This is a genomic window from Sphingobium sp. B2, from assembly GCF_007693735.1.
In the GTDB taxonomy this organism is placed as follows: Bacteria; Pseudomonadota; Alphaproteobacteria; order Sphingomonadales; family Sphingomonadaceae; genus Sphingobium; species Sphingobium xenophagum.
Genome location: NZ_VDBZ01000003.1, coordinates 170,100 through 285,442, shown reverse-complemented (window position 1 = coordinate 285,442; position 115,343 = coordinate 170,100). Strand labels below are relative to the sequence as shown.

Annotated in this window: 100 protein-coding genes and 16 pseudogenes (1 of these 116 only partly in view); 63 read left to right on the top strand and 53 right to left on the bottom strand. The window is 59.0% G+C overall.

Annotated features, from left to right (window positions below; genetic code table 11):
• Window positions 1-14: 14 nt before the first annotated feature.
• From ltrA to FE851_RS19700, 3 genes and pseudogenes are all read left to right on the top strand, one after another.
• Window positions 15-842 (top strand): annotated as a pseudogene (ltrA, locus tag FE851_RS19710) (group II intron reverse transcriptase/maturase); the annotation flags it as partial.
• Window positions 843-903: 61 nt separating this feature from the next.
• Window positions 904-1,572: pseudogene (locus FE851_RS19705) on the top strand (tyrosine-type recombinase/integrase); the annotation flags it as partial.
• Window positions 1,569-2,573, top strand: coding sequence for a tyrosine-type recombinase/integrase (locus FE851_RS19700; protein ID WP_145206281.1), 1,005 nt, complete (start codon window positions 1,569-1,571; stop codon window positions 2,571-2,573). The pseudogene FE851_RS19705 and the gene FE851_RS19700, both read left to right, overlap by 4 nt.
• Window positions 2,574-2,684: 111 nt before the next feature.
• Here the strand turns inward: FE851_RS19700 and FE851_RS19695 are convergent.
• Window positions 2,685-2,939, bottom strand: a pseudogene (locus tag FE851_RS19695) (IS110 family transposase); the annotation flags it as partial.
• Between the two features lie 511 nt (window positions 2,940-3,450).
• On the bottom strand, window positions 3,451-4,476 hold the full coding sequence (locus tag FE851_RS19690; protein ID WP_145205433.1) for an IS110 family transposase: 1,026 nt from the start codon (window positions 4,474-4,476) through the stop codon (window positions 3,451-3,453).
• A gap of 511 nt (window positions 4,477-4,987) precedes the next feature.
• Between FE851_RS19690 and FE851_RS19685 the strand changes: the two genes are divergently transcribed.
• Window positions 4,988-5,884, top strand: coding sequence for a tyrosine-type recombinase/integrase (locus tag FE851_RS19685; protein ID WP_145206278.1), 897 nt, complete (start codon window positions 4,988-4,990; stop codon window positions 5,882-5,884).
• Here FE851_RS19685 and FE851_RS19680 read toward each other — a convergent pair.
• The 7 genes from FE851_RS19680 to FE851_RS19650 form a co-directional block, all read right to left on the bottom strand.
• Complete coding sequence (locus FE851_RS19680) at window positions 5,779-6,330, bottom strand: nuclear transport factor 2 family protein (RefSeq protein WP_145206275.1); 552 nt, start codon at window positions 6,328-6,330, stop codon at window positions 5,779-5,781. The genes FE851_RS19685 and FE851_RS19680 overlap by 106 nt on opposite strands.
• A gap of 53 nt (window positions 6,331-6,383) precedes the next feature.
• A complete protein-coding gene (locus FE851_RS19675; protein ID WP_145206272.1) occupies window positions 6,384-6,695 on the bottom strand; it encodes an EthD family reductase in 312 nt (103 codons plus the stop codon).
• A gap of 304 nt (window positions 6,696-6,999) precedes the next feature.
• Window positions 7,000-9,384 carry a membrane-bound PQQ-dependent dehydrogenase, glucose/quinate/shikimate family gene (locus FE851_RS19670; RefSeq protein ID WP_186378933.1) on the bottom strand — a complete coding sequence of 795 codons (2,385 nt, stop codon included), beginning with the start codon at window positions 9,382-9,384 and terminating at the stop codon, window positions 7,000-7,002.
• 67 nt (window positions 9,385-9,451) lie between these two features.
• A complete protein-coding gene (locus FE851_RS19665) occupies window positions 9,452-10,258 on the bottom strand; it encodes an SDR family NAD(P)-dependent oxidoreductase (protein ID WP_261371136.1) in 807 nt (268 codons plus the stop codon).
• A gap of 181 nt (window positions 10,259-10,439) precedes the next feature.
• Window positions 10,440-11,306, bottom strand: a complete 867-nt coding sequence (locus FE851_RS19660; protein ID WP_145206264.1) for a fumarylacetoacetate hydrolase family protein — start codon at window positions 11,304-11,306, stop codon at window positions 10,440-10,442.
• 54 nt (window positions 11,307-11,360) lie between these two features.
• The gene (locus tag FE851_RS19655; protein ID WP_145206261.1) at window positions 11,361-12,479 is read right to left on the bottom strand and encodes an acetamidase/formamidase family protein; all 1,119 of its coding nucleotides are present in this window, start codon (window positions 12,477-12,479) and stop codon (window positions 11,361-11,363) included.
• 7 nt (window positions 12,480-12,486) lie between these two features.
• Window positions 12,487-13,437 (bottom strand): zinc-binding alcohol dehydrogenase family protein, encoded by a 951-nt coding sequence (locus FE851_RS19650; protein ID WP_145206257.1) that lies wholly within the window; start codon window positions 13,435-13,437, stop codon window positions 12,487-12,489.
• A gap of 347 nt (window positions 13,438-13,784) precedes the next feature.
• On the opposite strand from FE851_RS19650, the gene FE851_RS19645 reads away from it, so the two are divergent.
• Both FE851_RS19645 and FE851_RS19640 read left to right on the top strand, forming a co-directional pair.
• Window positions 13,785-14,186 (top strand): nuclear transport factor 2 family protein, encoded by a 402-nt coding sequence (locus FE851_RS19645; RefSeq protein WP_145206254.1) that lies wholly within the window; start codon window positions 13,785-13,787, stop codon window positions 14,184-14,186.
• Window positions 14,187-14,389: 203 nt separating this feature from the next.
• Window positions 14,390-15,495: pseudogene (locus tag FE851_RS19640) on the top strand (IS5 family transposase).
• Window positions 15,496-15,642: 147 nt separating this feature from the next.
• On the opposite strand, the gene FE851_RS19635 reads toward FE851_RS19640, so the two are convergent.
• Window positions 15,643-16,593, bottom strand: a complete 951-nt coding sequence (locus FE851_RS19635) for a LysR family transcriptional regulator (RefSeq protein WP_145206251.1) — start codon at window positions 16,591-16,593, stop codon at window positions 15,643-15,645.
• A gap of 118 nt (window positions 16,594-16,711) precedes the next feature.
• Between FE851_RS19635 and FE851_RS19630 the strand changes: the two genes are divergently transcribed.
• The 18 genes and pseudogenes from FE851_RS19630 to FE851_RS19560 all read left to right on the top strand — a co-directional run bounded on the left by FE851_RS19630 (window position 16,712) and on the right by FE851_RS19560 (window position 31,114).
• Window positions 16,712-17,848 carry an acyl-CoA dehydrogenase family protein gene (locus tag FE851_RS19630; RefSeq protein WP_145206622.1) on the top strand — a complete coding sequence of 379 codons (1,137 nt, stop codon included), beginning with the start codon at window positions 16,712-16,714 and terminating at the stop codon, window positions 17,846-17,848.
• A gap of 45 nt (window positions 17,849-17,893) precedes the next feature.
• Complete coding sequence (locus FE851_RS19625; RefSeq protein ID WP_145206248.1) at window positions 17,894-19,054, top strand: acetyl-CoA C-acetyltransferase; 1,161 nt, start codon at window positions 17,894-17,896, stop codon at window positions 19,052-19,054.
• 80 nt (window positions 19,055-19,134) lie between these two features.
• A complete protein-coding gene (locus FE851_RS19620) occupies window positions 19,135-19,911 on the top strand; it encodes an enoyl-CoA hydratase-related protein (protein WP_145206245.1) in 777 nt (258 codons plus the stop codon).
• Between the two features lie 218 nt (window positions 19,912-20,129).
• Window positions 20,130-20,438, top strand: a complete 309-nt coding sequence (locus FE851_RS26930) for a hypothetical protein (protein ID WP_261371093.1) — start codon at window positions 20,130-20,132, stop codon at window positions 20,436-20,438.
• Entirely contained in the window at window positions 20,428-20,682 is a 255-nt protein-coding gene (locus tag FE851_RS26925) for a hypothetical protein (RefSeq protein WP_261371092.1), read from the top strand. The genes FE851_RS26930 and FE851_RS26925 overlap by 11 nt, the downstream gene beginning before the upstream one ends.
• On the top strand, window positions 20,679-21,440 hold the full coding sequence (locus FE851_RS19610; protein ID WP_145206242.1) for an SDR family NAD(P)-dependent oxidoreductase: 762 nt from the start codon (window positions 20,679-20,681) through the stop codon (window positions 21,438-21,440). The genes FE851_RS26925 and FE851_RS19610 overlap by 4 nt, the downstream gene beginning before the upstream one ends.
• 525 nt (window positions 21,441-21,965) lie before the next feature.
• The gene (locus FE851_RS19605; protein ID WP_315850627.1) at window positions 21,966-22,730 is read left to right on the top strand and encodes a CaiB/BaiF CoA-transferase family protein; all 765 of its coding nucleotides are present in this window, start codon (window positions 21,966-21,968) and stop codon (window positions 22,728-22,730) included.
• 2 nt (window positions 22,731-22,732) lie between these two features.
• The gene (locus FE851_RS27345) at window positions 22,733-23,059 is read left to right on the top strand and encodes a CoA transferase (protein ID WP_409994513.1); all 327 of its coding nucleotides are present in this window, start codon (window positions 22,733-22,735) and stop codon (window positions 23,057-23,059) included.
• A 71-nt stretch (window positions 23,060-23,130) separates the two neighbouring features.
• Window positions 23,131-23,259, top strand: a pseudogene (locus tag FE851_RS19600) (transposase); the annotation flags it as partial.
• Between the two features lie 82 nt (window positions 23,260-23,341).
• Window positions 23,342-23,689, top strand: a complete 348-nt coding sequence (gene tnpA, locus FE851_RS19595) for an IS66-like element accessory protein TnpA (protein WP_145206236.1) — start codon at window positions 23,342-23,344, stop codon at window positions 23,687-23,689.
• Window positions 23,686-24,027 (top strand): IS66 family insertion sequence element accessory protein TnpB, encoded by a 342-nt coding sequence (gene tnpB, locus FE851_RS19590; RefSeq protein WP_031286377.1) that lies wholly within the window; start codon window positions 23,686-23,688, stop codon window positions 24,025-24,027. The genes tnpA and tnpB overlap by 4 nt, the downstream gene beginning before the upstream one ends.
• A gap of 70 nt (window positions 24,028-24,097) precedes the next feature.
• Entirely contained in the window at window positions 24,098-25,762 is a 1,665-nt protein-coding gene (gene tnpC, locus FE851_RS19585) for an IS66 family transposase (protein ID WP_186378931.1), read from the top strand.
• Between the two features lie 17 nt (window positions 25,763-25,779).
• Window positions 25,780-26,025 carry a hypothetical protein gene (locus tag FE851_RS19580; RefSeq protein ID WP_145206233.1) on the top strand — a complete coding sequence of 82 codons (246 nt, stop codon included), beginning with the start codon at window positions 25,780-25,782 and terminating at the stop codon, window positions 26,023-26,025.
• 56 nt (window positions 26,026-26,081) lie between these two features.
• A pseudogene (locus tag FE851_RS19575) lies at window positions 26,082-26,465 on the top strand (transposase); the annotation flags it as partial.
• Window positions 26,432-26,648, top strand: a pseudogene (locus tag FE851_RS26920) (IS630 family transposase); the annotation flags it as partial. The pseudogenes FE851_RS19575 and FE851_RS26920, both read left to right, overlap by 34 nt.
• A 79-nt stretch (window positions 26,649-26,727) precedes the next feature.
• On the top strand, window positions 26,728-29,121 hold the full coding sequence (locus tag FE851_RS19570) for a TonB-dependent receptor (RefSeq protein ID WP_145206230.1): 2,394 nt from the start codon (window positions 26,728-26,730) through the stop codon (window positions 29,119-29,121).
• Window positions 29,122-29,277: 156 nt separating this feature from the next.
• Window positions 29,278-30,000, top strand: coding sequence for a glutathione S-transferase family protein (locus FE851_RS19565; RefSeq protein ID WP_145206227.1), 723 nt, complete (start codon window positions 29,278-29,280; stop codon window positions 29,998-30,000).
• 139 nt (window positions 30,001-30,139) lie between these two features.
• The gene (locus FE851_RS19560; RefSeq protein WP_145206224.1) at window positions 30,140-31,114 is read left to right on the top strand and encodes a zinc-binding alcohol dehydrogenase family protein; all 975 of its coding nucleotides are present in this window, start codon (window positions 30,140-30,142) and stop codon (window positions 31,112-31,114) included.
• Between the two features lie 34 nt (window positions 31,115-31,148).
• On the opposite strand, the gene FE851_RS19555 is transcribed toward FE851_RS19560, so the two are convergent.
• Both FE851_RS19555 and FE851_RS19550 read right to left on the bottom strand, forming a co-directional pair.
• Complete coding sequence (locus tag FE851_RS19555; protein WP_145206220.1) at window positions 31,149-32,804, bottom strand: long-chain fatty acid--CoA ligase; 1,656 nt, start codon at window positions 32,802-32,804, stop codon at window positions 31,149-31,151.
• Window positions 32,805-33,056: 252 nt separating this feature from the next.
• Entirely contained in the window at window positions 33,057-33,527 is a 471-nt protein-coding gene (locus FE851_RS19550) for an AraC family ligand binding domain-containing protein (protein ID WP_145206217.1), read from the bottom strand.
• A gap of 398 nt (window positions 33,528-33,925) precedes the next feature.
• Here FE851_RS19550 and FE851_RS19545 point away from each other — a divergent pair, with 398 nt between their 5' ends.
• The 5 genes and pseudogenes from FE851_RS19545 (at window position 33,926) to FE851_RS19525 (ending at window position 36,360) form a co-directional block, all read left to right on the top strand.
• Window positions 33,926-34,567: a TetR/AcrR family transcriptional regulator gene (locus tag FE851_RS19545; RefSeq protein ID WP_186378930.1), complete on the top strand. Its 642-nt coding sequence runs from the start codon at window positions 33,926-33,928 to the stop codon at window positions 34,565-34,567.
• Window positions 34,568-34,794: 227 nt separating this feature from the next.
• A pseudogene (locus FE851_RS26565) lies at window positions 34,795-34,989 on the top strand (IS110 family transposase); the annotation flags it as partial.
• A gap of 128 nt (window positions 34,990-35,117) precedes the next feature.
• A pseudogene (locus FE851_RS19535) lies at window positions 35,118-35,222 on the top strand (IS5/IS1182 family transposase); the annotation flags it as partial.
• A 356-nt stretch (window positions 35,223-35,578) separates the two neighbouring features.
• A pseudogene (locus FE851_RS19530) lies at window positions 35,579-35,908 on the top strand (helix-turn-helix domain-containing protein); the annotation flags it as partial.
• A 254-nt stretch (window positions 35,909-36,162) separates the two neighbouring features.
• A complete protein-coding gene (locus FE851_RS19525; protein ID WP_145206208.1) occupies window positions 36,163-36,360 on the top strand; it encodes a helix-turn-helix domain-containing protein in 198 nt (65 codons plus the stop codon).
• A 316-nt stretch (window positions 36,361-36,676) separates the two neighbouring features.
• On the opposite strand, the gene FE851_RS26310 is transcribed toward FE851_RS19525, so the two are convergent.
• The 6 genes from FE851_RS26310 to istB all read right to left on the bottom strand — a co-directional run bounded on the left by FE851_RS26310 (window position 36,677) and on the right by istB (window position 40,740).
• Entirely contained in the window at window positions 36,677-37,006 is a 330-nt protein-coding gene (locus tag FE851_RS26310) for a hypothetical protein (RefSeq protein WP_186378928.1), read from the bottom strand.
• Between the two features lie 419 nt (window positions 37,007-37,425).
• Window positions 37,426-38,154, bottom strand: coding sequence for a HipA domain-containing protein (locus FE851_RS19510; RefSeq protein ID WP_145206200.1), 729 nt, complete (start codon window positions 38,152-38,154; stop codon window positions 37,426-37,428).
• Window positions 38,118-38,270 (bottom strand): hypothetical protein, encoded by a 153-nt coding sequence (locus tag FE851_RS26305; RefSeq protein WP_186378927.1) that lies wholly within the window; start codon window positions 38,268-38,270, stop codon window positions 38,118-38,120. Before FE851_RS26305 ends, FE851_RS19510 begins: the two co-directional genes overlap by 37 nt.
• On the bottom strand, window positions 38,230-38,880 hold the full coding sequence (locus FE851_RS19505) for a HipA N-terminal domain-containing protein (protein ID WP_145206197.1): 651 nt from the start codon (window positions 38,878-38,880) through the stop codon (window positions 38,230-38,232). The genes FE851_RS26305 and FE851_RS19505 overlap by 41 nt, the downstream gene beginning before the upstream one ends.
• On the bottom strand, window positions 38,880-39,131 hold the full coding sequence (locus tag FE851_RS19500; protein WP_130754756.1) for a helix-turn-helix domain-containing protein: 252 nt from the start codon (window positions 39,129-39,131) through the stop codon (window positions 38,880-38,882). The genes FE851_RS19505 and FE851_RS19500 overlap by 1 nt, the downstream gene beginning before the upstream one ends.
• Before the next feature lie 805 nt (window positions 39,132-39,936).
• Window positions 39,937-40,740 carry an IS21-like element helper ATPase IstB gene (gene istB / locus FE851_RS19495; protein WP_222422982.1) on the bottom strand — a complete coding sequence of 268 codons (804 nt, stop codon included), beginning with the start codon at window positions 40,738-40,740 and terminating at the stop codon, window positions 39,937-39,939.
• A 140-nt stretch (window positions 40,741-40,880) separates the two neighbouring features.
• Here istB and FE851_RS19490 point away from each other — a divergent pair.
• From FE851_RS19490 to FE851_RS19480, 3 pseudogenes are all read left to right on the top strand, one after another.
• Window positions 40,881-41,102: pseudogene (locus FE851_RS19490) on the top strand (transposase); the annotation flags it as partial.
• 56 nt (window positions 41,103-41,158) lie between these two features.
• Window positions 41,159-41,380 (top strand): annotated as a pseudogene (locus FE851_RS19485) (transposase); the annotation flags it as partial.
• Between the two features lie 56 nt (window positions 41,381-41,436).
• Window positions 41,437-41,658, top strand: a pseudogene (locus FE851_RS19480) (transposase); the annotation flags it as partial.
• Window positions 41,659-41,696: 38 nt separating this feature from the next.
• Here the strand turns inward: FE851_RS19480 and FE851_RS27340 are convergent.
• The 4 genes and pseudogenes from FE851_RS27340 to FE851_RS19460 form a co-directional block, all read right to left on the bottom strand.
• Window positions 41,697-41,792 (bottom strand): annotated as a pseudogene (locus tag FE851_RS27340) (ATP-binding protein); the annotation flags it as partial.
• Between the two features lie 20 nt (window positions 41,793-41,812).
• A complete protein-coding gene (istA, locus tag FE851_RS19470; protein WP_145206195.1) occupies window positions 41,813-43,324 on the bottom strand; it encodes an IS21 family transposase in 1,512 nt (503 codons plus the stop codon).
• A gap of 162 nt (window positions 43,325-43,486) precedes the next feature.
• Window positions 43,487-44,437 carry an alpha/beta hydrolase gene (locus FE851_RS19465; protein WP_222422981.1) on the bottom strand — a complete coding sequence of 317 codons (951 nt, stop codon included), beginning with the start codon at window positions 44,435-44,437 and terminating at the stop codon, window positions 43,487-43,489.
• Window positions 44,438-44,652: 215 nt separating this feature from the next.
• The gene (locus tag FE851_RS19460; protein WP_145206192.1) at window positions 44,653-46,998 is read right to left on the bottom strand and encodes a TonB-dependent receptor; all 2,346 of its coding nucleotides are present in this window, start codon (window positions 46,996-46,998) and stop codon (window positions 44,653-44,655) included.
• Window positions 46,999-47,585: 587 nt separating this feature from the next.
• Here FE851_RS19460 and FE851_RS19455 point away from each other — a divergent pair.
• From FE851_RS19455 to FE851_RS19430, 6 genes and pseudogenes are all read left to right on the top strand, one after another.
• Complete coding sequence (locus tag FE851_RS19455) at window positions 47,586-48,353, top strand: CaiB/BaiF CoA transferase family protein (protein WP_186378926.1); 768 nt, start codon at window positions 47,586-47,588, stop codon at window positions 48,351-48,353.
• 20 nt (window positions 48,354-48,373) lie between these two features.
• Window positions 48,374-48,541 (top strand): hypothetical protein, encoded by a 168-nt coding sequence (locus FE851_RS19450; RefSeq protein ID WP_222422980.1) that lies wholly within the window; start codon window positions 48,374-48,376, stop codon window positions 48,539-48,541.
• 20 nt (window positions 48,542-48,561) lie between these two features.
• On the top strand, window positions 48,562-48,729 hold the full coding sequence (locus tag FE851_RS19445) for a hypothetical protein (RefSeq protein ID WP_222422980.1): 168 nt from the start codon (window positions 48,562-48,564) through the stop codon (window positions 48,727-48,729).
• A gap of 24 nt (window positions 48,730-48,753) precedes the next feature.
• Window positions 48,754-49,029: pseudogene (locus FE851_RS19440) on the top strand (transposase); the annotation flags it as partial.
• Window positions 49,030-49,175: 146 nt separating this feature from the next.
• Window positions 49,176-49,622: a CoA transferase gene (locus tag FE851_RS19435; RefSeq protein WP_145206183.1), complete on the top strand. Its 447-nt coding sequence runs from the start codon at window positions 49,176-49,178 to the stop codon at window positions 49,620-49,622.
• Between the two features lie 515 nt (window positions 49,623-50,137).
• Window positions 50,138-50,343, top strand: a pseudogene (locus FE851_RS19430) (transposase domain-containing protein); the annotation flags it as partial.
• 125 nt (window positions 50,344-50,468) lie between these two features.
• Here the strand turns inward: FE851_RS19430 and FE851_RS19425 are convergent.
• On the bottom strand, window positions 50,469-52,079 hold the full coding sequence (locus FE851_RS19425) for a GMC family oxidoreductase (protein WP_186378925.1): 1,611 nt from the start codon (window positions 52,077-52,079) through the stop codon (window positions 50,469-50,471).
• A gap of 372 nt (window positions 52,080-52,451) precedes the next feature.
• Window positions 52,452-53,594, bottom strand: coding sequence for an NAD(P)H-dependent flavin oxidoreductase (locus tag FE851_RS19420; protein ID WP_145206177.1), 1,143 nt, complete (start codon window positions 53,592-53,594; stop codon window positions 52,452-52,454).
• A 492-nt stretch (window positions 53,595-54,086) separates the two neighbouring features.
• Between FE851_RS19420 and FE851_RS19415 the strand changes: the two genes are divergently transcribed.
• Together FE851_RS19415 and FE851_RS19410 are read left to right on the top strand one after the other, a co-directional pair.
• The gene (locus FE851_RS19415; RefSeq protein ID WP_409994512.1) at window positions 54,087-55,751 is read left to right on the top strand and encodes an AMP-binding protein; all 1,665 of its coding nucleotides are present in this window, start codon (window positions 54,087-54,089) and stop codon (window positions 55,749-55,751) included.
• Window positions 55,752-55,808: 57 nt separating this feature from the next.
• The gene (locus FE851_RS19410; RefSeq protein ID WP_186378924.1) at window positions 55,809-57,539 is read left to right on the top strand and encodes a CocE/NonD family hydrolase; all 1,731 of its coding nucleotides are present in this window, start codon (window positions 55,809-55,811) and stop codon (window positions 57,537-57,539) included.
• Between the two features lie 332 nt (window positions 57,540-57,871).
• On the opposite strand, the gene FE851_RS19405 is transcribed toward FE851_RS19410, so the two are convergent.
• The 5 genes from FE851_RS19405 to FE851_RS19385 form a co-directional block, all read right to left on the bottom strand.
• Window positions 57,872-58,984: an NAD(P)-dependent alcohol dehydrogenase gene (locus tag FE851_RS19405; protein ID WP_145206170.1), complete on the bottom strand. Its 1,113-nt coding sequence runs from the start codon at window positions 58,982-58,984 to the stop codon at window positions 57,872-57,874.
• A 134-nt stretch (window positions 58,985-59,118) separates the two neighbouring features.
• On the bottom strand, window positions 59,119-59,364 hold the full coding sequence (locus tag FE851_RS19400) for a MaoC/PaaZ C-terminal domain-containing protein (RefSeq protein WP_261371135.1): 246 nt from the start codon (window positions 59,362-59,364) through the stop codon (window positions 59,119-59,121).
• Window positions 59,365-59,543: 179 nt separating this feature from the next.
• The gene (locus FE851_RS19395) at window positions 59,544-60,311 is read right to left on the bottom strand and encodes an enoyl-CoA hydratase-related protein (protein ID WP_145206164.1); all 768 of its coding nucleotides are present in this window, start codon (window positions 60,309-60,311) and stop codon (window positions 59,544-59,546) included.
• 22 nt (window positions 60,312-60,333) lie between these two features.
• On the bottom strand, window positions 60,334-61,116 hold the full coding sequence (locus FE851_RS19390; RefSeq protein WP_145206160.1) for an SDR family NAD(P)-dependent oxidoreductase: 783 nt from the start codon (window positions 61,114-61,116) through the stop codon (window positions 60,334-60,336).
• Between the two features lie 48 nt (window positions 61,117-61,164).
• The gene (locus tag FE851_RS19385; protein ID WP_261371091.1) at window positions 61,165-62,613 is read right to left on the bottom strand and encodes an aldehyde dehydrogenase family protein; all 1,449 of its coding nucleotides are present in this window, start codon (window positions 62,611-62,613) and stop codon (window positions 61,165-61,167) included.
• A gap of 242 nt (window positions 62,614-62,855) precedes the next feature.
• Between FE851_RS19385 and FE851_RS19380 the strand changes: the two genes are divergently transcribed.
• A complete protein-coding gene (locus tag FE851_RS19380) occupies window positions 62,856-64,136 on the top strand; it encodes a cytochrome P450 (RefSeq protein WP_145206158.1) in 1,281 nt (426 codons plus the stop codon).
• 453 nt (window positions 64,137-64,589) lie between these two features.
• Here the strand turns inward: FE851_RS19380 and FE851_RS19375 are convergent, their stop codons facing one another.
• Window positions 64,590-65,789: an acyl-CoA dehydrogenase family protein gene (locus FE851_RS19375; protein WP_186378923.1), complete on the bottom strand. Its 1,200-nt coding sequence runs from the start codon at window positions 65,787-65,789 to the stop codon at window positions 64,590-64,592.
• A gap of 180 nt (window positions 65,790-65,969) precedes the next feature.
• On the opposite strand from FE851_RS19375, the gene FE851_RS19370 reads away from it, so the two are divergent.
• The 3 genes from FE851_RS19370 to FE851_RS19360 all read left to right on the top strand — a co-directional run bounded on the left by FE851_RS19370 (window position 65,970) and on the right by FE851_RS19360 (window position 69,015).
• Window positions 65,970-66,353 (top strand): nuclear transport factor 2 family protein, encoded by a 384-nt coding sequence (locus FE851_RS19370; protein ID WP_145206153.1) that lies wholly within the window; start codon window positions 65,970-65,972, stop codon window positions 66,351-66,353.
• Window positions 66,354-66,635: 282 nt separating this feature from the next.
• On the top strand, window positions 66,636-68,099 hold the full coding sequence (locus FE851_RS19365; protein ID WP_145206150.1) for an NAD-dependent succinate-semialdehyde dehydrogenase: 1,464 nt from the start codon (window positions 66,636-66,638) through the stop codon (window positions 68,097-68,099).
• 73 nt (window positions 68,100-68,172) lie between these two features.
• Complete coding sequence (locus FE851_RS19360) at window positions 68,173-69,015, top strand: alpha/beta fold hydrolase (RefSeq protein ID WP_145206147.1); 843 nt, start codon at window positions 68,173-68,175, stop codon at window positions 69,013-69,015.
• A gap of 83 nt (window positions 69,016-69,098) precedes the next feature.
• On the opposite strand, the gene FE851_RS19355 is transcribed toward FE851_RS19360, so the two are convergent.
• Both FE851_RS19355 and FE851_RS19350 read right to left on the bottom strand, forming a co-directional pair.
• Window positions 69,099-70,259 carry an acyl-CoA dehydrogenase family protein gene (locus FE851_RS19355; protein ID WP_145206144.1) on the bottom strand — a complete coding sequence of 387 codons (1,161 nt, stop codon included), beginning with the start codon at window positions 70,257-70,259 and terminating at the stop codon, window positions 69,099-69,101.
• Window positions 70,260-70,316: 57 nt separating this feature from the next.
• Entirely contained in the window at window positions 70,317-71,390 is a 1,074-nt protein-coding gene (locus FE851_RS19350; protein ID WP_145206141.1) for an acyl-CoA dehydrogenase family protein, read from the bottom strand.
• A 447-nt stretch (window positions 71,391-71,837) separates the two neighbouring features.
• On the opposite strand from FE851_RS19350, the gene FE851_RS19345 reads away from it, so the two are divergent.
• Window positions 71,838-73,190 (top strand): MFS transporter, encoded by a 1,353-nt coding sequence (locus tag FE851_RS19345; RefSeq protein ID WP_145206138.1) that lies wholly within the window; start codon window positions 71,838-71,840, stop codon window positions 73,188-73,190.
• A gap of 39 nt (window positions 73,191-73,229) precedes the next feature.
• Here the strand turns inward: FE851_RS19345 and FE851_RS19340 are convergent, their stop codons facing one another.
• Together FE851_RS19340 and FE851_RS19335 are read right to left on the bottom strand one after the other, a co-directional pair.
• Window positions 73,230-73,523, bottom strand: a complete 294-nt coding sequence (locus FE851_RS19340; protein ID WP_145206135.1) for a YciI family protein — start codon at window positions 73,521-73,523, stop codon at window positions 73,230-73,232.
• Window positions 73,524-73,552: 29 nt separating this feature from the next.
• A complete protein-coding gene (locus FE851_RS19335) occupies window positions 73,553-75,199 on the bottom strand; it encodes a thiamine pyrophosphate-binding protein (protein ID WP_145206132.1) in 1,647 nt (548 codons plus the stop codon).
• Window positions 75,200-75,664: 465 nt separating this feature from the next.
• Here FE851_RS19335 and FE851_RS19330 point away from each other — a divergent pair, with 465 nt between their 5' ends.
• Window positions 75,665-77,458: a flavin-containing monooxygenase gene (locus tag FE851_RS19330; RefSeq protein ID WP_145206130.1), complete on the top strand. Its 1,794-nt coding sequence runs from the start codon at window positions 75,665-75,667 to the stop codon at window positions 77,456-77,458.
• Between the two features lie 419 nt (window positions 77,459-77,877).
• Here the strand turns inward: FE851_RS19330 and FE851_RS19325 are convergent, their stop codons facing one another.
• The 5 genes from FE851_RS19325 to FE851_RS19305 form a co-directional block, all read right to left on the bottom strand.
• A complete protein-coding gene (locus tag FE851_RS19325; protein WP_145206127.1) occupies window positions 77,878-78,900 on the bottom strand; it encodes an FAD-binding oxidoreductase in 1,023 nt (340 codons plus the stop codon).
• A complete protein-coding gene (locus tag FE851_RS19320; RefSeq protein ID WP_222422979.1) occupies window positions 78,897-79,868 on the bottom strand; it encodes a PdxA family protein in 972 nt (323 codons plus the stop codon). The genes FE851_RS19325 and FE851_RS19320 overlap by 4 nt, the downstream gene beginning before the upstream one ends.
• A gap of 20 nt (window positions 79,869-79,888) precedes the next feature.
• Window positions 79,889-80,374, bottom strand: coding sequence for an aromatic-ring-hydroxylating dioxygenase subunit beta (locus FE851_RS19315; RefSeq protein WP_145206121.1), 486 nt, complete (start codon window positions 80,372-80,374; stop codon window positions 79,889-79,891).
• On the bottom strand, window positions 80,371-81,618 hold the full coding sequence (locus FE851_RS19310; RefSeq protein WP_145206118.1) for an aromatic ring-hydroxylating dioxygenase subunit alpha: 1,248 nt from the start codon (window positions 81,616-81,618) through the stop codon (window positions 80,371-80,373). The genes FE851_RS19315 and FE851_RS19310 overlap by 4 nt, the downstream gene beginning before the upstream one ends.
• 367 nt (window positions 81,619-81,985) lie before the next feature.
• The gene (locus tag FE851_RS19305; protein WP_145206116.1) at window positions 81,986-82,252 is read right to left on the bottom strand and encodes a hypothetical protein; all 267 of its coding nucleotides are present in this window, start codon (window positions 82,250-82,252) and stop codon (window positions 81,986-81,988) included.
• Here FE851_RS19305 and FE851_RS19300 point away from each other — a divergent pair.
• Genes FE851_RS19300 through FE851_RS19290 form a run of 3 tightly spaced genes read left to right on the top strand, consistent with a single transcriptional unit; the run spans window position 82,251 to window position 84,683 of the window.
• Entirely contained in the window at window positions 82,251-82,469 is a 219-nt protein-coding gene (locus FE851_RS19300; RefSeq protein ID WP_145206113.1) for a hypothetical protein, read from the top strand. The two genes, FE851_RS19305 and FE851_RS19300, sit on opposite strands and share 2 nt — an antisense overlap.
• Before the next feature lie 13 nt (window positions 82,470-82,482).
• Entirely contained in the window at window positions 82,483-83,238 is a 756-nt protein-coding gene (locus FE851_RS19295) for an SDR family NAD(P)-dependent oxidoreductase (RefSeq protein WP_145206111.1), read from the top strand.
• Window positions 83,235-84,683, top strand: coding sequence for an NAD-dependent succinate-semialdehyde dehydrogenase (locus FE851_RS19290; RefSeq protein WP_186378950.1), 1,449 nt, complete (start codon window positions 83,235-83,237; stop codon window positions 84,681-84,683). The genes FE851_RS19295 and FE851_RS19290 overlap by 4 nt, the downstream gene beginning before the upstream one ends.
• Before the next feature lie 476 nt (window positions 84,684-85,159).
• Here the strand turns inward: FE851_RS19290 and FE851_RS19285 are convergent, their stop codons facing one another.
• Window positions 85,160-86,515, bottom strand: a complete 1,356-nt coding sequence (locus FE851_RS19285; protein ID WP_261371133.1) for an MFS transporter — start codon at window positions 86,513-86,515, stop codon at window positions 85,160-85,162.
• A gap of 353 nt (window positions 86,516-86,868) precedes the next feature.
• On the opposite strand from FE851_RS19285, the gene FE851_RS19280 reads away from it, so the two are divergent.
• From FE851_RS19280 to FE851_RS19270, 3 genes are all read left to right on the top strand, one after another.
• Window positions 86,869-88,047 (top strand): cytochrome P450, encoded by a 1,179-nt coding sequence (locus FE851_RS19280; RefSeq protein ID WP_186378921.1) that lies wholly within the window; start codon window positions 86,869-86,871, stop codon window positions 88,045-88,047.
• Between the two features lie 220 nt (window positions 88,048-88,267).
• Window positions 88,268-89,761 (top strand): aldehyde dehydrogenase family protein, encoded by a 1,494-nt coding sequence (locus tag FE851_RS19275; RefSeq protein ID WP_222422977.1) that lies wholly within the window; start codon window positions 88,268-88,270, stop codon window positions 89,759-89,761.
• A 170-nt stretch (window positions 89,762-89,931) separates the two neighbouring features.
• Entirely contained in the window at window positions 89,932-90,825 is an 894-nt protein-coding gene (locus FE851_RS19270) for a cyclase family protein (RefSeq protein ID WP_186378920.1), read from the top strand.
• Between the two features lie 379 nt (window positions 90,826-91,204).
• Here FE851_RS19270 and FE851_RS19265 read toward each other — a convergent pair whose 3' ends face one another.
• Both FE851_RS19265 and FE851_RS19260 read right to left on the bottom strand, forming a co-directional pair.
• On the bottom strand, window positions 91,205-92,410 hold the full coding sequence (locus FE851_RS19265) for an alpha-hydroxy acid oxidase (RefSeq protein ID WP_145206095.1): 1,206 nt from the start codon (window positions 92,408-92,410) through the stop codon (window positions 91,205-91,207).
• 91 nt (window positions 92,411-92,501) lie between these two features.
• Complete coding sequence (locus FE851_RS19260; protein WP_145206092.1) at window positions 92,502-93,698, bottom strand: acyl-CoA dehydrogenase family protein; 1,197 nt, start codon at window positions 93,696-93,698, stop codon at window positions 92,502-92,504.
• Between the two features lie 227 nt (window positions 93,699-93,925).
• On the opposite strand from FE851_RS19260, the gene FE851_RS19255 reads away from it, so the two are divergent.
• Together FE851_RS19255 and FE851_RS19250 are read left to right on the top strand one after the other, a co-directional pair.
• Window positions 93,926-94,813, top strand: a complete 888-nt coding sequence (locus FE851_RS19255) for an SDR family oxidoreductase (RefSeq protein ID WP_145206090.1) — start codon at window positions 93,926-93,928, stop codon at window positions 94,811-94,813.
• Window positions 94,814-94,859: 46 nt separating this feature from the next.
• Window positions 94,860-95,684 (top strand): SDR family NAD(P)-dependent oxidoreductase, encoded by an 825-nt coding sequence (locus FE851_RS19250; protein ID WP_145206086.1) that lies wholly within the window; start codon window positions 94,860-94,862, stop codon window positions 95,682-95,684.
• A 114-nt stretch (window positions 95,685-95,798) separates the two neighbouring features.
• On the opposite strand, the gene FE851_RS19245 is transcribed toward FE851_RS19250, so the two are convergent.
• Window positions 95,799-95,996 carry a hypothetical protein gene (locus FE851_RS19245; RefSeq protein ID WP_145206083.1) on the bottom strand — a complete coding sequence of 66 codons (198 nt, stop codon included), beginning with the start codon at window positions 95,994-95,996 and terminating at the stop codon, window positions 95,799-95,801.
• A gap of 435 nt (window positions 95,997-96,431) precedes the next feature.
• On the opposite strand from FE851_RS19245, the gene FE851_RS26300 reads away from it, so the two are divergent.
• Complete coding sequence (locus FE851_RS26300; RefSeq protein WP_186378919.1) at window positions 96,432-96,578, top strand: hypothetical protein; 147 nt, start codon at window positions 96,432-96,434, stop codon at window positions 96,576-96,578.
• A gap of 468 nt (window positions 96,579-97,046) precedes the next feature.
• Here FE851_RS26300 and FE851_RS19240 read toward each other — a convergent pair whose 3' ends face one another.
• The 3 genes from FE851_RS19240 to FE851_RS19230 all read right to left on the bottom strand — a co-directional run bounded on the left by FE851_RS19240 (window position 97,047) and on the right by FE851_RS19230 (window position 98,789).
• Complete coding sequence (locus FE851_RS19240; protein ID WP_145206616.1) at window positions 97,047-97,289, bottom strand: hypothetical protein; 243 nt, start codon at window positions 97,287-97,289, stop codon at window positions 97,047-97,049.
• Between the two features lie 217 nt (window positions 97,290-97,506).
• Entirely contained in the window at window positions 97,507-97,884 is a 378-nt protein-coding gene (locus tag FE851_RS19235; RefSeq protein WP_145206080.1) for a carboxymuconolactone decarboxylase family protein, read from the bottom strand.
• Window positions 97,881-98,789, bottom strand: coding sequence for an NAD(P)-dependent oxidoreductase (locus FE851_RS19230; protein ID WP_145206078.1), 909 nt, complete (start codon window positions 98,787-98,789; stop codon window positions 97,881-97,883). Before FE851_RS19230 ends, FE851_RS19235 begins: the two co-directional genes overlap by 4 nt.
• 342 nt (window positions 98,790-99,131) lie before the next feature.
• On the opposite strand from FE851_RS19230, the gene FE851_RS19225 reads away from it, so the two are divergent.
• Window positions 99,132-99,479 carry a FecR/PupR family sigma factor regulator gene (locus FE851_RS19225; RefSeq protein WP_145206075.1) on the top strand — a complete coding sequence of 116 codons (348 nt, stop codon included), beginning with the start codon at window positions 99,132-99,134 and terminating at the stop codon, window positions 99,477-99,479.
• A gap of 35 nt (window positions 99,480-99,514) precedes the next feature.
• Here the strand turns inward: FE851_RS19225 and FE851_RS19220 are convergent, their stop codons facing one another.
• Window positions 99,515-100,255: a TetR/AcrR family transcriptional regulator gene (locus FE851_RS19220; protein WP_186378918.1), complete on the bottom strand. Its 741-nt coding sequence runs from the start codon at window positions 100,253-100,255 to the stop codon at window positions 99,515-99,517.
• A 278-nt stretch (window positions 100,256-100,533) separates the two neighbouring features.
• Here FE851_RS19220 and FE851_RS19215 point away from each other — a divergent pair, with 278 nt between their 5' ends.
• The 6 genes from FE851_RS19215 (at window position 100,534) to FE851_RS19190 (ending at window position 106,613) form a co-directional block, all read left to right on the top strand.
• Window positions 100,534-101,118, top strand: a complete 585-nt coding sequence (locus FE851_RS19215; protein ID WP_261371132.1) for an RNA polymerase sigma factor — start codon at window positions 100,534-100,536, stop codon at window positions 101,116-101,118.
• Between the two features lie 438 nt (window positions 101,119-101,556).
• The gene (locus FE851_RS19210; RefSeq protein ID WP_145206066.1) at window positions 101,557-102,717 is read left to right on the top strand and encodes an acyl-CoA dehydrogenase family protein; all 1,161 of its coding nucleotides are present in this window, start codon (window positions 101,557-101,559) and stop codon (window positions 102,715-102,717) included.
• Window positions 102,718-102,722: 5 nt separating this feature from the next.
• Window positions 102,723-103,835 (top strand): CaiB/BaiF CoA transferase family protein, encoded by a 1,113-nt coding sequence (locus tag FE851_RS19205; protein ID WP_145206063.1) that lies wholly within the window; start codon window positions 102,723-102,725, stop codon window positions 103,833-103,835.
• Window positions 103,832-104,695: an acyl-CoA dehydrogenase gene (locus FE851_RS19200; protein WP_145206060.1), complete on the top strand. Its 864-nt coding sequence runs from the start codon at window positions 103,832-103,834 to the stop codon at window positions 104,693-104,695. The genes FE851_RS19205 and FE851_RS19200 overlap by 4 nt, the downstream gene beginning before the upstream one ends.
• 326 nt (window positions 104,696-105,021) lie before the next feature.
• On the top strand, window positions 105,022-105,909 hold the full coding sequence (locus tag FE851_RS19195) for an HpcH/HpaI aldolase/citrate lyase family protein (protein WP_261371090.1): 888 nt from the start codon (window positions 105,022-105,024) through the stop codon (window positions 105,907-105,909).
• Between the two features lie 278 nt (window positions 105,910-106,187).
• Entirely contained in the window at window positions 106,188-106,613 is a 426-nt protein-coding gene (locus FE851_RS19190) for a hypothetical protein (protein WP_261371089.1), read from the top strand.
• On the opposite strand, the gene FE851_RS19185 is transcribed toward FE851_RS19190, so the two are convergent.
• Together FE851_RS19185 and FE851_RS19180 are read right to left on the bottom strand one after the other, a co-directional pair.
• Entirely contained in the window at window positions 106,597-110,316 is a 3,720-nt protein-coding gene (locus FE851_RS19185) for a conjugal transfer protein TraG N-terminal domain-containing protein (protein ID WP_145206054.1), read from the bottom strand. The genes FE851_RS19190 and FE851_RS19185 overlap by 17 nt on opposite strands.
• A gap of 14 nt (window positions 110,317-110,330) precedes the next feature.
• Window positions 110,331-111,755, bottom strand: a complete 1,425-nt coding sequence (locus FE851_RS19180) for a conjugal transfer protein TraH (protein WP_145206051.1) — start codon at window positions 111,753-111,755, stop codon at window positions 110,331-110,333.
• A 127-nt stretch (window positions 111,756-111,882) separates the two neighbouring features.
• Here FE851_RS19180 and FE851_RS19175 point away from each other — a divergent pair, with 127 nt between their 5' ends.
• Entirely contained in the window at window positions 111,883-113,049 is a 1,167-nt protein-coding gene (locus tag FE851_RS19175; RefSeq protein WP_145206048.1) for an ATP-binding protein, read from the top strand.
• A 32-nt stretch (window positions 113,050-113,081) separates the two neighbouring features.
• On the opposite strand, the gene FE851_RS19170 is transcribed toward FE851_RS19175, so the two are convergent.
• The 4 genes in view from FE851_RS19170 to FE851_RS19155 are tightly spaced (at most 5 nt apart) and all read right to left on the bottom strand, a layout consistent with a single transcriptional unit that may run on beyond the window.
• A complete protein-coding gene (locus tag FE851_RS19170; protein WP_145206045.1) occupies window positions 113,082-113,678 on the bottom strand; it encodes a hypothetical protein in 597 nt (198 codons plus the stop codon).
• The gene (locus FE851_RS19165; RefSeq protein WP_145206614.1) at window positions 113,675-114,514 is read right to left on the bottom strand and encodes a conjugal transfer protein TraF; all 840 of its coding nucleotides are present in this window, start codon (window positions 114,512-114,514) and stop codon (window positions 113,675-113,677) included. Before FE851_RS19165 ends, FE851_RS19170 begins: the two co-directional genes overlap by 4 nt.
• Before the next feature lie 5 nt (window positions 114,515-114,519).
• Window positions 114,520-115,119, bottom strand: coding sequence for a S26 family signal peptidase (locus FE851_RS19160; protein ID WP_145206042.1), 600 nt, complete (start codon window positions 115,117-115,119; stop codon window positions 114,520-114,522).
• Window positions 115,091-115,343, bottom strand: the final stretch of a protein-coding gene (locus tag FE851_RS19155; protein ID WP_261371087.1) for a type-F conjugative transfer system pilin assembly protein TrbC. 566 nt of this gene lie beyond the right edge of the window; 253 of the gene's 819 nt are visible here — the last part of the coding sequence; the start codon falls outside the window, past its right edge; its stop codon occupies window positions 115,091-115,093. Before FE851_RS19155 ends, FE851_RS19160 begins: the two co-directional genes overlap by 29 nt.

Sequence of the window (115,343 nt, the reverse complement as noted above, 5' to 3'; positions counted from 1 at the left end):
CTGACAGCGCACTCATGCACCACATCGACGTCGACGTGCTCCGCGCCGCGTTCTTCTCGCTTGCGAGAGAAGCGGCCCCGGGCATCGATGGCGTGACGTGGGAAGCGTACGCAGAGGAGCTCGAAGATAAACTCATCGGCCTTCACAAGCGTCTGCACGCAGGAGCGTATCGAGCGTTGCCCTCCCGTCGACGGTACATACCGAAGGCAGATGGCAAACAACGGCCGCTCGGCATCGCCGCTATGGAAGACAAGATCGTCCAAGCAGCGGTGAAAGCCATCCTCACGCCAATCTATGAGGCGGAGTTCCTGGGCTTCAGCTACGGGTTCCGGCCCGGGCGCTCACAGCATGATGCGCTGGATGCGCTTGCGTACGGGATCAAAGGACGGAATGTCAGGTGGGTCCTCGATGCCGATATTAGCCGGTTCTTCGATACGGTCAGCCACGAGTGGCTAATCCGATTTATCGAGCACCGGATCGGCGACAAACGGATCGTTCGTCTCATTCAGAAATGGTTGAAGGCGGGCGCGCTGGAGGACGGTCGTAAAATCGAAGCGAAGGAGGGGACCCCGCAAGGGGCGGTGATTTCACCGCTGCTCGCGAACATCTATCTTCACTACGCCTACGACCTCTGGGTCAACGCATGGCGAAAAAGGCACGCGAGCGGCGATGTGATCGTTGTGCGCTATGCCGATGACACCATCGTTGGTTTCCAGCATAACCAGGATGCAACGCGCTTCAGGAAAGATCTCGAAAAGCGGCTCGCCGAGTTTGGGCTGAGCTTACACCCGGAGAAAACGCGGCTGATAGAGTTCGGCAAGTTTGTTGCCGAACGTCGAAAAGCTCGCGGTCAACGGAGGCCAGAAACGTTCGACTTCCTTGGCTTCAGTGGGCAAGCAGTGGCGCAAGCCCCATATTTACTCTCCTGGCGACGTTCGGCGAATGCTCGACGTTGCCCGTTCGTATCCCTCGCCGCGCGCAACACTTCGTCCGTTGAGCATCTACACCATGCTGTTGCTGGCCTACTGTTCGGGTCTGCGGCGGGGAGAACTGGCCAGGCTCGATCTTGGTGACGTTAATCCCGGTGACGGCACCATCACGGTTCGGCAGACCAAGTTCTTCAAGACCCGAATCCTGCCACTCCCTGATAGTGTGATGACCGAGCTGCGGGCCTACATCACTGCACGGCGTCGGGCTGGCGCATCGCAGGATCCGCACTCCGCCCTGTTCTGGCACGCCCACGGCAGGTCCCGCTACACGCCCGAAATGGTCACCTGGGTGCTTACGGACGTCATACGCCGCGCCGGGTTAAAGCCGCTGCAAGGGCAACTCGGGCCTCGCGTACATGATCTGCGGCACTCGATGGTCGTGAACCGGATCCTTGAATGGTATCGTCTGGGGATCAACCCGCAGGATCGATTGCCGTTTCTCGCGACCTACCTGGGACACCGGGATATCAACTCCACCTTGGTCTACATCACCGTCACGCAGGATCTGCTGCATCTCGCGAACGAACGGTTCAGGGTTATGGGCGCTCCATGCCTCAATCTTGAACGGGAGGTGCGGTCATGAGCAGGACCAATCCATTCCCGGAACTGATGCGCGCATTCTTCTACGAATGGCTCGTTGAGCAGCGCAATGCGTCGGTCAACACGGTCCGTTCCTACCGCGACACCTGGCGGCTCTTCCTCCGGTTCGTCGCTGATCGCGCGAAAAAGAAGGTTGCGATGATCTCGCTGGTCGATCTGACTGCCGCGCAGGTCACGGCGTTCCTGAGGCACGCTGAACACGAGCGCGGCGGTACGATCGGTACCCGCAACTGCCGGCTTGCTGCAATCCGCGGCTTCTTCAACTTCGTGGCTACCAAGGATCCCGCATCGATCGCGCAATGCGTCGAAATCCTCAACATCCCGATCAAGCGGGCGCCGGTATCGGAACCCTGCTATCTGGATCCGCCGGAAGTGGCGGCGATCCTTGCCCAGCCAGATCAATCGACCCTCGAAGGCATGCGCGACCATGCGTCGCTCTCGTTCCTCTACAACAGCGGCGCGCGAATACAGGAAGCGCTCGACATGTGCCCCGAGGCCATCCGGTTCGAAAGCCCAGGTTGCGTGCGGCTCCTTGGCAAGGGCCGCAAGGAGCGCGTCTGTCCGCTCTGGCCGGAAACCGTGATGTTGTTGAAGAAGCTGCTTGAGCGGCAACCGCGGGCACCAGACCAGCGGCTGTTCGTCAACCGTTACGGAGAACCGCTCAGCGCCTCGGGCGTCCGGTTCAAGCTTGCCGCCTATGTGAAGGCGGCGGCTGAAACCATGCCGTCGCTGCAAACAAAGCACGTAACGCCTCACAGCTTCCGCCACGCGACCGCCGTCCACCTTGTGTCGGCGGGCGTGGACATCACGGTCATCCGCAGTTGGCTTGGACATGTGAGCCTCGACACCACCAATCACTATGCGAAGGCCAATCTGGAAACGAAGCGAAAGGCATTGGAACAGGTCGCCGTGCCGGCGGCGACGGGGCGCTCATCATCCTGGAAACGTGATCCGAGCCTGCTCGCCTGGCTCGACCGCCTCTGAAATAATGCGAAGGAATCGTGAGCAGGAACGCTGACAATCAGCCGATCAGCGCACGTTCCTTCGCATTTTGAGAACCTGATGATTAGTAAAGTAATGCTCACCTATCCATTACTTCACGAACGGCTTCACATATGCCGGCGGGATCAGGCGAACATCATGGCCCAGCAGCGCGATCTCCCGCCCCCAGAAATGCGAACCTCCGCAAGCTTCCATGGCTACCGTACATGGTGGAAGCGCGCTGAAAAATGGCAGCACCTGATCCCGGCTCAACTTCTTGCGAAGAATCGCCTGACCCACCCCGTCAGCGCCATGAACCTGAAACACGCGCTTCGCCAAATCGAGCCCGATCGTAACAATCTCCGACATCACCGCTCTCCTTCATCAATCGTTGAAGGCCCACCTTCGCATATTACGAACGTCGGGGGGCGGTTACATCATCAAAACCCATCCGATTCAACAATTTTCTCTCCAACACCCGTAAGCGATTCAAATACTTATGGGTCGTATAATCGCGGCCCCGTCAAGGACGATTTCGTACAGCTGTCTTTGATCTACGATTGCGGCATCGCAGATGGCATAGTGTGAGCGAGGTTGTCAGCGGCTTCAGTTTCGGTCGCGCCGGTACTACCGTTTGTCGGGTACAGGGTCGTTTACGCGGTCGAGATATGCCCGCCGCAGGATAGGTCTTCGTGGGACGGATCTTCCAATGTAATTAACGCACTTTGCTACCAGAATAGTGGCAAGCGCAGCCCACAAAGCGGAATGATCCTGTCCGCGTCCCGACAGGGACGGATCGACGCGTCCACGGCATGGACGCAAACGATAGGGAAGTTGAGTTCAGCGCATCATAGCGGTCCTTGCTGTCATGTTGCTCATGTCAGGCCTCGGCAGGGATCGAACGGTCGAACAGCTCACCCGTTCGAAGCATGGTATGCATGATCACGGCGAGTTTGCGCGCGACCGCGACGGCGGCTCGTTTGAAGCCGATCTTCTCCTTGAGCTTCAGCCCCCAGATACGCAGCGCGCTATCCGCCGTGGTGCGCGTGAGGATCACGGTCGCCGCTTCGTACAGCAGTCCGCGCAGATGGTTGTCGCCGCGCCGGGAGATATGACCGTCGTAATCAACTTCGCCTGACTGGTAGCGCCTGGTCGTCAAGCCGACCCAGGCACCGACCGAACGCGACTTCCGGAAGTTTTCAGGGTCCTCGATTGCCGCAACGAAGGAAGAGGCGGTCACCACACCGACGCCTGGAATCGACGAAAGCAGCTGGCATTGCTCGCTCACGCGCGCGGAGGCAATAAGCTGCTTGCTCAATTCGGCAGTACGGGCGCGGATGCTTCGCCAGGCCTCGAGCACCGGCAGGATGATCTGCTCAAGCCCGGCGTTGCTCGCCAGCAAACTGCGCACATGACCCTCGAACACGCGCCCGGCGCCTTTGGGAACGACCAAGCCAAACGTCTTCATCAGACCGCGAATCTGGTTTGACAGCTGGGTCGTCATCTTGACCAGCTGATTGCGTGCTGCAACCAGCGTGCGGGTCTGCATACTATCGAAGCTCTTCACGCGCACTGCGCGGTAAAAGCCGACCTCGGCAAGATGCGCCAGGCCGTCTGCATCATTCGCATCGGTCTTGTTCCGCGCCATATCGAGCGCCGGCTTGGCATGGCGCGCATCAATGCAGATCGCGGGCAAGCCTTCCTGCTTCAGCGCGTGGTAGAACCAGACTGACAGCGGTCCGGTTTCAAACACGACACGTTCCGCGTTCGGCGCACGTTTGCGGATGATCTCCGCTATCAGCTTGGGATCAGATGGGCATGTGCCGCGCCAAATCCGCTGGCCACCTTGGCGCACCGAGATAAAACTCTCTTTTAAAGACACGTCGATGCCGATAAACTGTCCCATGGTTGTCTCCCGTTTGATGCTGGGCCCGGTGTCAATCGTGAGCCCGTTTTTCATCCTATCGGGGGGCAACCACCCTTCCAACGCAACGCTGATCGCGCCGGTGTTCCCAACCCCGCGATTACTCTATGTAATCGCAAGCTTCACACCACGGTTACAGACCGACTCTAAGCATAGCGGGGGAACCGATACTCACGCTGCAGTTCGGAATAGGATGGAATGAAAGCTGCCATTTTTAGCAACCATTCCCTCCGCGTTGGATTTGGCGTTGATAGAAAAATGGCTGTTAGTAGGTCGCAAGTAATGGTGGTTGCAGCCTCCCGCAACCAAATAAACAGGTATCAAACCGTTCTGGATCATCCCGGAGCGGTTTTTTTATGCCTCTTTTGGCGGATTCGTGCCGTTTCCTGAGATCGCAATGTCGCTCATCGGATCGCGGCAAATCCCAGGACGTCGATTTGCATTTGGGGGTATTTTCTGGGGTAATCGTCGGCGCTCAGTCGGAGATACCCCCATGCCGCTCAAGGAACTCGAGGTCCGCTACGCAACAAAGCGTTCCAAAGATTATAAGCTCGCAGATGGCCAAGGCCTTTATCTGCTGGTCCGTCCTACCGGCTCGCGCCTTTGGCGCATGAAATATCGGTTCGACGGTAAAGAGAAGCTGCTTTCGTTCGGACGCTATCCTGAGGTTAGTCTCGCACAGGCACGTCTGCGTCGCGCTGAGGCCAAGCTCGCCATTGCCAGGGGCGAAGATCCTGAACCCAGGGCGGCAGTGCCGATCGTCAGCTTTGAGGTTGCCGCACGGGCCTGGCATGCCAATCGGGTGAGCGCGCTGGAGCCGGGCCATGCAGCACGCATCCTTTCGCGTCTGGAGCGGGACGTATTTCCTGCACTGGGGCAGCGCGATCTCAAGCAAATCTCGGCCGCCGATATATTGGATATGCTCCGGGCGGTCGAGGCGCGCGGGGCGCTCGATGTAAGCCGCCGGCTGCGTCAGCATGTCAGCCAGGTCTATCTCTTCGCTATCCCGCAGGGCTGGGCCAGCCATGACCCGGCTGCCGGACTGGCGACTTTGCTACGCCCCAAGCCACGGGTGCGCCATATGCCGCGGGTCGGGGCAAGGGAATTGCCTGCGCTCGTCAGGGCGATCCACGCCTATGATGGTGACGAAAATCCCCGACGACGGGCGGTGACGCGCGATGCCCTGCTGTTCACTCTGCTGACGTGGGCGCGGACCAACGAGACCCGGCTTGCCACCTGGGAGGAATTTGAGGGGCTTGATGAACCACATCATACTGGCATTGCTCAACTACTTTCGGATAAGGCTCTAAGAGAGGGCCCTATCTCGGCGCCGAACAGGCCGCTGAGGCCAGTCAGAGCGGACGGTGCCGCCGTTTGCCAACTGGTGTAGGCGCGGCGATTGGCGATACGCCAAACGCCTTGCCGCCTTTCGAAGCGATCCGTGTAACCGCCGCCGACCAAGTAATCGTGGCTCGTTTGCTGACCGGCGTGGCTACTCGCATAGTCGCTGCCGAGAATCGGCTCCAGCCATTCGGTATCGGCGCGCAGCCGATGGTAGGCTATCAGCCGGCTTTCCACATCGGCCACGTCGCCATCGATTTTGATGACAATGTTCGTAACGCTGTGCCACGTTGACTCGAAGGCCAGTGGCGTGTTGCTGGTATTATATGCAGCAAATTCATAGGCACTACCGACGTAGAACCCATGATCATCAACCGCGTCAGGCCAATACACATCGCAAAGTAGATCATAATTGCAGGTGTCTACCGCATGACAGTATTGGTATAGGCGCATTTCTATCGCATTTTGGTCCAGAACAATCTTGCATTCATCCATTAGATAACCCGATCAATTGCGAATTTAATGCCATTTTATTGTTCGAGCTACGATCATACGACTTTCGTGTCGAACATCATCAACTTGATCTGATGAGGAGCTGCGAAATTCGGGAGGTCGTTAATGGCCGCGTGGCCTTCAGGCTCTGTTAGCGCAAACCGGATCGCCGCCACGCTATCGAACTCCATGACCGCGACGAACTCGGCAATTTGGCTGCCATCCGCATCGAGGACGGGCCCATCACTGATTTCGTAGCGACGAAGACCTGGCAAGGCCTTTGCTAACGGCAAATGCGTATCAAAATAATATTTGCGGTAGGTATCCGGGTCTTCGCCCAAACCATGGACTGCAATGAGATATGCCATTTCCAACTCCGATAGGGCCGTCCTCACACTTGAGGGCGTGTGGCGAGAGGTGCGCAATTGTCGCGCACGGATTTCGGGTCAGTTCGCAGACCAGAAACATTGATGGTCAATCCCTATAGCTTGCTATCCTAAGAAGCAAGTATCATGATTTTCTTCTTTTAAGTCGAGGGGTCGCCGCGCTCTTTCAGCGACTCGATTCGGCAAACATACCCAGTTCAGGCCCTTCAAAGCGACGAGAGGCCTTGCCCGAAATTTCGTAGCTTTCACTCCAGTCTGCGCAGTCCTGTTACGCCTGCCATTGCGGTCATCGTGGCAGTGCGAAGGCTACAAGATAGTCGCCAAGATGGCCCGGATCAAAAGGTGGGTAGCCGCCCGCCGCGACGACAACATACTGCCGACCATTCGATGCAATGTACGTCATCGGCGTCGCATTCGCGGCGGCCGGCAAGCGCGCCTGCCATAATTCCTGTCCGGTTTTCAGGTCGAGGGCGCGGAACGTCCGCTCCTGCGTCGCGCCGATAAACACAAGCCCACTTCGCGTAACAATCGACCCGCCCTGGTTCGGCGTGCCGATCGGCAACGGGACATTGGACGGGATGCCAAGCGGACCCGCATCCCGGCCAGAGCCAAGCGGCCGAGACCACAATGTCTTGCCAGTCTTCAGGTTGATCGCACTGATCACACCGAAAGGCGGCTTAATGCATGGCATCTTTAGCGGAGAGGTAAATCCCGTCCGGACGACCTGAAATGGTGTGCCTTTCGCAACGTTGACATCATTGAATTCTCCAGCGCCACCGCCAGTGATGCCCTTGGTCGCGCCGCGCGCCCATGATCGCGGGATTAGTCTGACGATGTGCGGGACGAGGTTGGCGTTGGTCAGGACGACGGATCTTTGAGGGTCAACTGTTACGCTACCCCAGTTCATTCCTCCGCCGACCCCGGGAGAAACTAGCGAGCCCGTGACGCTGGGCGGCGTATACATCCCCCCGTAGCGCAACTTTCGAAACTGGATTCGGCACCACAACTGGTCCAGAGGCGTCATTCCCCACATGTCACTTTCACGAAGGCGATCCCCGCCAAAATGAGGCATGTCGATAGAAAATGGCTGGGTCGGGGACAGCCAGTCCCCTTCGGCGGGCCCTTGCGGTACCGATTTCTCGACAACCCTTTTCAACGGACGGCCGTTGCGACGATCAAGCACGAAGATCTGGCCTGTTTTAGTCGCCTGCACCACGGCCGGTGTCACCCCGTTCGAACCGGGTATGTCGACAAGGACCGGCTGGGAGGCCACATCATAGTCCCACACATCATGATGGGTGATCTGAAAGTGCCAGCGTGCGCGGCCCGTCGCGGCATCGAGGGCAACGAGCGAACTCGCGTAGGCCTCCGAAGGAGCTGACCGGAAAGCACCCCAATGATCAGGTGTGGAATTGCCCATCGGAACATAGATCAGGCTCAGCCGAGGATCGACGCTGATCGGCGCCCAACTGTTCGGCGTCGAACGAGTGTAAGATTGGCCCGCTGGTGGCATCCCCGTCCGCTCCGGACGCCCAATATCCCAAGCCCAAGCGAGGCGGCCGGTTCTCACATCGAAGGCGCGGATGACGCCTGAGGGTTCATCGGTGCTCTGGTTATCGAGCACCAGGCCACCCACCACAATGTTTCCGCCAATGACTACAGGCGCAGACGAAACATGATAATAGCCAGGCTTCACTTCGCCCAGCCCGTCGCGCAGGTCGATTGCGCCACCACGCCCGAAATCGCCACAAGCACGCCCATTGTCGGCATCCACTGCTATCAGGCGCGCGTCGGCTGTTGGCGAAATGATGCGCCGAGCGCACCGCGCACCTTTAACCTTGGCGCCCTTCTCACTTGGGTCAACCTCCGCGTAGGCTACACCTCGGCACGCCACGAGCGGATTAAGCTTGGTCGATGCCGTCATCTCGACATGGGGGTCGTACCGCCAAAGTTCGTGGCCGCTTGCCGAATCCAACGCCATTACGGTGCCGTTGTGGCCGCACAGGTAGAGCTTGTTGTTGATCATCAACGGCGTCGCCTCGAAAGGTGCGAGGGTTCCGTTGCTTAGGGTGCCGGTCCGGTAGGTCCAAGCGACCTTGAGTTCATGAACATTACCGGCCGTAATCTGGTCCGCAGGCGAAAAGCGCGTCCCGGAAGGCGTCCCGCCGTAATTTTGCCAATCCGTACTGGCGGCAGCATCGCCAAACGCAGTCTGGACAGTCGGCAAGGGTAAAATCGCGTTGTCGCGGCTAAATGCCGCCGAACCAAACGCCAAAATGATCGCTCCCAGTCCCGCTCCGACCGTCCACGTGCCGAGTTTACGCGCTTCGGCGTTCAACTCGGCCAGCACACGAGGGACGAGCAGAAAAAGTCCTAGCGCCCCAGGTGCGACAAGACGCGCTGCCAATGACCAGCCATCTAAACCGGATTCGTACAAAGCCCACGCCACGCTCAAGATCAGAAACAGGCCGTAGACTGTCGCTGCGTGCCCATCCCGGCGCCACAACAGCAACGCTGTACCCGCTAGCGCGATCCCGCTAACGAGATAATACGAAGTTCCCCCTAGCTCTAAAAGCGCACCGCCGCCATAAAGTAGGATCAGGCTGATGCCTCCGATGAGGATGGCAAGAATGCGTGTTGCTACCGGCCGCATATGACGCGTTTCTTCCATTCCGGCACTCCGACGCTGCTTTGGAGGCGCATCACCGGCCTTGCCTGCTCTATGAATTGGATTGCAATCAGCGCAATGGCGTTTCCTCAAGCGCCATTGCGCCGCCCGAACTGAACGGAAATCCGGGGACCCCGAGTGATGCCCCACCATCTACCATCAGGTCCACGCCAGTGATGTACGAGGCGTCGTCGGACAGCAGGAAGACGGCGGATTTCGCGACCTCCCATGGCGAGCCAAGGCGCCCGAGGGGAATGGCGGCCGAAAGGTCCGGAGCATCGACGCCCAGCCAGCGCCGAAGGATTGTGGAGTATATGGTTCCGGGCAGGATCGAATTGACACGGATTTCAGGGCCCAATGTCGCCGCTGCGTTGCGCGTAAGCGCGCCAAGCGCCGCCTTGCTCGCTTCATAGGAAACGCCAGTCCCTGGGCTACGAATCTGCGAGACCGATGAAATATTGACGATCGAACCTGCACCCGCGCGACGCAGATGAGGAATCGCATGCCGGATACTGAAGAACGGGCCGCGCAGATTAATGGCGTATGCCTTGTCAAAGTCCTCGGTTAGTGTCCGCTCCAGGTCCTGCCCATCCCCAGTTCCAACATTGTTGACCAGGCCATTCAGCTTGCCGAACGCTTCGACGCTGGCCGAGATTGCCCGCTTGCAGGACGCCTCATCCGCAACCTCGCAGGCAAAAGCTATCGCTTCACCGCCCCGATTCCGGATTTCATCGGCCGTTTCTTTCGCAAGTTCGAGGTTGCGGTCGGCTACGGCGACTTGCGCGCCCTCGAGTGCGGCTTCAATTGCAATGGCTCTGCCGTTGCCGATCGGGAGGGTTTCGTCGGGAGCCGGAGGACCGTCCGCGCCGCCACCCATCACGAAGACAACCCTATTAGATAATCTACCCATGGACCCTCTATATTAGTTGCTTGTATTATGAGTAAGATAGTAACACCTTATTGCGTGCGCGGCACTTGATCGGCGTAGCGTTTCTGCTGTGCGATGGTCCCTGAATTAGGTCACCGAACACTCTATTTCGGCGCTAACTCGCGAGAACTCACGTAGAAGCAATAGGCGTCTCTACCTCGATTGGATTTGAGAGAATGCCGATACCTTCGATTTCCACGGTACAACGATCGCCCGCCTTCATCCACAACGGGGGCGTTCTGCCCATACCCACGCCGGCGGGGGTCCCACTGACGATGACATCACCCGGTTGGAGGGTCATGAAGCCGGACAGCAGGTGAACAAGTTCGGCGACATCAAACACCATGTCCGATGTGCTCGCGCTCTGTACGACCTCGTCGTTCAACCGGGTTGTGAGTTGCAGGCCCGCAGCGCCGTGCGGCAACTCCTCGGCCGTAACCAACCAGGGCCCGAAGGCGCCTGTTCCATCGAAATTCTTGCCGGCAGTCCACTGAGGGGTCAGCATCTGTATGTCACGCACCGAAGCATCGTTGAAGATGCTGTATGCAGCAACGTGACCGACGGCCTCCTTGCGTGTTATGTGGCGTCCGCCCTTACCAATGATCACCGCCATCTCACCCTCAAAGTCAAACTGATCTGAGCTAGTCGGCTTGACGAGCGGCGCCCCGTGTCCAATCAGGCTGGACGAGAAGCGGGCGAACAACGTCGGGAACACCGGCGTCTCCAGAGAGATCTCACTCGCATGATCGCGATAATTGAGACCGACGCAAATAATCTTGCGAGCGTTTGCCAGGGGTGGAAGAAAATGAACCTGCTCAGCATTCAGCAGCATGCCCTCGTTACAACGGCGCCCGACCTCTGCCAGTGCGGTTGAGTCTTCTCCAATTAAGGGATCCAGGCTGGTCATGGCGTCGTCGGCTATCCACGCCCTGATGTGCTCGCCATCGCTCGTGGCGAGGTAGCAACGAGCATTGTATTCGATCCGACCAATCCGCATTTTCTACTCCTTGAAAGCTGTGACTCGGACAACGCCGTCTGGCCTGCCCGCCAATTAATTTTGGAAGATGTTCGTCGGCACCAGCATAGAAACCTGTGCATGAGGAACGTTGACGATCGAACTGATCCTGAGTTCTCCTGCAACGCTTGCCACTATGTATGCCTGTTCGCGCGTAAGGCCGTGATCATATTCCAGCGCATCTACCATCATCGCAACAGCATTGCGTGCCGCCAGGCTGGCATCGAGAGGAGAGACATCGCCCGTTGCCCCGACCGACAGCGCCGTCGTCGCAAAATAACGAGTTTCAGAGGGTACGGTTAGCGCGGCCGCGGAAACCTCGAATGTCGGGTTGGTCTGCTTTCGGTCGCGCGCGGCGCCTTTCAGCAGGTCAAGCCGCACAACCAGCCTTGCGCCCATCTCGATCGCGGTTCCGCACGTCTCGCCATCGCCCTGGGCGAAATGGCCGTCACCTGCCGAAAACAGCGCGCCCGGTACGTCGACCGGGAAGTACGCAGTCGATCCTGCGACCAGCTGGCGAATATCCATGTTGCCCCCGACTTCGTGCGCCGCCGTGGTACGCCACCCTTCGGTAAATATAAAAGCGTCGTCGGGCTTTGCTCCATTTGCAGATGGAGGCATGATCAGGGCGCCGGCTTCGGCGGCGGCCCTCTCCCTCGCATTGACTGAACGCAATCTTTCGATGCTTGGCGCGACGCCCAATATACCCATGAAGGGCGCCCCCGGGATTCGCACTCCCGGCACCTGCTGCGAGGTCGCGCAGCCCCCAGCAATCTCCCAATGAGCCAAGATCGGGCCTGGGAACAGGTCGGGCATCAAGCCGCGTCCGGGCAACGTTGCGGTAAACCCGTATTCGGCCGGGCAGATCGAAATGACATGGACCGCCAGCAGATCTCCCGGTTCGGCCCCTTCCACATGGAAGGGGCCGGTGAGGGCGTGGACCCGACCAAACTCGACGGCATCTAGATCGGAAACCGTCATGCCACGATGGATTTGACCGTCCGAAGCATCCCGGGTGACGATTTCAAGTTCATCGCCTGGAGCCACGCGCAGAATTGGCGCAATATGAGGATGCCACCGATTGTGGACACATTTCGGTCCACACACGGAAGCTTCGGGCCTATGATCAAGTTCGATAAGATGGCGCACGGTCATAGCTGCCTCACGGCTTTAGAATGATCTTTCCGAAGACTTCCCCAGCTTCGATGCGCCGATGCGCCTCCGGCGCCGCTTCGAGCGGCAGGACGTCAGCTACAACCGAGGCTATGCGCTTCTGCGTGAAGGCTTCGAACACACTCGAAAAAACCGAAAGCAGTGTTTCGAGGCTAAGACTGCTGAGGCTCACCGCAGAAATCGTGAGTGACTTCTGGAAATTCATCAGAAGCGGAAGGCCAAAGTCGGGAGCAGGAAAGCCGGCTGCGCCGCCGCACAAGACATAATAGCCGTTTGGCGCCAAAGCGCCGACCATCGTCGGCACCTCTGCACCCCCGACAGGATCGATGATGACGTCGAAGGCCTTGTCCTCGCCGATGACGCCTGCCGTTCGATCAATCACCTGGCAAGCACCGAGGCCCTGCAGAAGTTTCCCGCGTTCAGCGGACGATGTGAGGACGGTTACCGCAGCTCCTCTGTCCTTGGCAGCCTGGACGACGTGAACGCCAATCCCGCCGCCAGCTCCGCGGACGAGCACATTCTGTCCGCTGCTAACGCGCGCGACCTCGACACAGCGATAGGCCACCGCGGCATTGATGCCCAGCGCGACAGCGTCCACCGCAGAAACACCATCAGGCAGAGGCACCACAGCCACGGCCGGCGTAACGACTTCTTGAGAATAACCCCCACTGGCGAGCATGGCGTAAACGATCTTCCCGACCATGTCAGGTGCAACGCCGTCGCCAACTTCGGTGATCCGGCCTGCCACTTCGAGGCCGGGGACAAAATTAGCCTCAACGCCGGGATAGGCGCCGGAGCGCTGCATTACATCTACAAGGCCGACGCCTGCTGCTTCGACTACGATTCGGACTTCACCAGAACCCACCGCGTTCCGGTCGCTTTCTCGGCTTTCAAGAACCTCGGCGCCGCCGAATCCACTCGTCCTTATCATTTTAACCATAACATTCCTCGATTGCTTTCCATTTGGGTCAGGCGAAGGGGGCGTCGCTCAAGATGCAGAAGCGACCCGCTTGGACGCCGTTTAACACTTGCCTGCTAAACTAGCAAGTTATATGTGGATCTGGAGTTGCGCGCCGTTCGAAGGTGCCCACTTCGAACGGCTACAAGGCTCACCGACTCAAGAGAGGAGAAGTATCATCCCAGCCTCTGTCGGCATTCCCAGCAATCAGGCCCGGATCTAAGAGTTCAAATAGAATAGGACGTGGTAGGTTTAGGATGGGAAAAGCAAATCGAATATTATCTAGGCGTGACGTACAACATCGATAAAAACCTATTAAGGATTTCCACATGAGTCATACAAATACCCTGTTAGTCAAAGAATTCTACAACGCATACGCCAGAGGAGATGGCGAAGCAGCTATGGCTCTGATGTCCTCTGATATTGTGTGGCTGGAGGCGGAGGGGCATCCCTTTGCCGATCGCAACCCGTATGTCGGCCCACGACAAGTCCTGGAAGGAGTCTTTGACCGGGTTGCAAAGACTTGGGCTCAAAGGGTCGAAGTGGAAGAGGTATACCCGGCAAGCAATGATCGAGTTATTGTGAGTTGCAGATATAGAGGCCGAAACATCCAAACAAATAAGATCATCGACGTACAGGTTCTGCACGTATGGACTGTCGCCGACGGAAATCTGGTACGGTTCCAGCAGTATGCCGATACCGCGCAGATCGTGGGTTCAACGATACAATAGTCAACGCACTTTGATCGAAGGCGTAGCCGGTTGCATCTGGACGCCTCGAAAAACCTCTGGCGGTTAACTCGGCGTCGTGATTCACTTGCTTTCGCGACGATCGGAGGCGGTGATGGCGCGGCAGGCAGGTGGACGCCTGGAAAAACGCTGGCCTTTGAGGGGTAGATTTGATTCACTTCTCCGACGCTGTTGCGGAGGCAGGAATGGCAGGACAGCCGGGTTTCTTTGATCTTTCGGACCGATATGAGGCGCTGAGCGCGGCAGGCGATCCGCTGGAGCGGTTGTCGGCGGTGGTGGACTTCGAGCAATTCCGGGGATCGCTTGTGGCCGCGCTGCGACGTGGTCCTCGTAACAAGGGCGGACGACCGCCGTTCGATCCGGTGCTGATGTTCAAAATCCTGGTTCTACAGGCGTTGTATTCGCTTTCCGACGAGGCGACCGAATTCCAGATCAAGGACCGGCTATCGTTCCAGCGTTTCCTGGGCGTGGGGCTGGAAGGCACCGTGCCGGATGCCACCACGGTCTGGCTGTTTCGCGAACGGCTTGTGAAGGCGAAGTCGATCGACCACTTGTTCGCGCGCTTCGATGCCGCGCTCAAGGACCGGGGATATCTGGCCATGGGCGGTCAGATCATTGATGCCACCGTCGTGCCCGCCCCCAAGCAGCGCAACACCCAGGAGGAAAAGACGGCGATCAAGGAAGGCCGCATCCCCAAGGAATGGACGCCTGCCAAGGTCGGGCAGAAAGACCGCGATGCACGCTGGACGATCAAATATAGCAAGCCTGTCCTGAGCCTGTCGAAGGGGCCAAGGTCCAGGAAGGCGCCGATCCCAGGGCGGCCAAGCCGGTCGATCTGGCCATTCCGATGTTCGGCTACAAAAACCATATCGGAATTGACCGGACCCATGGACTGATCCGCACCTGGGATGTGAGCGCCGCCAATGCCCATGATGGCGCGCGACTGCCCGATCTGATCAGCAAGGAGAACACCGCCTCGGACGTTTGGGGCGATACCGCCTATCGATCGAAGAAGAACGAAGCATTCCTCGCCAGGGGCATGTTCACCAGCAATATCCACCAGAAGCGGTTGCCCAGGCGGGCGCTGCCCGAACAGATAGCGAGAGCCAATGCAAGGCGCTCGAAGGTCCGCGCTGCGGTCGAGCATGTCTTTGCCGGGCAAAAGCATCGCATGGGCCTCGTCGTCCGTACCATCGGCATCGCTCGCGCCAGGATCAAGATCGGCATGGCCAACCTGGTCTATAATTTCCAGCGCCTCACATGGCTTGAAGGCCGCGCTGCGCCTGCATAACACGAAAACCGGACCCAGCGATCGGCTCCGTCCAGAAAATCAGCGGATCGGTGCATCGGAATCGGCACTACCCGCCCGCTGGCGCCTTCTCCTGCGTCCATCAGGACATAATCCGATGGTTCTTCGAGGTGTCCATCTTATGTGTATTCAGTTCGTGGGCCGACACGTCTCGTTAAGTCTGGCTGTGCGCTCTTCACCGTAGGATGGGACAAAAGTGGATAGTGTTCCAATCAGGGCGCGCGCCGCTGGTTTTGCCTCCCAACGCGCACGGGTTGCGCAGCATAACGGCGACGGTGGTAATAAGGGATCGGCTAGATCAAGGATCTCAAACGCCCTCATGAAGGGCGTGGACGAAGCATAGGAAGTTGCTACAATACCGATAGCATCCGACGACGCCACGATCGATCGAACCAATGGGAAATAGTCAACTCGGTGAAGCCGGCTTTCCCAACCGCCGCTGCTTATTTCATAAATAGAACGTATCACCTCGCCAGAGGGGCGCGAGTCGGAGGGTGACACAAAGTCAAACTGCGAAATTTCTACTGGTTTTAACTGTTTCACGTTAACTAAGGGATGACCCTTTCGCACAAACATTGCGTATTTGAACGTGCCAATTGGCGTTCTGTGAAGATCTGCACAATCACTGAACGCCGTGTCGAAACCGATCGCCACATCAACCTTACCGGTGCGAAGTTGCTGGAGTATGGTCTCAAAGTTAGAACTACTAACATCGTAGCGTATTTTTGGATATCGGATGAGCAAGCGCGCCAGTGGCTCGACTAGACACCATTCCAGCGACGCCGGACAAACGCCGATACGCAGTGGGCCCGCATATGGATCACGCGGTTGTGGACTGCCGTTCAGCAAGGCGCGAGCGTCTTCTAACAGTCGATCGGCGCGATCGACGAACGCTCGACCATTTTCAGTTAATAGCGCTCCCCGAGCAGTGCGATAAAAAATCGCGTAGCCTATGCGGCGTTCAAGGTCGGCTACGCTGCGTGTGATCGCGGACTGAGTCACGCCAACAAGGTTTGCAGCTGCTGTGAAGGATCCAGCGCGCGCGACCGCAACAGCATGTTCAAGTCTAGAGTCGAGCATAAGCCATTCATAAAACTGATCGTTCGCTATCATTATGAATTAGACGTTTGTTGCGCGCAAGGTCATTCTCCTCAGCCACGACATGGCCGCGATGCGGTCGGATTTTCTCGGAGATTGGATGATGGATAGGCGAGTTGGTTACTCAGCTGAGCACGAGATGTTCCGCGACTCAGTAAAGAAATTTCTGGAGCTTGAATTCGCTCCGAACCATCAACGCTGGGAAGAAAAGGGCTGGATCGACAAGTCGTTTTGGCTTGCGTCGGGCCAGGCAGGGTTGCTGTGCCCTACAGTTCCGGAGGCCTATGGCGGCCTTGACCTAGATTACAGATACAATGCTATCGTCAATGAAGAGATTGGCTATCACGGCTTAATGACCGGCACAGTCCTGCAATCGGACATTGTCGCCGGATATATCATTGATCATGGCACTGAAGAACAGAAACTAGCCTATTTACCGAAAATGGTATCGGGTGAGCTGATTGCGGCGATTGCGATGACTGAGCCTGGTGCGGGGTCAGATCTACAGGGAATTATGGCAACAGCCCGGCGCGATGGCGACGGCTATGTCGTCAACGGTGCCAAGACGTACATCTCAAATGGCCAGATGGCTGATCTTGTCATAGTCGTAGCGAAAACTAGTCCAGAAAAGGCGGGTAAAGGCATTTCACTGCTCCTTGTCGAATCCGATCGAGAAGGCTTTAGCCGCGGCAGAAACCTAGATAAGATTGGCCAGCACTGCTCGGATACATCAGAGCTATTTTTTGAGAACGTTCGCATTCCCGCTTCCAACCTCCTTGGTGAAGAAAATAGGGGATTCACATATCTAATGAACGCACTTCCACAGGAGCGATTGTCTCTAGCGATCTCTGCGCAGGCCTCCGCCCAGCGGGCATTTGACGAGGCAGTCGCGTTCACAAAGGATCGCAAAGCATTCGGCCGATCCGTCTTCGATTTCCAGAACACCCGTTTTTCACTCGCCGATGCCAAGGCAAAGCTGCAACTCGGTTGGGCGCATATTGATTGGTGCATTGCTCGTCATGTCGCAGGTGATCTTTCAGCAGCTGAGGCGTCTGCGGCCAAGTTGTGGCATACCGAAACACTATGGCAAATAGTCGACCTCGCTTTGCAGTTGCATGGGGGCGCTGGCTATATGAACGAATACGCCATTGCTCGGCTGTGGCGTGATGCCCGAGTGCAGCGCATCTATGGCGGAACGTCAGAGATAATGCGTGAAATCATTGGACGATCGCTCTGAGGCGCCTCGAAAAGAGGCAATGCCACGCGTACAAAGGAAATTTCCATGGCTGAGGCCTTTATCGTAGATGCAGTTCGCACGCCCGGGGGAAAACGGAAGGGCCAATTCGCCGGTTGGCATCCCGCGGACATGGCAGGTGAAGTCCTGGATGGGCTGGTTGAGCGCACGGGGATCGATCCGGCAGTGATAGAGGATGTCGTCCTTGGATGCGTCACGCAGGCAGGCGAGCAGTCCTTTGCGTTTGCTCGTAACGCTGTACTGGCGTCGAAGCTGCCTCAAACCGTACCTGCGGTAACCGTCGACAGGCAATGCGGAAGCTCACAACAGGCAATTCAGTTCGCGGCCCAGGCGGTCATGTCAGGGACGCAGGATGTGGTGATTGCTGCTGGTGCGGAGAGCATGACCCGGGTCCCGATGCTATCAAATCTGACCCTGCACGTGAAGGAAGGACTTGGCGTTGGCCCGGTAAGTCCGCGGATTGCGTCCCGTTTCGGCGTACAGGAATTCAGCCAATTTACCGGGGCGGAGATGCTCGCCCGTAAATATGGCTTCAGCCGGGACACTCTGGATCGATTTGCGCTGGAAAGTCATCGCCGAGCCGCAGCCGCAACAAATACTGGGCAATTCGAGAAGGAAATCATCCCACTGAACGTAGCAGGCGTGCCGATCGTGACTGATGAAGGGATCCGCTACGATGCGACGCTTGAAAGCATTGCATCAGTCACTGCGCTCAACCCCAACGGAGTCATATCCGCTGCGAATGCTAGCCAGATCTGCGACGGCGCCTCGGCCGCGCTCATCGTATCGGAGATCGGGCTGAAGCGATTTGGGCTGACCCCGATTGCTCGGATTGTCAACATGACCGTAACTGCGGGCGATCCTGTCATCATGCTCGAGGAGCCGATCCCCGCGACCGTTCGGGCGCTAGACCGCGCCGGACTGCGGATTGAAGATATTGACCTGTACGAGGTGAACGAAGCATTTGCGCCAGTTCCACTCGCCTGGCTGCAAGCCATTGGCGCAGACCCTGAACGGCTTAACGTCAACGGTGGCGCAATCGCACTGGGTCATCCCCTTGGCGCAAGCGGCACAAAGCTACTCGCTACACTCGTCCACGCGCTGAAGGCACGGGGTAAGCGCTTCGGTCTGCAGACGATGTGTGAGGGGGGTGGTATCGCCAACGTGACGATCATCGAGGCGCTCTAGGATGTCCATCGCAGCCCATGTCCCCCATTTGACACGGGCGACGAATTCGTAGCTACCCGTATTGCCGAAAGATGAGACTGATGAGTTATAACTATATCAAGGTTCAGAGGGAAGGCGCCGTTACCGTCGTCACCATAGACCGGCCGGATGCATATAACGCTTTGAATGCGGAAGCCCATCGCGAAATGGACGCAGCACTCGACGCGTATGAGGTCGATGACGACCAGCGGGTCGCAATCATCACCGGCGCGGGGAACCGCGCCTTTTGCGCTGGTCACGATTTGAAGCAGCAGGCGACCGGCGGTGGGCTTGACGTTCCAGAAAATGGATTCGGCGGCTTAACTAGTCGTGCCGCGCTTACCAAGCCTGTCATCGCGGCGGTGAATGGTATCGCAATGGGCGGCGGTTTCGAGATAGCGCTCGCGTGCGACATCATTGTGGCGGCTGAAAACGCCGCATTCGCACTTCCGGAACCCCGAGTGGGCATCGCCGCTCTAGCGGGTGGTTTACAACGCCTGCCGCGCGCGATCGGCTTGAAACAGGCCATGGGCATGATGCTGACGGGGCGGAAAGTCGCTGCTCGTGAGGGCCTGGCGCTGGGCTTCGTCAATGAAGTCACGGCGGGGAATGCGCTGAATGTCGCGCGCGATTGGGCTAATGAAATCCTGAAGTGTAGTCCGTTATCAATCCGGGCCACCAAGGAAGCGGTACTGCGCGGACTGGCAGTGCCTGTAGAAACCGCCATGCGGGACCAATGGTCTTACCTGGAAATGCGCGCAATGCTCGAATCTGCGGATTTTGTAGAGGGACCGAAAGCATTTGCGGAAAAACGTGATCCTCAATGGTTAGGGCGTTGAATAAGCTGCGTAAGATTGATTGAGTTTTTCGCCCCACCTTAACTGTAAGATAGAAAGCCGCTTGCGAATACAGAACTATCTAGGAGGCTGCAACAACTAGCGCGTCTAGCTGAAACGTGCTATCTTAACTAGCAAGTTAAAAAGCTCTTAGGGTTTATGGCACAGTGCCGCAATTCTTTTACTTTGGAGTGAGCGCGTGATTCTCAGCAAAACTCAGCGTGCTATCCGAGATGGCGTGCGCGCGTTTGCGCAAGAGCAGGTTCGGCCGCGATCCGCTGCGTTCGAAGCAGAAGGCGGCCATCGTCGATACGATGATGATGGATGGACTGGAAGACGCATATACGCCCGGCACGCCGATGGACGCCTTCGCCCAAGACAGGGCCGAAGACTACCAGTTCACCCGGGCCATGCAGGACGCTCATTCGGAACGAGCACGCGAAGCGATCTCCACTGGGATGTTTGCCGCCGAGATCGTCGGCGTCGAAGTGAAAACCCGGTACGGTCCCGTCGTCTTCAATGTGGGATGAACAACCAGGGAAAGCCAACTACGAGAAGATCAGTAGTTTTAAGCCGGCCTTCGCTGGCAACGGCACAATCACCGTGGCCAGTTCCGCCACGATCGCGCGTGTCAGCCTACGCCGGCGCGTCTTGTGCGCGGATCATTACTACGCTTCTTGCAGCATTCCGGCGGCCGTCGGGGCGTTGCTGGCCTTGCATCGGCGAGGCGACGGCGATGGCTTTTTGAATTATTATAAAGGATCGAATGAATGAGGATAGCGGATGTTGCAGCGATCGTGACAGGAGGCGCGTCTGGCCTAGGTGCTGGCACGGCCAGGCGCCTGGCGCAGGCCGGAGCGAAGGTTACCATCTTTGACTTAGATGCGGATCGGGGTCAGGCCCTCGCCCAAGCGATCGCCGGCCATTTTGTTGCGGTCGACGTTACGGCTGAAACGGCAGTAGAGGCGGCGATAGAGGAGGCTGAGCAACTACATGGTAAGGCACGGATCTTGGTAAACTGCGCCGGTATCGGCCCGCCCGCAAAGGTTATAGGCCGTGACGGCCAAGCCGTCCGGTTGTCCGAGTTTACGAAGATCGTCACGATTAATCTTGTTGGTAGCTTCAACGTCCTCTCCAAATTTGCTGCTCGCATTCATGACGCAGTGCTAGTTGGTGAGGAGCGAGGGGTCGTCATCAACACCGCCTCGGTCGCTGCCTATGACGGTCAGATCGGTCAAGCGGCCTACGCCGCGTCTAAAGGTGGCATTGTCGGCATGACGCTGCCGGTGGCGCGCGAGTTCGCCCGCTACGGTATCCGCGTGATGACAATCGCTCCGGGCATCTTCTGGACGCCTCTATTGGGCTCGCTCCCGCAAGAAGCACAGGAGTCGCTTGGCCGACAGGTGCCGTTCCCCAGCAGATTGGGGCAGCCCGACGAATTTGCCCAGTTAGTTGAGAGCATCGTTGTCAATCCGATGCTTAATGGAGAGACCATCCGACTGGACGGCGCCATCCGCATGGCACCCAAATGAACGCGCGTGGCGCCGAAATCACTTGTTCGGTCGGGCAGTTTATGCTGACAATCGTCACCCATACGAGCGGAACGCTAGGCCGGCAATGGATGAACGGGGCCGCCGGTCTTTTAAGAGGCGCGCCGCGTCCATGGCTGGATCACAAGGGCAAAGCTGTCGCGCTCCCATTGCCGCCTTCCTCACCGAGCGCTCAACCGATTTTTTAGAGAAAGCCTGACCCTATGACTTGCGGGAGCACGCTGTATGGCGCGCCTAACTATGCTGGGGTGCCGCAGAAGACGGCATTCAAGTCAGATATTGATCGGCCGAACAAGTGGCTGATCTCCGGCATGACGACCAGGGCCCAATCACTCAAGATTCTTTTGCCCGAGCGTAAGGCAATCGCCGCGCAGCGACTCTCCACGATGTCGTCAGGCGAAGATACACTGTTCCCTGCTGCGCAGCGGTTTTGCTGAGATGGCGGGCCCTCTCGCTGGGCTGCGCGTAGTGGAGTTTGCCGGTATCGGTCCAGGCCCGCACTGCGCGATGTTGCTCGCCGACAATGGCGCGGAGGTGTTGAGGATTGACCGCGAAGGCGGCAACGGCTGGCCTAATCCCGTGGTCGATCGCGGCCGCGAGACCCTTACCCTCGACATCCGTACGAAAGAGGGCTGCGAGACAGCGCTCTGTGCTATCGAACGGGCCGACGTCCTGATCGAAGGCTTCCGCCCGGGTGTTATGGAACGGCTGGGGTTAGGCCCGGAGCCCTGCCTGTTACGCAATCCGCGCCTCGTGTACGGTCGGATGACAGGATGGGGTCAGGATGGCCCGCTTGCCAAAGCTGCCGGCCACGATATCAATTACATCGGGCTGACCGGTGCGCTAGCGGCAATCGGGCGGCCGGGCGAGCCCGCGATACCGCCGCTCAATCTAGTAGGCGATTTCGGCGGCGGGTCGATGTTCCTCGCGTTCGGTATCATGGCCGCGCTCTTCGAGCGCGAGCGATCAGGACGCGGTCAGATAGTCGACGCCGCGATTGTCGACGGGGTCAGTCATCTGATGACGATGTTTGCTGGACTATTGCCTTCCGGGCAAATTAGCATGGACCGCTCGCTTAACCTGTTAGGCGGAGCAGCGCCCTTTTACCGCTGCTACCGTTGTGCTGATGGACGCGAGATTTCAATCGGTCCGCTCGAACCGCAATTCTATTCTGAGCTACTCGAGAGAATTGGTGAGTCGCAAATTCTGTTAGAGCGGCGGGTGGATGTAAAAGGCTGGGCTGCTCAGGCGCTGTCTCTTATACACATCTAGATGTGTATAAGAGACAGGTCGCAAATTCTGTTAGAGCGGCGGGTGGATGTAAGAGGCTGGGCTGCTCAGGCGGCCGCCTTGGCAGCGGTTTTGCTACTCGCTCTTCCGCAGAATGGTGCACTATACTTGAAGGTACAGATGCCTGCTTTTCGCCAGTTGTACCGCTGGAGGAAGCGCCGCTACACCCTCACATCGTCGCGCGAGAGACCTACACTGTTTTGGATGGAAAGGTTCAGGCAGCGCCGGCCCCCCGCTTTTCGCGGACGCCAGGGCAGCCACGAACAAGCGGAAAAGGTGGCTCAGCTCTGCTCAACCAGTGGAGACGTTAGAGCCTGATCCGAAATTGTTGAGCAATACCAATATGTTGTGGTTCGCGCCTCTTTGCGAAGAGATGGAGTGGGTGGTGGCATGGACTGGTATTGCCCCGCGGGAGCAAAGCCGGGATGGATTGCGATATCCAAGCGATATGACGGATCGCGAATGGCTTTTGGCAGCGCCGTTCATTCCGCCGGCGAAGCGAGGTGGTCGTATCCATCCGGCTGCGCCCGCCTTGTCGTGAGGTAGTGGACTGCTCTTAAGAATGCTCTCGAGAGTAGGCTTAGGAGCGGTTCATGGGGCACATAACGGTAATGACCGGGCCGGAACGGCGGCGGCGTTGGAGCGACGAGGAACGGCTGCAGATTTTGGCGGAAGCCTTTGCGTCGGGATCCAGCGTTTCGGCCGTGGCGCGACGGCACGACATTTCCACGGCGCGGATCTACACATGGCGCAGCAAGCTGCGACAACCGCCCGCCCTGACCGAGTTCGCCGAGGCGGTGGTAGACGATGGCACCCAGCAAGGCTGGCAACAGGCCGGGATGCCGGTGATCATCATCGATCTCGGCGCCAAGGGACGCGTGAACGTATCAGCTGCGGCATCACCTGCATTGGTGTCGGGGGCGCTGAAGGCCTTGCGATGATCCCAGCAGGCGCACGGGTGTGGATCGCAATGGGCCATACCGATATGCGTCGCGGCATGCAGAGCCTCGCGGCGATGGTACAGCAGAGTTTTTCGCGAGACCCATTTGCCGGCGATCTTTGGGTCTTTCGCGGGCGTAACGGGTCGCTGGTGAAGATAATCTGGCACGACGGTCTCGGGATGTCGCTTTATTCGAAGCGGTTGGAACGAGGGAAGTTTATTTGGCCCTCCGCGAAGGATGGCGTAGTGTCGCTGACGAGCTCACAGCTGGCCTGTTTGCTCGACGGCGTGGACTGGCGGAACCCGCAATATAGCTGGCGCCCGCAGAGCGCGGGATAGGCGCAGATTTTCTTCGTCGAGGCGCATTTTCCGCTTTAACCGGGCGGTTTTCTGTGATTCCATCCTGGTTGTGGACGCCGCCGTTTCGCCCCTGCCTGACGACATTGAAGTGCTCAAGGCGCTGGTCCGGCTCAGCACGCAACGCGCCGATGCGGCCGAACAGCGCGCCACCAGCGCCGAGGCCGAACTGGCCAATGCCCGTGCCCGGGAGAGCGCCACCGAGGCATTGATCTCGCACTACAAGTTGCAGATCGCCAAGCTCAGGCGCGAGCAATACGGCCCCAGCGCCGAACGCACCCGCCGGCTTCTTGCGCAGATGGAGTTTGAGCTCGAAGATTTGGAGGCCGACGCCGCCGAAGACGATCTGGCCGCCGAGACCGCCGCGACAAAGGCGACGAACGTCACCGCCTTTGAGCGCAAGAGGCCGGTCAGAAAGCCGTTCCCCGACCATTTGCCCCGCGACCGCGTCGTCGTTCCGGCGCCCTGTTCCTGTCCGGCCTGTGGCGGCATGCGCCTGTCGAAGCTGGGCGAGGATGTAACCGAGACGCTGGAGGTGATCCCGCGTACCTGGAAGGTCATCCAGACCGTACGCGAGAAGTTCTCCTGCCGTGACTGCGAGAAGATCACGCAGCCGCCCGCGCCATTCCATGTCGTGCCGCGTGGCTGGGCAGGCCCAAGCTTCCTCGCCATGCTGCTGTTCGAGAAGTATGGCCAGCACCAGCCTCTCAACCGCCAGGCGGAGCGGTTCACCCGCGAAGGCGTGCCGCTGAGCGTCTCCACGCTTGCCGATCAGGTCGGTGCAGCTTCCTTCGCCCTGATGCCCATCTTCCGATTGATCGAGGCCTATGTCTTTGCCGCCGAACGTGTGCATGGCGACGACACCACCGTGCCGGTCATGGCCAAGGGCAAGAGCGATACCGGTCGATTATGGGATTATGTCCGGGATGACCGCCCATTCGGCGGCGCCGATCCGCCGGCGGTCGTTTTCTATTATTCGCGCGACCGGCGCGGCGAACATCCCCAGGCGCATCTCGCGTCCTGGTCCGGGATTCTGCAGGCAGATGCCTATGCGGGCTATTTCGAGCTGTACGCTCCCGACCGCCAGCCTGGTCTCATCCTGGAGGCAGGATGCTTTGCTCACGCGCGCAGGAAGTTCTTCGAACTTGCTGACGTCGAGGGCGCTGCGCGCAAGAAGAGCCGCGGCGAGCGGACTGGCCCCATCTATCCGATTGCGCTGGAGGCGGTGCAGAAGCTGGACGCCCTGTTCGACGTTGAGCGCGGTATCAACGGCAAGACACCAGCGGAGCGGCTTGCCACCCGTCAGGAGTTGAGCGCGCCGCTGATCGCCGAACTGCACGACTGGTTGAACGCCCAACTCGCCAAGCTGTCGCGTAACCATGATCTCGCCAAGGCCATCAACTATATGCTCCGGCGCTGGGACGCCTTCACCCGCTTCCTCATCGATGGCAGGGTATGCCTCACGAACAACGCAGCGGAACGGGCGCTGCGCTGTGTGCCACTCGGGCGGAAAGCATGGCTATTTTGCGGCTCCGATCGCGGCGGTCAGCGCGCCGCCATCATGTTTTCACTCATTCAGAGCTGTCGCCTCAACAACGTCGATCCCCAGGCTTGGCTCGCTGACGTCCTCGCCCGCATCGCCGGTCATCCGGCTAATCGGCTTGGCGATCTACTCCCATGGAATTGGAAACCAGCAGCGTTGAAGCTGGAGCCGTGATCTCATAGCATCACGGCATGGAATTTGGCCCGCAACCCGAACTGATCGAATCCTCTCTCTGCCGGTCCATCGAACAGGCGGGCGTACGGCTGACCATCAACATCGTGCGGCTCGCCACCGAGCGCGGTTGGTCCCTCGAGGTCGTCAACGAGCACGGCACCTCGACGGTCTGGGACAATCTATTCCCCACCGACCGCGATGCCGATGCTGCATTCCGCGATGTGCTCGCTCAAGAAGGCGTCGAGGCCTTCTTCGGCAAGTAAGATGCCAAATCCTGCAGCGAACCGTCAGTAGCTGCGGTCCTCACCGGATGCATACAGGTGGTCGGCGGCGCACAGCTGATATGCGCGAGGTTCTCGATGCGAGGCTCTCCATTGCGACGAGCGGTTGTGCGTGGCGTCTGCTGCCAAATTGCTTCCTGCCGGTGTTGACGGTGCGACGCTACTTCTACGCCTGGCGGGATGCTGATCTGTTCGAAGCGATCAACACGGTGCTGGAAGTGAATCTGCGTGAGAGATTGAAGGGCGTGAGGCGTCGCCCACGTCGGGGTGATTGACAGTCAGCCTTTGAGACCACCGAAAGTGGCGGAATTGCAGGCTTTCATGCAGGCAAAAGGGTGAAAGGCAGGAAGCGCCATATGTTAAAGGACACCTGTGGCTTCCTGATGTTCATCCTCGTTCATCCGTGCAAGTGCTCATCAAGGCCGCAAGGGCGACCCTGCGCTGCCCCTCATCCTACAGCCCCGACTTCAACCTGGTCGAGAAAGCCTCCGCCCGCCTCAAGGTCATGTTGCGAACGGCCGGCGAGCTAACCGTCTCCGGCCTATGGGATCAAGCCCGCTGAGTGTGCCAATTACTTCAGCTCATTCGGATACGAATTGGAATGAGTGGAAACCGCTCTAAATCAACCGTATAACTCTATTTACTTGCTTAGAACGCAAGGAAGTATTATAGGCCAGGGGGGCAATGGCTAATTACAATGAGCGCGAGATGGCCGCGTGGTGCCGATCAAACCGGGAGGAAATGATGCGTTACAAGACATTGATTTGCTGCGGCGTTGCTGTGGGGGTTATGCAAGGGTTCTTGGCCACGGCCGCATATGCAGAGCAGCAGGCCGGCGTGGCCGATACTACGGATCAGGGTGACGGGCCGGCGGTCGGGGAAATTGTCGTTACTGCCCAGAAGCGATCAGAATCGATAAATCGCGTTCCGATGTCGATTACCGCAGCCACGGGCGCGCAACTGGAAGCTGCGGGCGTAGCACAGCCGCGTGACCTCATAAAAATCGCGCCTTCTTTCAGTTATTCCACTTCACAGGTCGATTCTCCGATATACACCATTCGCGGTGTCGGGTTCGCTGACATTGGATTGGGTGGAAGGCCCACGGTTAGCGTGTATGTGGACGAGGCACCGATCCCGTTTGCCGTCGAGACCAAGGGGACCGCGCTCGATCTGGAGCGCGTAGAGATCCTCAAGGGGCCACAAGGAACCTTGTTCGGGCAAAACTCGACTGGTGGCGCGATCAACTTCATTGCTGCCAAGCCAACCAACGAACTTCAGGCTGGCGGCGAAGTTTCTTACGGCAACTTCAATGCCGTCACGCTAGGCGGCTTCGTCAGCGGTCCTATCACTGAAACATTGTCGGCTCGCCTCGCTTGGGATCATGACAGTCGGGATCCTTGGCAGCGCAGCTACACAACAGGCGAGCGCAATGGCTCAGTAGATATCGGCAAGGGACGCCTGATCCTTGATTGGAAGCCAGACGCTCGCCTGTCGGTGTCGTTCACCCTCTCGGGGTTCATTGACCATTCCGAGGTGCAGGCAACGCAGTTGATCGGTATTGACCTCAACAATCCCGGTGTCGTGGCCTTCATTCCAGGCCTTGCCGACTACCCTCGTTCGCCCCGGTCAAACACAGCCGCCGACTTCACGTCGGGGAGAGACTATAATCGACACAATAGCTTCGGACAGGGTACATTGCGAACAGATTATTCACTGACAGATGGGCTGACTTTAACTTATCTTGGCACATATAGTCGTTTCAAGGAACGAGAGTTCCAGGATCAAGATGGCACCGTACTTGAAAATATTCATGCTTTGACTGTCGGAAAAATTTCCTCATGGTCGCACGAATTGCGTTTTTCGGGTGAATTGAACGACCGGAGTCATTTCGTTACGGGACTTGCTTATTCAACTGATTCTGTGACTGAATCCAACTTCGGATCATTAGGGCAAAGTACCAATGCGTATGCTTTTACCCCTCTTGGTCTTCCACCATATACCGGATTTACCAATTACGGCAGACAGAAAGCTAAAACATACGCTGTGTTTGGTAACGTAGACCAGTCTATTTTCGACACGGTCAAAATTTATGGTGGGTTAAGATACACTAATTTCCGTGATAATTTCTCTGGGTGCACAAAAGATCCTGGGGACGGGACTCTTGCAAGCGTGTTCAGCGCCATCTTCGGCATCACGCCTGCGATCCCGAATGGTGGCTGCATTACGCTTAATAATGTCATGTTCCAGCCTGCCTTTGTGCAGTCCCAGTTGAAAGAAAATAATCTGTCCTGGCGCGCCGGTGCGGAGTGGGCGCCCGCGCCCAGGACACTCATTTACGCGAACGTAAGTCAAGGGTACAAGGCTGGGGGCTACCCGCAGCTGGCCGCCACCGTCACAAGCCAGCTGTCGCCTGTCAAGCAAGAAGGGGTCTTGGCTTACGAAGCTGGCTTCAAAAAGTCGCTCTTCAATAGAACTCTGCAAGTGGACGGAGCTTTTTTTTATTACAAATATAATAACAAGCAAATTCTTGGCAAGGTGCAAGACCCGATTTTTGGTCTTCTTCTACGGCAGATCAATATTCCTAGGTCAGAAATTCTCGGTGCTGAATTTCAAGCAGCTTGGGCTCCTGATCGCCATCTGACTGTTTCCGCTGGCGGCTCCTACCTCAACACGCGTATCAAGGGCGACTTCATTACGTTCGGGGGCAACGGGCAGAGTCAGAATCTGCGCGGGAACCCCTTCCCCAATACGCCAAAATGGCACCTGGTTGCCGACATCAATTACAAATGGGATATTTCCGACAGACTTGACGGATTTGTCGGCGGATCGGCCAACTATCAGTCGGCAACCAACAGTCAGCTGGGCGCGGCGTCCATCTTGCGCGTCGATCCCTATACGCTGGTGGACTTGCGTGCGGGTATCGAAACGAAAGACCAGGCCTGGCGTTTCTCCGTCTGGGGTCGCAACGTGTTCGACAAGTATTACTGGGTAGGTGGCAACCGCCCACTGGACACGGTCGTACGCTTTGCCGGCATGCCCGCGACTTATGGTGTGACCCTGGGTTTCAAATATCGTTGAACGCGAGCGTCCTCGGCGAAGGACGCCCTCAAGCTTTGATGGCCTTGCGCTGGTAATCGGTCTTTCCGATCGGCTACCAGTTGCGGGCAAGCTACGAGCAAGCGCTTCCGGCAAAGGGCCTTATCCCCGCTGATCTCCTAAAACGGAAAGTCGTCCATGATCGAGTTTCACTACGTCCACACGCCCAACGCCCTCAAGGTCCGGATCATGCTGGAGGAAGTTGGGCTACCTTTTCAACGTATAGATTATGACTTGCGTAACGGCGATCACCTCAATCCCCATTTTCGTCGCCTCAATCCCAACAATAAACTGCCCGTCATTCAGGATCTTCAACCTGCCGATGGCGCGGGACCTGTAACGGTGTTTGAGAGCGGTGCCATTCTCATCTATCTTGCGGAAAAGACCGGCCAACTCTTGTCGTCAGACGCGCGCGTCCGAACAACGACGTTGCAATGGCTGATGTGGCAAATGGCAGGTCTAGGTCCGATGCTTGGCCAGTTTGCTCATTTCGCGCGTTATTCCCCTGAAGGGCAGCCTTACGCGCTTGATCGCTATACCCGTGAATTGGGCAGGCTTCTGAACGTCCTCGAATACCGGCTAGGCGAGGCTGAATTTCTCGCTGGTATTTATTCGATTGCAGACATTGCGTCGTTTCCGATCGCAAGCGGTCTTCTAAAGTTCGGCTACGACCTCTCCCCATATCCCCAGATCGAGCGCTGGATCACGGCCATCTCGGTCCGCGAGGCGGTCATGCGGGCTGACGATATCTCTGGAATACCCGCACGCGTTCTTGAAAATCCGCGCGATTTGTCTGCCGAGGAGTGGTCCAATCTCTATGGCGACAACATGATCAACGCCTCGCGAGGTGTTCCGGATTGATAGGAAACAACTGGGGGTGGAACCGTGCTGTGGATGACGGCAGCCGACGCGGCCCACGCTCGAAGCAAAAGCACGGAAGGCGCCCGCTTGATCCGGAAGCGAGTATTCTCATGAAGAAATTCAGAGGGAGAGCAGCATCATGAAAGCAGCGGTGTTCTATCGCCCAGGTCCGCCCGCGGTTTTGCGGTATGAGGAAATTGCAAGACCAATTTGCGGGCCCGGTGAGGTACTCGTCCGGATCGCAGCGATCAGCATCGAGGGCGGCGACATCTTCAACCGTAACGACATTGCCTTTGCTCGACCGATGGAGAGCCCTGCTCATGTTGTTGGCTATGCAGCCGCTGGTGAGATTGTTGAAGTCGGAACTGCCGTGCAACATCTTCGCGCGGGCCAGCGAGTGACAACGGTGGGATTGAACGGGTCCCATGCGGAATATCGGGCCGTGCCGGCGCATTGCGCATGGATAATCCCGGACCAGCTTGATTTCGCCACGGCTTCGGCCATCCCGACGGCCTTCGCGACCGCGCACGAGAGCCTTTTTGAGTATGGATCGTTGCGCGCTGGCGAAACGGTTCTGGTGACCGGGGCGGCTGGGGGTGTCGGCCTTGCGGCGATCCAGCTCGCGAAGCGCGCAGGTGCCCGTGTGATCGGCACCGCGTCGACCGATGATCGCCTGGTGCGCCTGATTGCCTATGGCATGGACGCCGGGGTCAATTCCCGGTCTGGCGGCATGGCGTCGGCTGTCATGGAGTTGACCGACGGACGCGGCATCGATCTCGTTGTTGAAGCGGTCGGGGGAAGATTCTTGCAGGAGTCGTTGCATTGCCTGGCCCAGCGGGGGCGGATTAGCACCCTCGGGGCGGCTTCGCGCGAGCCGATGCGCGTTGACATCATGCCCCTCCTCTTGGTCAACGGATCGATGACTGGCATTTACACGCCAAGCGATCTTGCAACGCCCCGGTTTCACGGACTTGTCCAATCGCTCATCGAACAGGTTGCGCGCCATGAGCTTGAGGTCGTGATCGATCGCTCTTTCGCCTTACGCGACGCCGCCGCCGCCCATGCCTATATCGAAGACCGCCAAGCTTTCGGCCGAGTGCTTCTCATTCCCTAGCCGCCGGCCTCTCGCATTGCCTGGACAAAGCCTATCATACCAATCGGGCGTCACCCGCGGTTTTATCCGGATCGGCAATTCGGTTGTATTTGATCCTCTCGCCATCCAAGTCGACGCGGAGGCGGCGCTTGTCGATCTTGCCGACGCTAGTCCGCGGTAGGTAGGACGCCATGGACCAGTATTCAGGAACCCATAACTTCGCCACCTGCGGGCGCAACCATGCGCGCAAGGTCTCTGCGGACGCCGTTGCCCCGGGGCGAGGAACGTATATCACCAGTGGCCGCTCCTCCCATCTCGCGTCGGGAACCGAGATGACCGCAACTTCGGAGATATCCGGATGCGAGGACAGAACATTTTCGAGGTCGACGGAGGAAATCCACTCTCCTCCGGACTTTATGAGATCTTTCACCCGATCGGTGATTTGGACGTAGCCGTGCTCATCAATTAGTCCCGCATCGCCTGTCTTGAGCCAACCGTCCTGCGAGAGGCAATTGTCGTCCGAGCCATGGTAGCGCGCAGTCACCCAAGGGCCGCGCAACTCAAGGTTTCCGATCGTCTTGCCGTCGTGGGGCAAAGATGTGCCCTGCTCATCAACAATGCGCACCTCCATGCCCGGCACAGGACGCCCGCTTTTCGCGCGCCATTCGGCAGCATCGTCCGATGTGCTGCCCGCGGGCGGGTGGGAAAGAGTGCACATGGGGCTTGTCTCGGTCATACCCCACCCTTGTATCAGCGGAATGTTCCAGTGCTCAGCTGTAGCCTTGATGAGGCGGGGCGAGACCGCAGAGCCGCCAGACAGCATGAGGCGGAATGAAGACATGTCAAGCGGCGCGGTCTCATGCGATCGTAGCAGGTCGTTCAGGATCGTAGGTACGGTCGCAGTTACGGTTGGGCACCCTTCCACAATCATCGCTCGGATCTTGTCGGGTTGCAGGTGTTGCGCCGGCAACAGGAAATTGCTCCCAGCTAACCAGCCGCTGTAAGGCAAACCCCACGCATTGGAATGGAACATCGGCGGAATTAGGAGTATGCAATCGCTCTCGCAGATACCAAACGTATCGGTGGCCATCGAAGCCAAGCTGTGCAGAAAGATTGACCGGTGACTGTAGACCACGCCTTTGGGATTTCCCGTCGTTCCCGAGGTATAGCAAACGACGGCGGCCGAATTTTCATTCAGTGCCGGCCATGAGGAGACCGGTTCGACGTTCGTTATAAGGGCTTCGTAAGCGGTGACTTTGCCGGAATAGGAGCCAAGGTCTGCTGTGCCGCCGACGAGGATCACATGTTCAAGGCAGGCAACCTGTGGCAGGATATCGACCACCTGTTGCGCAAGGCAAGCGTCCAGAATTAGGACCCGATCCCTCGCTTCGTTCATGATGAAGCGCATCTGATCGGCAGATAGCCTGACGTTCAATGTGTGCAAAACGGCGCCCATTGCGGGCACCGCTAGGTATGCCTCGAAATGCTCCTGATGATTCCAGCAATAAGTTGCCACCCGATCATTGTGCTTCACGCCCACAGTTGCCAAGGCGGTCGCAAGCTTGCGCGCGCGAAGCGCTACTTCTTCGTATCTCGCCCGACGAAAGTTCGCGCCATCAAAGGTAGAAATTTCTCGTTTCGCGTGATTGCGTGCGCCATGATCCACTATCATTTGGGTGGTCAACGGTGTGACCATCATGGTTGCTTTCATAAGATCCTCTGCATTTCGATTTATACTCGCGGGGGCATTTTCGCTGACATGATTTGCCCGCCTTATGGCGATGTCTAACTACTGATGACGAACGCAGACGGTGACGAAACAGCCCATCGTCACCGCCAATTGCGTCGATTTTGACAATTAATTACATGACGTCAGCAGATATCCAGAAATATTATTCTAATATAGCGTCAAACTAAACTAGATTCCTAAAAACCGAGATCGATGTGTATTGACGTATTTTTATCAAACCTCTTGGGACACCCATTCACCTTGTTCGTTCGGATACGTGGCAATATTCTTGATTTGCCCAGGGATCGTGATCTCGATAACTTCCAAGTCAGGCGAGGAGCTTATCTCACGATGCCGATTTTTGGGCAGTTGGAACAGCACCGATCCGGCTTCCACCCGTACAACACCGACGCCTTCAAATTCGTATTCTGCCCATCCGCGCGTAACGTAGGCCACTTGGTAGGCCCATTCATGCCAATGCCAGACTGTGGAATGGTCATCGACTTCGGGGTTTGCCCTGTAGATTTTCGCGCCTACCGCCCCTCCGCTCAACCGCTCGATATCGGTGTCGCGAACGAGGAACGAGGGCGCCTCTTTCAGGATTTTAAAGCTGTCCGGCTGAAGGTGCATGAAATGCTCCTTCGTCTGCAACCGCATCTCAGGGCTGGGAGGGGGCAACGGTGGATCATAACCGGGCTGTGACATCAAATATCTCCTAGAGTCGAAAGCGAGCGCCAAGCATAATACTTGCTTTGTGAGTTAGCAAGTACTTTGTCAGAAGCCGTGCCGTGTTGGCGAGCTCGTTTCGCTCAATCGGCTATGCAACAGGGCGAGCGTGGGCCGCGTTTCTCTGCAGCGCATATCGATCCTTACTAGTGTTATGTTATTAGCAATTGCCGCCTTCGAAATGGGTTCGAGCGACATGCAGAGATCGAGAGGGTGACGTGATTTCATACGAGCGACTCTGGTTCTTGCTTCGATTACCTTGCTAGTATATCGAGATAGTTTATCTCACCCCCTTCTTGATGAAAGTCGCTTTGCCTATGTCTCGTCCTCAACGTCGCACCCAAAGCGAACGCCGAGAGGAGGCCGAGCGGCGCATCATGGAAACGGCAGTGCGGCTCGTCGCGGTACGCGGCCTCGATGGTCTGAAACTGGCCGATATCGGGGTGGAAGCGGGTTACAGCCGTGGGCTCCCAGCTCATCACTATGGCACTCGCGCGAAGTTCGAAATAGCCCTTATCGAATTTATTCGCGACGAGTTTGAGTTCGAGATGGCGAAGGTAGATATCCCTCAAGGATTGGCAGGGCTTATACAGTTGGTGCGGACATTTTGCGATCCAGGAAAGGACGTTCTGTGTAAATCCGTCGCCCATATAGTTTTTTCTGATTTCCCATTGGGCAATGGAGATGAGCTGAAAGTAAAAGTTCTCGCGGATCTACGCGCAACTGTTCACAAATTGCTTGAACGCAGCATCTCTGATGGCATAAAATTAGGCGAGGTGCGCCCCGATGCTAATCCAAAACGGCTTACCTTTTTACTGTCAACCTCGATAAATGCGCTGATTAAAGAATGGTTGGCCGATCCGACAGTAAATTTGGTGGCGGTGGGAGAAGAACTCGTTCAGGTCCTTGTGAACGGCTTGGCCCCCCGGATTGCCACGCACAGTAAGGTCATACGATCAGTGGCGCAGCCACAGTCTCTTGATCTTCCTCGGTCGATCTCAGCTTCAGGCCATTCCTGATCTGAACTGATGGGGTGGATGCCTCCTTCGCCCGGCATCGTATGATGCCAGATCGGCGCGACTTTGCGCTGGAGAAGGAGGAGCACGTGACTGACGTTCACATTCTCGCGATCGACGTTGCCAAGCGCAGCTTTTAGGTCTGCCTGACCGCCGCGGGAAGTGCGGTTCTATTCAACCGGACGGTTTCGCGCGCAAAGCTCGAGATGATTCTGCACGAGCAGGCACTCTGTATTGTGGCGATGGAGGCGTGCGCGACGAGCCACTTCTGGGGACGGTTCGTACAAGGCTTGGGTCACGAGGTGCGGCTGATCCCGCCGATTTACGTGAAGCCGTTCGTCAAGCGCCAGAAGAATGATACGACGGACGCGGCTGCGATCGCCGAAGCCGCGCTGCGGCCGAACCTGAAGGGCGTGGCGGTGAAGTGAGGTGGTCCCGCTTTTCTGGGACAGGATGCTAGGGTCAGGACCTATTGATATGATTGGGTTTGTGTGATTCAGGCTCCGTGAGGAGACTGGATTTAAGCGACCTGTATTGGCTGACGGACGAGCAGATGGCGCGGCTACGCTGTCGCGATGCACCAAAAGATTATGGACCGCACAAGACGCTTTACAACCGCTGGAAGCGGTGGGGTGACAAGGGCGTATTCCTGCGGATAGATTTCGCACTTCGATCTAGAATCTACCCGCTTACAATCCGCCGGTGCGATAATAATAGGTATGTTAAACTCATCCGCGTCTGCCCTGAACAGATGCCTATGAAGCCAAGAGCATGTTGACCAAATCCCAGGGCATTTCATCGCAAATCGTGTAATGTGGGGTACTTAAGGGGGTGCTCGATATTTAAAATCTCAAACTTGGTGTATAAATCATAAGGTTATCAAAGGTAGTAGTTGACTTAAAGGTCCTACTCCCGCAACCAACTTATACCAGCCTTCAGTGAAGCTGACTCACGATGAGGATTCCCAAGGCGCTAAATTTCTGAATCTATGGTTTCCTGTTGGAGGGCATGGCCATGGGTGCAGCGATTGGTTTGCGGGACGACTTTGACGCGTTGAGCCTGTGGCGACTGGCGCGTGCGACAAGGAGCGCGAACCAGGGGCGACGGCTGTTGGCATTGGCGGAAATTTATGATGGCGGAAGCCGCAGCGATGCTGCGCGCATCGGCGGAGTGACGTTGCAGATCGTGCGCGACTGGGTGGTACGGTTCAATGCCCGAGGTCCGGACGGACTCCTCGACGGGAAGGCACCAGGCAAGCCCCCGTTGTTGAATGATGCCCAGCGCCAGGCTCTTGCGGCGATCGTTGAAAGCGGCCCAATCCCGGCGATTCATGGGGTTGTGCGCCTGTCTCTTATACACATCTGATGTGTATAAGAGACAGCCCAGCGCCAGGCTCTTGCGGCGATCGTTGAAAGCGGCCTAATCCCGGCGATTCATGGGGTTGTGCGCCTGTCTCTTATACACATCTGTACGGTTCAATGCCCGAGGTCCGGACGGACTCCTCGACGGGAAGGCACCAGGCAAGCCCCCGTTGTTGCATGATGCCCAGCGCCAGGCTCTGGCGGCGATCGTTGAAAGCGGCCTAATCCCGGCGATTCATGGGGTTGTGCGCCTGTCTCTTATACACATCTGTACGGTTCAATGCCCGAGGTCCGGACGGACTCCTCGACGGGAAGGCACCAGGCAAGCCCCCGTTGTTGCATGATGCCCAGCGCCAGGCTCTGGCGGCGATCGTTGAAAGCGGCCTAATCCCGGCGATTCATGGGGTTGTGCGCCTGTCTCTTATACACATCTAGATGTGTATAAGAGACAGTCATCGACCTTTGCTGCGAAGCATGGAACAGGCTGATCGATCAGCCCTGGCGCAGCATGACGATCGGACGCCGAAAATGGGCGCGTGGGTCGTGATCAATGCAGGTTGGTATTATCCTGCAAGTCTTGTGAAGACTGCAGGGCAAGATGCCCGCCAGACTCTACAACCAACTTGTCCAGCATGGACAGATCGGTTCGCACATCATGGTGCGACACGCCGCCGGCGACAAACTTTGCCTGCTCCGCTTCGGTTTGCTGCTTTTCCGTCGGCTCCCCGACACTTGGTTGAACAACCCCCGCTCAACGGCGTTCGGCAATCTGGAGGATACCTGCCAGATCACCATACATGTCTACGAGCAGCGCACTCTTGTCCTCGTTTGGCGAGAGAACAATTTGATCGATCAGCTTGCGAACAATCTCGGACGATTGCGTCGCATGCTCTGGGTCGTTGAGCGTTCCGATCAAATTCTGAACTTGGTTCCTAAAATGCTCCGCCATCGCAGGGTGCACCAGCGGCGGGGCTTCAGGTGAATTTGCCACAAGGTCTTTCAGCTCTTCCTTGCGACGCTGAAGGCCGTTGGCTTCTTCCTTGATGAGCGGTTGGATTGGGCGTGGTCCATTTCGTAGCATCGACCGGGCTCATACCACCGCCATCAGGCTTAAACACTCTGCAGGTATCACTTATGCAACGAGAGTTATCCAGAAGGGTATTTTGCGTCCCATCCATTCTACTATTTGGGTATGCAAACGATATATCCTCGTAGGCCACGCCGTTCAAATGCATGCGTGCCACAGTGTGCTGAAGCGTCGTAGCCCATTGCAGAATTTGGGTGACAGCCAATTCGTAGCTCTCAGAGCTGCCACTTTTACCTTCTCCTCGCATGGAACTGGTGACAGCATAGCTTAGCGCTGCGAACAGCGCTACGCCGAGCAGAATGAGAAAGAGGACGTTGCCGCGGTGAGAGCGCGTGTGATGGGAAGCCGAAGCCATTGTTCTGTAGAGCGTATCATCCTCCGGCTTGATCAATCAAGCCAGTGATAAATTAGCGCTACAGCTCATCAAAGGCCGTCTCCAGCAGGCGGAGTCGGGCCGGCAGGTTGGCCACGATACTGTCATGCACTTCTTTGGCGAAGTCGCCCGGCATGAGGGATAGGGCCTTGTCCGGCGCGTCCTCGGCGCGCTCAAGAATGTCGGTGATGGCCTTGGTCATGGGTGTCGGGCCGAGGCCTGCCGCTTTGCCTGTCTGGACAAAGTGGCGTCCGACCACTTCCAATATGCGGTAATGTCGGCTTTTCCCGACCGACATGGCCAGCTTGTATTTGTTGTTCGGGATTTGCCGCTTGTCGAAAGCGGGTTGCGCCGACAGCACATCGTAAAACGGCGTTAGGCTGTAGCGGCCTTCCGGCTTCAGGAAGACGCTGAAATTCTTGCCATGGCCGTCCGTCGCCCCGATCAGCCAGAACAGGATCTGGCTTTTGAAGAAATCCACCTGATCCTTCTGCGGCTCGTCCGAGCGTTGCAGAAGCGTCAGGATATCGGCGACGCCGGGTCCGCCATTGTTCTGGTATTTTTGCGTCGATGGAATGCCCATCGCTTGGCAGCAATCCTCTTGCGGCAGGCGCAGCAGATGCTGCGGATTGCGCCACCGCCGGTCGAACCGTTCGACCACCAGCACGCGCCGCTTACCGAACGTGACGATTTGAGTTTGCGCCACATCGAGGCCAAAAGCTTCGAGGAGCTTCAGGCAGTAATGCTCGTTATCGACACTGGCCGCCATATCAATCGGGCCTGTCTCTTATACACATCTAGATGTGTATAAGAGACAGGCCACGACCGGATCACCGCCTGTCTCTTATACACATCTAGATGTGTATAAGAGACAGTTATCGACACTGGCCGCCATATCAAGCGGGCCGAAGGCGGTCGGGATTGCTCCGAGTTGCGGCTTCAGGCGGTGGGTGGTCGGTGTTGTGCCAACAGGCCGCATCCACTGGCCTTCATGCCAGAGCAGAGCGGTTTTCTCCTGCGCGCCTGCGATGGAGATACGGAACTCCTGCTCCTTATCCACGCCGAGCGGTGCGGTCGCGAGGCTGGCAAGGATCGCTTCAATCTCTTCGTCGCTGACAGGTTCACCCTTCACATAGGGCTCTGCATCGGCTGGCCCTTCTTCGGGTATGAATTGCATCGCGCCGACGCAGTCGCGCCCAATGGCTTCCAGCAGGCTGAAATAGTCCGCCCCCTGCGCGCCCATCCGTTCCGCTACACGTCTGCGGACGTGCGGATTGTCTGGCAGCAAATTGTCGAAGACGGCCACGACCGGATCACCGCTATAGGCCGTCTCGCGCAAGGGGAGCGATAGCGAAATCGCAAAGGCCGGACTCCAGTCGAGCCAGCTCCGATCATACTGAAAGCTGACCGCCCCGTTTGCTTCCTTGAGCAACCTTCCGACAAGACGGTTGTTGATCAGCACGTTGAGAGGCGCGTGGGTCTTGCGGCGTGCCATCAGAAGATGTCCTCGATATCCTTCGCCGGTCGCCCGGAGCGGGTATCGACCACCAGTTCAAGATCAAGCGCGGCGAACAGTGCATAGATCGACGACAGCTTGGTGCCCTCGTGCCCGGTCTCAATCTTGGAGATCATTTCCTGACGCAGCCCCGCTAGATTGGCGAGGTCGGTTTGCGTCAACCCGCGCTGTTTGCGCGTGCGCTGAATGAGGTTGCCCAATTGGCGGGGTGAGCGTGCGATATGTGACATAGGAATCTCCTGCATCACATTACGCCGAAAATCGCATAAAAGTACAATATGCTATTTTGAACATAAAACCTCCTTATGCGCTTTCTGGCATAAAGAGCGTTTATGCGCATTTTAGCATAGGGCGGATTAACGCGATCTGCCGTGATCCTTGTCAGACGATGGCGTCACAATCGACCGGAATTCCCGGTCAGTCGCGCCGAGCCTATTCCCATCTAGAGGATACCGGGGCGAGCGAATGGCGACAGCCTGCGCCGTTGCTCTGTCATAGCGCTCGAACTGCTCATGCATCTCCGGATACTCCTTCAACATATCGTCAGCTGAGCCACAAGCCACATGCCGATCACTATGACTGGCCGTAACGTCCGCTGCCTAGGAGCGGAAATCCTGATAAATTCCCATTAAAATTGCGCGTCTGTGCTGGCTTTGATCCATTGAACTTCCCCCCAGATATCAGCGATCCCGGCCTTGAGACTTCCCCTGATCGTTCACAATCGACCGGAACGCCCGATTGACCTCACTCGCCTTGCCGACCTCTCGCGGCGGTTTTTGGGGACGCGGATCGGCGGAGCCTCCCGTCCCATTTCCATCGGCTGCGGGACTCTAATGCCTGACATACCCGGAGAGGCCAGCGGGGATTGAGAACGCGGATGTTTTGCGGTGGTGGCATGCGCTGCTGTGTGTTGTTGTCAACGGCGGTCAGATTCCAGGCCATCGGGGCGGAGTAAAAGCAGGCCACTGCGATGCGGGCCTGACGATATGAAGAGGGCTCCGATCGGGGCCCTCTTCATATCATTGTCGTCATTGATCAGGTGGCGGTGATCTCGCCAGTGTCCGGATCGACGACCGGATTGGCCTGGTTTTGCTCCGCCCCCGCAGCACGGCGGCGGGCGGACTGCTTGAGGCGGTAGCTATCGCCGTTCATGGCCAGGATGCTGACGTGGTGCGTGAGCCGATCGAGCAGCGCGCCGGTGAGCCGCTCGGATCCCAGGACCTGCGTCCAGTCCTCGAACGGCAGGTTGGATGTGACGATCGTTGATCCCCGCTCATAGCGCTGCGAGAAGGTCTCGAACAGCAGTTCAGCGCCTGTGGGCGAGAGGGGAACATAGCCCAGTTCATCGACGATCAGCAGCTTCACCGCTGCAAGATCGCGCTGCATCTTGAGCAGTCGCTTTTCGTCCCTCGCCTCCATCAGCTGGTTGACCAGGGCAGCGGCGGTCGTGAACGCGACCGTGAAGCCTTTCTGGCAAGCCGCCAGTCCCAGCGCGAGCGCTACATGTGTCTTGCCGGTGCCGCTATTGCCCAGCGCGATGATATTTTCCCGCCGCAGGATGTATTCGCAGCGGGCCAGCTCCAGCACGAGCATTTTGTTGAGGCCTGGAATGGCCGTGAAGTCGAACGTGTCGAAGCTTTTCACCGCCGGGAACCGCGCAGCCCGGATCCGGCGCTCCACAGTGCGGCGCTCACGATCGATCAGCTCAAGTTCGATGAGGCGAAGCAGGTATCGGCTATGATCGACCCCGTCGCGTGCACATTCACGCGCCAGCTTCGTTAGCGTCCGCGCTCGTGGTGTAATTTCCGGTGTAGATTGAGGTCTGTCTCTTATACACATCTAGATGTGTATAAGAGACAGACCTGGCGCAATGGCTACCGTGACCGCAGCCTTGATCCCCGGCTCGGCACGCTTAACCTGAGATGTGTATAAGAGACAGAGTTACCACACTTCACACGTCCACCGAGGAGTTGATCCCGATGACCGACGACAGACTACCGCTTGCTGAACTGAGGGCGAAGACCGGAGATGGAGATTTCCTGCGCACGATCGCCGAGAGCGTGCTGCAGATCATTATGGAGGCCGATGTCGACGGTCGCGTTGGCGCTGGCCGGCACGAACGCTCCGGCGAGCGCACGACCTGGCGCTATGGCTACCGTGACCGCAGCCTTGATCCCCGGCTCGGCACGCTTAACCTGAGATGTGTATAAGAGACAGAGTTACCACACTTCACACGTCCACCGAGGAGTTGATCCCGATGACCGACGACAGACTACCGCTTGCTGAACTGAGGGCGAAGACCGGAGATGGAGATTTCCTGCGCACGATCGCCGAGAGCGTGCTGCAGATCATTATGGAGGCCGATGTCGACGGTCGCGTTGGCGCTGGCCGGCACGAACGCTCCGGCGAGCGCACGACCTGGCGCTATGGCTACCGTGACCGCAGCCTTGATCCCCGGCTCGGCACGCTTAACCTGAGATGTGTATAAGAGACAGAGTTACCACACTTCACACGTCCACCGAGGAGTTGATCCCGATGACCGACGACAGACTACCGCTTGCTGAACTGAGGGCGAAGACCGGAGATGGAGATTTCCTGCGCACGATCGCCGAGAGCGTGCTGCAGATCATTATGGAGGCCGATGTCGACGGTCGCGTTGGCGCTGGCCGGCACGAACGCTCCGGCGAGCGCACGACCTGGCGCTATGGCTACCGTGACCGCAGCCTTGATCCCCGGCTCGGCACGCTTAACCTGAGATGTGTATAAGAGACAGACATTGACGGACGCGACCCCCGCTTCTCATATTCTCGCAGCACAGTGGGGAGTTTGAGTTGCTTGAGATGATGCGCGAGCAGGACCTGCGGCGTCCCCGCCATGGTGCCAGTGGGCATCTTGTCCTCTGCGACCTGGTTCATGCCGCCAACTCCTGAGATGTTTGGGGCACGAGTGCGGCATAGTCGGCGGCACGCGTCGTCTTCACGTCCATTTTCGGCAGATGGGGATAGGCTGCCAGATCCAGGCGGGCGGGCCGCCGTTCGATGCGCGCCAGCGCGATCTGCTTGACCGCATCGAAGCCGATTGCGCCGATAAAGATCGCCTCGTTCACCGCGAAGGTGACGATCTCCATCGGTATCGCCTCCAACAGGCGTAGGATCTGGATGAACTCGCGCTTGCCCTTGTTGCCCATGCGCGCCTCAAGGAGGTGACGCATATGCTGGAACGCTTGCGGCAGAGCCCAGTCCTGCAGCGCGGCGGCCTGATCAAGCGCATTGGGCTTGGTTTCGATCAGCGCCAGATAATGCAGCGGGTTCGCCACAAACATGGCCTCACCATAACAGCGCGGATGTCTGGCGATCTCCTCATTGCCACATAGGATGACCACCGTGTCGACGAAGCCCTTCACCATGACATCCTGGAAGCCGTAACGGGTCGGCACCGAGTAGTCGTTGGTCCGGTAGCGCACCAAGGCGGTCGACGATACGCGAGCGGCCCTGGTCTCGCACGGTTCGAACTGCCCTGCTGGCAATGCCCGCATCGTCGCCAGATCGGTCAGAAGCCGTGTGCCGATCGTCTCGCTGTGCCGGCCAGCCCGCTCTTCCTGACGGGCCCGACAGCGACCCAACAGCTCATCATTGAAGTCATCGAAGCTGGGGGCATGCGGGATCGGCACCATGAAGTGCGATCGGGCGTGCTTGACCAAGCCTTCCACCTTCCCCTTGTCGTTCCCCTTTCCAGGCCGACCAAAGCGATCGGTAAAAAGATAATGGCTGACGAGCCCGGTGAACGCGCGTGTTCGCTCGCGCTTCCCATCGCCGCAGATCCTGGCAACCGCGATCTTCATGTTATCGTAAAGGATTGACAGCGGCACACCGCCAAAAAAGGCGAACGCCGATACATGCCCGTCCAGAAAGGCCTCGGTCGTCTCCGCTGGATAGGCCTTCACAAAGCAGGCATCCGATTGCGGCAGGTCCATGCAAAAGAAGTGCATTTTCCGGCGGACACCATCGATCACGCCTACCGCTTCGTCAAAATCCACCTGTGCATGTCCTGGCGGGTGCGCCAGCGGCACGAACGTCTCGCGTCCCCGCGCCCGGCACAGCCGGACATAATCCTTTACGACAGTGTAGCCGCCGCCAAAGCCATGCTCGTCGCGCAGACGTTCAAAGATCCGTTTGGCGCTGTGCCGCTGCTTCACAGGCGCAATGCGATCCGCTGACAGGATCGCGTCAATCACTGGCAGCAGCGGCCCCAACTTCGGCTTCGCCACAGGCTTGGTCCGCGTGTAGCCGGGCGGCAGAGAAAACCGGCACATCTTCGATATCGTCTCGCGGCTCAGTCCAAAGACCTTCGCCGCCTCGCGCTGGCTGTTACCTTCAACAAAAACAAAGTGCCGAACGGCGGCGTAGCTCTCCACGGCAAACATCCCCGGCCACCCCCCTTAAAAGGAGCAACCTATCCAATGGCTGGTTTTTAAACCGCCACGCTCAGCAAATCGCTGGCGTTCCATTGGCCTGGTTTGTCACCGCCCTCTACAGCAACTACAGATTCTGACCCTAGCGGCACTTTTGCACCGCCAGAACGCCCCTTACGGGTATAGATGCCGCCTCAGCCAGTCCTTTGCATCGCGATTGGCCTGAAGCGCCACCAAGGCCGTGGGGTGCAAGTAGAAGCCGTGAATCGCGCCCGGATATACGTGCAGCTCGGTTCCCACTCCGGCCCGAACCAGCCGCGCCGCATAATTGATGTCCTCGTCGACGAAAAGATCGAGCGCACCAGTCGAAACAAACGCCGGCGGCAAGCCGCTCAGATCGACGGCACGCGCGGCAGCAGCATAGGGTGAAACGGTCGCTGCGCCTGGCGCATGCCCAAGGTAAGAGCGCCAGCCAAAATCGTTGCTGCCGTTATTCCACACAAATCGACCGGCATGCGGATGCGGCTCCGCCGTGCATGTGCGATCGTCCAGCATCGGATAGACCAGTTGCTGAAATGCGAGCGGATACACGCCGCGATCACGCGCCAGCAGAGCCAGCGCTGCGGCAAGGCCGCCACCCGCGCTCTCGCCGAGCAATCCAATCCGCGCCGGATCAACGCGGAGTTCCTTGGCATTCCCGTACAGCCAGGCAAGCCCGGCATAACAGTCTTCAAGTGGCCCGGGAAAAGGCGTTTCGGGCGCAAGGCGATAATCCACACTAACGATCATGCAGTTGAGGTCCACGACCATTTGTCGGTGGATCGGCTCATGACTTGCGGCGGTGCCGCAGATATAGCCTCCGCCATGAATATGATAGATACATGGCAAAACATCGTCCGCACGATCTGCCGGACGGTAGAATGTCAATGGAATTTCCGGGGTTGCGTCGGTACCCGGGACGAGCATCACCTGCTTATCGACGTAGTCAGGGCTGACGATTTCGCCAAGCAGCAGTTCGCCGGAAGCGCGGATAGTGTCCAACATAGTCGCGTCCACCGTCATCGAAGGCCATTTCTCGAGCATGTCAAGCAACTCGGGGTCGATGGACTGATCGCTATCAATCATGTTACGATATCCCCTCAGTCTATAGGTCCATGACGTCTTGGATCATTCGGCGGCGAACTTGCAGATGGCCTAGATCGTTTCCCGGTATATATGTATGAACGCAATAATTGCGTCATCGTATTCCCTTACTATTTCCTAGGATTTGGCTACCTCCACCATTTCCCTCCCCAGACGAGCGTGCTTGGTATTGCCAAGCACGCTCGCGGAAGATGGAATTAGAAACTGTATCCGACCCTTAAGCCATAAGTGGCGGGACGCTGATAGGATTCGTTGGCACCACTATTATTGTAGAAATTGGCCAGCATGACCCTTGTGCTAGTGATATTCGTTCCCCAACCCGTGACGGTGAGGCCGGGCACCGCCGCAGGCGAGAAGGAGGCGCTCAGGCCAAGAGTTGCATAGGCCTTCTGATCGAAGACATTCCCAACATCGTAGAATATCCGCTCTGAAGCATATCCATTCGCTGTAAAAGAGAACGTGCCCAGGTCCAGCTCTTTTGTGTAGGTTGCGGACAGAGATGCCGTTGCTTTTGGTGCGCGCGGCATTTGTTTGCCTGTCGCAGACATGACTGGAGTTGTGTCTAAACTGGTATTCGTTCCGTTATAAACGTTCCATGTTGCGTTTGGATAAGATGAGAAGGTAGCATCTAGTACCGAAATCGCGCCAGTCACTCGCAATTCGCGGCTCAGCCTTGCGTCCAGAGTAAGTTCGGCACCGTACATTTTTCCTTGCGCAGCGTTCGATAGCCTGCCGAGCGAGGTTGTCGGGTTTGGCGGACACGGCGCTACAAAGCATGCATCTTGGAAGGTCAGGATCTGCATATCCTTCAGCTTATTATAAAAAATCGCGAAATCGACATTGACCCTGGAGCTGATCGCCGATTTCAAGCCGAGCTCGAAAGCGGTAATTTTTTCCGGTTCCACGGATGTTGGGAAGGAACAGCTTCCGGGAACCGTGACGTTCGCCGCAGCGCAAGATTCCGGACTCTGTGCAAACGGAATTGTCGTATTGTCAAGATTGCCGCTTTTGAACCCGGTGCTGTAGGTGAAATACAAGTTTGAATTCGGGTTAACCTTGTAGCGTATCGATGCTCTCTGCGTCACACTATTGAAAGTGCGACTACCCCAGTCATAACGAAGCCCGTCCTCTTGGGATACCACACCCGGGAGAATAGACCCCTTGAGATTGCGCTTTTCGCTGCTGTATCTCAGTCCGCCGATAATGCTGAGGTCATCGGTCACTTCAAGAGTTGCTTCGCCGTAGAAGGCATAAGCATGGGTTTTTTGCTTACCAAATAGCGTCACATCGGAACTGGTACCCGGGAGGTCGGTACGCGAGACAGTCGGATCCCAGCCGTTATTGTTGAAATAGTAATTTGCCCCGGCAACAAAGCTGAATCTGCCGAATTTACGCGAGGCAAAGTTGGCTTCCGCCGACCACGACTCATCGTAGACTCCAGAGAAAAAATTAACGCCGTTGAAACCGGGAATGGCCCCGGCAAATGCCGGAGATGTCGTAAGGCTTGAGGATTCATCCCAGCTGCCGATAATGGTGAAGTCGCCTGCGGATGTATTCTGATTGATTTGAAGGCTTACCCCTTTGGCTTTGACATCCTCAGTTTGACGCACATTTGATGCCACTTGATATGGCTTCTTGGGGACGATCGCGCCAGGATAGGCGTTGGCCGCGGTTACATCATTGCGAGGAAAAAACTGCACCGTTTCGGCACCGAGGTGCCGGCTTTTAAATGCATTCAATACGATCCTGGTATCGCTGGTCGGGGTGAACAGGATCTTCCCCCGGACCAGATAATTTTTGATGTTCTGCAGAGGAACGTCCGGGACAAGGTTCTCGAAATAGTTATCGGCAGTCTCCCGGAAACCGCTCACACTGATCGCGAGTTTGTCTTCGATAATGGGCGTTGTGATGAAGCCCTTCATAGTGAAGGTATCAAAGTTGCCGTACCCGACGCTTACCTCGCCGCCGAGGCGGTCCAAATTCGGGTCTCTTGTGAAGACTTGAATGGCACCGCCCGTGGCATTTCGGCCGAACAGCGTTCCCTGAGGACCTTTTAACACATCGACTCTGCTGACATCCGGCAAATCAAATGTCCCTGCGGCCAGGTTGGAAATATAGACGTTGTCGACATAAGTGGCCACGTTCGCTTGAGCGCCTGCCACCGTTACAAAAGTGGTAACACCGCGAATGGCGGGGATCGTGGCGTTGCCAACGCGCTCCATTCGAAGCCCGGGCACGGAATTGGTCAGTTGGAGATTGTTCGTGACGCCCGACCTTGCAAGGGCATCGCTCGATAGCGAACTGATGCTGATCGGGACGTCTCGGATGTTCTCGTCCCGCTTTTGCGCCGTAACAATGATCTCCTCGAGAGCGATGTTATCGCTGGAAGTGGTTGCCTGACTTTCGGCGGCAACCGCTCCAGAGACCGGCGCAGTTTGCGAGCTGGTTCCCTGCGCCCATGCCGGGGTGGCGACCAGTATTGCCGCTAGAGATGTGCTTCCTAATACCGTCAAATGGCGGCGTTTCTCGCCCAGTTTACGCATTTTATCCCCTCCTCCACTATTTAGCCAGGTTTGGTGTGCAGACCTGATGTGCTCAAAGACCGACCAACGCGCAAAATCCGGAAGAAAAATTTATCGCGCCTGCTTCGCCGAACGCCTAGACGCCGGATCCAAAATTAAGACCAGTAATATCAGTTAGTTAAATTGTCACCCAAGCCTGTCGTCGATTCAGGTTTTTTTCAAATTAACAAGGATCAGCATGTGGGCCGATACCACTCGGGCGCCGCCCCGCAGATTGGATCCTTAAGGCGAGGCGTCGCTTCAGCTTCCCCATGACACCTCAAGTTTCGGGATCGATTGTGATCGGAACAGTAAGGGGGCACGCTTGGGGGCGTGACACTGAGCTCCAATTGCCTGATCGACATCCTGCGCTTCGTTCGCTCACTTGCCAGCAAAAGAAAGCCGCGAGGCCTCGCTCTCCAAATACAGGCGAAGTACCGCCGCCTGCCAATGGGTGGAAAATGGATTATCGCCGCAGTGCGGATGGCGGAATTCCCAGATCGGACGGTCTTAATCCGCAACGAACCACGCGCGGATGCATCCGATGGCATCCATTTACGGATTATGATATGACCAACTCCACGTCTTCTGCAACCTTGGGGCCTTGTGCCGGCATCCGGATCGTCGACATGTCCTCCATGATCGCAGGACCGTTTTGCAGTCAGATACTGGCGGACTTGGGCGCAGAAGTGATCCGCATCGAATCTCCCGGCAGCGATCCAATGCGCGCCAAATATCCAGTCTACAACGGTATGAGCGCGATGTTCGAGCAGATGAACCGCGGCAAGAAAAGCGTATGCATCGATATCAAAAGCGCCGAGGGCCGGCAGCTTATTTACGACCTTGTCGCTAATGCCGACATGTTTCTGCAGAACAGCCGGCCCGGCGTGATGGAGCGATTGGGGTTTGGCTATGACAGGTTAAAGGAAATCAACGAAAGGCTGATCTATGTCTCGGTTAGCGGCTTTGGAGAAGTCGGCCCCTACGCAAGCCGCCCTGCTTACGACATGATGATCCAAGGTCTCACCGGCTTCATGCCCACGCAAGGCGGAGATAAGGATCCTGAGCCCATTCGCACCACGCTGGCCGACCGGGTTACCGCGATGTGGGCGTCGCACGCGGCGCTGGCGGCGCTGCTGCACCGCGAGCGCACGGGCGTGGGCCAGAAGATTGTCATCGACATGGCCTCGGCTTACGCCTCGTGCATCGTTGTCGATCAGATGCAAAACCACACCTTCCAGTCGGTGGAGCTGGAGAAGATCGACCTGAACCTGGGGTCTTACCGCAGCCTTAACAGGCTGCGGAAAAAGGCGCTTGCCTTGATGTGGCATTGCTGATTCCAGGATCCCGTAGAGATGTGTATAAGAGACAGGCCTCGGCTTACGCCTCGTGCATCGTTGTCGATCAGATGCAAAACCACACCTTCCAGTCGGTGGAGCTGGAGAAGATCGACCTGAACCTGGGGTCTTACCGCAGCCTTAACAGGCTGCGGAAAAAGGCGCTTGCCTTGATGTGGCATTGCTGATTCCAGGATCCCGTAGAGATGTGTATAAGAGACAGGCCTCGGCTTACGCCTCGTGCATCGTTGTCGATCAGATGCAAAACCACACCTTCCAGTCGGTGGAGCTGGAGAAGATCGACCTGAACCTGGGGTCTTACCGCAGCCTTAACAGGCTGCGGAAAAAGGCGCTTGCCTTGATGTGGCATTGCTGATTCCAGGATCCCGTAGAGATGTGTATAAGAGACAGGCGCGAGATGGAGGTCACCCCGCACGTAGCCCAGAACAACACCAACCGGCGCTCCGCCATCGACAGGCGCACGACACGCCATCCCGGCTACGGCCTCTCCCAGAAAATCCGCAAGCGGATCGAGGAGGTGTTCGGATGGACGAAGACCTGCGGCCCCATGCGAAAGACCCGCCATCGACGCCAGGACCGCGTCGGATGGTCCTTTACGCTCACCGCTGCCGCCTCCAACCTCATCAGACTGCCAAAACTTCTGGCCGCGGCCTAATCGTGTCGCTCCCGTCACCACGACCGCGCCAACGTGGCCGGTAGCTCCGAATTTCACCCTGAAACGCGCGACCGACCAGTCCCCCTCCTTCGAACGCAGATCGACGGTGACCACTGCGGCGCCTTTTTCCGCAGCCTGTTAAGACATTGGACGGGGCTGCGATCGGAATGGTGCTTCAGTCCGCCCAGTTCAATCGGTTCGTCAATGCTCTCAATTGCACAGACCTGATCGACGACGAGCGTTTTTCCGATCCCATGCAGATTCTTCGGCACACCGATGCGCTCTATGATCGCGTCGCCGACACCGTTTCACAAATGACGACACAGCAATTCATCGCGCTGATGGACGAGGCGGAAATCCCGTTCAGCAAGGTCAACACGATGGAGGAGTTCGTCGAGAGCGACGAAGCGTATCATTCCGGCGTGTTCGTCGACTTCGAAGACCCCGTCTGGGGCAAGATCAAGCACATCAACTATCCCGGAAAGTTCGAGCGCTCACCGGCCAACGCCAGGCATCGCGCGCCGATACTTGGAGAGCATAACGAAGAAATCAAAGATCTGCTCGCCCGGTGTGCGAAAAAGTCCACTGGCTGATTGACCCTCGTGTCGGCCTTGTTCGCTCGTCGTAGGACACATCGGCCAATTCCGAAACTGGCAGGTTAAACAAGATGGGGCTTGCGATAGTTCACGCACTTGCGAGGGGTGCTGTTGATGCTATTAGCGATGGCTTGGATTTCCTTATCCGACAGCAACGCCATGTCCGTGTCAGACGGCAGGAAGCGCCGCATTCGACCGTTGCTCTTTTCTACGCTGCCCATTTGCCAGGGTGCCGATGGCAGGCAGAATAGCTCATCTTCGCGCGCTTCTGGAGTGTCGCAACGGAAGCAAATTCCATTCCCCGGTCAAGGTAATGCTCTGACGCAGGGAAGGGGGAAAGACGTGTAAGTGGTGCTGGGTTCCCGTCGATCGCTTTCCTGACGTCCAGCGCGAACTCCATAGCGGCGGGCATCGATTCATCAGCGACCAGCGCGCCGATTGCTCGGTTAACGGGTCAGCCTGCGTTCGACGGACAGTGGCGTTCGCCGCGAGCCTTCTAGGCTCGGCTGCACAAATATCAGCTATTCTGCAAATCCGACCAAGGCGGCCAGCCAGCGCGGCCGCTTTTTCACTGATCCAGACCCATCGCCTCAACGATGTCGCCCCGCAGGCATGGCTCGTCCACCCCCTCGCACGCATCGCCGATCATCCTTTTAGCCGTCTGGACGAATTGCGCCCGCGGATTTTGCAGACCGCTCAGGTCACCCTCGCCGCCTGATACAACTTTGCCGCGTTCCCCGGCATATGCTTACGCCGAAATCGCCAGTCGGAACTCTAAAAGCGCTGGCCGTCCGGGATTGGGGCGACGGCCTGGAAACCAGTCTCACATTTGGAGCTTCCAGGTCATGGGATTGGCGCGTCTTCGAGGATCAGGTCCGCTGCTATCCATGCCATTGCCATGGTGGGCGCACTGTTGTTACCCGACGGCAAGGTAGGAAAGACCGAAGCGTCGACGACGCGCAGGTTGGACGTGCCGCGCACTTTCAGCCGCGCATCGACCACATCATCATCGTTGGGGCCAATCGCGCAGGTGCTCGTCGTGTGAAAGCCCCGGCCGCCGGTATTGATGGCGTAGTCAAGGATATCCACATCATCACGAAGGGTGCGGCCCGGAATGGTTTCCGCTTCCACCATGTGCGCAAATGGTTCGGTACCGAGAATCTCGCGGGTCTTGTGGAAAATCTTAATTGTCAGTGCGCGATCGTGGTCGGTGGTTGGAATGCTCGGGATGAGGCGTGGTTTGTCGTCGGTTTCTGGACCGCTGATGTGTATTGAGCCGGTGCTGGTCGGATAGAGCGGGTAGGTCGAGAACATTGCGCCGGAAAAGCTGTCCATCACCGGCCTGCCTGTGCTCGGATCCACCGCCGAAGACGATAGCGGGCTGAAGAAGCCCTGCGTGTCCGGATAGGGCGATGCCGGGTCGGAGCGAAAGTTCATGATCAGATTATGTCCGCCGAACGACATGACGCCCGTTCGCGTGAACAGATACTTCAGGGCGGACCAGCCTTGCCGGAACAGGCTGTTAAGCTGGGGATTAAAGCCGCCGTCTCCTTTCAGCCGAAGCTGGAAAAGCGTGCTGCCGCAATGATCGTGGAGATTGTTGCCGACCTTCGGGCTGCGCACCCGCAGCGGGACGCCGGCTGCAGCCAATATGTCCGGATCGCCGATGCCGCTCCGTTCGAGCAGCAAGGGACTTTCGAGAGCGCCCGCGCAGATCAGGACCTCGCGCCGGGCGGTGAAGAATTGCTTTTCGCCATGGCGAGTCACCTCGACCCCGATCGCCGTCGGACCATCGAACATTATGCGGTCGACCTCGGCATGTTCGATCAGGGTGAAATTCCGCCTCCGCCGCGCCTTTTTCAGAAAGGCCTGCGATCCGCTAACCCGGAACCCGCCCTTGATGTTCGAACAGGTGTAGCCGACGCGTTCTTCGCCCGACGTGTTCATGTCGTCAAGAAAGCGAATGCCATGCTTGGCCAGTGTGGCAATGAATATCTCGCTTATTGGTTCGCTCGGCCCCGCTATGCTGATCGGCACCGGGCCGCCTTCGCCGCGCACGTCGTTGCCGCCGAGGTGATGGTCTTCAAGCGCCTTGAAGGCAGCGAGAAAGCGGTCCCAGTTCCAGCCTGCATTCCCGGCGCTCTCCCATGCGTCATAATGGGGGGCCCAGCCACGGTTCCACATCATGCCGTTGATCGTCGTCGATCCTCCCACGATGCGGCCCCGAATCCATGTATCGACCTTGTCGTTCCCGTAGGGCAGGGTCTGATAGGATTTCGTATAGTTCGGGTTGTTCATGGTGAAGTAGAAGCCCTTGGGGATCAGATGGACCGGGTTGCGATCCAGCCCTCCGGCCTCCAGCACGAGAACACTGACGGCGGGGTCGCGGCTTAGCCGCTCCGCCAGCACCGAGCCGGCGGCACCGCTCCCCACAATAACATAGTCGTAGACCATATTCTCTTTACCTCTGTTCATCAGACGGGTTGGGCAGTTGGGTGCGAGTAGCGCGATTTCGCGGACGGTGAGCGGTACGCTCGCCGGTGCCGCCGACGGCCAAAGGGGCGCCCGAAGATGCTGATGCAGGGGATCGACATGGTCGCCGCCGCCGCAATCGTCCGCATCATGATTGCGGTTTCTGCGGGACCTATGGTGGATCTCGCAATATTCCTCCGCACTGCATTGCCGATGCCGAGCGAGGCAGCTTCGGCGAAGGTCTGGCAGGCCGTGCCATCACCATCGCGCCCTGGCAAAAAATGGTCGAAAGCGACCTGGGGCCGGTCGGGTGGAAGTCCATCGAAATCCTTCAGCTGCTGTTGCTTAGCAGTCTTATATGCGTAGCTCCAGCGCGGTATCCTCATTCTGTCCGCGAGTCAGGTCGCATTTGGCGGCCCAGCGGTGCGCGATCGTCTCCGCTTCCGAGACGATGTCGTGGATGACCTGCGCGGCGGGCTTGATCTCCTTCAGCAGTCCCGCAACTTGGCCGGCGGCGGTATAGCCGGTCTCCAGATCCCCGAGCATCTGGCCGCGATAGGCGCGGTTAAAGGCCTCGGGCTTGTCCTTGTCGGCTCGCTGCCCACCACCCATCAGGGCGCGCAGTTCGTCAAATTCATAGCGCTTGTCCATCTCATGGACTTTCTTGGTAAAGTCGGTCTTAAGCACGCGCGAGAGAACCCCTGTACTGCGGTGCATGATGAGGCTTGCTACGTCGCCAGATGCAACAATGGCTTCCTTGGTCTTCTGATGCGCGTTGCATTCGACGGTCGGCAGGAAGGCCGTGCCCATTTGCACGCCCTCTGCGCCCAACGCCATCGCCGCCATGAAAGATCGCCCAGTGCCGATACCGCCCGCCGAAATGACCGGGATATCAACCGCGTCGACCACGAGCGGGGTGAGCACCATCGTGGTCAGCTCGTCTGCGCCTTCGAGACCGCCGGCCTCATAGCCTTCGCACACGACCATGTCGGCCCCGCCTTCCTGCGCCGAAACGGCCTGCCGCACATTGGCGACGACACACACCGTCTTGATGCCGGCATCCTTCAGCCAAGGAAGGACCTTTTTTGGATTGCCGCCTGAAAGGGTGACAACATCCACCTTTTCTTCGATCAGCATTGCGAGATGCTTCTGGACATATTCATCGATCAGCAAAATTGTCAAATTCGCTCCGATCGGCTTGTCGGTCAGTTCCCGAGCCAGTTTGACGTGCCGGCGAACCGTTTCGACCCGTTCGCTCTTATCGGACCAACCGGGGTTTTGCGCTACCACGCCCAAACCGCCGGCATTCGACACGGCTGCGGCGAGTTCGCCGTTGCCGTTCATCGTCATGCCACCCAGGAAAATCGGATATTTTATTCCAAGCATATCGGTAACGCGCGTACGGAACATGCTGTCCACCGCTGTCGGCGCTATTGAAGGTGAGGGCTGCGCCCAGTTCTGATTTAACATTATAACCTCTTGATCGAATGGGCACACTCGTCCATGACAAATACATGCCGTCTGCCCGGACGGTAATTTGCAGGCATGGCTGAGTCAAGGCTGTTGTCTCAAGCGTCTTGTGCGTAACTGCCAACTCGGACGCAGGCGATGATTTTGGCGCAGGGTGGGATTTGGGCCATCCAGCGATGGCCTTGTTCTCCCATTTGGCAGCAGATCGATGGCCCGATTGGTCTCAAGGCCAACCGCCAAAGTGCCTTATCACTGACCCTGGATAGGCCTGAATAGAATGAACAACCTCAATTAGGAACTCGTAAACGAGAGGAAAATGCGGATTTTGGGAAAGCTCTTGCCGGACGAGGCCTTGCTCCTCGCCACTTCGCCCGTCGCCTCAAACTGGTTTCAAGTGGCCCAGATCCTGGTTCGTAAGTGACAGGTATAGAGAATGCCGCCACGCATATAGGGGTAAAGCTACTCTGAACCATCTAAGGCAGTGGGCGGGAGAAGGTGTCATTTGGAATGAAAGCAGTAGTGCACGCCAGTCATGTCATAGGCGCCTGCGAGCCATCGCTGATCGAGCAGACGATCGGCGCAGCGCTGGAACTCGCGGTGCAACGCTGGCCTGAGGCCGAGGCTCTGGTGTCGCGGCATCAAAATGTCCGCCTTTCCTGGGCGGGACTCAAGGCGGCGGCCGATGCATTTGCGGCAGGACTTCTGGCACTTGGCCTTCGTCCTGGCGACCGCGTCGGCGTGTGGGGGCCAAACTGTGCCGAGTGGACCATTGCCCAGTTCGCCACCGCGCGCGCCGGAATGATCCAGGTCAACATTAACCCCGCATACCGCGCCTCCGAACTCGAATATACGTTGCGCAAGGTCGGGGTGAAGGCGCTCATCTGCGCGGCCTCTTTCAAGACGAGCGACTATGTCGCTATGGTAGAGACGCTACTTCCATCGGTCGCAGGCGCGGGGGAGGTGAGGTCGGAGCGACTGCCGGCACTTGCTCATCTCATCATGATCGGCGGCGGCCCGCGCGCTGGCTGGCTCGCGTTCGACGATGTCGCAGCGCTCCGGACAGGTGCATGCGAACGTGACCTAGTCTCCTTGACCCAGAGCCTTCATCCCAACGATGCCATCAATATCCAGTTTACCAGCGGAACTACCGGTTCGCCCAAGGGCGCGACGCTGTCGCACAGGAATGTGCTCAACAACGCCTATTTCGTGGGGTTGGGGATGGGTCTGCATGAAAGCGACCGGCTATGCATCCCGGTGCCGCTCTACCACTGTTTCGGCATGGTGATGGGCAATCTCGCCTGTCTGGTTCACGGCGCGACCATGGTCTACCCTTCGGCAGGCTTCGAGCCGCGTGCTGTCCTGGAAGCCATCGAGGCCGAACGCTGCACGGGCCTGCACGGCGTGCCCACAATGTTCATCGCTGAATTAGAGCATCCCGATTTCAACCGTTTCGACCTATCGAGCCTGCGCACCGGTCTCATGGCCGGATCGCCCTGCCCAAGCGAGGTGATGCGCAAGGTCATGGATCGGATGCACATGCAGGAGATAGGCATTGCCTATGGCATGACGGAAACCAGTCCGGTCAGTTTCCAGACCGCTCCCGATGATTCGTTCGAGCGGCGTGTCGGCACGATCGGACAGGTCCAACCTCATATCGAGGTGAAGGTCGTTGATCCCGATACCGGCGAGATTGTGCCGCGCGGCCAGCCGGGCGAGCTGTGCACGCGCGGCTATTCGGTCATGCTCGGCTATTGGGATGACCCTGACAAGACGGCCGAGGCGATACGAGACGGCTGGATGCACACCGGCGACCTCGCCGTCATCGACGAGGCGGGCTATGGCAGCATAGTCGGGCGCATCAAGGACATGATCATCCGCGGTGGTGAGAACATCTACCCGCGCGAGATCGAGGAGTTTATTTACACCCATCCAATGGTGGAGGATGTGCAGGTGATCGGCGTACCCGATGCCAAGTTCGGCGAGGAGATTCTTGCCTGCGTCAAGCTTCGCGCCGGGGCGGTAGCGGATACCAAGGACATCATCGCCTACTGTCGCGGGCAGGTTGCCCACTACAAGGTTCCTCGCTACGTCCGTTTCGTCGATACCTTCCCGATGACTGTTTCCGGCAAGGTGCAGAAATACCTGCTACGCGAGGAAATGAAGGCCGATTTCAGCGAAGGCTGAAAGTCCGTTGATGCTCGAGCGGGACGGTTCGAAGGACCGGTTTTTCAAGGAAAGCACATGAAGTCCATATTTGAAGACAATGTGACAATAGTGATGCGGGACGGAGTTGGCCTGACGACAAACGTCTGGCGACCGGACGGGGGTGAGCGGGTTCCTGCTCTGTTGCTGCGCAGCCCGTATGGCAAGGAAGAGTTGGTAAATGGCTTCGAGCCAAACCTGTTTGCGCTTGTGCGCGCCGGCTATGCTTTGGTGACGCAGGATGTTCGCGGCACCTTTGACCCCGTTTCCACTTTCATCCCGCATGTGCATGACGTGGAAGATGGCGAGGACACGATCCGCTGGCTTGCCGAACAACCTTGGTGTGACGGTTCGGTCGGAATGTGGGGAGCATCCTATCTCGGGCTCGTCCAATGGCAAGCGGCCGCGACAGGAACGCCCGCTCTCAAGGCCATTGTGCCGACAATCACAAGCGCCGACTTTTATCGTGCACCCTGGTATTCGTCCGGCGGTGCGTTGTCGCTCCAGACCGTGATCATGTGGAGCGTGGTTATGGCGATGAAGGCGGCAACTGGCAAGTCGCCGCTAAGCGAGACCGATCTTGTCGACGTCGCAAAGCTGGCAGCGATGATGCAGAACCTAGACTCCGTGCTGAGGGAGACTCCAGTGGCCGACAAGCCACTGGTGACGAAATATCTGCCTTGGCTGAAAGACGTGCTCGCACACCCCGCGCGCGACGAGTTCTGGACTTTGCAATCGTCGTTGGACAAGGCCGATCGGATCAGCACGCCGGCATTGTCCATTGCCGGATGGTACGATGTTTTCGCGACGCAGCAACTCTCCGATCATGCCGCAATGCGCGAGCGCGCCGGATCCGAAAATGCGCGCGATGGCCAACGCCTGATCGTAGGGCCCTGGAGTCATAGCCAGACGGTAGGTGCCAATGGCGTATTTCCTGAACGCGATTTCGGCTTGTCCGCCAGCACGATGGCGGCGCAGCTGACGTTGGCGCACATCGCCTTTTTCGACCGCTGGCTGAAGGGGCGGGAGGGGGCCTTGGCTGGCTCTGCGCCGGTGCGCCTCTTCGTTATGGGAATCGACCAGTGGCGCGACGAGGAGTCGTGGCCGCTCCATGACACAAGGTTCGTCGACTATCATTTGGATGGGGCGGGTGCGGCCAATACTGCCGACGGCCGAGGGGTGTTAACGACCGAGCCCGCCGCGCGCGATGAAACCGATTGCTATCTCTACGATCCCCGTCGTCCGGTGCCGACTGTGGGCGGCAACACCCTGGCTCAGTTTAGCGGACCCGCCGATCAGTCGGCGGTGGAAGCACGCGAGGACGTTCTCTGTTTCAGCAGCATTGTGCTGAAACAGCCCCTTGAGGTCACGGGACCCATCTCGCTCAAGCTCTTTGTGTCGTCGTCGGCAGTGGACACCGACTTCCCCGCCAAGCTGGTCGACATTTTTCCCGCTGGCCGAGCCCTGGTTCTGAGCGAAGGGATCCTTCGGATGCGCTATCGTAACTCATTGGCGGAGCCGGATTTCATGTCGCCGGGAGAAATCTATGAAGTTACCATCGACGTGGGCGTGACATCGAACGTCTTTCTCCCGGGCCACCGTCTCCGGATCGAAATTTCGAGCAGCAACTTTCCGCGCTATGACCGCAACAGCAATACCGGAGGCGAGATCAGCAGAGAGCACGAAGCCGATATGGTCGTGGCCATCAACCGCGTTCACCGAGGGCCAGAATATCCAAGCCGGTTAATCCTGCCGATCATCGAACGCTGAGAGGAAGGATCAGTAATTTTCAGAACCACCAGCCAGCGGTTACCCTTCGCGCGTTTCATTGATCGGTCCGCGCCAGCCGGCCTGACTTTTGGTCGCGCTGTATAGGGCTTCACAGAGGCGACCCCATGCGGGCTCAAGATCCCGTCTAGCCGCCCTCGCAGACCGTACGCCCCCTGCGCTTCCTTGGTTGAGGTGCTGAAGGGACCGAGCAAGGCGTAACGGACGCTTGGCGTTGATTTCCCTAATCCTCCCGAGGCCTATTTCGTCGTCGCCACCCAATGGTCGATCGAAGCCGCACCGCAGCGTTTATCGCGCGATGGAGGATGGGCGCATCACTTGGCAACCGCATTCGTGACAAGCACCGCCTTGATGATTTTTCCGTCATGCTGGTCGTGGACGGCGACGTTGATATCTTCGAGCCGATATACGGTCATTAGCCTATCGATAGGAAATCGACCTTGTCGGTAAAGATCGACCAGCTGAGGAATGAACACGTCAGGGTCGCTGTCGCCGGTGTGGATGCCGCGAATAGACAAACCGCTCCCCATCAACTGGGCGAGCGTGAAGGGGACGGCCATATCCATCGAAGCGGGGACGCCGATGAGGCCGAGCACCCCTTGCGGAGCAAGGGCACCGACCGCGGCGAGGATGACCTCGGCCCGGGCGGTGGTGTCGATGGCGTAGTCGATGCCTAAAGGAATGATTTCCCGCAACGCCTCAGTGAGGTCCTGGTCCAGCGGATCGATCACATGGGTCGCGCCCAGCTCCAGCGCGAGAGCGCGCCGCTCGGCCACCGGTTCGCTGACGATGATGGTGGTGCAGCCCTGTACTGCAGCCGCCATCGCCGCGCTCATCCCCACCGAGCCGCCGCCCATGATAGCGATCGACGAGCCTGCCCGGCAGTTCAGTGAACGCATGACCGCGCCGGCGCCTGTCTGGATGCCGCAGGCGATCGGACCCATCAGTTCCAGCGGCACGTCGTCGGGGATCTTCACCACATTGCGTTCATAGGCGATGGCGTATTCCGCGAAGGAGGATTGCGAGTAGAAGTTGTACAGCGCTTCACCCTTGCAGTGAAGGGTGTGCGAGCCGTCGGCGCGAGTGCCGCCAAAATTTAACGTGCCAAATTCACGGCAATAAACGGGCTTGTGCTGCTCGCACATGACGCAGTGCCCGCAGCTGTTGAATGACAGAACAACATGATCGCCCGGCTTTACTTTGGTGACGTCCGCGCCCACCGTTTCTACGACGCCCGAACCCTCATGGCCGAGGACCGCGGGCATGCCGAGCGGAAGCCGACGGTCGCGGATGGCGAGGTCAGTATGGCAAAGGCCCACGCCATGCACGCGAACCAGGATTTCGTCTGCGCGCGGTTCGTCGAGCTCAACTTTTGTGACTTCGAAGTCTTTTTTGGGTTCGCGGGCGATGGCGGCGGTGATCGACATGATCTCTCCTGGGTCAAAGTCGTTGTTGCGGGCTTTATGATGTGACCGTTCGGTGAAGGGAAACCCCCATCTGGCGAACGTGTGATACAAGCCTTGAATATTACAGCCAGTCAGCGACAAGCGCGGCATTTTCCTCATCTCTGATCACGGCCTTCATCCGTACCCTGGTGATGATTTCTCGGGGCACGATCGACCATGTTGGCCAGCGCAAAACGCCCTCGAATGAAGCTGCCCGATGGCACCGGGTTTATGAAAGGAACTTTGTCGACGCTGTACTTCACTACCATGCGGCGCCCGGCGATTTTGGACAGAGCGCCAATCGCCATCGCACCGATCATCGACAAAGTGAGGGAGCCGTGCGCGACTCTCCCGCCGAACAGCAGCGTGGGCCTTATCGATATGAATGTCGTGCCAAACCCTGGCCGCGGCGGCAGAGGCGTCGATCCGATCCTGACTCATCTCGAGCCGGTTCGACAGGCCGAACTCCCGGCCAGGCAGGTCGGTGAAGTTTTCCAGGACCAGCTCGCTTCGCGAAAAGATGCGGTGTCTTGGCGAGCGATCAGCGACCCGTCCAGACGGGCGCTCGCTTTTGTGCGAATGCGAGTTGGCCTTCCTTGGTATCGTTGAGCGCGAACAGTTTGGGCTTCATCTCCTCAACGAAGTCGAAAGCAGGCTTGCTGGCGACCTCCGGCTCCATCGCCAGCATTGCGATATGTTTCGTGTAACGCACGGCAGCGGGCGAGCATTTCAGGATATTGTCGGCCCAACGGCGTGCGGCCGCGACCGATTGTCCCTTGGGGACGACCTCGTTGACGAGGCCCCAGCGCGCAGCTTCCTCGGCACCCATCCGGTTGCCGGTCAGAAGCATGCCCATCGCTATCGACTTGGGCAGGCGCAGCGGAAGCTTCTGCGACCCGCCGCCCGCGGCAACGAAGCCCCAGCGCGGTTCGCTGAGCCCGAAGCTGGCATGTTCCTCGGCAACGACGATGTCGCTCATCAGCGCGATCTCAAAACCGCCGCCCATCGCGTAACCATTAACCGCGGCTATGATCGGCTTGTCCAATCCCTTGCGCTTGGCGAGACCGGCCCAACCGGTGGCCGGCATCGGCTCGTAGAAGCCATCGACCAGATCATGGCCTGAACAAAAGGACTTTTCGCCTGCGCCGGTGATGATCGCGATCCATAGCTCAGGATCGTCCTGAAACTCGTCGAGGGCATCCGACATTTCAAAGCAGGCCGGTGCGTGGAGCGAGTTGAGGGACGCCGGCCGGTTCATGGTGATGATCATCAGCCGGTCATCCCGCTCGACCTTGATGTGTTCGGGCATTTCAGTTCCTTTCAGCGGCGGGTCAGGCTAACACCAGACAATCCTGATTGATCGCCACCAAGCCACCGTCGACTACGAGAAGCTGGCCAGTGATCCGCCGCGCCGCCCCGCTGACGAGAAACAACGCGGGTTCAGCGATATCATCGGGATGAGTCCAGTCCGCCAGCGGGGCGCAATGGCGGTATTTTTCTCCAATTTTCGGGTTTTGCACCGCAATTTCCATCTGCGGGGTCAACACCGGTCCCGGCAGCAGCGCGTTCACGCGTACGCCGGCGGGACCCCACTCCACCGCCAGCGTCCGCGTGAGATGGTTGAGGGCGGCCTTCGAGGCACCATAAGCCCCGGTGCCCGGGGTGCCTGACAGGCCTCGAATGCTCGAGATGATCAGGACGTTGCTGGCTGGATTCGTCGACAGATGGGGATATGCCGCTTGCAGAAGCGCCAGCGTACCGACTACGTTTACCCGTTGAGCCTCGTTCCATTGCTCAAGCGAGAGCGCCGCGATCGGGCCGTCGCCATAGGCAGCCGCGTTGCTGACAACTATGTCAATCCCGCCCATAGCCCCAGCGGCCTGTTCAACCATCGCTGCGATCTGATCGACACTGCCCATGTCAGCAGGGATATAATGTGCGGTCCCGCCCGCCGCGCTGATTTCGGCAGCGACCTTTTCAAGATCCCCGGCCGAGCGGGCGACGAGAACCAGCTCTGCGCCAGCCTTCGCGAAATGGTGGGCCATGGCGCGGCCGATGCCCTTGCCGGCACCGGTGATGATCGCCTTGCGCCCGGTTAGGGGATGCACGGTCATGATGGAACTCTCCTGTTCTAAATTATTGATGCGCCGAACGGTTGGCGATCAGGCCCCCGCAGCCTGTCGCGAGGTGACGATGGTGTGGGGCTGAGTAAATTCCAAAAGTCCGCTCATGCCGTTGGCGACGCCGAAGCCGGATTGCTTGCGTCCGCCAAACGGCTGGCTCGGCGCGACCGAACCATATTCATTGACCCAGACCATGCCGGTGTCCAGCCGATGGGCGATGGCCTCAGCCTGTTCGGGCGGCCCCCAGACGGAGCCGCCAAGGCCGACTTCGACCGCATTGGCTTTGTCGATGGCGACGTCGACATCATCGAAGCGCAGCAACGGCAGGATAGGGCCGAACTGCTCTTCCTGCACGATGCGCGAATCTTCGGGCGGGTTGTCCAGGATAGTGATCGGAATGAAATAACCCTTGTTCCCGGTCTTAATATCGCCGCCCAGCAGAAAATTGTGCCCGTTGGCGTGGGAATCGGCGATCAGGCCCTTAAGGCGTTCAAATTGCTGACGGTTCTGGACGGGGCCGAAATCAGTGCCCTGTTTCGATCCATCGCCGACCTTGGCCTGCTTGCCCAGCTCGACCAACGCATTGGCAAACGGCTCGTAGACATCGTCATGAACATAAACCCGCTTGGCAGCGAAGCAGACCTGACCGGTATTGCCGAAGGCGGCCCCGAACAGCTTCTCAGCGGTCGCCTTCACATCGATTCCCGGCAACACGATTGCCGCATCATTGCCCCCCAGTTCGAGGGTGAGGCGCTTGAGCGTCTGGGCGGCGCTCTGCATTACCCGGCGTCCGGTGGCGGTGGAACCGGTAAAGGCGACCTTGTCGATGCCGGGATGGCTGGTCATCCACGGCCCCAGATCGTCTCCGCCCGACAGAATGTTGAGCACGCCGGGCGGAAGGATGTCGCGGATCAGCGCGCCAATCCGCAAAGTGGTCAGCGGCGTGAAGGGTGAAGGCTTCAGAAGAACGGTGTTACCCGCGACGAGGGCAGGGGCCACTTTCCAGAAGGAATCCGCGATCGGGAAGTTCCATGGCGAGATCGCACAGACCACGCCGATCGGTACGCGGTAGGTGGCGCTGAGCCGCTCTGCGCTATCCTCATGGATGTCTACCGGCGGCGTGAGCTTCGACGAGAGACCGCAGAAATAGGGTGCCGCCCCTACGTCTTCCACAGCGCGCGCCACCGGCTTGCCCTGCTCGGACGTAAGCAAGCGCGAGAGGTCGTCGATATGTGCCGCGATCATGTCGCCGATCGCCGCAACCTTTGCCTGGCGTTCGCCAATCGGCGTCGCCTTCCAGTCCGAAAACGCCTTGCGCGCGGCAGCCACCGCAGCATCGAGCTGGGAACGGGTGCAATCGGGCGCGCGACCGACGACTTCTTCAGTCGCCGGATTGATCACATCAAAATGCCTTTCACCCGCAACTCCTGCGCCGTCAATCAATAGCTCGAAACTCGTGTCCGCTTGCATCGGATTCGTTTCAGACATCATTTCACTCCGGGGGGTCAAGGCTGTGGCGATCTTCCGGTGTGACAATTGGGCTGTGGAAATCCTCCATCGTCACATCGTGCCGGCGATCCTCGGCCGATGCCGAACACCAGGCGATTTCCGCTTGCATCAGGTATCGCCGATGGCTGGACAATATGCGACGAAGCACTGGCGGATTCTCCGGTGCAGGATGTCATTGAAGCGAGTAATGGCAGGTTTGCAAGAAGAAGGCTGAGAATCAGATGAATGACGTGCAGGCGCTGGATCGCGTTCCCGACCATATCGCCCGGGCCGTGGTCGACCCACATGCTTATGCAGAATTCGACGGGCTACACGCCAAGCTTACCGAGTTGCGACGCGAACACCCCTTCGCCCGCGCTGAGATCGAGGGTTATGATCCTTTCTGGATCGCTTCTAAGTGCAAGGACATTCAGGAGATAGCTCGCCAGAGCGAAATCTTCCGCAGCGGCATCTATTTCATAGGGACAAGCAAGGATATCGAGCTCGAATACACCCAGGGAAAAGCAAGCCAAGAGCGCGTACTGACTTCACTCAACGCGCCAGAGCATATGAAATATCGGCTGCTGACACAGAATTGGTTCCAGCCAAAGAGCTTGCGCACTATGGAAGAGAGAATCCGCAAGATTGCACGGCGCCATGTGGAGGAAATGGCCGACCTGGGCGGCGAATGCGATTTCTACCACTCGATCGCGGTCCATTATCCATTGCGCGTGATCATGTCGATCATGGGGCTGGAGGAACAGGACGAGGCCTTCATGATGCGGCTGACCCAGATCGTCACGAACATCGATGATCCAGATCTGACGGGCGAACCCGCGCCTAAATCCGCCGAGGAGCGAGCGCAGCGTTCGCGCGCGATTTCCGATGAAGCCTCAATCTTCTTCAAAGAGGTCGCCCGCCGCCGCCGGGCCGATCCGACCGACGATGTTGCGACAGTCATCGCGAATGCCAAGGTCAATGGCGAACTGATATCCGATTTTGACGCGCTTGGCTATTATATGACCGTGGCTATCGCGGGGCACGATACGACCTCTGCATCGGTAGCCGGAGCAATCTGGGCGCTCGCCGAGCGCCCCAGTGAATTTGCGAGGCTTATTTCGGATCTTTCGCTTATCCCCAACCTTGTCGATGAGTCGGTCCGCTGGACCACCCCCATCAGCCACTTCCTGCGGACTGCTGGCCAAGACACCGTGTTCCGCGGCCAGCCGGTGTCAAAGGGTGAATATGTCTTGCTCAGCTACACATCGGGCAACCGGGACGAGGAAGTTTTTGAAGATCCGTTCGAGTTCAAAATTGATCGTCCAATGAACAAGCATGTGGGGTTCGGCTTTGGCTCGCATGTCTGCCTCGGGCAACATCTTGCCCGGATGGAGATGACCATATTGTTCCAGGAACTGCTGCCCCGTCTAAAGTCGGTGGAATTAACCGGAACGCCAAAGCGCAAGATCACCCACGCGCTTGGCGGCCCTAAGTTTGTGCCGATCCGTTACAAGATGAGCTGAGGGATGTGCCCTAGTCTGATTAAGGGCGCCGGAGAGGTGAAGCTGGCCGTGTTGTCAACGCCCCGCTGACCTCTCCGAGCGAGGCACGCCAAACAGCGGCATCGTGAAGACACCGGTAGGCTGGAACTCAACTTCGCTCCTTGGCAGGATCGGAGATGCGAAGCCGCGCAAATCCGACCTCTCGGGCCTCAGTTTGTCGCACAGGATGTAGGGGGCATCTATTCCAGCGCTTCCGCCTGCGAACTGGCCTGATGGGCGTCCGGGTACCCCAAAATTCTGACCGCTTGGCTAAGCGCGACGCGTCGGGATTGTTCGCATTCGCTCAGCCCGGAGCGAGCGCAGCAACGGGAAGCGGTGATGGACACCAATGGCCTTACGAGAATTTTATCGCGTAATTTCACAGCCGTTAGCGGAGGCGGGGAAGTGAGGTTCCTCCGCCTCCACCATCAGCTGTCATGCGGCCGGACCATATTGGTCGCGGGCGACGGCGAGCCGGTGGAGATTACGGGTTCCACCCATCATGTCATTGAATTTGATGTCACGATACCATTTTTCCATCAGATGATCCTTCGACCACGCCGCAGGACCCATAAGTTGCATCGCCTTGAAAGCGACCGCTTCGCTGATGAAGGTGGAATAGCCCTTCGCCCGTTGGCCCAATATATTGTCTGCGCGGCCCTGATCATGCACCCAGCCGGCGTGCAGCGTCATCCGGCGCGCCTTCGCCAGTTCGGCGCGGGACTGCGAAACGAGTTCGTCGAACCGCTGCCGCCGCCCGGACGCCCAAGGGCGGTCATTGGCGTTCACCCAATCCACCGCATATTCAAGCATCGTTGAGGCTATCCCGATCGCCTGAAGGCCGCAGAAGGGGCGGGTCGCCGCCTGAACCTGTGCAAATTGCCTAAACGATCCGCCGTTCAGCAGGCGATCCTCATCGAGTATGATGTCGTTGAAGGCGACCGCTGCCTGATTATAGTAGCGCGCACCCAGTTTCTCATAGCGCGGGACAGTCACAACCAGTCCCTCGTCATTACGATCGACGATGAAGCAGCGCGCTCCCTTGAAACCACTGCCCGGTTCGGTCTGGGCGAGAACGACGATGAAATCAGCATATGCTGCATGCGAGATATAGGACTTGGAGCCGTTCAGGATCCATTTGTCGCCCTTCTTGACCGCGGTTGTCCTGATCTGTGCCAGGTCGAGACCGCAATGTTCTTCCGTCATCCCCATTGCGACGCGCTTATATTCGCCGCGACGAATCCCGTCGGCCCATTTATGGATCTGCTCCGCGTTGCCCAGATTGCGGACCGCGACCTCGCCCATATTGTCGCCCGGCAGGGTCTGCAGCCCCCAAAGATCGCCCGCCATCACCGCTTCGGTTGCCATCATGCCCAGCACGGAGCGGCCGCCATTGAGCGACTTTACATATTCCACGTCATCTTCCTTGCCACGGACGCCGGGGCCGGAACTCCAGAAATCGAGCGGGCTGTTTCTGATCGGGCATTGTTCGGCAATGGCGTCGATCGTCGCCTGGTCGGGCAGCGAATAAGTATCGTCCACCGAGCGCGCATGCGGCCGGACACAGGTGATCGCCCAATGCCTGATATCGGCCAGAAGCTCCTTGGTGTTCTTGGTGGCTTCATAATTAAACATCAGGGATATTCCTCGATCAGTGCACCCAGTTCGTCTGCAAGCGAAGACATTCCGGCTCCCAAAATCCCCCAATCCGCGGGCCTCTTTTTGCATCCGCACTGGCGGTATGTTTACATCTGTCGGTCAGTGCAGAGAGAGTAGAAGATATGTGTGCTGTGCGCCCACCAAGGAGCAATTGATATGAGCGACCCGATCGAACAGATTGAGAAGCTGGAAGCCGAGCGATGGGCTGCGAATTTGGCGGGTGACATCGACAAGTTGGCGGCTCTGCTGTCGGATCGGGTGCAATATATCCATCCAACGAGCAAGATCGATACCAAAGAATCCTTCCTCGCCAATCTGCGAGTGCATAATCCCTATGTGAAGCATGAAGTGCTAAATCAAAAAATTCTCATGCTTGGCGATACCGCAATTGTCACCAAGTCGTTTCGTAACACCGCGCGCCGTAGAGAGCCGGAGAATTTGATCGTGGTCGTCGAGATCGTGAGCAGCGGCATTTGGACGAAAGAGGGGGATGACTGGAGGCTGATCCACTATCAAACGACCTTCATTCCAAGCGCCTGAATGGTGCGCTGAAACGCGGACGGTGAGCGTGTGATGTGCGCTTTCTTGGAAGCGATCCCTATCGGCGGCCATCAGTTTGAGACACTGACTTATCGCTCCGTCCTGCTCACCCAGATGTGGGTGCTCGGCGCCCGGGCGGAGGTCAGAGAGGCAGAGGCTTAAAGTGGTAAACGACGTCCGGGCACCGATCCATGTCTGGAGGATCGTCCTTTCTCAACGGTCCTTGTTCTCAAGGGCGACGTTGGTCGCTCAGACCTTTACGGCCCGGTGAGAAGTGAAATCATGCTGCAAATCGAAGACTCCTCGCTCCTGAAAAGCGCCTGCCTGATCGGGGGCGAATGGAAGGCCGCGCAATCGGGTCAGAGTTTTCCCGTGCTCAATCCATCGACAGGCGAGGAGGTGGGCAGCGTACCCAATCTCACGCGCGAGGAGGTGGGCGACGCGGTCAAGGCCGCCGCCGCCGCCTTTCCGGCTTGGCGTGCCCTGACGGCGAAGGATCGTTCCGAGCGCCTGCGCGATTGGTTCAACCTGATGATTGCCGCACAGGAGGATCTGGCGAGGATCATGACCGCCGAACAGGGCAAGCCGCTGGCCGAATCGCGCGGTGAGATCACTTACGCCGCTTCGTTTATCGAATGGTTCGCGGAAGAGGCGAAGCGCGCCTATGGCGATACCATTCCGTCGCCGCAGGCCGATGGACGAATATTGGTGTTGAAGGAACCGATCGGCGTAGTCGCGGCGATCACCCCGTGGAATTTTCCCGCCGGAATGATCACACGCAAGGCTGCGCCCGCGCTCGCCGCAGGCTGCACCATCGTCATTAAGCCTGCTGGGGAAACACCGCTTTCCGCCCTTGCACTGGCCGTGCTGGCAGAGCGCGCGGGCATCCCGGCGGGTGTCGTCAATGTCGTCACGGGCCGAGATTCCCGCGGTATCGGCCTGGAACTGACCACCAATCCGCTGGTTCGCAAGGTCAGCTTTACCGGATCGACACAGATCGGCAAGCAGCTGATGGCGCAGGCCGCCTCCACCGTAAAGAAGGTTGGTCTGGAACTGGGCGGCAACGCGCCCTTCATCGTGTTCGACGATGCGGATGTGGAGTCGGCGGTAGTCGGTGCCATGCAGTCGAAATATCGCAACGGCGGCCAGACCTGCGTGTGCACAAACCGTTTTCTGGTGCAATCGGGCATTTACGATGTATTCGCTCGGCGGCTGGGGGAGGAGATCGCCCGGCTGCGGGTCGGCGATGGCATGGAGCAGGGCGTTCAGATCGGCCCGTTGATTAACACCCGCGCGGCGCAGGATGTGAAGGCATTGATTGCCGACGCCACGGACAAAGGCGCACGCGTTCTTGTTGGCGAGGAAGGTGACGCGAGGGGCGGAGCCTTCGTTCAGCCGACGCTGATCGGTGGCGCCACGATGGACATGCGGCTGGGCCGGGAGGAAATCTTTGGTCCCGTCGCGGCTCTGTTCCGCTTCGATGATGAGCAGGAGGCGATCAGTATCGCCAACGATACCGAATTCGGACTGGCGGCCTATCTTTACACCAAGGACCTTAGCCGCATGTGGCGGGTCATGGAGGCGCTAGAATATGGCATCGTCGGCGTTAATCGCGGGCTTATCTCCACTGAGGTTGCGCCTTTCGGTGGTGTGAAGGAAAGTGGCATCGGCCGGGAAGGCTCGCGCTACGGTCTGGATGACTTTATCGAAATGAAATATGTCGCGATCGGCATTTCTGCCGCCTGACGTCTGATGCGACTGAACGCCATCAGCGGCGTTCACGCGACGACGAGTTTGCATCGAATAGGATCGCGCAGCCTTGATAGCCTTTGCCACCGGCCAATCCCATTTCGTTTCCGTTCGCGGGAGCAGGGTTCATTATCAGCGTTACAATGATGCCCAAGGCGGCAAGCCGGGGCTGCTGTTTGTCCATGGCATGTGGGCGCACTCGCACTGGTGGGACCATATCGCACCCTTCTTCATGGACCGTTACTCGGTCACGGCCATCGACCTGTCTGGACTGGGCGACAGCGACGCCCGCCCGGCCTATAGCGCGGATGGATTTGCCGATGACGTGATCGCAGTGCTGGAGGATACCGGCATGTCGGCCGCCACGGTGGTCGCGCACAGTTTCGGCGGCACGCCCAGCCTGATCGCCAGTGGTCGTCGGCCGGACTTGATCGCGCGGCTGGTCATAATCGACAGTCGCCTCAATATCCCGGACCTGCCGATGCCGTCCCCGGACGGGTCGGACCGGATGACATCCAAGCGGCTATATGAGGATCCGGCCGAAGCGATCGCGCGATACCGTCTCATTCCAGCGGGCGGGCCCGTCGCGCCGGACATATTGAGGCGCGTCGCGCAGTACGGCCTGCGACGGGAAGGGGACCATTGGGTCTGGAAATTCGATCTGGGAATCGATCCCCAGCTTTTCCATCGCTCATCCGGCATGATCCCGCCCGGTATCGAAACGCCTGTCGATTATATTTTCGGCGAAAACAGCCGGTCCGTATCGCGGGAAGCTGCGGCCGCCATCAGCGACTATCTGCCCTGTTGCGGACGCGCGATCGAGATACCTGGAGCGGGGCACCATATCCTGTTGGAGCAGCCGGACATTCTGGTTTCCGTCCTTCGCGCCCTGTTCGCGCGGTTCCCGGGATAAGACGCCGCGTCGGCCGATGGTTGCACGACCAATGTGATCGCTCGCCCGCTGTCGAGCGAGCGGCGGCAAAATGCTTCAGCGCATCAATCCAGTTCGCCCTTGCGATAGCCGAGCAGCTTGCGGGCAATTGCAAGCCGGTGGATTTCGCCTGGCCCTTCATAGATGTCGATGATCCGTGCATCCCGGAAATATTTCTCTGCCAGATAGTCCTCCGACAAGCCTTCTGGCCCCAGGATTTCCATGCAGCCCTGCGTGATCTGACGTGTTGCCTTACCGGCCATCGCCTTTGCCATGGCGACCTGGGTCTGAAAATCCTTCGAAGTCTGGCCCAACTGCTGCTCCAGCCATTTGCACTGCATGATGACACCCCATGTGGCTTCCCACAGTGCTTCCATGCGTATCAGCTTGTCATCCACGTTTCCTCGGGCAGAGCGGCCTGCGGCATAATCGACCTTTACGCCCGTTTTCGCCAACTTTTCTTGTGTGAAATCCAGAATGGACCGGCACATGCCCAAGCCGAGCGCGGACTGCACAGGCCGGTTGACATTCAGGCGTGTCTGAATGTTGACGAAACCGTTGCCCAGCACGTTCATCGCGGGGACGCGAACGTCCACCATCGAAAAACCGCCCAGATTTTGATAACGGGTGCCCAGTTTTCGCCACGGCTTACCCAGGGTGAAGCCGGGCGTGCCTTTCAGCAGAACGATGTTGTAGAATGGTCGCTTGCCATTCTCGTCCGGTTCCCCCTTGGCGACCACGACGACGCCGTCGCCCAGATCGATGTTGGAAATGAAGGTCTTTTCTCCATTGAGGATATATTCGTCCGTTTGGGGGTCATATTTGGCGTTGGTGATCATGGCCGAAGGGTCCGAACCCGCGACGGGTTCGCTAACGCCGAAGACCAGCCATAAATGGCCGTAGGCCTTCCGATGTTCTTCTGTCCCCAGTTCATTGACGATCCAGGTGCCAGAGGGCGAAGGCGCTGGGCGCGTGTTGAACTCTGGCGCGCCGACCGTCTGCATCAGGCATTCGGTGATGGCGAGACCGCTGATCGGTAATTCTTCTTGCGCCAGCTGCTTATAGGGGGCGATCGTGCCTGCAACGATTGGATGATCGCCATCCGTCAACGGTTGGCTTTCGGGTATCCGGTCGATCTCGCGCGCGATGGTCCTGGCGCGCAGACGTTCGGCACGCATCACCTCCATCAATTTCATGTCGCCTTCGGTAAGACTGAAATCGACCACGATATTCTCTCCTAACTTGGTGCGGCAGACGCCGGGAAATTGCGGTTGGGGTCCAGATCAGACGCCGGCAGCGCCTTCCAAGACGGACAGCGCGCGCGCGTTGCGATACCAGAGTTCGACAGGGTGCCCCTTGGTGAAGCCGTGACCGCCCAGCATCTGGAGGCCCAGGTCCGACGCGAAGACGATCTGCTGGCTGGCGTAGGTGTATGCGAGTTGCGCCTGCTGGGTGACAGGCTGTCTGGCTTCCAGCGCCCATGCGGCTTTCCACGTCATCCAGCGCATGGCTTCCACGTCCATGTGGATGTCGGCGATAGTGAAGGCGATAAACTGCTTCTTTGCCAGCGGGCCACCGTGCACCACCCGTTCCTTGGTGTACGGGATCACATAGTCACGGACGGCCCGGCAAAGTCCCGTCATGGTCGCGGACAGGCCGACCCGTGCGCTGTCGATGATCCGCTGCACGTCGGCCTCCCCGTTTTCGCCAAGCCGCATGGAAGCGGGCACTTCGACATTGTCGAAATTCACCTCACCCAGTTCGAGCGCGCGCAGGCCGATGGTCTGCTTTGTTTCACCGACCAAGACGCCCATTGCGTCGCGGGGCACGATCAACGCGACTTTCCCACCTTCGCTTTCTGCGATCACGAGAAAATGGCTGCAATGCCTTGCCAGCGGCACCATTGCCTTGCGCCCGGTCAGGACGTAATTGTCGCCCGACCGCGACGCCTTCGTCGCAAGGCGGGATACGTCGAAGCCGAAGCTGGGTTCCATCAACGCGATGGCCGCCGCGCGGAAATCGTCGTTCGCAAACTCTTCTAGTAACGCTTTCTGCGCTGCTGAACCCTGATCGGCGATTGCACCGACAAAGCCCAGAACGGAAGCGATCGCTATAGCCAGCGTAGCGTCAGCCGCGCCCAGTTCCTCGAGCACGATGGCGTTGGTGACGGGCGATCGGTCTTCTTCATCGACCTGCGCCTGGACAATTCCGGTGGACCATAATTTGGTGAGCAGCTCCGCATCGATGATGCCGCCGTCATCCAGCCGTCGCGTCTGCGGGAATAATTCCTGAAGCGCAAACTCGGACATAGTTGCCTGAACAATCTGTTGCTCTTGGGTCAGTTCATATGAAATCATCGAACGCACTCTTCCCGTAACGAACTAGCCGATGCGGCTGGTTTTGCCCTTCGATGATCCATTCCGCGTACAATCGTGCAGATCGCTCTGTGACGCTCATTCACTTCATCATCGACCTGCTATTGAAGACATGTGGGGGAGCGGAAGCCCCCACAGCGAGCCTGTTGCGAGCCAGTCCGCTGTTGTGGGCGAGGGTCCACAAGGGGTACGGATCGCGCAGACACGCACAGCGATCAGTGACAATGATGACCCAAGGACACGGAATTCCTCCATGCAGGGGAAAATCATCGCAGTTGTCTTCAAGTCTGGAAGCGAGAGGTTGAGCCAGTCTTCACCCATTTGGAATCGTTACCACAGGGTGGGGTTTCGTCACCGCAATCGGTCGTAGGACCGACCCTTATCGGCCGAGCGGGAAATAGCTACATTCTAGGGAAGTCTGAACGGATCATGATCTTGCACGATGAAGCCGACATCGCCAACGCCTCCCGTTCCGCACGCAGTGACGTGAGCGCCGCGCAGGCATGGTATGCCTTGTTCATCTTCATCCTGCTCTACAGCATTTCCTATGTCGACAGACTCATTCTCTCGTTGCTTGCCCCGGCCATAGGTACGCAGCTTGCGATATCCGACACGGAAATGGGAATACTGCTTGGTCTGGGTTTCGGGGTCATTTATGCCCTGATCGGTCTGCCCCTGGCCCATATTATTGATCGTCATCGCCGTATACCGCTGGTCGTGGCCGGAGTGTCCTTATGGAGCATATGCACGGTGGCGTCGGGCTTTGCCCCAGATTTTATGTGGCTTATGATCCTGCGGGCGGGCGTGGCGATTGGCGAGGCGGTGCTGTCTCCTGCCGCCATTTCCCTGATCGCAGACCTGTTTCCGCGGGAAAAGAGGACGCTGCCGACGGCACTTTACACAGGGGCCGGGGCGGTCATGTATTCCGGGTCTTACATTGCGGGAGGGGCAGCGGTGCAACTGGCGACAGCCCTTTCCGGTCCGCTCGACATGATGTCTTGGCGCCTTACGATCATCATCGTCGGCATACCTGGCCTGCTGCTTGCCCCGCTGCTGTATTTTACGGTACGCGAGCCGGCCCGAACGGGCAACGTGCGTGACGATCAATATGCCACCGCCGCGCAGGCGGCCGCCTATCTGAGCAGGGAACGTGCGCTTTACGGCTTCCTCTTGCTGGCCAACGCAGCCGTTGGCATGGGAAATTTCGCCGTAGCAGCATGGACGCCCACGCTATTGATGCGGGGCCATGGCATGAACGCGGCGCAGGTGGGTTATTCCTTTGGCGCCATCGGCCTGATTTCCAGCGTCATCGGCGTCGCGACATGGCCGACGGTGGTGAAATTCTGGACCTCCCATGGCCGTCGTGATGCGCTCGTCACGGTGTTCGGCACGACGCTGACCGCCTCATGGCTGTGCTTCGTCACGGTGGGCTTGACGCGATCGTCGACCATATTGTTGATGGCCGTGGGGCTCGGCATGTTCTTTTCCGCGGCCATGGGCGTTCTGGTGCCGCTGCTGATCCAGTTGGTGACGCCCAGCCGCATGCGCGCGCGGATCATGGCCCTTTATCTGGCGTCGGCAAATCTGGTCGGTTTGGCATTCGGCCCGTCCATGGCAGCGTTCATGGCCGAACATTTCTATAGTGGTCGATTTGCCATCGGCCATGGTCTGGCGACGCTGGTACTGGCCGCAGGGCCGGTGGCGACCTTGTCGATCTGGACGATACGGGGTCCGTATCGCCGTGCATTGGACCGGGCGGAGCTGATTGATGCGCCTCGATAAGCGGAGAGAGTATCCAACCTCTCCCCGCCTGCAATCCAGTCAGCGCTTCAACAATGTTCCCAGATGGGTCCGGAACCGTCGCGTTTCTACGGTTTCGAAAAGACCGATCTTGGCGAAGGGGTCGGCGTCGACGAACGCCTTTGCGCCCGCCATATCGTCCGCCTCCACCATGTAGAGCGAACCGACGACATTATTCTCTTCGTCAAGCAACGGCCCAACGAGAAGTATCTTGTTGGCCTTCCCTTCGATGTAGTCTAGATGTTGTGCGCGGGCCTCGGCGCGATGCTGCGCTTTATCCTTGCCGTCGACGCAGGTGACAATGAAACTCGGCATTGATCGCCCTTTCTATCTTATATCCTGTTTCAGGCAGTCTTTGGCAGAACGGCTTTTAGCGATGTCTTGACCAGCGCCACGATCGGGCCGGGTGCTAGCAGAGCCGTCGCTAGTTTCTCCAGATCCGCGACTTCATTCACCGCAACCAGCGGCGCGCCGAAGGATGCTGCCCATTGCGCCAGATCGGGATTGGCAAGGTCGGTGCCTGACACGCGGCCTGGATGGTCCCTTTCCTGGTGGATGCGGATCGACCCATAGGAGTTATTTTCCGAAATAACGATCTTGATCGGAAGGCCACGGGCCAGCCCGACCGCCATTTCATTGCCAGACATCATCACGCCGCCGTCCCCGACCATGCAGATAATGGTGCGGTCCGGATGGCGCATCGATGCTGCGACGGCTGCCGGAACCCCAAAGCCCATGGCGCCCGAAATGGGCGCGATCAGGCGCTGCCCAAGCCGCCAGCGGACCTTGCGGTAAAATGGCGCAGCGAATGTGCCCGCGTCCAGCGTGACGATGGCGTCGGCGGGCGCGACCTGCTCGATCAGGTTGGCAACGCGGACGAAATCCAACCCGTCGGGATAATCTTGCGGGTTGGAGCCGCTGTCGGTGACATGCAGGTCGCGCAGACGGCTGGCCCATGCGGACAGCGTTGGATTGGCCGCGCGCTCATGAGCGTTCACGGCCTCTATCAGCGGCACGGCCGCTGCGGTCGTCGCCAGGGCCGCCGGGAACTGCCAGCCCAGGAAGCGCGGGTCGGCGCAGCTGTGAACAAGGGTTTGTTGCGCCGTGGGCCAGCTATAGCCCTGCGTCGTGATGTCCGACAGCCGCGTGCCGATGGCCAGGATGAGGTCGGCCTCGCTGAACGCCTGCCGCTGCGCCTCGGGGTTCTTGAGGCCCAGATCGCCCACATAGAGGGGATGATCATTGGGAAAGATATCCTGACGGCGGAACGATACCGCGACGGGCAGGGCCCAGTCCTCAGCAAAACGCAGCAGCGCCTCACGCCCGCCCGGAACGTCGAATTCGCGGCCAGCTAGCAGGATGGGTTGCTTCGACCCATTGATCAGCGCGGCGATCCGGCCCGCTTCTTCGGCGGCGACGCCCGCTATGGCGTTGCTGTGCCATGGCGGGATGGGGGCCCGACACGGCGCCGCCAACACATCTTCCGGCGCACTGAGGATCACCGGGCCAGGCACGCCGCTGGTCGCCATCGTCCAGGCGCGAGCTGCCAATTCGGGCGCTTCGTCGGGATGCTTGATTTCGCCGACCCATTTGGCGATTCCGCCAAACATGGATTTATAGTCTATTTCCTGAAAGGCGTTGCGCCTCAGGTCGCGCCCCTCGACCTGACCAATGATCAGGATCATCGGCACTGCGTCCTGTTCCGCCGTATGCACGGCGATCGACGCGTTGCAGGCGCCCGGCCCGCGGGAAACCAGCGCGATGCCGGGACGGCCGGTCAGACGCGCGTCAGCGACAGCCATGAAACCCGCTCCGCCTTCATGACGGCAGGTGACTAGATCGAATTTCGGCTCTTCGTGAATGGCGTCCAGCAGCGCGATATAGGATTCGCCCGGAACGCAGAATGCGCGGTCGGCGCCTCGCTGGATCAGCGTTTCCAAAAGGCGTTGCGCGGCGGTGGGAAGGGAGGGCGTTTGTGAATCGTCGTTCATGGATCTTCCTGGTTCAATGGCTTCGGAAAGTAACCGGCTATCGTGATCGCCGACCGGAGTTGCTTGTCTGTCGTCTTTTCGTCTTGCTTTGAGCCGATTGCAGCCTGCTAACCCTTCCCGCCAAAATCGACAGATGGGCAGCCATTGGGCAATGATCTTCTCTGCCCCTGCAATGATGTGAAAGGTGAGCCGAGCGGCTGGCCTTCCAACAGGCCGGCGACCTGGTCCACGGCACCAATTTGGTCACGCGCGTACTGAACATCTGATCTCTCCACTCGACCGCTGCGCCGGGGAAGCCGGTCGGCTGCTTTGACATCTGTGCCGGCGATTTCCTCAGATGGCCGGCCACGTTAGAGGTTTTTACTGGCCTAACGGTCAGACATCACGATAGGACCGACCCGACAGGCAGTCGGCCATTGACGAGGACGAGCCTTCGGGTTTGCCGGCGGCGCGCTAGGAGTTTCGATGACAGATGGATCTGCCGAAATGGCAAACGGTAAAATCGATGTGGAGGCGCTCGAACGGAAATATCGGGAAGAGCGGGAAAAGCGTATACGGACCGACGGCCGTGAACAATATCGCGTCATCGACGCGCAGCATTCCACTGCGTTCCTGGATGATCCCTTCGCTCCGGAGATGCCAGCGCGGGCGGCACGCAATATCAATGTCGAGGTTTTGCTGGTGGGAGGGGGCTTTGGCGGCCTCCTGAGCGCGGTACGTTTGCAGCAAGCAGGGATAGACGATATCGCGATCATCGATCGCGCCAGCGATTTTGGCGGCACTTGGTACTGGAACCGCTACCCTGGTGTGCATTGCGATATCGAATCCTACATCTACGTTCCCCTGTTGGAAGAATTGGGAAGCGTACCAAGCAAGAAATATGCGCCGGGCGGGGAAATCCTCAACTATGCGCAGATGATCGGCCGCAAATACGGCTTGTACGACAAGGCGATCTTCCAGACCACGGTCAACGGTATGGTCTGGAACGACGAAGCCGCGCGATGGACAGTCACGACTGACCGTGGCGACACAATCCACGCACATTTTGTCTGCATCTCGCCCGGACCATTCCCTTGGCCAAAGCTGCCGGGGATCGAGGGTATCGAGACCTTCAAGGGCAAGGCGTTCCACACCTGCCGCTGGGATTATGAATATACGGGCGGAGAGCCGGGTAGTCTCGAGCTCGATCGGTTGCACGACAAGACGGTGGGCGTCATCGGCACCGGCGCGACCGGTTTGCAGTGCATCCCCCCGCTGGGCCGCAGCGCAAAGCACCTCTATGTCTTTCAGCGGACCCCCTCTACTGTAGGCGTCCGCGACAACCGACCGACCGATCCCGCCTTTCTGGCTAGCCTGAAGCCGGGATGGCAGCGGGAGAGGATGGACAATTTCAATGCGACCATCTCTGGCCAGTCGGTCGACACCGACATGGTGAACGATTGCTGGAGCCGGGCGCTGTCAGTGCTTAACGGCCTGTCGGGTGACGAACCTGAAACGATCGAAAAGCGCAAGCTGGCCGATTTCCGTACACTAGATAGCATTCGCGCGCGCATCGAAGAAGTCGTCGACGATCCCGATACAGCAGAGGCGTTGAAGCCTTGGTACAATCTGATGTGCAAGCGGCCTGGCTTCCATGACGAATATCTGCCGACATTCAACCGTTCGAACGTGACGCTGGTCGATACGCAAGGCAATGGCATCGACCGGATTACCGAAAATGGCGTCGTCGCCAACGGGAAGGAATATCCCATAGACTGCCTGGTCTATGCGACTGGCTTTGAATTCATGAGCCAGATCGATCATCGGATGGGCTTCGACATTGTCGGCCGGGGCGGGCGTAAATTGTCCGATCTGTGGCGGGGTGGTTACTCTTCGCTATTTGGCCTGCATATGCGCGATTTCCCCAATTGCTTCATTCTGGGCAATGCGCAGCAGGCAATCACGCCGAACTTCACCTATCTGCACATGGAACTGAGCCGTCACATCGCGTTCCTCGTAGAAAAGGCGCGTGAACTGGGCATTCGGACGATGGAATCAAAAGCCGAGGCGGAAGAGGAATGGGTGGCAAAGGTCATGTCCTTCGGACCGATGCGGCAACGACTGCAAAAGGATTGCACGCCGAGCTACATCAACAATGAAGGACAGGTCACGGAACTGGACATTCGCAACGGATTCTATCTGGGCGGCGCGACCGCATATAACAAGACTCTGGCCGACTGGCGCGCCGATGGGTCGATGCCTGGGCTGGACATCAGTTAACGAGGCCGCGGTCGGGCATAGGGGGAGGAGATATTGCCGTCCGGTGGCGAGCCCTCGACCTGGACGACCGCGTATGCGCATAAGAAGATATGGTCGGCCGGGCCAGTCTATGTCACCGGTCCGCCCAAAGCGTTCCCGGGATGATGGTCGTCACTTAACTGTGATGCCCGAATGCCAACGTCATGCCGACTGGATAGTGACCCGGCTGCAGACGTTGGCATCGCTTTGATGGGGTTGCCCACCTGTTTGGACGCGAGATATGCCGCGACGTAAATCAATACTATGTGGCTATGGACCATGGCCGGCCCTATGCGTCGCTCGGTTGCGGAAGCCGAGACTATATGTGGCTCAAGCGGATCGTTCCGGCCCGGTCAGTCATGAAAGAGAGTTGAGGCGGGAGCACCCGCCCCTCAATGTCATCAGGCGGCCGGCTGAGCAGCTATCTCCGCCTGTCCGGAAAAGACAAAGGCGTCGGAGTGGAAATTCTCTGCCGACAGCGACCGTTGTTCGACCAGCAGGGCGCGAGCCTGTTCGATCATTATCGGGTTGCCGCATGCATAAACGCTGTACCCGGACAGATCGTCGTAGCGGCCCGTCACTGCGTTTTGTACAAAGCCGCGTTCACCTGTCCAGCCCGTGCCGGGGTTGGCGAGAACCGGAGTAAAGTCGAACCAGGAGAGCCTCCTCGCCCATGACGTCACGAGTTCGAGCTCGTAAATGTCGGCTTCCCGCTCGCCGCCCCAGAAGAGATGGACCGGCCGGGATATCTTCCGGTCGATCAATTCCTGAATCATTGACTTGAGTGGAGCGAAACCCGTGCCGGTTGCCAGCATGATCGCGGGGACGGAATGATCGTCGCTCCATGTGAACAGACCGAAGGGCAGCGCAATATTTAGCACGTCCCCCGGCCGCAATTTCTTGAGCACAGTGTCCGAAAACATCCCGCCTGGAATATGCCGGACATGCAATTCCACAATGTCGTTGAGGCGGGGAGGATTGGCGATGGAATAGTTTCGGCTTTCACCGCCCTCCATCGCGACGGAGATATATTGTCCGGCAGCAAAGGGTACGCGGCGGCCGATGGGCAGGCGCAGATGCAGGATTGCAACATTGTCGGACCGCTGGTCCATCTTGTGCACTGTGACATTGATACTGACGCGCGCTGGCTGACGGCGTTCCTCGATCCATGGCGGCGCGATTTCGACTGGGCCATCCGGGATCGCCATACAGCAGAGGATTTCCTCGCCGGCATGCTTGGGCGAACCGAACGGCGCGATCTTGACCTTGCCTTGGGTCAGGTTGCTACGACAGGTAACGCACACGCCCTTCCGGCAGGAGTAGGCCATCGTGTATCCGGCGCGTTCGGCGGCGTCGAGAATGCGCTCATCTGGTTCGCAGGGGAAGCTGATGTCCGAATTGGCGATGGAAACGAGCGATGTCATACGGCGGTCACCTTTTCCTGCGGCGCGATGGCGCTCGCAATAAGTTTCAAAGTCGAAATGAGGGGGGTGGGGCTGGCTACCCCCTTGCCCGCTATGTCCGGCGCGCTGCCGTGCCCGACGCTGGCGAACAACGACCCGGCCCCGATTGACAGGGCGGCGCTGCTGCGCCCCGCCAGCAATTTGATGGGAATATGCCCCTGATCGTGGAACATCGCCAGATAGACGTCGCATTTCCTTTCTGACAACAGCAGGTCGCTGCCAGCGGGAGGGGCTACCTTGATCCCCTTTGCCTTCAGCGTCTCGGCAGCCGTGAAGGTTATGCGTGCGTCATCGTCGCCAAACAGGCCGCCTTCCCCGGCATGGGGGTTGATTCCGAAAATGCCCAATCTGGGGTGTTCGATGCCCAGTCCACGCACGGCCTCATGGGCGGCCAGACCGGCAGCGACGACCAGATCGCTGTCAATCCTGGCGAGCGCGCCCGCCAGCCTTTCGTGCAGCGTGACATGCACGATCCGCAAGCCCGCGCCGACTAGCATCAGGAACACCGCGTCAGGAGAAATTCCGGCAATCCGGGCGATTAGCGAAGGATAGCCGGTGAATGGAATTCCCGCAGCGTTGACCGCCGTTTCATTATGAGGGCAGGCGACGATAGCCTTGCCTAATCCTGCCCTTGCCGTCGCGAAGGCGGTTTCAACATAGGCGATGGTCGCGCGGCCCGACGCTGGGCCGCATTGCCCCGGCGTAAAGTCCGCCGGGGCAATGCTCTTGGATGGCACAAGATCGATGACGCCCGGCGTATAAGGAGGCAAAGCACCGGGCGTTACGATCCGTCGTGGCGCATCCTCGCCATAGTGCGCGATGACATGTTCGTCGCCGATGAGCAGTAGCCTCGGCAGGCCCGGCTCACTCGAAAGGGCCGCTTTCACCGCTATTTCGGGACCGATTCCGTTCGGATCGCCGATGGGCATCAGGATATCCTGCATCGCGGTTACAGCGGCAGCGCGAGAAGCGTGTCGATCCGGCTGCTGTCGCAAACCACCTTGCGCTCCTGCAGTAAAATGCTGTCCTGCGTCACCACATAGCAGTCGAGGTAGCGGCCGGTCGCGAATAGCGACGTTTCACCCGTTCGCATGACCCTGGCGACCATGAAAGGCGTTTCGGCATATACCAGATCCCCGTCACGGCGGGCGATCAGTGGTTGCCCCATGACATGCCGATAGCTATGGCGTTCATAGATATTCGCTTCTTTGAGCGCTGCGATCCTGTCCTTTAGCATGCCCTTGCTGTCCGCGTACATCAGTCCGGCCATCATGCCGTTCTGATGGTTTTCCGCCGTGGTGACGATGTAGAAGCAATCTTCGGCGAAACAGTCCGCCCAGCCCTCGCCGCCATTGTCGTCGAGGCTGCGGGCATAGACAGCCTGAGCATGCACGATCCGTTCGCGCAGTATTTCGCAAGCCGCCACCTGTCTCATAGGCCGGTCTCCCGACGATAGGCTTTCCAGAAGCCTCTGATCGCAGCCTCCGTTACCCGGCTTTCGCTCGAATCCGCTGTCAGACCGCCCATTTCGATGACGGAGCTATGATCCGAAGCACCTGCTATCCCGCGCTGGACAAAGCCGCCTACGCAGCCGTCCTCCATGGATACATAGCCCGCGGGGCCGACCAGATTGCCCTGCTTCAATCGCGCCCTCAACAGTTCCGGGCTGTCGTCTTCGAAACCGATATAGGTCCAGTTTAGGTCGGTGCGATCGGTCCCACGCGGCAAAATCTGGCGGATGGCGATGGCGTTCTGGATCTGCTGCAACACGAAGCCGGGGAAGATGGACAGGATTTGCAGGGTCACACCGTCGCCGAACTCGTCCGATCCGTTGAGCAGGGACGGGTCGTTTAGTCCGAATTCACTTTGCGACCGGATATTTTGCTCGACATAGTCCGCCTCGCTGGCCAGCGCGGGGTCTATGGCGGAGTAGCTGACATGGTTGCCGCCATCCTCGCTAACGATGATCTCCCCCTTCTGGGAAAGCCGATTGATCTCGAACGTTGTGAAGAACAGATGAAGAATTGAAGCGTGGTAGCTGTCCTTCACATTTTCGAAGTACAGTTTCCAATTGTTGGGCAGATCCTGGGTGAAGCGGCCGATCACCTTCGGCTTTTTCTCACCCAGAACACGTTCGATGCACGACAATACTTGCGTGCCGATATAATCTTCGATGGAAGGGACATCGTTGGCAAAAGAGCCGAAAATCAGGCCGTGGACGATGGCGATCCGCATCTTGCGCGGGCCGCGCCCTGTCATGCAGAATGACGGGTCCATACCGCCTTTGCCGTTGATCCCGTCTTTGAAAGCAACGCCGGTCAGGTCGCCCTGAAGATTATGCGTCCAGGCATGATAGACGCAGGTGAAATCCTTCGTCTTGCCTCGACTTTCGAGTGCCAGCAGCGCGCCCCGGTGGGCGCAGCGGTTTTCGAAGGCGTAGACGAAACCGTCTTCCGCGCGTACGACGATGACCGGGGTGTCGCCCGCGTGGGTGGACACATAATCCCCCGGCTCCGGAACCTCGACTTCCAGACAGAGATAGTTCCACGACCTTCCCTGAAAAATCGTGGCCTGTTCATGAGCGTAGACCTCTTCGCTCTGAAACAGGGAATAGGGAGCCTGCGAGAATCCTTGCCGATCCGCAAAGGGGGAGGTCATGGCTGCACCGGTAGAAACCATCAATTCACCTTGGCTTGAATTTGAACGGTCTGCTCGGCGTTCCGGGATATCCGTTTCGTAATGATCGATTATCCAGGTTCTGTCGGCAGAACTCAGCAGCTAGGACATATAATGAGGGCAAATCCCCCATTGCGCCCGATCAAGAAGTCGGCGCGCGTTCCGGCCAAGAAAATCGCCGGTCTTCGATTAGCGGGTTGGGCGTATCGATCGGTCAGACGTTTGCGTGGCGGCCTTCGGTACCGTCTGCAACCAGTCCGGCGATGACGCGATCGTCGGCCAGAACATCATTCAGGGCCGTCTCGTGGAGCTTTGGACGGCCATTGCGGGATTCGCGTTTTCCCAAGGGTGGTCGAGATTGGGCATGGGTTCAGGCGCACAAGTTCCCCAGCAGGTCCGGGGCCGCAATCATCCGTCTTGGATGAGGGAGGATATTGCGCCGATCATCGACGTCGACGGCTATACCGAGGTCTTCCTGGCTCAGCTCTGCAAGGATCATGAGGGAATTCGGGATGCAGCCGGGATCATCCGGTTTAGCATCTGCAACGCCTATGGGTTCGCGGGTCATGAAGATGTGCAGACCATAAGCGCTGATCAGCGCCAATCTGGCGCGAACGGCCTTGACGGCCAGGCACATGGGCATCGTCGCGGAATACGAAGGAGCAGCGATGGGCGCCACCCGCCATGCCTATGTCGGAAAATGCTTTTCCGCGCTGTTCCCGCTCATAGGAGAGGTGGAGGATGAAATGCTGGGTTGCGTTACGGGAAGCCGCACTTCCACCAAGTGCCTCAGTTGTCAGCTGACCATGCCCGATCGGGACATCATGGCCAAAATCCCTGCAAATCAAATCTAGGTTGGAAGAAGATATGAGCAGTCAGAGCAGAGTGGCGATCGTAACGGGCGGGGCGAGCGGCATCGGCTTCGCCTTTTCCCAGGGCCTCGCGAAGGAAGGCTACGCCGTTGTCATCGCGGATATTCGAGGCGGCGAGGAAGCGGCTGCACGGCTAAGGGAAACCAGCGCTGACGCCATCGGCGTTTCCGTCGACGTGACGAGTGCGGCGGATACTAAAGCCATGGCGAGGGCGGCGTTGGACCGTTTCGGCCGTATCGACGTCCTGATCAACAATGCCGGGTTGTTCACCACTCTCGCGCTGAAGGACTTCGAACAGATCGAACCTGCTGAATGGATGAAAGTGATGGAGGTTAACACCCTTGGGCCTTTCCTTTGCGCCAAGGCGGTGATGCCTAGCTATCGCGAGGCGGGCGGTGGTCGTATCATCAATGTGGCATCGACCTCGCCTATCAAGGGTACGCCCAATATGCAGCATTATACGGCCAGCAAGGGTGCGGTGATCGCGTTCACCCGCTCGCTTGCGCGAGAGCTGGGGTCCACGAATGTGACCGTCAACGCGATTGCTCCGGGCTTCACCCTGAGCGAGGGCGTGCTGGCGAGCGGGATGGAAAATGTTATGGGCGACGCTGCCCGGCGCACCAGTCGATGCATCCAACGCGACCAGCTGCCCCAGGATCTGGTCGGTGCCGCCTTGTTTCTGGCAAGCGAAGGCGCTTCTTTCATCACGGGCCAAACCCTCGCGGTCGATGGTGGCGGGGTGTTCCTGTGAGCGAGGTCAAGCCCTATGCCGACCTGGCTCTGTATATCGACGGGGTTTTCATCGGCGCCGAGGCGCGCGATGGGAACGAGGTCATCAACCCTGCCGACGGCAGCGTGCTGGGCCGTTTGCCGCACGCCCGGACAGAGGATATGGACAAGGCCATAGCGTCGGCCAGTCGCGCGTTCGAGACATGGCGATGGATCTCTCCGCTCGAACGTGGCAAGATATTGCGGCGGGTCGCGGAGCTTATCCGCGAACGCGCGCAGGATATTGCCCGCGATCTTACGCTCGATCAGGGCAAGCCGCTGGCGGAGGCCTATGCCGAAGTGTTCAACGCGGCCGAACATGCCGAATGGCATGCCGAAGAATGTAGACGGATTTACGGAAGGGTGATCCCTCCGCGCGATCGCAATGTGCGCCAGACCGTCATTCGTCAGCCAGTCGGCGTCTGCGCGGCATTCACGCCGTGGAATTTTCCGTTCAATCAGGCGTTGCGAAAGATTTCGGCAGCCTTGGGATCGGGCTGCACCGTCATCCTCAAGCCCGCCCATGATGCGCCCAGCGCCGTCGTCGCGCTGGTCCGCCTGTTCGACGAGGCAGGGCTGCCACCCGGCTGCCTCAATCTCGTCTGGGGACCATCGAACAGTATTTCGCGCTACTTGATCGAAACCCCCGCAGTGCGCAAGATTTCATTCACCGGATCTGTTCCCATCGGCAAGCAACTCGGCGCGCTGGCGGGCGAGCATATGAAGCGGGTGACGATGGAACTGGGCGGTCATGCACCGGTGCTCGTATTCGCCGACGCCGATATCGATCGCACTGCCGCCTATCTGAGCGTCCTCAAGGCGCGCAACGCGGGTCAGGTGTGCATGGCGCCGAGCCGCTTCTTCGTCCATGCCGATGTCGCGCGCGAATTTACCGAAAAATTCATCGCCGCCAATGAGAAGCTGGTCGTCGGCGACGGCCTCGATCCGAAAACCACCATGGGGCCGTTGACCAACCGTCGGCGGGTTGAGGCGATGGAAGACCTGGTCAGCGACGCCGTCGCCGTGGGCAGCATCCTCGCCTCGGGCGGCGTTTCGCATGATGGGGCGGGACATTTCTTCCCGCCCACCGTCCTGACCGACGTGCCGCTGTCGGCTAAGATCATGAACGAGGAACCGTTTGGCCCGGTCGTTCCGATCACCACGTTCCAGACAACCGACGAGGCGCTGACGCTGGCGAACGCGCTGCCGTTCGGGTTGGCTTCCTACGTGTTCACGCGGTCGCTGGAGATCAATCACCGCGCCACCTACGGGATTGAAGCGGGCATGGTGAGTGTCAATCACTTCGGCATCGCGCTCCCGGAAACGCCGCTCGGCGGTGTCAAGGATAGCGGGGTCGGCAGTGAAGGCGGGACTGAGACATTCGATGCCTATACAACCGTGAAGTTCATCTCCGAACTGACCGCCTGACGGTCGGTTCGGCATGGGTAGGCCCCCAGGCCCGCCCGCGAAACAGAGCAGCTTAACGGAATTCGACGCTAGCGCTGCCCGGACGCCCAAGGCCAGCCGCGGGCGTTCACCCAATCCACTCAAAGTGACGGATGCCTTAACGCTTACTATCGCTGCTGAGCAGACTGCTTCACTGGCTGGATTTGTCTCCTTGCCGGTTCCGCCGGGTCACCTGCACCCCGCCGGTCGCGAACAGCTGCTTGGGAACAGTGAAATCGCAAGAGCTTCATCGGCTGCGGGCGCTGCATCTTACGCCGCGCGCTCTCCGCACGCACCGCTCATCGCTGTACCGAAGAATCTGGTCCTCAAGGCCAGGTATCATCGAGGGTCACACTTCCTTGATGCAAAAGCTCAACGTGACCCCAAACGTTCCGTTCAAAGCGAAGAGCGGCGAACAACGAGCGCCTGTTTGATCATCCCAAATATTTCAGGCTTCATCACCGCTTGGCGGAGTGCCAGGCTTGCGCAGCCAAGTATGTCTGCGAATAGTTGCGCCACGCAAAGAACGCAAAGATGATGGAGACCAACGCACCGATTGGAAGTACGAAGGAAAGCGACAGGCCGATCTTGCTATGGTCGTGCAGAATATAGTCGTTGACCACCGCGACGGACGACGGCCCCAATGTCAATCCGAGGAAAGTCGCGGTTGCCAGGCCGATACCGCTCGACAGGCCGCGCATCCTGTTTGGCACAGCCTCCTGCAAAGCGGGGGGGACAGACGCATTGCCGGCATTCACAAGGAAGCCGCCTAGCCCGATCAGTATGAGGGCCTCCACGCCGGTTCTGGCTAGAAAGATCGACGCGAACACCGGAATGGCCAGAAGCGCGGCTCCCATCATCAGCAAGAGACGGCCGTTCGGGCGATAGGCTCTCGCCCTGTCGCTCAACGCTCCGCCGGCGAGGACGCCAGTGGCACTCAGGAAAAGCGTCACGCCATATCCCAGGCCAGCCTGCTCGGTATTCCAGCCGAACACGCGCATCAGGAATGTGGGGGTCCATGTCAACATCGCAAGAGTAGGGATAGATAACAGCCCCCACGCAAGAATCAGATTGGCTATGCACCGGGAGTGCGTGCGCAGATAGTCTAGCGTCTCCCTGATAGACGGACTTTCGCTCGCAACCGCACCATGGCGCAGCGGCTCTGGCGTAAAGGCGGCCCAGACGCCGACCAGGACACTTGGTACACCGATGATGAGAAAAGTAACGCGCCATGGCTCAAGTGGCCCTAAAATCGGCATATCGATCATGTGGGAAACGGACAGGACGCCAATTATTTTGCCGCCAAGCGCCATGGCGAGGCCCGCACCGCTCAGCATTGCCAGAGTGAACAGGCCGATGGTCAATCCAAGACGCCGGGGTGGAAACAGATCGGGCATCAGAGAATAGGCAGCGGGTCCGAGCACAGCTTCGCCTATGCCGACCGCCATTCGGAGCAGAAACAGCTGCCAGTAGCTCGTGATGCTCGCGCAAAGCGCCGTAGCCAGACTCCAAAAGACGATGCCAGTGGCGATAAGGCGAAATCGCGGCAAGCGATCGACCATCCGGCCAAGAGGAAAGCCGGCTAGGGCGAATGTTATGGCGAATGCAAATCCGATCAAGGTGCTGATTTGCGTGTCGCTCAGCGTCAAATCGGCTTGGATCGGTGTGATGAGGAGACTGAGCAGTTGCTGATTGAGGTAGAGCGTCGCCGCTGCGAACATTAACACGATTAGTGACGCCCAACTGCGCGGCGTCGTTACAACAGGTGCTGAGGTCGAAGACGATTCAGCGGTGACGTCTAGGCTAGCATGCATCAAGTCAACTCCCCGCTAGCGTCGGGTAGGCGTCAGATCTTGGCGATCCGGAGGATTGCGTCATCATTGTCACCGGCCTGTCTCTCCTGTCCTCAGGGGGGCGCTTTTGCGCGCGTCCCGCCAGTGCGTAGGACAGCCGAACTTGACCAAGCCTCCATGAAAGGCAAGCGAGGATTGAGTAGTGAGAATACCCACTGCGCAAAGCCGGCGAGCCAGTTTTTAAAACACCTGTCGGCGGTCTGACCCACATCGGCTGTCTATTCTCACAAGAAACTGCAGCAATGGTAAGGTGTCGGCGGCACATGGATCAAGAAATGACATGCGAGAACGGGCAAGACTGCCTGGGGCGCCCGATGGCTGATCATGTCCCCGCTCACCTCATCCGCTCGCTCGACTGGTTTGCCGACGAGCCCTTTGAATTGGCCAGTTCGATTTTGTCTGAAGAGCAGCCTCTTGTTTACACCCTTTGCAACCCGATGTTTGGCCAAAGCTGGGTGCCGACCCGCGCCGACATCATGCGCAGGATTGCCGGCAACCCGGCCCTGTTCGCAAGCAAGGGGCAATCGGGCTTTGCCGAGCTCATAGGCGAGAATTGGAGCCTGGCTCCGCTCGAGGTCGATCCTCCCGATCATGCGAAACTTCGCAAGCTTATCAGCCCCTGGTTTTCCCCGGCATCGGTAGCCAAGCTCGGCGAAAAGGCGAAGCGGCATGCCAGTAAGCTGGTTGATCAATTCATTGATAAGAAAGGTTGCGAGTTCAAGACCGATTTCGCGGAGCACCTGCCCGTTGCGATTTTTCTGGATTTGATGGGATGGCCACAAGATCTGGCCCCGATGTTTCGATCTTGGAGTTCCAAGCTGATCCATTCAGATAGCGCCCGGGTGCGCGCCGAGTGCGTGCGTTCCATCACGAACTATCTCCGCGATATGATCGCGGCCAGACGTACTGCGCCCCAAGACGACATGACATCGTCCCTTGTCCATTCCCAGATCGATGGCAAAGAACTCAGCAACGATGAACTGCTGGGGTTGCTGACACTGCTTTTTCTGGGTGGCCTCGATTCGGTAACCGCCGCGCTGACATTTCAATTTTATCACCTCGCGCGGTATCCCACCCTCCAGCGACGGCTGCGCGCTCGGCCTGAGGATATCCCCAAGGCGATCGAGGAAATGCTGCGGTTCAATGGGCAGTCTGTGAACAGCCGCCGGGCGACGGCGGATACGGAGATCGAAGGTGTCGAGATTAAAAAGGGGGACTGGATTTCCCTGATCTGGGCCGTCGCGAACCGGGACGGGCGGGAGCATCAGAATGCCGACGTTCTGAATATCGATAGGGCGAACAAGCGCCACATGACCTTTTCGTTCGGACCCCATTTCTGCATCGGCCACAATCTAGCGCGGCGCGAAATCCAATGCGCCTATGACCAGATGCTCACCCGCCTGCCGCCTTTCCGGTTGGGGAATCCTTCGACCGCCCGCATGCATGGCGGGATCACGTTCGGGATCGACCGTCTCGATCTGCGTTGGGATTGATGCAGGCGCGCGTGCGATGTTAGGGGCCGGTCTTCCAAAGCGTTCAGCTCAGGCGTCGCCAGTAACTTCGGGTCGATCGGCTGGGCGGATTTATCGTTTTACCAGATCCTGTCATTGGCGGGTAAGGCGCTGTCGGCTGTCTAGACTGAAAACGCATCCGCCATCGATGCGGACGGCTATTGCCGTCGCCGATCGGCGTCGCATGAGGAGATCGAAGCTGATGGTGATGGACAATGCCGGCGCAGTCCGCCCCGATTTCATCGATGGCAAGCGGAAACGGCTGCTGATCAACGGTCAGTGGGTCGAGGCGGCATCGGGCAAGACCTTCGAAACGAGCGACCCCGCCACGGGCGAAGTGCTGGCGCAGGTGGCAGAAGGCGACAGCGCTGACATTGACAGGGCGGTGACGGCGGCTCGCCAGGCGTTCAACGGGCCCTGGAACAAGTGGACCCCGGCTGATCGGCAGATGGTACTGCTTCGACTGGCCGACCTGATCGACCGCAATTTCGAGGAGCTGGCGGCGCTCGATACGTTCGACATGGGTGCTCCGATAAGCCGCACCCGCGCCAGTCGGCACCGCGTTCTGGGCATGTTGCGCTATTATGCCAGCCAAGCGGTTACGAAGTGCGGGGAGACCATTCCCAATTCGTTGGGGGGCGATTATTTCTCTTACACTCTCAAGGAGCCGGTCGGCGTGGTCGGGGCGATCATCCCGTGGAACAGCCCCTTGACTGCCAGCATCTGGAAAATCGGTCCCGCTCTCGCCACTGGCTGCACCGTCGTGCTCAAACCGTCCGAACTGGCCCCCTTGACGCCGTTGCGGTTGGGCGAATTGTGTTTGGAAGCGGGCGTACCGCCTGGCGTGATCAACGTCGTTCCCGGCTTTGGCGCGACCGCAGGGTCGGCGCTGGCCAGGCATATGGATGTGGACAAGGTGGCGTTCACCGGTTCGGAAGCGACCGGGAGAAAGATCGTGGAGGGATCGGCCGGCAACCTAAAACGCCTTTCGCTCGAACTGGGCGGCAAATCGCCCGATATAGTCTTCTCCGACGCCGATCTCGACGCGGCGGTGCCTGGCGCAGCGATGGCGGTCTTTTCCAATTCGGGCCAGATTTGCAGCGCCGGAACCAGGCTCTTCGTGGAGCAGGGCATCTACGAGGAATTCGTCAGCCGGGTCGCGCAATTCGCCGAGCAGCTGAAAGTGGGCAAGGGCGCAGACAGCGAAACGCAGGTCGGTCCTTTGGTATCTGGCGATCAACTGGAGAAAGTCGTAGGCTATCTGGATGTAGGGGTGGAACAAGGTGCGCGCTGCCTGACTGGCGGACGGCGACTGGTCGAGAGCGGATATGAAGACGGCCATTTCGTGTCCCCGACGGTGTTCGCCGATGTGCGGGACGACATGCGGATCGCACGAGAGGAAATTTTCGGCCCGGTGATCTCGGCGATACCATTCAAGGACATTGACGAGGTGGTCGAGCGCGGCAACGCCACATCTTTCGGCTTGGGCAGCGGCGTTTGGACCCGCGACCTTGGAAAGGCGCATAGACTGGCCAAGGCGATCCGGGCGGGATCGGTCTGGGTCAACTGCTATCAGGCGATGGACCCGGCGGTGCCGTTCGGGGGATACAAGCAAAGCGGCTACGGGCGGGAGTCTGGCAGCCAGCATATCGACGAGTATTTGAACGTGAAAGCAGTGTGGATCAAAACGGACTGACCGCGTTTTAGACGGCCAGCGTAACGGATCATTATCGCGGTCGGACCGATCGCTTCGACAAGAGGATGTCTATGAACACCATCGACCTTTGGACCTGCGACTGCTGCAGTCTCACCGGCGTCGCTGCGACTGGGGGTGGGGCAGGGGAGCCCTCTGCCCATGACGAAGAAATGACGGCGTTGTTTGATAAGGTCTGCAACTGGGGCAGATGGGGGAAGGAAGATCAGCGCGGTACGCTCAACCATATTGGTCCTGGTGAGATAGCGCGCGCCGCCGCTCTGGTAAAGGAAGGGCGCTCGATCAGCCTCTCGCGCCCGTTTCCAACCCAGCCAGGCACGGAAAATCCGCGACCGGCGCAGCACTTCATGATGGTCACCGGTGAAGACCGCCACGCCCCCCACATTCCGAATATGGAAGCGACGTTCGACTATATCGGGGTTGCTTTTCATGGGCTGGTCTGCACACATCTCGACGCCCTGTGCCACATCTTCCGCGAAGGGCGGATGTATAACGGCCGTCCAGCGAGCGACGTCAGAAGCCGCGGGGCGATCAGCAACAGCGTGATGGAATCCAGGGACGGCATTGTGGGCCGTGGCGTATTGCTGGACATGCCGCTAGCGCTGGAGATGGACTATATCGAACCCAGTCGGCCGATTACCGTGGAGGATCTGGAGACTGCTGAGCGCAGGCTGGGCGTTACCGTGGGGAAGGGCGACATCCTGACCGTGCGTATCGGGCGGGACGTGCGGCCGGGCCGGGGCGATGGCAAAATCGCCGGATTGCATCCGCATGTCGGCGGATGGCTGCATGAACGCGAAGTCGCCCTGCTTGGTGGCGACGGGCCGAACGATGTCATGCCGCCCGATGCCCAAGCGATCTGGACCAACCCGATCCATGAGCTTTGCCTTGTGGGCATGGGCATGCAGTTGATGGACAATCTCGACCTTGAAAGGGCGGCGAAGACATGCGCCGAACTCGACCGCTGGACTTTCCAGATCGTTGTAGCGCCGCTTCTAATTCAGGGAGCGACCGGTTCACCGATCAACCCCATAGCCATTTTCTAGCGCTGGGGGCGGCAGGCTGCGCTCTGACCGACCGGCTTTCGGAAAATCCGCGAAACAGGCTTTGTTGTCGCAAGAGGCGATGGTTATCGGTGGGGCGCTCCCTCGACATTATGGACCGGGCGCGCGATCAACAGATGATTGTGATCGCCTCGTCACGCTCGGCAAACCCGGCTGGTCATGGGCCTAGACGGCCGTATATTTCAGGACGTTTGAAGATCAAGCACTGGGTGAGACCGAAAATGCGCCCGGACCTTGTGTCGGGGAACATCAGTGCGCCAGTGATGGCCATGGCGCGGAATTCCCTCGTTTTGTTGCTGGAAGTTCACAAGCGTTGATGGCATCGGCTGGAGCAGCTGGGGACTGGGACAGTTGGTCATTTTCAGCGAGCTTCTTTAAATGGCCTTCTGACTGCCGAAGCCGGGACGGATGATTCGTGCAATAGTCCCCGGTCAATCTCGCCAATCGACCGGGCGCCGCACAGCTGCATCGTGCGTTCCAGTTCGTCGGTAAGAATGGTGAGCGCGCGGGACGCGCCGGCTTCCAGCCCTGCAAACGCCCCGAACAGGGTCGCCCTGCCGACCATGACGGCGTTCGCGCCCAGCGCGCAGGCCTTTGCGATGTCGCTGCCCCGGCGGACCCCGCCGTCGACCCAGACCTCCGCCCGTCCGCCGACCGCTTCGACGATCGCGGGCAACGCGTCGATCGGCGCTATTGCTCCGTCCAGCTGGCGCCCGCCATGGTTGGAAACGACAATCGCGTCTATCCCAATGGATGTCAGCCGGTCGGCATCCATTGGGTGCAATATCCCCTTCACGATCATGCGGCGCGGCCATTCATCCCGCATGCGTTTGAGCCGGTCCCAGTCAAAAGAGGGATCATAGCTTCTGCCGACGGATGAAGCGATCCGCCCGGCATTAGTTGCCTGCGTTTCCATGCCGATCAGATTTTCCACCATCGGCATTCCGTACCGCGCCATTCCCGCCAGCCAGCGGACATTGAAAGCGAAATCCCGAAAATGCCGTGCGGTGAACTGAAAGGGAAAGGATATCCGGTTGCCGGCGTCGCGCTCTCTCTTGCCGCCGACGGGCAGATCGACCGTGATCATCAAGGCGTCATAATCGGCCGCAAGGGCGCGATTGAGAAGGCCGGCCAGAAATTCCCGGTTCTTCAGTATATAGGCTTGGAACCACAACCGTCCGCCCGGCGCTTCCCGAGCGATGCGTTCGATGGAGGCAGTTGCCGATGTCGACAGAGTATAGGGTATGCCTGCCTCCACGGCCGCCCGTGCTATTGCCACGTCGCTGCCGTGACGGCCAAATCCTGGCCCCCCCGTGGGGGCGATGGCGACCGGCAGGCTCGACCTGCGGCCCAATAAGAGAGTGGAAAGATCGATGCTGGAGACATCCACCAAGGGCCGGGGAATGAGCTTCAGACGCTGGAACGCCTGAATATTGTCGTTCAGGCTCAGCTCGTCTTCCGCGCCGCCATCGAAGAAGTCGAATATGCCCCTCGGCAGACGCCTCTTCGCCAGACGACGCAGCTCCGCGATCGACCATGCCCGCGAAACAAGATGCCTATCCCACATTGATGCTTTCCGCCGTTCCAAGCCGGACTGCCGAGATCCGTAACATCAGGCAGGCCATGTCATTTATTCCGCTAGCGATCTCGCCCGATCCCTATCTCACCACGAGCGGCGAATTGAGTGGATCAAAATCGATGGAGGCAAGAACAGCAGCGTTACGGTAAACCCGCTCCTGCGGCCGATCTTTGACGATTCCTGCCGCACCCATGATCTGCACGCCTTCGCGGCCGCAATGCGCGATCAGCTGATTGGCTGAGGAGATGATGTCATTTGCGCGCTGTTCTCGCCGCTCTTCGTCGATATCGGCGGTCGCCACGTCGAGCAGGCTGAGGCGCAGGGCCTCCGCTTCCATGTAAAGGTCCGTCAAGGTGAAGGAGACACCCTGGAAACCGATGATCGGCTTGCCAAATGCCTCTCGTTCTCGCGCGTAATCGCCGGCATAGCGCGTGGCTGCGGCGGCCGTGCCCACGCAAATGGCGGCATGAACCATGCGGCATGTCGTCAATGCCTTCAACAAACCTTGGGAATGCAGGGCTGCATCAGCGGGCACGACAAGGTCTGAGATCCGTGCCTCGATAGCAGAAGGGCAAGCGGTCATGCCGATGCGCCGCCCACTTTCCTCGCTCGAGAATATCACGGCTTCGCCCGGGTTCTCGGCAATGACAGCGGTCAGCCCGCCGTCCTCATCCCGCCCAACGATGACCGACACGACGGCCGTGCGGGGGTACATGACCGGCGATTTATAGCCGTTGACCAGCAACTGGTTGCCATGCCTGCGAATTTCGGTCTGGCTTTCCGAAGGGGCGATGCCGCGGCCTTCATACATATAGAGGCTGGCGGGTAGAAACGGATCACTCGCGAAACGGGGCAGCCATTTTGCCTTCTGTTCATCGGTACCGCAGGCCGCTATGATCCACGCCACCTGCCGGGATGCCAGCCATGCATAGGCAATACCCGCGTCGGCCCAGGCCATGGATTCCGCCGCGAGGCAGAAGGCGACCGGATCGCCGACGCCCTCGGCAAAGCCGTCCGCTCCGGGCAGGCCGAACCTTGTCAGTTCGGACCGCACCGTGGACGGCACCGAGCCGGAATCTTCCGCCTCGCTGGCGTAATCGCGCAGGCCGGTCGCCAATTCCTTGAGGTCTTCGATCATTCGGGTTTGTGTCGGGGTGAAGCCCAAGTCTAGCATGATGTCGCGTGCTCTTCGATAAAGGGTAACTCGGCATTTTGGTCTTTGGGAAGGGGATGCCGTTCGCCGATCCGCAAGAGCTAGACAGGCGAATGCGGCCAAACCGCCAAAAATCGCGTTCCAACTTCACTATCCCATTTTTCGGCCGGGTGAATGCCGCGGCCAATGGTGGATTCCCGGCACTTGCCGGTCAAAGGATCGACGCCTTGCGATGTGGCGCAGGGACCGTTGGCGGTCGTTTGCGCCGCTGCTGCTGGAGAAAAAGAAGGCCGGAGCGATATCTTGGGTATCCTTGCCATCGATCGATATCCCGGAGGGAGTGTAAGGGAATGAGTCAGAAAGCCAATGCGAACGGAAAGCCGCTAGCGGTCGTGATCGGCGCCACGTCGAAATGGCAATCCGATGGACCGGATACCAAAAGGGCGCATGGCGCGGACGGCGTCGACGATAGCGACATGCCGGTCGGAATCCGCTGGGGCGTGGGCGGGGCTGTCGCGCAGAAATTTGCACGCGAAGGCTTTTTCGTCGTGATGACGACCCGCACCGCCGCCAATGCGGAGGGGCTGAAACAGGCGATTGAGGATCATGGTGGCGAGGGGATGATCGTCGAGCTTGACCTTGGATCGCACGCATCCATCGTTTCGGCCTTCCAGACCATCCGCGAAACAGCGGGGGACCCGGATTTCGTCCTTTACAATCCGGGGTACAGCGAAGGCCGCTCTCTGCCCAAGGAACAGGAACTGCTGGAATATTTCCCGCTCGATATGTTCGATACGGCGTTGCAGCTGGCTGCGCGTGCGCCTTTCCTTGTCGCCAAGGAAGTGCTGCCCGCCATGCGAGAGCGGGGGAGCGGGTCGCTTTTCTTCTCCAATAACAAGGAATGTCTGCGCGGCCGCAAGCGCAACACCGGATCCTCGCTCTATTATCCGCGCGTCATGATGCGGTCGCTCGCACAGGCGCTGACTGATGAATATTCCGAATATGGCGTGCATGCCGCCAACATCGTGATCGACGGCGGCATCGATGCGCCGGGCGTCAGGGCGCTGGCGCAGAAGGCGGCAAGCGGCGGGCAGACGGCGCAGCCCGCCAACCTGTCCGGCCCGCTACTCGATCCAACCAAGATCGCGGAGGCCATTTATTATTTGCATATACAGGATCCGTCATGCTGGAGCCATGAAATCCAGCTGACGCCGTTCAAGAAAAAGCTCGATTACTGATATTCGGCGATCATCCTGTCTTGGTCCAAAGGAGTTGAGGAACGTTATGCTTGAAGACACCGACCGCAATCTTCTAACCGGAAAAGCTGTGATCGTGACGGGCGCCGGGAGGGGACTGGGGGCGGCCTTCGCCCGCCATGCCGCGTGGTGTGGCGCGGATGTGGTGGTGGACGATGTCGATCTGGTGGAAGCTAAGGCCGTTGCGGCAGCCATCTGCGCCGACGGAGGCAGCGCCATCGCGTGCGGCCTGTCGGTAGCTGAGGCCGATAACGCCCAGGCACTCGCCAGCCTGTGCATGGAACGGTTCGGCCGGATCGATGGGCTGATCAACAATGCGGCGATCTTCTACATCCGGTCGATCTGGGAGGAGGACGCCGCCGAGGCGCAAAGGCTGGTCAGCGTCAACCTCATGGGTGCTATCAACTGCGCGGCCGCGGTGACGCCCCATATGCGTACAGCAGGGCGGGGAAGCATCGTCAACGTCGCGTCCAGCGCGGCATTTGGCCTTGCGGGAAGAGGGGCTTATGGAGCCACCAAGGCAGCGCTGCTGTCCCTCACCTACACATGGGCGCTGGAATTGCAGGCGGATGGAGTAAGGGTCAATGCGCTTGGCCCGCGCGCGGCAACCCGGATGAACCTGCGCACGGAAGAGACGGTTGAACAGGTCGCGCCGGTCGCCACCTATTTGCTCAGCGATCGTTCAGCGGACGTCAACGGTCAATGCATCCGGGCCTGCGGCATGGAAATCGCTTGGACGCTGCCCTTCCGCTATGCGGAAATGACCTCCAGGACGACACCTGGGATCGACGGCGTGCGCGATGCGCTCGACCGTGCCGATGCCGGGCCGCAACCTTTCGGGCTGAGGCCGTAATCGGCATTCATCGAGTGATGGCGGAACTCGGGCGGGGTGAAATCGTGGGGTTGCGATCTAGAGATCAAAAAATGTCGTCCGTTAAAGAGGCTCTCCGAACCACAGCCGAGCAGATCATTCCTGCTCCTGCCCCACCCGATCATGTCTCCAAGTTGGACTGAAAATCTCAATCAGCTGTTCGAACCGTTGATTGCCATAATGGACATCTACAAGGATTTTTCGCCGATCTTCTAGTGGCCCTGGCCTTCGCGCGGCAGTTGCGATGGCACATGGATCGTAATCAACCATGGCGACATCGAAGTCGTCTTTCAAAGCGGCTCCTTTTTCTTGGCGCAGGAGGCATCCAACTTTTCGGGGCACGGTAGTAGAAACCTTCAAAACCCTGTCCCAATCGGTCGATGCGCCTCTACATGATGCCTACCGCAAATTTTTTGATCACATGGTTCAAGTCCAAAGTGACGTTATCAACGACCTGATCGTTAGCTTCTTCGACACGGCAAATGCGATGCCGCCCATGATTGCAGCCGTCGATATTCCGCGTCGATCATCCGCAACCTGGTGGGCGTCACGAAATATCGCGTCAAAGATTTCTGACATGGAAATATGCCGTTCTGGCCGACAGGCGCGATATCGACCGGCTTTACTGGGGTGCTCGACATGCGGCGGATTATATGCGCGGTACAGTCGAAGAGGGTTGCCAAAATCCGAGCGACAAGTTGGCAAGCACCATCGTCCATGGCGAGATCGATGCTGCTGAACGACGATGAGGTCATCGCCATGTTGTTGATGTTTCTCGCGGGACTGGGGACCTTATCGCCGAGGTCGTCGCTGAGTTTCCGTCGTCTGGCGCTGGATAGGGAATTGCAGAGAAGCTGCTCTGCAATTCTGACCTGATCCCCGGGGCAATTGATGAACTGCTGCGCCTGCTTGCCGTTGTAAAGCGAGCCGCATGGCGACCAGGAATTATGAAATTCGCGGTTCGAAGATCAGGGCGGTCGACTTCGTTACGCGCCATACGATTGCTGGCAATTTCGATCCGGAGTCTTCAAGGGCGTGCGCGAGACGGCGAGCAGCCGCGCGCTGAAGCGTCATTCCTGCTTCGGCAGTGACGCACTTCTGTGACTGGGTCAGCATCTCGCGCGGCGTGAGCTTCGGATCTGAATCGGGGAATGCCTGCGCTGCATTCCGCTGCTTAAGATAAAGCCAGACGCCCAGGCATATGGTAGATCCGGGACAGATCGCTGCGCGCGAAGTGCCGACTGTCTGGAATGTTAGCGCGATTGGCCGAGGTGGCCGTCGTGGTCAGGACCAAATGATCGGCGTGCTTGCCAGCGCCAGCTCGGTTCAAGACGCGTTTCCGCCTCAGCAGACGTCCTCTTCCCTTACGACCGGTCGGCTCTCCCGCGTTGCGCGCATACGGCTTTCCTTGTCGTCAGGATCGGAGGTGAGGACGACATGATCCTCATGAACCTCTAGTAGCACGCCCATGAAGGCGATTCCTTTAAAACTGCCGGTGACGCGGTAACTGACCATGTCGCCGACCTTAAAGCTGGCCGGATCGAAATTGAATTCGAACGGACAGGCATCGCCGCCCAATCCATGCATGACGAATCTCCGAAAATTCAATGGCTGCCAAGCGGAAACCACCCGCGCCCGTTTATCGTTGCCGCAAATATGACATTCCACCAGGGAAAAGTCTCTGTGTCCGCTATTCGAGCCGAGAAGGGCATCTCGCGAGCCAGTGCAAAAACAAAACTCGGCTCCATGGAAGCGGGTTTCGTCCAAATCATCTGTTGTGTTGCGCTTGCGAGACTCGGCCGCTTCAGATCAGACCGCGTTCCTTCAGCACCATCTCGGCTGAACGGATGCCCTCGACGCCGGCCGGAATGCCGGCATAGGCGCCCACGATCGTCATCGCCTGACGGATTTCGTCGGCGGAACAACCATTGTTCACCGCGCCGCCAAGATGCGTTTTCAGTTCCGGCACGCGACCCATGCATGCCAGCAGCGACGTGACGAGCAAGCTGCAGATCTTCGGTTCCAGCGGACCGTCGGCCCATGCCCGGTTGAAGCACATTTCGTCGGTCATATCGCGAAAGGCACGATTGAAATCGTTGGTGCTGGCGATGCGACGGTCCCAATAATCGTCGCCCAATGTGCGATGCTGGATTGCGCGGCCTTTTTCCACATGGCTCGTCATATTGTCTGCTCCTGTTGCTTTTCTGTGCCAAACTGCGCGCCGGCCCAGCCTTCGAGAATTTTGATGAGATGGCCGAAATCGAGATCGGCATAGCCCTGAGACAGGCCAAAGGCGATGAACTGGCGGGCCTGCTGGCTGACGGGCATCGTTACCCCGAGCCGCTCGCCCTCACTCAAGCAAAGGCGCACATCCTTATCCAGGAGCGCTGTCGCGAAACGATGCGGAAAGCTGCGATCGACGACGCACTGCTGGATCTTGTTCGAGATCGCGAAGGATTGACCGCTCGACACCTTGATGACATCCAGCATCGTCTGCGCGTCCAGCCCCGCCTTTGCTCCCAGCACCAGCCCTTCGAACGAGGCCATCGTCGTGGTCGCCATGATTGTGTTGTTGATCAGTTTCATCAAATGGGCCGCACCCGGCTTGGCCCCCAGATAGAAATGGTTCTTGCCCACAGCGTCCAGCGCCGGGCGAACTTCACGACAGGCGGCCTCGTCACCGGACAGCATGATCGCCAGCGTACCCGCTTCGGCGCCGGTCGTGCCGCCGCTGACAGGCGCGTCAATCAGCTTAACGCCCCTTTCCGTCAACTGCGCTGCCACGCGCTGCGCCACGGAAGGACCGGTGGTCGAAAAGTCGACGATGATTCGCACCTTGCCGGCACCCAGACCGCCTGCGCCCAGCAGCGCCTGTTCCACGATGTCGGGCGTCGGCAGACTGATGCAAGCTATCTCGACTTGCGTGGCGAGCTCTTCCAGCGAATTGGCCGTCGCCGCGCCCTCTGCGACTAGCGCGTCCAGCGCCCTCGGGTTGACGTCGAAAACCACCACGTCATGTCCCGCGCCAATCAGGCGCCTGGCCATGGGTCGACCCATATTCCCCAGTCCTACAAAACCCAGTCGCATGCTTACGGTCTTTCAAATCATTTTCTGTGTCGCGGGGGAGGGCGGAGCAGGCGTTTTGCCAGAAACCGAACCCATATCCCTGTCTCTTATACACATCTAGATGTGTATAAGAGACAGGTCGCATGCTTACGGTCTTTCAAAGCATTTTCTGTGTCGCGGGGGAGGGCGGAGCAGGCGTTTTGCCAGAAACCGAACCCATATCCCGCGTTCGCCCTTAGGACCGGTAAAAAGCGGAAAACCTCTACTTGCGGCAGGGTCAACCATGTTGGCGCGGAGCAATTCGGCTGCTATCTGGCGGATCGGGCGAGTCAGGATGTCTAATCTGACAGGCGCGTGGTGCATATGGTCGTCGGCGGCGCGGATGGTCTGCAAAAAGGGTGGTGGCTGGCTTCAATGGAGAGAAAAACCTTTCGCCAAAGCCAGCCATTTCGGCCAGGGTTGCACGCGGCATCAGCCGCTCCTTCAGCGTCGAGGAAAGCGACCGGAATTTCCGGAAAGCGCCTGTCGTCGCCCACGGTCGCAGAAACGGAGGCAGCGGCGTGGATCGCGCGTCTCGACAGCGATCATGTGTCAGAGAGTGATCGGGAGGCTTTCAGAGCTTGGTATGAAGCCAATGAAGAGCATCGCCAAGCGGCCGATGCGATGTCCGATCTTTTCGCCCAGTTGGACCTGTTGCGCCGCCGCCCATAGCGCGGTCCTGCCGTCCGTCGGCCCGACGACATCCTTCACTGTTTGAGATAGCAGTCGATCATTTCCGCCAATATCGCGGTCGGGCGTTCGAGCAAATCTTTATCCTTTTCCCATAAGGAGCGGACCGCGACACCGCGAAACACGGTGTTGATGAGCAACACCAGATCCTCCGCCTTCGTTCGGGACATGCCATATTCCATGAGCCGTTCCGCCCACCGTTCTTCGGTATGTTGCCGTAGACCACGAACGGAGTGGAATATCGTATCGCGCAACTCCGGTGTTCGGGCCGATGTGACGGCGACGTCGAGCGTTGCGGGAAAGGATGCGCCGAAAAAGAAAGCGCGGCTTTCAGCAATCACGTCCTGTACGGTTTCCTCCAGCGTTTCCCGCCGCTGGAAATGCTGCGCACTGACGTCGGTGCCTTCTCTCAGCCACTCGAACGCTCCTGCTACCAGGTCCACCTTTGTAGGGAAATGGTGCAGCAGCGCTCCCTTCGACACACCCGCGATCTCTACCACCTCTGCCGTACGAAACCCAGCCAGTCCGCGCGTCTTCAATACGGCCACCGCAGCGTCGAGCAGCGTTTTCCGCATCAACTCGCTGCGCTCACCCTGAGCGCGTCTCAGTTTCTTTTGCGGCACCGGCGAATACTCCATAGCGAAAACTTGCCACCAGTCGCCCCCCGTCGAGCGGCCATTGTTCAGATCGAAAGGGTTTCTTCGTCTAAAGATTCCCGATGTCAATTGCAAACGAACTACCTCCAGCTTCGAACGCAAATCCGCATCCGAAGGCCGACAAGGGCGGACGACTAGGCGAGGACGTTCTGCAGCGCCCTGCGACATCAACGGCCTGTCGAATAATCTGCCCATGGCCTTGATGCAATCTTGACGAACGGCAACGAACCAAGTTACGGTCCGGGCAGACGGCATGTAAAGTTTTTGTCACTGGTCGAGGGCTGCGAAACGGCTTCGCGGGCAAGAGGCGCGGTGGGTTCCAACGCTTCGTTACGGCTTGAAAAAGAAGAATTTCTGTCAGCAGAAACCAGGAGTTGCAGATGCTGAACGCTATAGGAATGACGCCCACCCTGGCTGCATTTCTGGACCATGAAACCGCTCTCAAGCGGTTCCTAAGCCGGATTTTGCCCACTGAGTCGGACGTAGAGGACATTGCGCATGAAGCGTTTATCCGCGCTTATTCCGCATCCGCCACTCAGGCTATCCTGATGCCTAAGGCGTTCCTGTTCCGCATCGCGAAAAACCTCGCCATCAATGAGCGTAGCCGCATGTGGAATACGACGACCACGTTCGTGGGGGATGCGGAGGAACTCGATAGCCTCGGCGCCGGCAGTGACAGCGAAGTGTCTGGGGAGGATCGCTTGGATAGTCATCGCAAGTTCGAGTTGCTGGCGCAGGCGATCGACCAGCTTCCATCGCAATGTCGGCGCGTGTTCGTCCGTCGCAAGATCGAAGGCTATTCCCATAAGGAAATCGCGGCCGAAGTCGGAATCTCGGTCAGCACAGTGGAAAAGCATATCGCGGCCGGGTTGATCCGGTGCCAGAAATATCTCGCCGACCGCGGATATGAGGTCGGCCCCACTCACAAGCGCCAATCCGCACCGCTTTCCCCGACGTGCAGTTAGGTCATTTGATCGCACGCGGCTCTCGCCGGCCATCTCGACGCTCCCTTCCCCGGATCTTGGTGGCTTCTTCGCCATCGGCTGACGCGTAGGGGCGAACTGGCCAATAAGGTCGCAACCTTAGCCTAACGCTGCGTGGAGGCGACATCAGATGCGAGGCAATATCTTTCAGTGATAAGAGTGATGCTTCGCACGATGCGATTGGCGATCTGCAATCATGACCGCTCAGATGGCCAATACCCCCATTCGCGTCGGCGACCGATAATCGCCGTCTCACACAACCTCCTTGAAATAGCGCATTTGTCTGCCGGAAACCTATTTACCGCGCGATTTCGCTGAAGAGCCAACCATGCCTCATCGGCATAACTGATAAATTTTTTTTACAGGCGAGGAGTCGGCCTCGGCGTCTGTCATGGAAACGATGCAACAGAGAGACCGTTTATGAGCGCTCGTCAAGAATCCTACGCCGACATTCGTGAGGCGGTCCGCCGCCTTTGTTCTCATTTCCCCGGAGAATATTGGCAGGGACTGGACCAAGACCGCGCCTATCCCAAAGACTTCGTGAATGCCTTGACTGAGGGCGGCTTCCTTTCGGTCCTTATACCCGAGGAATATGGCGGATCCGGCCTTGGCCTCCAGGCGGCGACGGCGGTGCTGGAGGAAATTCACCGGTCGGGGTGCAATGGCGGCGCATGTCATGCCCAGATGTATACGATGGGCACGGTGCTCAAGCACGGGTCAAAGGAACAGAAGGAAACCTATCTGCCCAAAGTAGCATCGGGTGAACTGCGGCTGCAGGCCTTTGGCGTGACGGAGCCCTCGGCGGGCACGGACACCACGCGCATTCGCACCTTTGCAGAACGCGTCGGCGACAAATATGTCATCAACGGTCAGAAAATCTGGATCAGCCGCGCTGAGCATTCCGACCTGATGGTACTGCTGGTCCGCACAACGCCGCGAGAAGAGTGCGCAAAGCCGTCGGACGGATTGAGCGTCCTGCTGGTCGATATGCGCGAGGCGGTCGGCCGCGGACTGACCATACAGCCGATCCGTACGATGCTGAACCACGCGACCACCGAACTTTTCTTCGACGATCTGGAAGTGCCGGCGGAAAATCTGATTGGTGAGGAGGGCAAAGGCTTTCGCTACATCCTGTCCGGCATGAACGCGGAACGGATACTGATCGCCTCCGAATGCATCGGCGACGGGCGCTTCTTCGTGGACCGGGCATCTGCCTACGCGCGTGACCGTAACGTCTTCGGCAGGCCCATCGGCCAAAATCAGGGCGTCCAGTTCCCTATTGCGCGCGCCCATATTCAGGTGATGGCCGCCTCTGAGATGGTCGATAAAGCTGCTAGCATGTTCGACGCCAATGTCGATTGCGGGACAGAAGCCAACATTGCCAAGCTGCTGGCATCGGAAGCAAGCTGGTTCGCCGCTGACACGTGCATTCAAACTCATGGTGGTTTCGGCTTTGCCGAGGAATATGACGTTGAACGCAAGTTTCGTGAGACCCGGCTCTATCAGGTCGCGCCGATTTCCACGAACCTGATCCTCAGCCATGTCGCGACCCACGCGCTCGGCCTGCCCAAGAGCTTTTGACTGCCATGCTGGAAGATATTCTCGTCGTTTCGCTCGAACAGGCGGTCGCCGCTCCCTATTGCACGCAGCGCCTGGTCGATGCAGGCGCGCGTGTCATAAAAGTCGAGCGGGCAGAGGGCGACCTTGCGCGCGGTTACGACGAAGTTGTGCATGGGGAGAGCGCCTATTTCGTCTGGCTGAATCACGGTAAGGAATCGATCGTAATCGATATCAAGAATCCAGCCGATAAAGGGCTGCTTGCATCTATTCTCGCCAAGGCAGACGTTTTTGTCCAGAATCTCGCTCCCGGCGCTGCGGCGCGCGCGGGTTTCGGGTCAGAGGAATTGCGCGTCCGGCATCCGCGGCTCATCACCTGCGACATTTCCGGCTATGGGGAAAGCGGTCCCTGTCGGGACATGAAGGCCTATGATCTGCTTATCCAGTGCGAAACCGGTCTGGCGTCGATCACCGGTTCGCCAGAAGCGCCCGGAAGGGTGGGTGTGTCGGTGGCTGACATTGCCTGCGGGATGAACGCCTATACCGGCATTCTTCAGGCCCTCTACGACCGGCGGGAAAGCGGGACTGGAAAGTCAATCGCCATTTCCCTGTTTGATTCTCTGGCGGAATGGATGGCAGTTCCTCTGCTGCACCATGATTATGGCGACGCCGCGCCAGTGCGGGTCGGGTTGCGGCATCCGTCAATCGCGCCCTACGGGGCCTTTTCCTGCCGCGACGAGCGCAGGATCGTCATCGCCATCCAGAACGAGCGCGAATGGCGTCGTCTCTGCGACGAAGTGCTGGAAGCACCCGAGATTGGGCGCGATCCCGATTACGCACGCAATTCGCTCCGCGTGCTCAATCGCAACCCGCTTGACGCGCGCATCGCATCCATATTCGCGCAGTTCGATCTCGACGATCTCATCGCACGTCTGCGCAGTGCCGCCATTGCCTACGGCAGTGTGAACGACGTTGGCCAGTTGTCCACCCATGCCCAGCTGCGACGCATCACAGTGGGCACGCCGACGGGGCCGGCTGATATTCCCGGGTCCCCCGTCGCCGGCTTCAGACAAGCGCAGGGGTATGGCGACGTGCCTGCGCTTGACAGTCATGGCGCGTCGATCCGGAAGGAATTCGCTTGACCGACCTGTCGTCCTTTATCGGCCGGGAAGAGGTGGTGCACGATTTCAGCGACCGGCATCGCATCGCCCGGCTTGCGGCGCTGCTCGACCATGAAACGTCCTTCTTAGCGCCGCACGTGCTGCCGCCGCTTGGCCACTGGCTGTGTTTCCTACCGGGCGATCGGCAATCCAGGATCGGACCGGACGGGCACCCGCTCCGCTCTGGAGAGGGTTTGCTGCCAAATGTCGATCTGCCACGTCGGATGTGGGCGGGCAGCCGCATCCGCTTTCTGGGCGACATCGCTCTCGATGCGCCTATCAGCCGGAGGTCGAGGGTGATTGCTGCCGATTTCAAATCTGGGCGTTCTGGCGAAATGTTGTTCGTGACCCTGCGACATGAGATCGCCGAGCATGGACAAGCCGAGCAGATCGTGGAAGAGCAGGACATCGTCTATCGCCAGAGCGTGTCCTCCGTAGAGCCCTTCGCCCGGCGCACCCTAGCGGTCGAGGGTCAGGATGCCGCCGTCCGTTGCGTCACGCCAGATCCGATCATGCTGTTCCGCTATTCCGCGCTGACTTTCAACAGTCACCGCATCCATTATGACCGCGACTATGCGCGGGATAAAGAAGGCTATCCTGGACTGGTGGTCCAAGGACCTTTGATGGCGACACTACTGATGGATCATCTGTTGCGAACGGAACCCAGGGCAAAGGTCGTCCGGTTCAACTTTCGCGCAGTATCGCCGGTTTTCGACGGCGAAGAGGTGCTTTGCGGGTGGTCTGCAGACGGCGACCTGCGGCGTCTGCGCGCGATCGGCCCCTTTGGGCCGGCCACGATTGCCGAGGCCGAACTAGACGCGTCCTGTCCCGCGAAAAATTAGAAAAACAGTGGTATGAAAGTCCTGGTGGCCGTGAAGCTGTTGGCGCGAGCCGATCCGTGGTCGACGCAGGTTATGTGCAGAACGGCTTTCAGGTGAGGCCAACTGGTGCAAGATCGTCGTGCTGAAGTTTACATCTTCGTCGGCATTTCTGGGGCAGCCTAATATCTTGCGAGCATGAAGGGTTCAAAAATTGTCATCGCGGTCAACAAGCATGAGTACGCGAATATATTTCAGGTGGCCGGAATTTACTTGTCATTGATTTTGAAAATTCTGGTTCTGAAAAATATTTCGAACTTTCGAGTCCTTTCTCTGAACATGGAATTATCATGATATCTCCAGAACTCGACAGCGGTTCACTGAAAGCAGCGCCTATGCGATCCCTGCTATTCGTTCCTGCCGATCGGCCTGATCGCTTTGAGAAAGCGGTCGGAAGCGGTGCAGATGCACTTATCCTGGATTTCGAGGACTCGGTCGCCCTGAGCGCCAAGGCGAAGGGACGGGATGCTGTGACGGAATGGCTTGGCACGCGTCCCGGAGTGACGACGTTCGTTCGGGTCAATCCGCTGGACAGTCCCTTTATCGCAGATGACATCGCGGCGGTCGTGGCTGCTCGCCCCAATGGGGTTGTCTTACCCAAAGCGAAAGACGCGCAAGATGTGCGCAGGCTCAAGGCGCTGCTGGAGGGTGCTGATATACCGATACTGCCGATCGCGTGCGAAACGCCTTCGGCTGTTTTCGGCCTTGGCACGTACGAGGAGGTTGGAAGCAATCTAGCAGGCCTGACATGGGGCGCTGAAGACCTTCCCGCAGCAATGGGCGCAAGCAGCGCTCGTGAGCCGGACGGGTCCTACACGGACCCATACAGAATCGTTCGCGCACTCGTGCTTTTTGCAGCTCATGCTGCCAGCGTGCCCGCGATCGAGACTGTATTTCCAGCGATACGAGACCTGAAAGGACTGGCGAGCTATGTGGAACGTGCCCGCCGCGACGGCTTTACCGCCATGATGGCGATTCACCCTGCGCAGGTGAAGATTATCAACGAAGGCTTCAGTCCGACGGCGACCGAAATTGAGGAGGCCCGGCGAATTATAGATGCATTTGAGAGCAACCCGGACGCCGGGGTGTTACAGGTCCAAGGAAAGATGCTGGACCTGCCTCACCTCAAACTCGCCAAGCGCATCCTTCGTCTCGTTCATATTGAAACCGAATCCTAGTGTCGATCTATTCCCGGTGAGACGACGAGAGTACAGAAATGGATAAATATGTCCCACTGAAATCTATGCTTCAGTTTGTCCAATAACGCCCCGAAACAAAGATTTGGGGATTTCGAGTAAGGGCGCTCCAAAGAGGAGTGAGTGGAGAGGTTGATATGGAGCGTGGGTTTTATGTTCTGAAATTTGATCAGGCCGCTGGCGAGTAGCAACGCATTGCCCCTATCGATGAGCTGGAAGAGGTGATAAATTTTAAATCATGAGCGGTGATGAGTTTGAGCATGATGGAAAATACTCAACGTCAACGACAAGCGCCCACTCGGCTACGGGATTGGCTGTGGCGGCCGTGGTATGCGAAGCTATGGTGGAGCGGAGTGCCAGCCTATTTGCTGGGGATGCTCGCATCCGTCAAGATTGATGCTCTGGCTGAAGTTTATCATTCGGCTGCCGGTGGATTTCTGAACATCTTGTTCTTCCCGCCGATGGTGACGCTCGTTCTCTCGTTCGGTTTCCTTCGACAGAGGTTGGCGTCGTTGCCAGCTCAGGAGGACGGTGAATTTGATGAGGACGCATTCTGGGAGAGCAGGAAGTATGGGCCATCAGGCTTGCCGAAAGAGATTGATCCGCTGGATTCCTCGTCCGGCGCTCTGTGGATCGGCAGCTCTTTGAACCCCCATAACCCCGGCTACATCAATCGCGCTTCTTGAACGACCCGTCCCCGTCTGTTGGACCGTTAGCTAAATCGGTCGAGAAGCGGCCATTGTATAGGAGCGAAGACTGCTCGAATGAAGTGACGGGGGCGTTCAGGTCAGTGGTTCCACGCGCGCTGTCAGCATCTCCAAGATAGCGATTTCTCAGGCCATGGGGTCCAAGGATCTCTGAGGTAAGGCGATTTGTGAACGCATCTGCGGGTTGGCCGGCCTTCGAAGCTGCTTGCTCGGCGTTAGCGATAGCTTGCCGGACATCGTAATTTACGATGCTGAGCTGACTGCTGGCGGCTTCGTTCGTGGTCCCGCTTTCCTGACTTGAAACGGCAAGAGAACCTCCAACTCGGCCGCTGCCACTCCCCGATCTACCTTTGCGAGTTCCGCCGCCTGTGCTGATGGTCGTACCTGCGATTTCGCCTTGGGTAGTAATATTAAAAACATTCTGATCTTGAGCGGCCCTTCCGATCGAGCGCTCCCAGCCTGTCTGGGCCATTATCGCCTGCACGTCGCGTTGGAGCGTGTCAGCGACCTGCGGTTTTAGGCGCCAGTTGCCCTTGCGATCCATCTCGAACCCGCCCTTGAGCCAGTTCGCCATAGCAGCGCGACCCTCGGCGCCACCGCCCATGAAATGCTCGATCGTGTCGGGACCGGCCTGCTTGCCGGCCTCGAACCGCGTGCTGGTGTCATTGCGCGCCGACTTCTCGAACCCTGCGCTACTGGAGACGAGCAGGTCATTGTGCGCGAAACTGAACCGGGCATGGCCGCCATTGGCGACCGCGCCGAGCTGGCTCTCGTTGAGGAGGCCGGCCTGCCACATCTGTGCGGCCGTCGCCGGGGTGAGGTTCATCCTGAAGTCGCCATTCTGATCCATGGCGATCTGGCGCTTGCTCATTTCGATACCATTGGCGCGCAGCAGGCCCTGCATGCGCGAAAGGCGCTCGCGTTCGACGATGCTGGTCAACCTTGCGTTGCGGGCGCGGTCGGCAATGCCGTCAGCGCCACCTTCCGCCATGTCGAACTGGTTACCGCTCGCATCGGCAAGCGTCCGAATGAAGCTGTCGAGACGGGCGGCTTCGCGCGTGGACATGCCCGCCGCTTCAGCGCCTTGCGCAAAGCCGAAATTCTCCGACTGGCGCCGCTGTTCGCCGATCCGGGCAGCGCTGCGCGTGCCGTCATGGCCGACCTCGCGCTGCGCGTCGAGCTTGCCCGAGCGCTCGGCAAAATCATAGCCAGCAGTTTCCCGGGTCCGCCCATAAACGCTGGTGCCTTCCCGCGCTGCTTCGACCGTTGCCCCGTCAGCGGTACCCAGATCGGTCGCCGCCCGATAGGTTTCGAGAGCCTTGGTGACCTGGGCCTCATTGCGGCCAGTGGCGCGGGAGAGTTGCGTGATGGCAGATGAGCGCGCTTCGCCGGAGAGGGCATTGATGAATGCGATGCGGCGGCTCATTTCATCGACCGGAAGGCCGAGCATCGCGGCAGCGTTGCGCTGACCTTCATTGTCGCCAGTGCGATGTGCCTGCTCAGTCGCGACATTGCCCCGTTCCACTTGGCGGACCCGGTCGCCAGCATAGTCGCGCCGTCCTTCCATCGCCCCGACCTGCACCTGCGCTGCCGTCAGGTCATTGCGCAGCATCTCCTCTTGAGTGAAGCTATGGGCGATCAGTTTCGCGAACGTCGGATCGGCGCTGGCCTCGGCCACGACGCCGCTCGCCTTGAGTTCGGCATCCTGGGTTCCATAACCGGCGCGTTCAAAATGCCGCGTTGCCGCCTGCATCATCATGCCATAGGCACGGGTGTCGCCAAAGGCCCGCCACTGGACCAGACCCTGGGTGAAGGCGCCAAACGCCTTCTCGCCTGCCTCACCCTTCCCGAAATAGCTGGTGCCAAGGTTACGCAGCGCGTCCTTTTCGGCAAAATTATGGATCGCGCCAGTCGCCGCCGCCGCGCGCACGGCGCTGGCCGTGGCCGGATCGTTGAGATCGCGCACGTGCAGCGCGGGCGCGAGGCCGCCCAGTTCGCGGGTGGCATCGATCGAACCCAGACCCATGGCCGCACTGCCGGGCACCCCGCCGCCATGGGCGGCGTCGACTGTGCCTGCTGCGCCAAAGCTGCGGTTGGTTCCGAAGGTCGAGCGCTCTCCGAAATCGCCAAAACCAGAAGTGGCCGATCGGCGGGCGCCCGTGCCCATGGCCGATGCCTGGGCCTCAAGCGCCGAGGCGAAGCCTTCGGACGTCGATACGGTGGCCGCTGCCGCCGAGCCCTGCGCCTGAACGCCCAGCGACCCGCTGGTGAAGGAGGAGAAGACATTGCCGGAAAAGCGGAACACGGTGAACACAAAGGCGCCGGCCAGGCCCGCCGCTGCCGTGCGGAAGCTCCCGAAGATAGCGAGCGCCTTCATCGCCGAGGAGGGGGCAAGCATCCACGTCGTAGCCGCCACATGATTGGAGCGCAACTCAGCCAGCACCGCCATCGCGCGGCCTAGGGTCAGCTGATAGATGCCAGCGTCGATCACGCCCCAGAGCGCCATGAACACGAAGAGCCCCAGCGCGAAGCTCGCGACCCGAAGGTTGATGGGGGTGAGGATGAACAGGAGGGCGATCGGCATCATGAACAGCATGATCCCGAACACCATTGCGCGGATCGTTGGCATCCATTCATTGGCGGTCGACATGGTCGCCAGGCCGCCTGCGACAATGGCCCGGTTGGCCATCACCCGCGAGGCCGTCGCCGGACTGTCCTCGAACAACACATCGCCGACACTGGTTCCCAGCAGCACATCGGTGAGGAAGGCCTGGGCAGTGAGCGGCGTGCCCAGCATCATGTCGCCCATCTCGGCGAGATTGCTGCGGCAGCGCGCGAGCTGGTCGGCCTTGGCGACATCATAGCCTGTACGCTGGCAAACCTGGGCGGAGTAATCCTCGAACACGGCAGGGTCAGAGAGCCGGTCGGCGATATTCTCCCAGGCCTCGTTACAGCTGACCGTCGTCCCGCCTTTGTCGGCAGCGGTGAAGACCGTGCTGAATGTCGCCGGCCCCGCCATCGCCGCGAAAGAGGCGGGGAGGTCGGTGCTGGTGCGGAACAACTGGTCGTCGTCGATCCCGTATGCGGGCGAGACCCGGGCGACCGGATAGCATTGGCGGACATAATCCTTGATCGTCGCATCGAGAAAGGCGTCGGTCATGGGACCGCGCGGGCTCACCGCATTGAGGAACAGGTCGAAGGCATGGCCGCCCGCACCGAACTCGAGCTTGGCGTGGGGGTCGAGCGTATTGTCGTCGATCGTCTCGGCGAGCGCCCGCTCCATCATGTTGGTGACGCCCGCCACCAGGACGATCAGGTTCGGAACATCGCCCACCGGCTGATAGGCGTTGCGCACCCGGTCATAGACATGGACGGTGCCGGTGGTCGCGACCAGACCGACGAACAGGCCGATGCCGACCAGCATCTGGAGCCCAAAGGCAACCAGACCCATGCCGTTGCCGCGGATCATGGCGAGCACGGCGCCCAGCGCGAGGCCCACGACCGCGACGATAAGCACCAGCGTCTCGTAGCGCGGATCGGCGAAGATCATCGAGACGAGGCGGAAAGCATCTACCGTTTCGGCAAAGCCGTCATAGGTGTGGAAGCTCGTCTCCAGCGCCAGGGCGGGGGAGGTAATCGAGATCGCCGTCAGGCTGGTGAGGGTGCGGGCAAGGCGTTGCATTAATCGTCCCCAACTCAGCGGTTGCGGCTGGCGGCGGTGCCGGCGGCGTCGCGTGCATCCCGGTCGCGCTGGCGGATAAGGCCGGCATAGCCTGTCGAGAGGTTCGCCTGAGAGAGCGCGGCAATATAGGATTGCCGCATCTGCGCTCGCTGGCGCAGCACTTCTTCGCGCAGGTCGCGCAGTTGCTCGATGCCCTTGGTGAGGATGCGGGTCTGGCAGATATTGGCGCTGGCTCCATCGGCGGCGCCCGCCGCGCTGGTCCCGCGCTCGGCATTGGAGATGGCAAAATCGATGCTGCGGGTGAGGTCGTTCAGCATCTGATAGGCGAGCGTCAAGGCGACCAACTCGTCGGTATCGCTGATCACCGAGTCGACCACATCCTGGCGCACACCCCATTCAAGCATCCGGTAGACCGGCAGGGTCCGCACATTGGCGACAAACTGTCGCTCCTCGGCCGTCAGCGCAGCGCGTGTCCTGATCTTCCCGGCGATCGAGGTCATGCGCTCACGGGTGAGTGCCAGCGCGCCCTTGGTCCCGTCCTGAGTGCAATCGGCGGCGGTGGCCGGCATATTGAGCGCGCGGCGCATCACCCGACCGCTCAGGAAATCGTCCGAGGACTCGGTATCTTGGCCCGTGCAGGCGGGGATGGCCGAGAAGAGCGGGACCTTGTCGATCGCATCCCAGCGCATATAGACGTCGCCCACCCGCGCACGCATGACGCCCGCCCAGTTGGCGGCACCGACGCGGGACGCGGCATGGGAGAGAAGTGATCCGGTGCGGAAGATGTCGGTGACTTCGGCAGGGCAATTGGCCAGCGCATCCTTCAGATCTTCGGTTGGGCTATTCCCGTTTGCCTGGATCTTCTCACGGCTCTGCTGATAGCTTTTGGCGTAGCCTTGCCTGACCGACTTGTAGCCGGTCATTTCCTCGATGATCCCTGACATATTGTCGTCGCCCCTGGCGATCTGGACCATGCGATTGGCAAGACGGCAGTCATTCACCTGGATGGAATTCAAAAAATTGGTGGCCGCCTCCATCTTTGAAATGATGTTGCCCATCTTCTCGTCGAGCGTCTCGAGCAGATATTGAAAGGCGACGGCGGGCGCGGCCTGGAGGATGCTTTCGAGCTTCTGGACGAGATAATCGGGGTCGAGGAAGGACATGCCGCCCAGAAACATGTCGATGCCTCCGCAGCCCGCCTTCACCTTGGGCATGGTGAGCGACATGAGATAGTCGCTATGGACATCGATCCGGCCCGACATGCCGCCGGCGGTCACATAGCCGCGGGTCTGGTCCTCGAAACTGCCGGGGCTGGTATAGGTCACATTGTCGAACCAATGTTCGGCCCAGCTTTGCGCATGGGCCGGCGCGGCGGTGAGGCCGCAGGTCGAGAGAAGGGCGATTACGTATAAGGCCGGGCTAGATATGAAGAGGCGCATGGCGGTTTTCCTGGTAAAGAAAGGACAGGAGAAGCCGGCCCGCCATGCACACGCCCCTCGTTGTCGGAGATGGATAGTTCAGGAATTTATCCTTGCAAATTCGGAATAGTGATACGAATATGCATGGATGATTGAACGCCGTATCAGAAACGAGCTGATTGCCCGGCTGGATGAGAGCCCAGCGGTGGCCCTGCTTGGGCCGCGCCAGGTCGGCAAGACGACGCTTGCGCAGGAACTGGCCGATGACCGGCCCTCCATCTATCTCGATCTCGAATCGGATAGGGATCGCGCGAAGCTTACCGATCCCGAACTCTATCTTGAAAACCATGAAGGCAAGCTCGTCATACTCGACGAGGTGCATCGGCTTCCGGACATCTTCCAGCTTCTGCGCGGGCTCATCGATCGGGGGCGTCGGAAGGGATTGCGGACAGGCCGGTTCCTGTTGCTGGGCTCGGCTTCGATGGAGTTGCTGGCCCAGTCGGGCGAAAGTCTTGCGGGACGTATCGCCTATCTCGAAATGCGTCCGCTCGATGCCCTTGAGGTGGGGGGCGGGGATGCCGAGCGGCTGTGGATTCGCGGTGGCTTTCCCGACAGCTTTCTCGCCACCAGCGATGCCGCGAGCCGGCGCTGGCGGCAGGACTTCATCCGGACCTACCTCGAACGTGACATTCCCATGCTGGGTCCGCGTATTCCCGCAGAGACGCTTCGACGTTTCTGGACGATGCTTGCCCATCGTCAATCGAGCCTGCTGAACGCTTCGGACCTGGGCCGAAGTCTCGGGGTCGATTCCAAGACCATCGCCTCCTATCTCGATCTGCTGGTCGACCTGCTTCTCGTCCGCCGTCTGGAACCTTGGCACAGCAACAGCGGCAAGCGCCTCGTCAAATCCCCGCGAGTCTACGTGCGCGACAGCGGCGTCGTTCACACATTGCTGGGTCTGGGGTCCCGCGAAGATGTGCTGGGGCATCCCGTCGCCGGCGCAAGCTGGGAGGGATTTGCAATCGAAACGCTGATATCGGCGGCCCCCGAGGGAACGCAGGCGCATTTCTACAGAACATCGGCCGGCGCCGAGATCGATCTTCTTCTCACCATCCCCGGCCACGGTGTGTGGGCGTTCGAGATCAAGCGCAGTCTTTCGCCCAAGGTCGAGCGGGGGTTCCATCACGCTTGCGCAGATCTGGATCCGGCGCGGCGGATCGTCATCTATCCAGGCGAGGAAAGCTACAGGCTCGCAGAGAATATCGAGGTTTGCGCTGTGACCGAGGCAGGCCGGTGGCTGCTCTCCCTGCACTGATTGCAGGCCAGCATCGGAGATGAGGGGCAGGGTCATCGCCTCTTCTCGCCCTTCTGACCGGCCCCGCTCGCGACGATACCGGTGAATTTGGCCATCGCGCGCACGCCAACGGCCGCCCGCACACCGGTCTGCATCTTGATCCCAAGATAGATATTGCGCGCGAGATTGGCCGCATGGTCCGTCCCGATCGCGATCGGCAGAATGCGCGCCTCGTCTGATACGGGACGAAGCCAGGCGACGGGATGTCCGATCCAGGGGAGACCGAGACGCCCCGAACGAAGCATCGCCTCCTCCCTGCCGATCGGGCGAACCGTTAACCCATAGCGAGTCTTGAGGGCGAGGAGTTTCGTCCAGAGATCGCCACAGGGGAGGCAGCCGGGTGCGGTGCTCATTTCGATGACGAACGCGGACCCCTGGCCCGTCAAAGCTGCCTCGAAATCCGGCGGATAATCGACCGTTCGAGGAACGCGGGCGAGCCAGCTCTGCATTTCGCCGGCACCGGACACCGGATGGATAGCGGCGCGGGCCGCCTGGGTCCGGTCAGGCGCGTGTTGTTCCGCCTGCGCATTGATCGGGACCGGCAGCGCGCCGAGCAGCGCGATCGATACTCGAAGATGGAGGGCTTTCATGGGCGTACACCGCCTGCGTTTGCCATGGGATCGACAGCCGCGACCGGACCATTGGCAAGCGCGTCGAAAAATCCATTCTCCTCGCCCGCGCCGGTCAGAAATTGTTCGGGCCTGATGTCACCGGATAGCAGTTTCACCGCCTGGTAGGCGGTCTGGATGAGCGTGGGGAATGCCTCGACACCATTGGCGATGACCAGGCGTTGCGCGGAATTGCGGCGGATGACCATGGTGGTCGGCGTCACCTCGACCCCGAAGCGGGCGCCGAGCTCGGGCCGCCGATCAAGGTCCTCGCGAATGATCTGCCAGCCCGTTTCTTCCTGGAAGCGCTGGAGGATCGGCCACTGCACCCGGCAATAGCCGCAGGAGGTGCGCGAGAACATGACGAGCGCGAATTCCGGGCTGCGCGAGCGAAGGTAGGCGCGGCGCACTGCGTCCTTCTGCGCGCCGAGCGCATCGCGCGCGTCGCCAATCATGGGGTTGGCGGACTTGGCGCTCAGTTCGGGATGGGCGAGCATCGCCAACTGGGTGACGCCCGCAAAGGCGCGGGCCTTGCGCCGCGCAAAATCTTCCAGCCGCCAGAAATCGGACACTGCCTCGACGGTAAGGACCGTTGCGGCGTAATCGCGTTGGTCGGTGATCAGTTTGGCGATCCGCGGCGGGCTCCAACGGGCGAGTTCGGCCATGGGCGGAATGACCGGCGCTGGTGGCACATCATTGGTCGGCATCTCGGCGGGATCGGCCTTCGGGCGGTACCACCAGTAGCCTTGGCGGTTAGTGTCCTCCGCGCGAGCGGCTCGCGAGAGCAGCAGGCCAGCCACGGCCAGCAGGGCGAGCATGCGTTTCACAGGATGCGCTCCATGCGCGTGAGGCGGTCGAGCCGGACCGGCCCGAAATAACGGCTGTCAAAGCCGCCGGCATGATCGGAGCCTACATAGATATAGCCGGGCGGGATCGGCCGATTGCCCCAATGGAGAGCGCCCAACGCCTGCCCGTTGCGGCCGAAGGGACGGGTGGCGCCAAGGAAGCTGCCCCCACAATAATACCAGCTTCGCCTTCCCGGCTTGCCGTCAACCGCCGGTCGCTCGATTTCGCGGAGCCGTTCTCCGGGCATGCAGAGGGCGCGCTTGGTGACGCTGACGGGCTTTGGCCCCGCCACCGGATGGGAGAGCATGAACTGAACGAGATCGCCCTTCGCGATCGGCCCGGGCACAGGCCTGACTGCCCAGGCGTCGATCGACGGGCTCATCACCAGCGTCACCTGGGAAAGGGCAAACCAGGTTAGCGAAGCGACGGGCAGGATCACCGCCAGCGTCTTCCAGTAGCGCCGACCATTGGCCGGCTGATCCCCGACCGCGCCGCCTAGCGCCAAGGCGGCGTCGGCCGGGAGCGCCCGCACGCGAGGCCAGGCGCTCCTAACGGCGAGACAGGCGAGACGCAGCATCGCGGACCTCCTCCTTGCCGCCAAGGCGGGCATATTCTTCGATCAGCCCCGATAGCGCGGCATCGCCATAAACGATGTGGCTCGCGCGGGGGCCGCTCTCCTCATCGCGCTCGCAATAGGGGAGGGTGGGATCGCCTGGCACCATCGCGAAGGCGGGCACGCGGGCAACGCCATGCTGGCGGAACAGGAACGGGTCGACGACGAGCTGGACATTGCGCATGGCG

Coding starts and splice junctions, on each gene's coding strand:
- FE851_RS19700 (WP_145206281.1), top strand. CDS start 1,569: ATGAGCAGGACCAATCCATTCCCGGAACTGATGCGCGCATTCTTCTAC.
- FE851_RS19690 (WP_145205433.1), bottom strand. CDS start 4,476: ATGGGACAGTTTATCGGCATCGACGTGTCTTTAAAAGAGAGTTTTATC.
- FE851_RS19685 (WP_145206278.1), top strand. CDS start 4,988: ATGCCGCTCAAGGAACTCGAGGTCCGCTACGCAACAAAGCGTTCCAAA.
- FE851_RS19680 (WP_145206275.1), bottom strand. CDS start 6,330: ATGGATGAATGCAAGATTGTTCTGGACCAAAATGCGATAGAAATGCGC.
- FE851_RS19675 (WP_145206272.1), bottom strand. CDS start 6,695: ATGGCATATCTCATTGCAGTCCATGGTTTGGGCGAAGACCCGGATACC.
- FE851_RS19670 (WP_186378933.1), bottom strand. CDS start 9,384: ATGGAAGAAACGCGTCATATGCGGCCGGTAGCAACACGCATTCTTGCC.
- FE851_RS19665 (WP_261371136.1), bottom strand. CDS start 10,258: ATGGGTGGCGGCGCGGACGGTCCTCCGGCTCCCGACGAAACCCTCCCG.
- FE851_RS19660 (WP_145206264.1), bottom strand. CDS start 11,306: ATGCGGATTGGTCGGATCGAATACAATGCTCGTTGCTACCTCGCCACG.
- FE851_RS19655 (WP_145206261.1), bottom strand. CDS start 12,479: ATGACCGTGCGCCATCTTATCGAACTTGATCATAGGCCCGAAGCTTCC.
- FE851_RS19650 (WP_145206257.1), bottom strand. CDS start 13,437: ATGGTTAAAATGATAAGGACGAGTGGATTCGGCGGCGCCGAGGTTCTT.
- FE851_RS19645 (WP_145206254.1), top strand. CDS start 13,785: ATGAGTCATACAAATACCCTGTTAGTCAAAGAATTCTACAACGCATAC.
- FE851_RS19635 (WP_145206251.1), bottom strand. CDS start 16,593: ATGCTCGACTCTAGACTTGAACATGCTGTTGCGGTCGCGCGCGCTGGA.
- FE851_RS19630 (WP_145206622.1), top strand. CDS start 16,712: ATGATGGATAGGCGAGTTGGTTACTCAGCTGAGCACGAGATGTTCCGC.
- FE851_RS19625 (WP_145206248.1), top strand. CDS start 17,894: ATGGCTGAGGCCTTTATCGTAGATGCAGTTCGCACGCCCGGGGGAAAA.
- FE851_RS19620 (WP_145206245.1), top strand. CDS start 19,135: ATGAGTTATAACTATATCAAGGTTCAGAGGGAAGGCGCCGTTACCGTC.
- FE851_RS26925 (WP_261371092.1), top strand. CDS start 20,428: ATGTGGGATGAACAACCAGGGAAAGCCAACTACGAGAAGATCAGTAGT.
- FE851_RS19610 (WP_145206242.1), top strand. CDS start 20,679: ATGAGGATAGCGGATGTTGCAGCGATCGTGACAGGAGGCGCGTCTGGC.
- FE851_RS19605 (WP_315850627.1), top strand. CDS start 21,966: ATGTTGCTCGCCGACAATGGCGCGGAGGTGTTGAGGATTGACCGCGAA.
- tnpA (WP_145206236.1), top strand. CDS start 23,342: ATGGGGCACATAACGGTAATGACCGGGCCGGAACGGCGGCGGCGTTGG.
- tnpB (WP_031286377.1), top strand. CDS start 23,686: ATGATCCCAGCAGGCGCACGGGTGTGGATCGCAATGGGCCATACCGAT.
- FE851_RS19580 (WP_145206233.1), top strand. CDS start 25,780: ATGGAATTTGGCCCGCAACCCGAACTGATCGAATCCTCTCTCTGCCGG.
- FE851_RS19570 (WP_145206230.1), top strand. CDS start 26,728: ATGGCTAATTACAATGAGCGCGAGATGGCCGCGTGGTGCCGATCAAAC.
- FE851_RS19565 (WP_145206227.1), top strand. CDS start 29,278: ATGATCGAGTTTCACTACGTCCACACGCCCAACGCCCTCAAGGTCCGG.
- FE851_RS19560 (WP_145206224.1), top strand. CDS start 30,140: ATGAAAGCAGCGGTGTTCTATCGCCCAGGTCCGCCCGCGGTTTTGCGG.
- FE851_RS19555 (WP_145206220.1), bottom strand. CDS start 32,804: ATGAAAGCAACCATGATGGTCACACCGTTGACCACCCAAATGATAGTG.
- FE851_RS19550 (WP_145206217.1), bottom strand. CDS start 33,527: ATGTCACAGCCCGGTTATGATCCACCGTTGCCCCCTCCCAGCCCTGAG.
- FE851_RS19545 (WP_186378930.1), top strand. CDS start 33,926: ATGGAAACGGCAGTGCGGCTCGTCGCGGTACGCGGCCTCGATGGTCTG.
- FE851_RS19525 (WP_145206208.1), top strand. CDS start 36,163: ATGGGGTTGTGCGCCTGTCTCTTATACACATCTGTACGGTTCAATGCC.
- FE851_RS26310 (WP_186378928.1), bottom strand. CDS start 37,006: ATGCTACGAAATGGACCACGCCCAATCCAACCGCTCATCAAGGAAGAA.
- FE851_RS19510 (WP_145206200.1), bottom strand. CDS start 38,154: ATGGCGGCCAGTGTCGATAACGAGCATTACTGCCTGAAGCTCCTCGAA.
- FE851_RS19505 (WP_145206197.1), bottom strand. CDS start 38,880: ATGGCACGCCGCAAGACCCACGCGCCTCTCAACGTGCTGATCAACAAC.
- FE851_RS19500 (WP_130754756.1), bottom strand. CDS start 39,131: ATGTCACATATCGCACGCTCACCCCGCCAATTGGGCAACCTCATTCAG.
- istB (WP_222422982.1), bottom strand. CDS start 40,740: ATGTGTATAAGAGACAGACCTCAATCTACACCGGAAATTACACCACGA.
- istA (WP_145206195.1), bottom strand. CDS start 43,324: ATGTTTGCCGTGGAGAGCTACGCCGCCGTTCGGCACTTTGTTTTTGTT.
- FE851_RS19465 (WP_222422981.1), bottom strand. CDS start 44,437: ATGATTGATAGCGATCAGTCCATCGACCCCGAGTTGCTTGACATGCTC.
- FE851_RS19460 (WP_145206192.1), bottom strand. CDS start 46,998: ATGCGTAAACTGGGCGAGAAACGCCGCCATTTGACGGTATTAGGAAGC.
- FE851_RS19455 (WP_186378926.1), top strand. CDS start 47,586: ATGACCAACTCCACGTCTTCTGCAACCTTGGGGCCTTGTGCCGGCATC.
- FE851_RS19425 (WP_186378925.1), bottom strand. CDS start 52,079: ATGGTCTACGACTATGTTATTGTGGGGAGCGGTGCCGCCGGCTCGGTG.
- FE851_RS19410 (WP_186378924.1), top strand. CDS start 55,809: ATGAAGTCCATATTTGAAGACAATGTGACAATAGTGATGCGGGACGGA.
- FE851_RS19405 (WP_145206170.1), bottom strand. CDS start 58,984: ATGTCGATCACCGCCGCCATCGCCCGCGAACCCAAAAAAGACTTCGAA.
- FE851_RS19395 (WP_145206164.1), bottom strand. CDS start 60,311: ATGCCCGAACACATCAAGGTCGAGCGGGATGACCGGCTGATGATCATC.
- FE851_RS19390 (WP_145206160.1), bottom strand. CDS start 61,116: ATGACCGTGCATCCCCTAACCGGGCGCAAGGCGATCATCACCGGTGCC.
- FE851_RS19385 (WP_261371091.1), bottom strand. CDS start 62,613: ATGTCTGAAACGAATCCGATGCAAGCGGACACGAGTTTCGAGCTATTG.
- FE851_RS19380 (WP_145206158.1), top strand. CDS start 62,856: ATGAATGACGTGCAGGCGCTGGATCGCGTTCCCGACCATATCGCCCGG.
- FE851_RS19375 (WP_186378923.1), bottom strand. CDS start 65,789: ATGTTTAATTATGAAGCCACCAAGAACACCAAGGAGCTTCTGGCCGAT.
- FE851_RS19370 (WP_145206153.1), top strand. CDS start 65,970: ATGAGCGACCCGATCGAACAGATTGAGAAGCTGGAAGCCGAGCGATGG.
- FE851_RS19365 (WP_145206150.1), top strand. CDS start 66,636: ATGCTGCAAATCGAAGACTCCTCGCTCCTGAAAAGCGCCTGCCTGATC.
- FE851_RS19350 (WP_145206141.1), bottom strand. CDS start 71,390: ATGATTTCATATGAACTGACCCAAGAGCAACAGATTGTTCAGGCAACT.
- FE851_RS19345 (WP_145206138.1), top strand. CDS start 71,838: ATGATCTTGCACGATGAAGCCGACATCGCCAACGCCTCCCGTTCCGCA.
- FE851_RS19340 (WP_145206135.1), bottom strand. CDS start 73,523: ATGCCGAGTTTCATTGTCACCTGCGTCGACGGCAAGGATAAAGCGCAG.
- FE851_RS19335 (WP_145206132.1), bottom strand. CDS start 75,199: ATGAACGACGATTCACAAACGCCCTCCCTTCCCACCGCCGCGCAACGC.
- FE851_RS19330 (WP_145206130.1), top strand. CDS start 75,665: ATGACAGATGGATCTGCCGAAATGGCAAACGGTAAAATCGATGTGGAG.
- FE851_RS19325 (WP_145206127.1), bottom strand. CDS start 78,900: ATGACATCGCTCGTTTCCATCGCCAATTCGGACATCAGCTTCCCCTGC.
- FE851_RS19320 (WP_222422979.1), bottom strand. CDS start 79,868: ATGCCCATCGGCGATCCGAACGGAATCGGTCCCGAAATAGCGGTGAAA.
- FE851_RS19315 (WP_145206121.1), bottom strand. CDS start 80,374: ATGAGACAGGTGGCGGCTTGCGAAATACTGCGCGAACGGATCGTGCAT.
- FE851_RS19310 (WP_145206118.1), bottom strand. CDS start 81,618: ATGGTTTCTACCGGTGCAGCCATGACCTCCCCCTTTGCGGATCGGCAA.
- FE851_RS19300 (WP_145206113.1), top strand. CDS start 82,251: ATGGGCATCGTCGCGGAATACGAAGGAGCAGCGATGGGCGCCACCCGC.
- FE851_RS19305 (WP_145206116.1), bottom strand. CDS start 82,252: ATGTGCCTGGCCGTCAAGGCCGTTCGCGCCAGATTGGCGCTGATCAGC.
- FE851_RS19295 (WP_145206111.1), top strand. CDS start 82,483: ATGAGCAGTCAGAGCAGAGTGGCGATCGTAACGGGCGGGGCGAGCGGC.
- FE851_RS19285 (WP_261371133.1), bottom strand. CDS start 86,515: ATGCATGCTAGCCTAGACGTCACCGCTGAATCGTCTTCGACCTCAGCA.
- FE851_RS19280 (WP_186378921.1), top strand. CDS start 86,869: ATGGCTGATCATGTCCCCGCTCACCTCATCCGCTCGCTCGACTGGTTT.
- FE851_RS19275 (WP_222422977.1), top strand. CDS start 88,268: ATGGTGATGGACAATGCCGGCGCAGTCCGCCCCGATTTCATCGATGGC.
- FE851_RS19270 (WP_186378920.1), top strand. CDS start 89,932: ATGACGGCGTTGTTTGATAAGGTCTGCAACTGGGGCAGATGGGGGAAG.
- FE851_RS19265 (WP_145206095.1), bottom strand. CDS start 92,410: ATGTGGGATAGGCATCTTGTTTCGCGGGCATGGTCGATCGCGGAGCTG.
- FE851_RS19255 (WP_145206090.1), top strand. CDS start 93,926: ATGAGTCAGAAAGCCAATGCGAACGGAAAGCCGCTAGCGGTCGTGATC.
- FE851_RS19250 (WP_145206086.1), top strand. CDS start 94,860: ATGCTTGAAGACACCGACCGCAATCTTCTAACCGGAAAAGCTGTGATC.
- FE851_RS26300 (WP_186378919.1), top strand. CDS start 96,432: ATGCTGCTGAACGACGATGAGGTCATCGCCATGTTGTTGATGTTTCTC.
- FE851_RS19240 (WP_145206616.1), bottom strand. CDS start 97,289: ATGCATGGATTGGGCGGCGATGCCTGTCCGTTCGAATTCAATTTCGAT.
- FE851_RS19235 (WP_145206080.1), bottom strand. CDS start 97,884: ATGACGAGCCATGTGGAAAAAGGCCGCGCAATCCAGCATCGCACATTG.
- FE851_RS19230 (WP_145206078.1), bottom strand. CDS start 98,789: ATGCGACTGGGTTTTGTAGGACTGGGGAATATGGGTCGACCCATGGCC.
- FE851_RS19225 (WP_145206075.1), top strand. CDS start 99,132: ATGGTCGTCGGCGGCGCGGATGGTCTGCAAAAAGGGTGGTGGCTGGCT.
- FE851_RS19215 (WP_261371132.1), top strand. CDS start 100,534: ATGCTGAACGCTATAGGAATGACGCCCACCCTGGCTGCATTTCTGGAC.
- FE851_RS19210 (WP_145206066.1), top strand. CDS start 101,557: ATGAGCGCTCGTCAAGAATCCTACGCCGACATTCGTGAGGCGGTCCGC.
- FE851_RS19205 (WP_145206063.1), top strand. CDS start 102,723: ATGCTGGAAGATATTCTCGTCGTTTCGCTCGAACAGGCGGTCGCCGCT.
- FE851_RS19195 (WP_261371090.1), top strand. CDS start 105,022: ATGATATCTCCAGAACTCGACAGCGGTTCACTGAAAGCAGCGCCTATG.
- FE851_RS19190 (WP_261371089.1), top strand. CDS start 106,188: ATGATGGAAAATACTCAACGTCAACGACAAGCGCCCACTCGGCTACGG.
- FE851_RS19185 (WP_145206054.1), bottom strand. CDS start 110,316: ATGCAACGCCTTGCCCGCACCCTCACCAGCCTGACGGCGATCTCGATT.
- FE851_RS19180 (WP_145206051.1), bottom strand. CDS start 111,755: ATGCGCCTCTTCATATCTAGCCCGGCCTTATACGTAATCGCCCTTCTC.
- FE851_RS19175 (WP_145206048.1), top strand. CDS start 111,883: ATGATTGAACGCCGTATCAGAAACGAGCTGATTGCCCGGCTGGATGAG.
- FE851_RS19170 (WP_145206045.1), bottom strand. CDS start 113,678: ATGAAAGCCCTCCATCTTCGAGTATCGATCGCGCTGCTCGGCGCGCTG.
- FE851_RS19165 (WP_145206614.1), bottom strand. CDS start 114,514: ATGCTCGCCCTGCTGGCCGTGGCTGGCCTGCTGCTCTCGCGAGCCGCT.
- FE851_RS19160 (WP_145206042.1), bottom strand. CDS start 115,119: ATGCTGCGTCTCGCCTGTCTCGCCGTTAGGAGCGCCTGGCCTCGCGTG.